Genomic DNA, 115,343 nt, shown 5'->3' with positions numbered 1-115,343 from the left:
TAAAGAGATGGTAGAGCAGCTTATAAAGAATGACCAAATAGCAACTAGATACGTAGACTTAAATGGTAATTCAAGTTATGATACAGCTGTTAACCCTAATGGTTCTGTGTTATGTATAGAGGGTATAACAAGTGCTGATGGAAGAATATTTGGAAAGATGGGTCATTCAGAAAGATTCTCAACTAATACTTATAAAAATATAGTTGGAAATCAAGATCAGAAGATATTTGAAAGTGGAGTAGGATACTTTAAATAAAGTGAACTAACAGTGCTTTGGAACATTAAAAAAGTTCTATAAATCTAATGTTAAAAAATCATAAAATCCTAAGAGTTTTGAATAACTCACTAGCGTTCAGACAAATTCAAAATTCTAAGGATTTTATGATTTTTTAACAAGATTTATTAGAATTTTTTTAAATTGTTCCAAAAGCACTGTTAGTTCACTTTTGAAGTAAAACAAGGGAAAAATTCCTCCGTATCTACGGAATTTTAGGTGTATAGTAGATGTGTTTTGTTTATAAACTATATATTATTAATCCTTAGAATAGTAGTATATTTTATTATGAGACTTAATTTAGTTTATTATCTAAAATAAGAAACACCCACATCTTTAAAGAGCATCCGTAATAGCTTTCATCTTTAGAATTCTTGAGTTTAGTTATCATTTCTTTGCTGAAGTTAGAATCTTTATTAATAAGGCTTGCTGCTGAAAAAGAAGATAAATATACGGAGTTTATGTAGTTTGCTAATGGTTTACCATCTGTGCTGTATCCGGAGACTAGCTTATTAGAACCAATTTTTGAAAGAAAGTCATTTTCTCTCTCTAATATATCCTTTGCTGTAGAATTATGCGTTTCATTATAAAATTCAATAAGCCTTAAAGGAACTCTTACTGCATCATATCCAAATTTATTATTTTCAGCTTTTATAGTGCCATCTTTATTAATCCAATCAGGTAAAAGTCCTGTTTCTTTGTCTATATTTTGATTTAGAAGGTTAACATTTACATTCAGCACTTTTTCCCAATAATTTTTTTCAGAGCTTGAAAGTGCGGCAAATTTATAATAGTAGTATGGAGAAACGTAGGAGGGATTAAAAGGGGGATTGTTTCCCCAACTGTCACCAGGTAAAAGTATATAATCTTTTGAAATTTCTGTGCTTTTTATTGCGTTAATCATTTTTACCGCTTCCTTATTGTAGCTAGCATTAGGCCATTTTTCTGCTGCAAGTAAAAGAGCATATGCTATATCTTCATCTGCATCTGAAGCTGATCCATAACCTGAAATATTTCCATTAGAGTTTATTTTCCAGTTCATTAAACCATTATTATCGAGGTAGTGCTTAGTATAATTCCAAAGCTTATCAAATTGGTTTTTATCATCATAAGCAGCACTAAATAGGAGACCATAGCCCATTCCTTCACTGACAGTAATTTTATTATTTTCAGGATTAACTACTTTACTCATGCTGGAATTTACGCTTACAACATATTTCTTTTTCCAGTAATTATAATAATCACTTCCGTAGGTTCTTTTGTTCTGGATTTTTTTATGTGTATTCACGCAGCTCGTTAGAGAAATAATAGTTAATATAACTAAAGGGAAAATTTTGAACCTACCAAGTTTCATTATTAAAACCTCCATAAATGTAATTCATTATTTCTTAAAATTTAAAGAAATCCATTGTTAAATCTTGAGGGTAAAATGATACAAACACAAAGTCAGTCTTTACACTATTTATATAAGCTGGAATGCTGCCAGTATAATATCTAGGATCAACAAGGTAAACATCAGAGCAAACAGTAGATAAAAATGCTGCAAGTGGTACAGTAACTGAGTCTTTTACAAATAAAACCTTTGGACCATTGGGATTATTTTTGTTTGTCACATGGACAATTCCTCTATTGCCAAAAAGGTATGAAGAATATTTATCAGCTTCTAAATCATAAGTACCTTTGTTAGTTCTAAAAGGTGATATTGTAAGTAGAGTATCTTCAAATCTACCATTAAAATTAAATATCTGACTTCCTGTTTTACAGTAGAAGTTATAATTTGTATCAAACTTAGGGTAAATTAAAGTAAAATCATCTACCCCAGAATATGTAATTCCAGTTTTTCGTCCCATTGATCCAACATAGGAATTTTTGTAAGTTATAAAATTATAATTATTTTTATTCGTATAAAAGCCATCTTTATCGATATTCAAATCGTATCTTTCATTTAAAGTTTTCACAAGCTCTCCAAATTCATAAAAAGCTGTTTGAATTGTCCAGTGATGATCGGTCTTAAAAAATAGCTGATCGTTTGGAATATCGCTTTTGCTCAAATTTTTACGCAGATCTATTGTATTAATATTATTCTTTTTCAGTAAATTTAGAAATGCATCTGCCGTTTCATTTGAATAACTGTATGGAATTCCATATGGGAATTTTGAATAACCTCTTATGTATTTATCTGGCGGCATCATGTAAATTAGTTTAGTGTTTTTGTCTTTTAGGTTGCTTTTCAAAGCTTGCATTCTTTTTACAAGTGGATAAACAGCATTAGGCTGACTTGCAAAATAGGTGTAATGCAAAAATCCGTTTTCATCCTTTACAACTTCGAAATTTGATTCTTCATTTTTGCACATTAATTTTTGAATATATCCATATAATTCTATAAAGGTATATTTACCATAGGTGCTATCATTTAATGTATTTTCTAAGGAGCTTGTAGCGCTATTTATAGATATACTGTTAAATTTTGTATTTTTAAATGCATTTAATAAAGATGTATAATTTTTCGCAAAATTATTAAAGGAAAGTACAAAAAGTAAAATGACAAATAGTATGGATGTTATAAATTTTTTGAAAAATAGTCTGTCCATTCATATTTCCTCTTTTCCTTAAAATTTAAAATAAATAAATGGATTATAAGAACCTTTTACTATATAGGATAAGGATATTAAAAAAAGTCCTAATATAGAAATTGGATACAAAACTTCTAAAAGAGCAGCATGCTTTGCTTTATATACTATATATGTGTTAGTTTTTCTTGCTATTGGAGTTGATAATATGATTCCAGCTATAAAGAAAACAATATTTTCTTTTATAAACATAAATGTGTATGGGCTCCAGAAACCATTGTTTTTAAGGCCAAACATGCATGCAATATATTTACCAGCTGCTTCTAAATCCTTTGCTCTAAAAATAACCCAACCTAAATTTATAATGAAAAGTGCATAAAGATGTTTATATATAGGTTTTATATCCAATTTGTCAAAAGATAATAACTTTTCTAAAGCAATGAAGACAAAATTCAAAAATCCCCAGATTACAAATGTCCATTCTGCACCGTGCCACACTCCAGTGAGTACCCATACAATAAGCAGGTTACGTATTAATTTATCTTTATTTTTAACTCTAGAACCTCCAAGGGGGAAATAAACATAGTCTTTAAACCATGTACTTAAAGTAATGTGCCATCTGCGCCAGAATTCTGATATGGATTTTGATATATATGGATAATTAAAGTTTTCCTCAAATTTGAATCCTAGCATTAATCCTAGTCCTATTGCCATATCAGAGTATCCAGAAAAATCAAAATATATTTGAAGAGTATACGCAATGGATCCAAGCCATGCAAGTGTTGCCGGTATGTTTAAATTACCATTGAGAGAAATAATTCTATCGACTATAACAGCCATACTATTTGATATAAGAACTTTTTTACTAAGACCTGTAATAAATCTACATGAACCTACGGAAAATTTTTGCCATGTGATTTTTCTACTTTTTATTTGATCTACTATATTGTTGTATTTAGAAATAGGTCCAGCTAAGAGCTCAGGGAAAAATGATATGTAGAGCCCAACATAAATAGGATTCTTAGCTGCTTTTGATTTTTCTTTATAAACATCTACAAGGTACGATACAGCTTTAAATGTAAAAAAAGAAATACCAACAGGCAGAGATAGGGTAGGGACTGGTATTTTAAAGGATTGTAAACTGTTTATATTTCTTATGAAAAATCCTAAATATTTAAATACAAAGAGTATTCCAAGGTTACACAAGCATCCAAATATTAAAAAGAATTTTGCTTTGTATTTTTCAATTAATAAGCCTAATATGTAATTAAATAAAATAGAAAATACCATAATTAGTACATATGAAGATTGTCCCCAGGCATAAAAAATTAAACTGAGTACTAAAAGTATAATATTTTGAAGCTTTTTAGAAAATGATGTTAAATAGTATAATACCAAGGTTATTGGCAAGAAATACAGTATGAAAACTATACTTGAAAATAGCATTATTAATTCACCCTTTATATATTAAATAATTTATCAATATTTTTTTCTATTTCGTCTAATAATATATTCTTTTCTATTAAACTTTTTTTCTTTGTAATTAATTTTTTTCCAATATAAATATAATTTTATAAATAGCAGTAATGATATAACAGCAGAAATTCTTATAATATTCATTACATAATCGGACATCAAAAATTTATATGTACTGCCTAATATTTTTTTTACTTCGTAGGTTTGAGGGATACTTTTGCTTGTACCGTCCAATTCTTTTGCATCTAATGTCCATGATTTATATAGTTGAATTTCTTTGGATTCAAATGCTAAATTATTGTCTATCACTGCATCTATTCTTATTGGTTGTGGTGATACATTTTGTTTGATTTTAAGCATTCCATTGCTGTCAATTGAAATTCCTTTCTTTGGTGTGTCTATTTTATATGTTATCTTTTGGTTTACTATATTTCCATTTGAATCATGAATATTGGCACTATATTTAGCAATAGATTCACCTACAACTGGTATTTGAACTCTTGTGTCACCATTAAAGTTTACATTCAAATTTTCGATTTCCTGTATTTTATTGTCGGCGTTTATTAGATTAAAATTGCTTAAAGTAAAATCTTTTTTTTCATTCTCCTTTGAAGTTATAAGTATTCCCCACCAAGAAGGTAAGCTTGCAATCATAGATGTAGTATTCTGATTAGTATTTTGAATTTGATTTTGTTTTAAAGCGTTTAGTGGAATAAGAACAGTTCCATTAAACCCTTTTGAAATTACGATACTTCCATTGGATGGAGATAATTTTTTTATTAAAGCACTGCTACTTTCTTTAAGAAGTACATAACTGTCATTTGCTATAGATAAACTTGTACCATCTTGCTTATTGATCATAAAATTGATATTTAATTGGCTATTAGAGTTATTATGTATGTCAAAAGAGACTATTCCATAATTAAACATATTATTGTTTAAAGCATTATAAAAGATAGTTGAATAATATCCTTTTTTTAATCCTTTAGAAGTAATTTTAGCAGTTAAATTATAATTTCCGTTTATTGAATTTGTATTATATTGGACAGTTGATCCGTTTGACATTTGACGCATATTATCAGATATAAGTATACCTGAGGTAGCATCTGCTTTAGCTATAAAATGATAAGGCAAAATTAAGATTATTATAAAAAAAAGCAGTAGTATTTTTTTAATAAATGTCATGTTAATCCTCCTAAATCATAAATAATCCATTTCATTAAGATAGTCGTCATTTCTATTTTTATTAAGTGCTTGATATTGAACTTCTTTGTTATTAATAATCCATTGATTTAATATTTGCCTGAATTCTTCATCTTTCTGTAAAGCTTTATAATCTTCAATTCTGTAAAGATAAGAATGGAATTTTTCTTTTCGTTTATAATTAATATTCTTTTCAAAAATACAGTTAATGCGTTTATTGTAGCTAATATGCAGCGTTAATCTTGAACTTAACCTTTTGGAACAAATTTCTTTTAAAACAATATATTCATAATTAAAAGACGTCATGGTTACTTCTCCGGATTCATCTGATAATAATTCTGTATTTAATTCAATGCGCGGAAGTTTCCTGTTAAATTGAAACGGCTTTTTATTCCTATCAAGTACATTAACTCTAATATCATCAAATATGCTATTACTTTTATCCAAACTTTTAGGTAGGGAGTGTACCCTATCATAAATAATTTGAAGCAGCTTTTTATGATTTCTTTCGTCTAGAGTTGTTATTTTAAATGCATATTTCCAACTCCTACCTGTATTTTGAACATGTACAACTACAGCTTTAAATTCACAATTGTATATTTCAGTATGTATAGAGAGTTTTACATCAATATCATAAGGTATAAATTCAGGAAAATTTAAAATAACAGCTAGTCCTCCTTCAGATATATCTATAGTTGTAGAACTAATTTGATTTTCATAATAAGAAATTATACATTTCTCTTTTGCTAAAAATCTTTCGGATGTACGGAAGGATTTTCTTCCAAGCATAAAAAATATAGACATTAATAAATTATAAAAATTAACTACAAGCCAAAATAAAACAACTATGTATGTAGGTGACCCTGAATCAAAAATCATTTTAGTACAGTTTATTATGCCTATTAAGGAAAGTACGGCAAAAAATATATGAGGGACTGATCTTTTTAATCGATAATTTTTATCATCATGAACTCCATCTTTTCGTGTTACAGCAAATTTAACCTGTGATATACCTAAGGTTTCGAGTAAAACAGGAATAATAAGTGATGGAAATAAAATAGTTTCATATATATTCGTCCATTTTGTAGTTCTTATATTGTTGGATAATTTTTTTAATGCCGCGTTGCTTAGTAAATACATTGGGAGCCAAAAAATAAGCACTTGAGTAAGAGTACACTTTACAACAATTACTCCAAAAACTGAGAAAAGAATAGGGGACATAATATAAATCAATCTTTTTATACCTGAATACCAGTAAGAAATTGCAGAAATATAGCTTAGTTTTTGACCTATAGTTAGACCTTTTCTAAATAATATATTTAATTTTCTACCAGTCTGAATGCAGCCTCTTGACCATCTCTCACGCTGCTTAATTAAACTTGGTAAGTCCTCAGGGGCAAGACCTGAAGCATGGATTTCGTTAATGGCATAGCACTTATAACCCTTGCTTTGTATTATTAAACCAGTTGCAAAATCTTCAGTTATAGCTTTGGTGTAAAATCCGCCTGCGTCCTCTAAAGCTTTACGTGAAATAACAGTATTTGTGCCGCCATATATAACTGAATTGCTTTTGTTTCTAGAAATTTGAACGTCTCTGTAAAAATAATCCTGCTCATTTGGAATTCTTCCCTCTGAATAAAGATAATATTGAAATAAATCAGGATTATAAAAGCTTTGTGGAGTTTGAACAAAACCAACTTTTTCAGATGTAAGAAAATAGGGTACAGAAGCAGTTAAAAAATCATGCATTGGAATCATATCTGCATCAAAAGTTACAATTAAAGGTGAAGTTGAGTGTGCAAGAGCATTATTTAAATTTCCTGCTTTTGAACCTTTTCTATCACTACGGGTTAAGTAATTTATTTTCATAGAGTGTGCTAAATTCTTAAATTCGGGTCGATTACCATCGTCACATAAATAAATGTGAACTTTAGTTTTATCGGGATAGTCCATATTTATACAGCCGTTTATAGTTTTATAAAGTAACTTTTTTGGCTCATTATATGTAGCAATAAAAATGTCTATATCAGGAAATAGATTTTCGTTGACTTTAGGTTTTGATGGATACGATATTTCTGACATTTGGTAATAGTGTACTGCCGCTTCGAACATTCCTAAAATTTCTACAATTAATAATGCTAACGCAGAAAAAATAGATACTATATTATCTCCAATGGGAATAGTAAAAAATATTCTCCAAATTAAATAAATAATAGTCATCAGTGTACTACTAATTATTAAAAAATGATTTCTTATTTTCTTTAATTTCATTGAATATCGCCACCTAAGTAAGTTTTATTTTCTAATATTATAAAAAAAGGCCAACTATAGATAAATATTTTAAAAAATATCAATAGTTGGTCGGTTGCACTATTAACTCAGAATTTTCCAAGTGCCCAATTTCAGAAAATCCATCATAGTTTCTTCATACTATATAGGTTCAATTAGTAAATTGCTATTTAAGGGAGCATGCTTTTAGTATACCTATAAAATTTATTAAATATAAATAGCTAAGTTACCTTAATACATATTATTCTGCACGTTTCGAGTATTTTAAACATATCATGTTTTCGCTAGAATTACAATATTTTTAAATAAATTTAATATAATTTTATTTAAAAGGGTAATGAGGTATAGAAATATTGGCTTTAACTTTAACGACAATTATTATTAAAATAAAAATTTTTTTAAAAAAACTATAAAAATTTTCTTTAAACCTCCGATATAGTAAGTATAATATGAAGTTTAACTATATTAAAAATGAAATTTAAAAAAATGCTATTAATTATGGAGGTGATAAAACGATGGCTCAGGAAGATGTAAGATTGTTTTTGGAGGAATGTAGTAATAATAACAGATCAGCAGATTATGTGTTACCTGCATTAGCTCAGAAGGCAATGTTCTATTATGTTCCAAGTAGTGAAAAAAGTTTTGATGAGATACAAAAGATAATTGAATTAGAGGACGGAAGCAGATATGCTTTAATTTTTACAGATACTAAATCTGTTAAGAATTTTTACAGTGGCAAGGCAACCTGTGATAAAATATACCAAGTATCTTCTGTAAATATCTTGAAAAAGGCATTAGCGCTAAAAAACATAGATGGTATAATTATAAATATTAATGAAAAATCACAGCTTATATTAAATAAAAAGCTTATGCAGCTTCTTTTTAGGGAATATTTACTTATTGATTTTCAGGATAAAGGTGGGGCATGGTGCCCTTGTACAGATGATAATTCATTGACATATGAAATTATGGACGGAATTAAGACAGTACCAATATTTAGGGAAAAGGAAGAAGCATTTAGATTTAAAGAAGAAACTAATGTTAAATTTTTAGACTTAAAAGATATTATAGGACTTATAGTTAAATACGGTATTAAATATTTGGTTTATTTACCAAATTGCCCTGAGATGATGGTTATAAAGGAATCTTATTTTTCGTGGTTTAATAATTCAAAAATTTGCAGCAATAATTAAAAATATAAAACAGTAAAGATGATTTTTTGCAGCTCTGCTATGGAAAATCATCTTTATTTGCATCCAATGAAAATATTCTAATCATAATATAAAAACACTTCTTATTAGCAATGTACCTTGGAAATAAATACTTATAGAAATTATTATAATCCTCATAGTATAATAAATTGAATGTAATTAAGAGAAATACACGGAGGATTTTGCTATGAATTTTAAACTGTTAATTATTAATCCAGGTTCAACTTCAACTAAAATTGCAGTATATGAAAATGAGAAGGAAGTTATGACAGAAACATTAAGGCATTCTTCAAATGAACTTCAAAAGCATAAAAATATATATGAACAATTCGAGTTTAGAAAAAATGTTATAGTGAAAATTTTGGAAGAAAAAAATATTGATATCAATGAAATTGATGTTGTAGTTGGTAGAGGTGGACTTTTAAAGCCTATAGAAGGAGGAACATATAAGGTTAATAAGAAAATGCTTGAAGACCTAAAAATAGGGGTACAAGGTGAGCATGCTTCTAATCTTGGAGGAATAATTGCAAATAAAATTGCAGAAAAACTAAATATTGAAGCTTATATAGTAGACCCTGTTGTTGTAGATGAAATGGACGACATTGCAAGATATTCTGGAATGCCAGAGCTTCCTAGAAAAAGCATATTTCATGCTCTAAACCAAAAGGCAGTTGCAAAAAGATATTCAAAAGAAAATAAAGCTAAATATGAAGAATTAAATCTTATAGTTGCTCACATGGGTGGAGGTATATCCGTAGGAGGACATAAATATGGTAAAATAATTGACGTTAACAATGCACTTGACGGCGAAGGTGCTTTTTCTCCAGAGAGGAGTGGACATGTACCATCAGGTGATTTAGTTAAAATGTGTTTTAGCGGAAAATATACTGAAAGTGAAATATTGAATAAAATAACAGGACAAGGTGGCTTTGTAGCTTATCATGGAACTAATAACGCTATGGAAGTAGAAAATGCAGCATTAAAAGGTGATGAGGAAGCTAAAAAGCTTTACGATGCAATGGCATATCAAGTATCAAAGGATATAGGAGCAATGGCAGCAGTTCTTGATGGCAAAGTAGATGCTATAATACTAACAGGAGGTATAGCCTATAGTAAGACTATGACTGATTATTTATATAAGAAAGTTTCTTTCATAGCACCTATAGTTGTATATCCAGGCGAAGATGAAATGCTTGCACTTGCTCAGGGAGTTTTAAGAGTTTTAGAAGGTACGGAAGATTTAAAAGAATATAAGTAAAATTTATAAGCTGCAAAGGGAAATCCTATGCAGCTTATTGCTTTATGCAAAAGTGATTATGATGGAAGAACATTAGAGGGTGATGCTGTATAGGGTATGTATAAATTCCTAAGAAAAATGGAAGAACTACTATATGGGAGGAGATAAGAGTGGATAAAAAACGGGTAAAAGAAATACTTTCATCTAAGGGTGTTATTAATGTGAATTATAAAAATGATCCTGTATGGCTTGAACCAATAAGTACAGATAAGGATGGAGAAATACAGGTTAAATCCATAAGGACAAATGAGCATTTTATTGTGAATATTAAGGATTTAAAGGAATAATCGTTTATTTGGGAACTTGAAAATAGAGAAGTCCAGAGTTTACTACAAAAGAGTAGCAATTCTGGACTTACTATATATTAATTTTATAGAAATATTTGAGGTCATAATTAATTTATATGAGTTTGTGTAAAAATTTTAAAATAGAGCTAAAGTTTATTCTTTTAATTTTATATTTACAGGATTAACATGCCAAATATCTTCGGCGTAATTTTTTATAGTATTGTCACTTGAGAAGTCTCCTGAATGTGCAATATTTATAGTAGACATCTCAAGCCATTTATTCTGATCTCTATACAAGGCATCTACTTTATCTTCAGCTTTTACATAGTCATCAAAATCTTTTAGTACGAAAAATTCATCGTTGTTAGCTAAAAGATATTTATAAATATCAGCAAATTCAGAGCGTGAAACTCCTAAAGAACCATCTACTAAACTATCTATTATTCTTTTTAACCTTGGATCATTATTGTAAAAATCGATAGCTCTATAATTTTTATTCTTTTCATAATTCATTACTTCATCTTTTTTCATTCCGAATATTATTATGTTGTCGTCTCCAACCTTATCATGAATTTCAACATTTGCACCATCGAGGGTAGCTACAGTTATTGCACCGTTCATCATAAGCTTCATATTTCCGGTTCCAGAAGCTTCTTTTGTAGTAGTAGAGATTTGCTCACTTACATCAGCACATGGTATTATTTTTTCTGCAAGTGAGACTGAATAATTTTCTAGAAATAGTACTTTCATTTTTTTGTTGACGGAGGCATCACTATTTACCGTGTCAGCTACTGTATTTATTAACTTTATTGTACATTTTGCAAGATAATAACCAGGAGCAGCTTTAGCTCCAAAAAAGAAGGTTCTCGGAACTATATCTAAATTTGGATTATCCTTTAATCTATAATATAAATTCAGTATATTAAATACATTTAAAACCTGTCTTTTATAGGCATGGAGCCTTTTAACCTGTACATCAAATATAGAATTTGGATCTACATCTATATCGTATTTTTCCTTTACAGCTTGAGCAAATTTTATTTTATTATGCTGCTTTATTTTGTGAAGCTTATACTTGAAATTCTCATCTTTAGCATAAGGAAGAAGATCTATAAGTCTTTTTGGATTTCTTATCCACTTAGTACCTATAGTATCATTGATTAAAGCAGTAAGTTCAGGATTAGATTTTATTAGCCATCTTCTATGAGTTATTCCATTTGTTTTATTATTAAACTTTTCAGGGAAAAATTCATAGAAATTAGCAAGCTCTCTATGTTTTAATATTTCCGTATGAAGTTTTGCAACACCATTTACTGAATGACTTCCAACTATAGCGAGATAAGCCATATTTATATATCCATCTGACACTATAGCCATTTTGTGAACTTTTTCAAGATCCTGATATTTTGCATATACCTTTCTACAGAATCTTTCGTTTATTTCGCTTATGATCATGAAAATTCTTGGAAGAAGTTTCTTAAACAAATCTATAGGCCATTTTTCAAGGGCTTCAGCTAAAATAGTGTGATTTGTATATGCCATTACGTTTGTTGTTATTCTAGCTGCATCATCCCAGGATAAAAATTCTTCATCCATAAGTATTCTCATGAATTCTGCTATAGCAACAGAAGGATGTGTGTCATTTATATGAACTTGAACATACTTGTCTATTGATGACATAGGTCGTCCGGTTTTCTTGTAACTTCTAATTATACTTTTAAGACCTGCACATACAAAAAAGTACTGCTGCTTTAATCTTAAAATTTTGCCCTCTACACGTGTATCATCAGGATATAGGACCTGTGAAATAGATTCTACAGAATATCTATGTTCTACAGCTTTTGAATATTCACCTTTACTGAAAGAATCAAGGTCGAAGTCCTTATCTATAGTTTCTGCACTCCATAACCTCATGGTATTTACAGTGTTGTTTTTATATCCTATGATAGGTGTATCGTAAGGTACAGCTAAAACAGGTTCATAGTCTTTATGCTCAAAACAAAGTCTGCCGTTTTTCATAACAGGCTCTACTTTACCGCCAAATTTTACTATGATAGCTTTATCTTCTCTACGTACTTCCCAAACGTTTCCATATCTTAGCCAGTTATCTGGTACTTCAACTTGATAGCCATTGATTATTTTTTGTTCAAATAAACCATAATCATATCTTATACCGCAGCCGTGGCCGGGAATACCAAGAGATGCCATGGAATCAAGGAAACATGCAGCAAGTCTTCCAAGTCCTCCGTTTCCAAGACCAGCATCATTTTCGAGACCTTCCAGATCTTCAAGGTTTATATTTAATTCTTGAAGACCTTCCCTGCAAACGTCATATATACCTAAATTTATAATGTTGCTTATAAGTAATCTACCTATTAGAAATTCCATTGAAAAGTAATAAACTTGTTTTCGTGCTTCACGTGAATATTGATTATTTGTATTCATCCATCTTTGAGATGCATATTCTTTGATGAGTCCACCTAATGCAAAGTATTGATGATGTTTTGACGATGTGTTTACATCTTCGGCATACATTGTCATAAGCTTCTTTTTAAAGTCATTTTTAAAAGTTTTCTTATCAACAAACATAAAAGTGCCTCCTTAAATTTATGTCTACTTAAATGTTTAAGTAGACAACTTATACGATTAAGTAAATAAATTCTTGGTTATATATTACAACTTAAAGTAAATATAGTCAATAGGACAAAGACCTGTCAATCTAATAAAAGAAAATTAAGAATTAAGAAAGAAGAATTAAGAATGCAGGATGATTTTCCCCCCCGCTTTGCTTTGGAAAATCTACATTTTAGAAAAAACACAAGGGTTGGACGAAGCACATTGTCCTTCTCTATTTTAAACAGGCACTTTTTAAATTATATGAGGGTTTTATACAAACCACAGTTAATTTAAAAAGTGCCTATATTTGGTTAATAAGGATAAAGGACCCTTGACCCAAACCCCGTATATGGTTATTATTCTTCTTTACTAGATATAATATATATTTATAATAATATATTATATATTGCCGGTAACAAAATGAGATCCTAACCCTAGTTATGATAATTTCTATAAAATTCCTTAGGCACGGAGGAATTTTTTCCATGCTTTACCCTCTAAGTGAAGTAACAGTTATGAAGGAACAATTTAAAAAAATTCTAATAAATCTTATCATACACGAAGTTTGGGCTTTGCCCATTATCCTTATTTACTTAATATGAGCAACTTTTATATTAGAAAAGATTTAGATGAGCCTTTAAATCGAGACTGTTAGTCGTAAATTTCAAGATAGCTTATATTTGGTTAATAAGGATAATGGGTCTTTGACCCAAACCTCAGTTATGATAAGATTCATAGAATTCTTTTAATGTTCCTTCATAACTGTTCCTTCACATTTTTTGAACATTTGAAGCTTCGGGACCTTTTGGACCTTTTACTATATCGTATTTTACCTGTTGACCTTGATCTAAAGATTTTCTGGGTCCCTCTTCTTTTATTGCAGAATAGTGTACAAATACATCATCACTGCCTTCTGAAGAAATAAAACCATATCCTTTTTCTGGATCAAACCATTTTACTGTTCCTATATTCATTTTTTTGCCTCCATTAAAATAAATTATATTTTAGTGTTCCCATATTTTTATATTTAATGTAAAATAATTTTAAAAGGATGTGGTTTGACGTGAGAATAGCATTAGCGCAAATTGATGTGGCATGGGAAAATAAAGAAATGACAAAGAAAATCTGTACTAAATTTATAAAAAAAGCAAGTAAAAATGGAGTTGACCTTATTGCATTTCCAGAAATGACTCTTACAGGATTTTCTATGAATGTAAGCAAAATAGGTGAAGATAAATTGGAAACAGTTGAATGGTTTAAAAAGAAGTCTTTAGAATTTAATGTTCATTGTGCTTTCGGTTTTATAGAAAAATTGAAAAATGGTAAAGGAATAAATAATTTATCAATATGTTCACCGGTTAACGGCGAAATATTAAGATATAGTAAAATACATCCATTTTCTTATGGAGAAGAAGACAAATATTATGTTTCCGGAAATGCGCTTAAATACTGCAACATTGATAATTTTAACTGTGCTACTTTTATATGCTATGATTTAAGATTTCCAGAAATTTTTCAGTTAGCAGGTAAAAAAGCAGATATTATAATTATAATTGCTAACTGGCCTGAAAGTAGGAGAGGGCATTGGATTACACTTTTAAAAGCTAGGGCTATAGAAACTCAATGTTATATTGCAGCAGTAAATAGAGTGGGTATAGGAAATGGATTATACTATTCAGGAGATTCAATGGTAGTAGACCCATATGGTAAAGTAGTTGTTACTGAAAAAGATAACGAAAAATTACTCATATGTGATTTGGATATAAACATTGTTAAAATGTGTAGAAATGAGTTTAAATTTAAGCAGGATAGAAAAGAAGATCTTTATTACAATTTTGTTAAGAATAATTTTTAATATTGACTCATAAATGAAGTATATGGTAAAATTTTTCTAAGTCATACGTCCGAATTGTGGAAAATAAGTAAAGGAGGAGAGTATGAATATGTGGACTTATTCAGAATATATTTTATTTTTTGGGCTTTATTCTTTTTTAGGCTGGATGCTTGAGACAGCTTTTGCAAGCATAACCAGCAAACAAATAGTAAACAGGGGATTTTTAACAGGATTTTTTTGCCCAATTTATGGATTTGGAGCTGTTTTAACTGTGCAGTGTTCAACTCTTGTAAGATCATATTTCACAAATTCTATTGCAGCGTTAATAGTATGTGTTATGACCTCAGTTATTTTAGTTACAACACTAGAGTATATAACAGGATTTATTTTGGAAAAGATATTTAATAGTAAGTGGTGGGACTACAGTGACTTTTCAGGGAATATTCATGGATATATATGTATTAAATATTCGCTTTTATGGGGAGTACTTGCTTTTGTATTGGTTCAAAGTATTCATCCCATGATTGCTAGAATTATTTTTAATATGTCTGCAACTAGCAAAGAGCGAGGAGCAGAGATTTTACTTATTTATCTCATGATTGATACTATAAAGTCTATAATAGATGCACTAGAATTAAGAGATATTATTGTAAATTATTCTAATCTTTCAGCTAGTAAGTGCAGAGAAAAATTATTAAATTATAAGAGGATTTTTTTTGCATTCCCATATTTATGGGTTTCAAATGCAAGTGCTGTAAACCGTGATATAAGGAGAATTATAAATAATGGGTTTGATAAAATTAAATTTGAAATCAAAAATAAGTTCCAGGAGCCTTTATAGAGAATATAAAGAGTGCACCTATGATTTATTAAATAAAAAAATAGTGCTTTCAATGGAGAATTTTATACAACACAGCAATGTTAGTTGCCTTGATCACTGTATTTATGTTTCATATATGAGCTATTTAATATGCAAGCATTTGGGGTTCGATTATCGTTCTGCAGCAAGAGGAGCCCTCCTGCATGACTTCTTTTTGTACGATTGGCATACTACGAAATCTAAAGATGGTCTTCACGGATTTACCCATCCTTATACAGCTCTTAGAAATGCTAATAAATTTTTTAATTTAAATTGTAAGGAAAAGGATATTATAGTGAAGCATATGTGGCCATTAACTTTAAAAATGCCTAAATACAAGGAGAGCTATGTGGTTATGCTTATGGATAAATATTGTGCTATTTTAGAGATTATGAAACTTGGTAATGAAAATAAAATGTGTGATTTTATAAGAAAGATTTCAGTGCCCTGAATATTAAGTGAGGTGTGTAATAATGATTGACAGCGGCAAAAATGTTACAAGTCAATCTAGAAGAATAATTAGTGCTGCTTTTAAGTGTATATCATCAAAAGGATATGCTAATGTATCTTTAAGAGATATTGCAGGAGAAGCAGGTGTGGTATTAAGTCAATTAAATTACTATTATAAGAATAAGGAAGGCTTATTTAAGGAAGTTATTAAAGAACTAACAGAAAAGTATGTTGGTGAGGTTGATGAACTGCTAAAAAAGGGCAAAGGCGAAAAAGAAAAAGTGGAGTATCTTATAAAATATTTTAAGGAGATGCTCAAATATAATCCTCAATTATTTAAACTTCTTTATGATTTAACAAGTATGTCTATGTGGTCAAAACCACTGAAAAAGCTGGAAAATAATTTCTATAATAGTATGTCAAATGTCATAGAAAAACATATAATAAATGGTCTTATGGCAAAAGGAAAATTTCAAAATTATTCACCAAAGACACTTTCAAGGATACTACTAGGTACTTTGTATGGAACATCTATGCAGGTATTGATGGATGATGAAGATGAAAAGGAAGATTCTACAAAAGTTTTTGATGAATTAAAATTGATGTTTCAGTAGAAATTGTAAGAGCCATAAAATTTGGCATAATTCAACAGAAGAAGAAGGAGGTGCTATATTAGCAATTTAAAAATTGCTAATATAGCACCTCCTGTTTAGTAGAATGAACATAAAGAAATTTTAAAAAGCAATTACTGGATTTTATGGATATAGACAAGCGATCCCATTTGTAGTAAAATAGCCACGAGCAATTTAACACCATTAGTGTGAATTTGTTACATAGAATAGGAGGCTTTATTATGGAGAATATTAATAGTGTGATGTCAGATAAGGGAGAAAGTAAAGAAGCAGATAAGAATAAACCTGATATATATCTAGAAAAAATGCTTGAATCCAGAACTATTATTATATCAGGAGAAATTAATCAAGAATTAGCAGCCAAAGTAAGTACACAGCTATTGATTTTACAAGGAATTAGTGATGAACCTATCAAAATTTTCTTAAATAGTCAAGGTGGGCATGTTGAATCTGGTGATACAATTCATGATATGATAAAATTTGTAAAGCCTAAGGTTATTATGATTGGCACAGGATGGGTAGCTAGCGCTGGTATTACTATTTATCTTGCAGCAGAAAAAGAAAATAGGTACTCTTTACCGAATACGAGGTATATGATTCATCAACCTTCAGGTGGAGTTCAAGGACAAACTACTGATGTTGCCATTGAAGCTAGAGAAATATTAAGAATTAAAGATAGGATAGCGAGAATAATTAGCGATGCTACAGGAAAACCGCTGGAAGAAGTACAAAACAATATAGATAGAAATTATTGGATGAATGCAAATGAAGCAGTAGAGTATGGAATTGTAAACAAAATTATTTCTAAGTATGAAGATTTAGAATAATATTAAGTGTATGAAAAAATAAACGACCATTCGTTAGGATAGTCGCTTATTTTTATATCTATATTATTTGATTTTCAGATAAATTAATATACTATTTTTCGCAGGGAAGTGGAGAAAAATTTACCTTGTTTTTATTCTAAGCGAAGTAATAGTATTTTGGAAACGATTTAAATAAAATTTAATAAGACTTGCTTCAGATTATAAAAAGACTTAGAAATTTTAATTTGTCTGAGCAGTATCATATGAGAGGTTTGGGCGAAGCCCATTATCCTTCTTGACTTCAAACGGGCAATCTCCATATTATAAACAGTCTAGACGAGTCTTTAAATTAATAACTTAAATTCGCTAATCGTAAATATTAAGATAGCCTGTATTTTATAAAGAAGGATAATGGGTTTACGACCCAAACCTCAGTTATGATAAATCTTATGAACTTTATTTAATGTTTCAAAATACTAGTACTTTGCAATATTCTTAGCATTTGATTTAGGTTTATATTCTTTTACCCATATTCGTATACTTTCTGTAAGTATGACAACAATCATAACTATAAGTATGAAGGATAATACAGACAGAAGTATTTTATGCTGTGGTATATAGCTTATTATGTTTGCAATTGCGGCCCAAATGGTATTTGCACCAACAAATATCATTGGTAATATGGTAATAGGTATATATTTTTGTTTGCCCATCTTAAGAAGAACCGATGTTCCCACTGCAAAGGCTATAGTTGCAAGCATTTGGTTTGCTGTACCAAATAAAGGCCAAATAGTTGATATATTACCTGTGTACAATAAATATCCCCAGGTGAAGGACATTAGTCCACTGAAGAAGATTATGTTAAACCAAGAGTTTTTATTAGCAAGAGGTTTGCATACTTTCCCAAATAAATCTTGAAGCAAATATCGTCCTATTCTAGTACCAGAATCTATAGTTGTAAGTATAAATAAAGCTTCAAACATTATACAGAAATGATACCAGTAAGACATAAGAGCTTTTAAATGTGGAATCTTATAAAATACATAAGACATTCCAACAGCAAGAGATACGGAACCACCTGTTCTTCCTGCTAACTTTTCACCTACTAATTGTGAAAGCATAGGAAGTTCTTTTGGAATCATGTGAAGTTTTGCAAATACTGCAGGAGCCGAATTTATAGCAAAATAGTCTGAAGTAGGAAGAACTGTTGCCGCTATAAGAGCCATAAGAGCTATAAAAGATTCAATAAGCATTGAACCATAACCTATAGGTAGTATATCTTTTTCATTATTAATAAGTTTAGGAGTAGTACCTGTACTTATTAATGCATGGAAACCTGAGAGTGCTCCACAGGCTATTGTTATAAACAAAAATGGAAATACTTTTCCGTTAATAACAGGACCGCCGCCAGCTACGAATTTTGTTACAGCGGGCATTTGTAGAGTTGGTCTTACAAATATTATTCCAATAACAAGTGCTCCGATAACTCCTAACTTCATGTATGTACTTAGGTAGTCTCTAGGTAAAAGTAATAACCATACTGGAAGAGCGGCTGCAAGGAATCCGTATATTGCAAGTATTAATGATAGCTGCTTTGCATTAAAGGTAAGTAAATTTCCTAAAAAAGTGTGCTGAATTGATGGCCCTAGATAAACCCCAAGTAAAATTAGAACCATTCCAATTACAGTACCTTCAGCAATTTTGCCTGGTCGTATGAATTTTAGATATATTCCTACTAAAAAGGCAACTGGTATTGTAAACCCAACAGTAAAGGTACCCCATGGGCTGTTAAAAAGTGAATTTACAATAGGTAATCCTAAACCTGCCATAGTTATTATTAAAATAAATATTACAGAAATTGAAGTTATAAAACCCATTTTTTCACCAAGAGTATCCCTGGCAATTTCAGCTATAGATTGACCATCGTGTCTTACAGAAGCGAATAAAAGTATCATGTCGTGGACCCCTCCGGCAAGTACACCTCCTAATAAAATCCAAAGTGTTCCTGGAAGATATCCAAATTGTGCGGCTAGTACAGGACCTATGAGTGGACCCGCACCGGCAATAGCTGCAAAATGATGACCTAAAAGTACCCATTTATTTGTAGGTACGTAATCATGACCATCATTATGAACTACAGATGGAACTGTTCTTGTTTCATCAAGTACTAAAACCTTAGCAGCAATAAAGGCTCCATAAAGCCTATAACCTATAATAAGTACCATAGCTGCTACAATTACAAGTACTATAGAATTCATAAAAAATCCCCCCTATAAATATTAATATATACTGTTATAGTACAATCTGACTTATTGAAATAAAAGTTGAAATTTCTGAATGTACAAAAATACCTTCTAAAAAGCACAAAATAAACCTTGATTGACATACATAATTGAAATAATATAAAAAGTAAGGGAAAATATGGGGAGATGTTATTGAATGATATATGCTCACTTAATAGAAAATATGGCAGTTATAGCACTTGCAGCTTATATTTACAGTCAGTGCAGTATTTTTGGAAATTTTATAAATAAAAATCAATCTATAAAAGATAAGCTTACTATGGTAATATTTTTTAGTATGCTTGCAATTTTAGGGACTTATATGGGTGTAAAGGTTGAATATAATGCTATAGCAAATACAAGATCTATAGGGGCTATAACCGCTGGGTACGTAGGAGGGCCTCTTGTTGGAGTTATAGTTGGAATTATAGCAGGTGTTCACAGATATACTATTGGTGGATTTACGGCTTTAGCATGCTGTATAGCTACTGTTATAAGTGGATTTCTCGGAGGTATAGTTAAGAAAATATTTAAAAATGAAGAATTTAATATTAGAGATGCTTTTGTTTCAAGCATTCTGGCAGAAGTTATACAAGTAATAATTATTTTATGTATTGCTAAACCTAGGATAGCTGCATTGGAGCTTGAAAAAGTGATTGCTCTTCCAATGATAATGATAAATTCAATAGGAACGGCTATATTTATTTATATACTTAAAAATTCTAAATATGATTATAATAGATTAAGTGCTGTACAAGCCCAGAGAGCTTTAAATATAGCTAAAAGTACTATAAAATATATTACTAAAAGAGGGCTTACTAATGACACAGCACTTAAAATATGTAAGGCAATTTGTAAAACTGATAATGTTAAAGGCGTTGCTCTATCATATAAAAATGATGTGTTTTCCTATTTTGGAGAAAGCTTTGATTGGGGATATTTAAGGAAAATGATAGATGATTTTTATGATAATCCAAAGGTAGCTCAATATGATTTAGAAGATATAGGAAAAACATACTTATTTATAATTTGTCCTATATCTGTGGAAGACAGTATAGATGGTGCTATAGGCATGATTTTTAGTCCATCATATAAACTTAATAAGTACTTCCTTGAATTCTGTAATGAATTAAGCGGATTATTATCAGTTCAGATTGAACTTTTTAAACTCAATCAAAAGGCACATTTAGCTGATTTGTCAGAACTTAAAGTATTAAGGGCACAAGTTCAACCTCATTTTTTGTTTAATACTTTAAATACTATATCTTCATTTTGCAGAACAAATCCTGTGAAAGCGAGGCAGCTTATCATTTCTCTATCAAATTATTTCAGACAGACTTTAAGTAAAGATGAATTTGTAGAATTAGAAGAGGAGATTGATATGTTAAAATCTTATTTATATATAGAAAAAGCTAGATTTGGTGAGAGAATTAATGTGATTTTTGATGTATCAAATGATGTTTTACATGATAAAGTGCCATCATTTATTGTGCAGCCAATAGTAGAAAATTCTATAAAACATGGTATACTGAAAAAGGCAGCAGGTGGGAATATCTACATTAATATATATAAAAAAGATAATGAATTAGAATTTTTAATTAGGGATAATGGAATAGGAATGGACAAAAGGAGATATGAGGAAGTAATTAAAAATTTGACGGGAACAGGGCTTAATAATGTTAATGAAAGATTAAAACTGATATACAACAGGGATACGGGATTAAATATAAAAAGTTCTAAAAATAAAGGAACATTGGTTTCTTTTAAAATACCGATTTGGAGAGTAAAGACTTATGAATAGTATAAAATGCATTCTAATTGAAGATGAGCTTCCTGCTATGGATGAACTCAAGTTCATATTAGAAAAGTATAATGAAATTGAAATAGTTGGTACTGCTGAAAATAGTAATGATGGAATTGATATTATAAAATGTTTAAAACCTGAAGCAGTTTTTCTTGATATAAATATTCCAACTTGCAATGGAATAAACTTAGCTAAAAAAATAAAAGATGTGAACAGTAAAATTGCGGTTATATTTGTTACTGCATATGATAAGTATGCTGTAGATGCTTTTGAAATTATGGCACTTGATTACATATTAAAACCATTTGATGATAAGAGGATAGATAAGACTGTACAAAGACTTAAAAAATATATTGATATAAGTAGAGAGAATAACATATCAGTAGAAAGTCGAATATCTGAGTTAATAAAAGAATTAAAGAATGCAAAAGTGGTTAATATTATAAACAAAATTCCATGTGAAAATAATGGTAAAATTATACTTGTAGATGCGGAAGACATATATTTTTGCTATATTGAATCTGAAAAAACATATATTAAATTGTATGATAAAATATATGTTACTAGCAATAATTTAAGTGAGATAGAAGAAAAAACTGGATTCTTTAGAGCACATAGAAGTTACGTTGTAAATATAAATAAGATTTTAGAAATTTATTCATGGTTCAATGGTACGTATAAACTGGTTATGAAGGACCCCGAAAAATCAGAAATACCAGTAAGCCGTGGAAACGTTAAGAAACTAAAAGAAATTATAAATATATGAGGAGGAGAATTGTGAAACCACTAGCAGATAGAATTAGGCCGAAAAATTTTGGAGAGGTTTTTGGACAAAAGCATATAATTGGTGATGGAAAAATATTAAGCAGAATTTTAAAAAGTGGATTAATACCAAACATGATTTTTTATGGTCCGCCGGGTACGGGTAAAACTACAGTGGCAAACATAATAGCTAAAAAAACAAATAAAACCTTTTATAAACTTAATGCCACTACAGCATCTGTAAAAGATATAAGGATGGTTACAGATACTACGGGTACACTTATGGCGTCAAAAGGTGTTCTTCTTTATTTAGATGAGATTCAAAACTTTAATAAAAAGCAGCAGCAATCTCTTTTAGAATTTATGGAAGATGGAAGTATAACTTTAATTGCAAGTACCACGGAAAATCCATACTTTTATATTTATAATGCAATACTTAGCCGTTCCACTATATTTGAATTTAAACCTTTAGAAAATACGGAATTAATGAAAGCAGTTGATAGGGCTATTGCAATGGTAGAGGAGGAGCTCTCAGGAACGAAAATAAAATTTTCCCGTGAGGCGAAAGAATATGTAGTGAATGTCAGCGGAGGAGATGTTAGAAAAACCTTAAATTCAGTTGAGATAGCTATTTATTCTACTAATAAAGATGAGGACGGAAATGTTGTTATTGATTTAGATACTATAAAAGAGTGCACTCAAAAAAATGTATTAAATTTTGATAAGGATGGAGATAACCATTATGATATCTTAAGTGCTTTTCAAAAGTCAATAAGAGGGAGTGATGCCGATGCTTCCATATTTTATCTGGCAATGCTCATAAAAGGTGGAGATATCAAATCAATATGCAGGAGGCTCATTGTTATAGCATCAGAGGATATAGGCCTTGCATATCCACAGGCAATTTCAATAGTTAAGGCATGTACAGATTCAGCTTTGGAATTGGGACTTCCAGAAGCTAGGATTCCACTTGCAGAAGCTGTTATACTCTTGGCAACAGCGCCAAAATCAAATTCTGCAATTACGGCAATTGACAAAGCTTTAGGTGATCTTGATAGTATGAATGTAGGGGCTATTCCTGATTATTTAAAAGATGGTCATTATGAAGGAGCTAAAAAATTAGGAAGAATGCAGAATTATAAATATCCTCATGACTATAAGAATAATTATGTTAAGCAAGAATATCTCCCTTTAAATATTAGAGACAGAAAATATTATGAATATAGTAAAAATAAGTTTGAAGATAAATGCAGAGAATACTGGGAGAGGATAAAGAACTAATGGAAGATAAGGTTAAAATATCTGTACGTAATCTGGTTGAATTTATCTTAAGATGTGGTGATTTAGATAATAGATTTTCAGGAACAAGCAGGGCGGCAGAAGGTACCAGGGCTCATTTGAAAATTCAAAAGAAGAATAAAAAGTTATTTCATGGCAAGGAGAAGAATACTTATAACTCAGAAGTTTTTTTGAAGTATGAAATTGAGTACAAAAATATTAATTTTATAATAGATGGAAGAGCAGATGAGATTTTTATAGATAATTCAAAGGTTACTATAAATGAAATAAAAACAACATCAAGAAATCTTGAAGATATAAATGAAGATTATAATATAGTACACTGGGCTCAGGTTACATGTTATGGATATATTTATGCAAAGCAAAATGGACTTGAAGAATTAGCCATAAGTCTTACATATTTTAATATTGAAAATGAAGAAATTAAAGTTTTAACTAAGGTGGTTTCCATAGAAGAACTTGAAAAAGAGTTCCTGGGGTACCTTGAAAAATATGCATATTGGGCAGAGCTAGATGTAAAGTGGAAAAGTATGAGAAACACTTCAATAAAAAATTCAGGATTTCCCTTTGAAAAATATAGAAAAGGTCAAAGAAAGCTTGCAGTTTACGTATATAAAACCATACAGCAAAAGAAAAAATTATTTGTAAAAGCACCTACTGGCATAGGAAAAACAATTTCAACACTTTTTCCTGCTGTAAAAGCTTTAGGCGAGGAGCTTTGCGAAAAAATATTTTATCTTACTGCTAAGGGGACTACAGCTATAGCAGCAAATTCAGCTGTTAATATTATGAGAAAAAAAGGATTTAGGTTAAAAACTATAATTTTAACTTCAAAAGAAAAGATATGCTTTAATGATGAAGTAAACTGTAATCCTGAGGAATGTACTTATGCTAAAGGACATTATGATAGGGTAAATGATGCTATTAATGAATTGCTTGATAATGAAGAGAGCTATACTAAAGAAATCATAGAAACGTATGCCCAAAAGTACAAAGTTTGTCCTTTCGAATTGTCTCTTGATTTGACTTTATGGTGTGACTGCATAATATGTGATTATAATTATTTATTTGATCCTTCTGTATATTTAAAAGGATTTTTTTCTGAGGGAAAAGGCGATTATGTATTTTTAGTTGATGAGGCACATAATCTTCCTGATAGAGCAAGGGATATGTATTCGGCTGAACTTTACAAAAGTAAGATTATGTATCTCAAAAAAAATATAAGCAAGAAAAGTATACTATATAGCAGTCTCAACAGTATAAATTCTTTTTTTATAAAAATGAAAAAGTTAAGTGAAGATAATGGCTATGTAATTGATAAAGAAGAAGCGCATGATGAAATAGGAAAGATTATATTTAAGTTTTTAACTAAATGTGAAAAATGGATTCTTGAAAATAGAGAACACGAAGTTTACAAAGAAATGCTGGAGTTTTATTTAGATGCCTTTAAGTTTATGAAAATTTATGAAATGTACTCAGAAAACTTTGTATTCTATGGTGAAAAGGATGGTAAAGATTTTAAAATAAAATTATTTTGTCTTGATCCTTCTAAATTTATTAAAGAATCAGTTAAAAAGGGAATAAGTACTATATTTTTTTCTGCTACTTTAAGCCCCATGAGTTATTTTAAGGAAATACTGGGTGCTGAAGATGATGATTATAATGCTAGCTTTGATTCTCCATTTCCAGAAAAAAATAAATGTTTAATTGTAGTAAATAATGTTTCTACTAAATATGTTGATAGGGAGAAAAACTATGATGCTGTAGTACAGTACATAAAGTCTTTTGTTGAAATCAAAAAGGGAAATTACATGGTGTTTTTTCCATCATATAAATATATGAATGAAGTTTATGATAGATTTAATGAAGTTTGTAATTATGAAACTATTGTACAAAAAACTAGTATGAATGAAATTGAAAAGGATGAGTTTTTATCCAAATTTAAAGATAATAATGAAAATGGAATGGCAGCTTTTTGTGTACTTGGAGGTATATTTTCAGAGGGAATTGACTTAAAAGGAGAAAAGTTAATAGGTGCTGCAATAATAGGCGTTGGACTTCCTAAAATTTGTATAGAAAGAGATATGATAAGAGAATATTTTGATAATAAGAATAATTTGGGATATGAATATTCATATATGTATCCAGGAATGAATAAAGTACTTCAAGCTTCTGGAAGAGTTATACGTTCAGAGGAGGATAAAGGAACAATAATGCTTTTAGATAAAAGATTTGCAAACTATAATTACAGAAAGCTTTTCCCTAGAGAGTGGGAAAATCCTATATATGATAACAAAAATTCCGAAATTGAAAAAAAACTGCGTGAATTTTGGGCAGATTGTTAAAAGTGCAAGTGCCCTATTGAAAAATTTCATTTTACCATTATAATAATTAATAATAGTATTTTTTTAAAAATTATATAATTTATATTGTAATTTGTTGAGTATTTATGGGATTTTGCAATATAAGGTTATTAATAATGATGGAATTGGGGGCTTAAGTATGACAAGAAACGTTGGATATCCTGGAAAGCAGGGATTGTATGATCCAGCTTTTGAAAAGGACAATTGTGGAATAGGCTTTATTGCCAGTATAAAGGGCGAAAAAAGTCATGACATAGTTAAAAAAGGTATAGAAATTTTAGTTAATTTAACCCACAGAGGTGCTGTTGGCGCTGATACTAAAACTGGAGACGGAGCTGGAATAATGCTTCAAATACCAGATGAATTTTTTAGAATCAACTGTGAAAATTTAGGGATAGAACTTCCAAAGAGCGGTAAGTATGCAGTTGGAATGGTTTTTTTACCAAAGGAAACAGCATTATCTTATCAATGTGAAGGTATTCTAGAGAGAGCCGTAGAAGAACAGGGGCAGAAGGTTCTCGGCTGGAGGGTTGTTCCTAGAGATAATAGATCTATTGGAGAAACGGCTAAGGGCAGTGAGCCTGTTATTAAACAAATATTTGTAGGAAGTAACTGCGACAATCAAATTGATTTTGAAAGAAAGCTTTATGTAATTAGAAAAAGAGCTGAAAGTGAAGTTAAAAGACTTCTTGAAAGAGGCTCAGAATACTTCTATATATGCAGTCTTTCAAGTAGAACAATAGTATATAAAGGATTATTGCTTGCAGATCAAATAAAGAGTTTTTATATGGATTTAAATGATATAAACTTTAAAAGTGCAATTGCATTAGTACATCAAAGATATAGTACAAATACTTTTCCTACATGGGATTTAGCTCAACCATTTAGATTTTTAGCACATAATGGTGAAATAAATACCATAAGAGGTAATAGAAACTGGATGAATGCCCGTGAAGGGGTATTAAAATCTGATGTATTTGGCAGGAAAATTTCTGATCTATTTCCTGTTATAAATCCTAAGGGGAGTGATTCTACTTCTCTTGATAATGTGTTTGAACTTTTAGTTGCTGATGGTAGACAGCCGGCACAGGCACTTATGATGCTTATCCCAGAAGCATGGGAAAATAATGATAAAATGGAAAAGTGGAAGAGAGCATTTTATGAATATCAGGGAACTTTAATAGAGCCTTGGGATGGCCCTGCTGCAGTTGCTTTCACTAATGGTATACAGGTAGGAGCTGTACTGGATAGAAACGGACTTAGACCGGCAAGATATTTAATAACTAAGAATAATATAGCTGTTTTAGCTTCTGAAGCTGGAGTGCTTAAATTTGAGCCTGAAGAAATAGCTTATAAAGGGAAACTTCAGCCAGGAAAAATGTTCCTCATAGATACAAAAGAGGGAAGAATAATAGATGATGAAGAAGTAAAAAAGAGTATTTGTTGCAGTAAAGATTATGAGGAAATAGTTAACAGAAATAAATTTACTTTAGATGATTTTGAAGCTTCTGTAGGAGAAAAGGTAGTAAATGATGATATTTTAAAGGAAAAGCAACAGGCTTTTGGATATACCCTTGAAGATTTGAGAATCATACTTGGACCTATGGCTACAAATGGAAAGGAACCTTTGGGTTCCATGGGAAATGATACTCCTCTTGCTGTTTTATCAAATAAATCTCAGCTTTTATTTGAATATTTTAAACAGTTATTTGCACAGGTAACTAATCCTCCTATAGATCCTATACGAGAAGAAATGGTTACATCACTTATTAATTATATAGGTTCTCAGGGAAATATATTAAATAAGGATGCAGAGGATGTTCCTTTTATAGAAATAGATTCGCCAATTTTAACAGATCTCAATATGCAAAAAATAAAGAATCTTAGAAATAAGGATTTTAAAACTACAACTATTCCTATTACATTTAAATATGATACAGGAATTGATGGATTTAAAGAGGCACTAGAAAAAATTTGTGAGAGAGCTTCAAAGAGGATAAAAGAAGGATTTAATATAATTGTATTAAGTGATAAACATATAGATTCTTATGAAGCTGCAATACCAAGTTTACTTGCATTATCTGCTGTTCATCACCATTTGATAAAAGAGAAAACACGTACAAAAGTATCTATTATTGTGGAAACAGGAGAAGCAAGAGAAACTATGCATTTTGCACTTTTACTTGGATATGGTGCTACTGCAGTAAATCCTTATATTGCATTTGAATCTATAAGACAATTGGTAAGAGAAAAGGATATAGTAATAGAGGACGCAACTAAGGCAATAAGTAATTATATTAATGCTATAAATCATGGTATATTAAAGATATTGTCTAAGATGGGTATATCTACTCTTAGAAGTTACCATGGTGCTGAGATATTTGAAGCAATAGGTCTTAGCAGTGAGTTAGTAAATAAATATTTTGAAGGTACTCCATCTAGAATAGAAGGTATAGGAATAGATGTAGTTGCTAGAGAAGTTCTAAATAGGTACGAAAATGCGTTTAATAAAATAAGAAAGCCAGTATCTGTATTAAGCGTAGGAGGTCAATATGCTTGGAGAAAGAATGGAGAGTTCCATTTATTCAACCCAGATTCAATATATAGACTTCAAGTTGCTGCTAGAACTGGCAATTACAAAATGTTTAAGGATTATACTAAATTAATAGATAATCAGGATAAAAATCTTTGCACAATAAGAGGATTGTTTAAATTTAAAAACTTAAATCCAATATCAATAGATGAAGTAGAACCTGTAAGTGAAATACTAAAAAGATTCTGTTCAGGAGCTATGTCATTTGGTTCAATCAGTAAAGAAGCTCATGAAACTATTGCAATAGCAATGAATAGAATTGGCGGTAAGAGTAACTGCGGAGAAGGCGGAGAAGACAATGAGAGATATAAGACAGATGCTAATGGCGATTTAAGAAGAAGTGCTATAAAGCAGATAGCCTCTGCTAGATTTGGAGTAACCACAGAATATCTTGTAAATGCTGATGAACTTCAAATTAAAATGGCACAGGGTGCAAAACCAGGAGAAGGTGGACAGCTTCCAGGAAGAAAAGTTGATGTAAACATAGCCAGAGTAAGACATTCAACACCAGGAATAGACCTTATTTCACCACCACCTCACCATGATATATATTCTATTGAGGATTTAGCACAGCTTATATTTGATCTTAAATGTGTAAACCCATCAGCAAGAATAAGCGTAAAGCTTGTTTCTGAAGTTGGAGTAGGAACTGTAGCAGCAGGTGTTGCTAAAGCTCATGCAGATTCGATACTAATAAGTGGTCACGATGGAGGTACAGGTGCGGCACCATTATCTTCAGTAAAGCATGCTGGAATTCCATGGGAGCTTGGATTATCAGAAACTCAGCAGGTACTTCTTTTAAACAATTTAAGAAGCAGAGTTGTTCTTCAAACAGATGGACAGTTAAAAACAGGTAAGGATGTTGTAGTAGCTGCACTTTTAGGAGCAGAAGAGTTCGTATTTGCTTCTACTATACTTGTATCATTAGGCTGTTGCATGCTTAGAAACTGTCATCTTAATACATGTGAAATGGGAATAGCAACTCAAGATGAAGATCTTAGAAAGAAATTTAAAGGGAAACCTGAATATGTTATAAACTTCCTTACTTTTATTGCTCAGGAAGTTAGAGAATATATGGCACAGCTTGGCTTTAGAACAATAAATGAAATGGTTGGAAGAGTTGATAAAATAGAAGCAAAAGATGCTGTAACCCACTGGAAAGCAAAGGGAATTAATCTTTCAAAGATATTATATAAGCCTGATATGCCAAAGAGAATAAAACCATACTGTACAATAGCTCAAAATCATGGCTTAGATAAAATTATGGATTATAAACTGATTCAAATAGCAAAGGATGCTATAAATTCTGGAAAACCTGTAGTTGGAAATTTTGAAATTAAAAATGTAGATAGATCAGTTGGAGCTATGCTCAGCGGAAAAGTTGCAAAAGCATATGGAGAAAATGGACTTCCAGATGATACTATAAGATTTAATTTTATTGGTTCGGCTGGTCAGAGCTTTGGTGCATTTGGAATGAAGGGTATGACTCTTATTCTTGAAGGTGAAGCTAATGATTATGTAGGAAAGAGCTTGTCAGGTGCTAAAATAGCAATTAAAACACCTAAAAGGGCAACCTTTAAACAAGATGAAAATGTTATTGCTGGAAATACTATTCTATATGGGGCAACAAGCGGTAAATTGTTTGTTAATGGAATGGTTGGAGAGCGTTTTGCAGTAAGAAACAGTGGTGCATATGCAGTAGCAGAAGGTACAGGAGATCACTGCTGTGAATATATGACTGGTGGAATTGCTGTTGTACTTGGAAAGACTGGAAGAAACTTTGGCGCTGGAATGAGTGGTGGTATGGCATTTGTACTTGATGAGAATAATGATTTTGAAGATAAATGCAATACTGAAATGGTGGAAATTACAACCGATTATGATGATGCTGATGAAAAAGTTCTATATGATCTTATAAAGGAACATTATGAATATACAGACAGTGTTAAAGCAAAGAAAATACTAGAAAATTGGGACGAATATAAAGCTAAATTTAAAAAGGTTATTCCAACAGCATATAAATTAATACTTGAACAATCAAAGAAAAAAGCTGCTGCTGTTAATATGTAAGGGGGCTCAAAAATGGGAAAGGTAACTGGATTCAAGGAATTTAAGAGACAAAATTCATCACATCGTGCAATAAAGGAAAGAGTGAAAGATTATAAAGAAGTTTATATAAGAATGTCAAAGGAAGAACTTAGGAATCAAGGAGCAAGATGTATGGAATGCGGAACACCATTTTGCTCCTGGGGATGTCCTCTTGGAAATTTAATGCCTGATTTTAACGATATGGTTTATAAGGGTGAGTGGAAAAAAGCTTATGAAAGAATATCTTTAACAAGCAATTTCCCTGAATTCACAGGACGTATTTGCCCTGCTTTATGTGAAGGTTCATGTACTTTAGGAGATAATTTTGATGCGGTTTCAATAAATGAAATTGAATATGCAATTATTGAAGAAGCATATAAAAATGGATGGGTAAAACCACAAGTACCTAAAGTTAGAACAGGCAAAAGAATTGCTGTAATAGGCTCTGGACCGTCTGGACTTGCTGCAGCTGCAGAACTTAATTCAGTAGGGCACAGTGTTGTTGTGTTTGAGAGAGCAGATAAAGTAGGTGGACTTTTAAGATATGGTATTCCAGACTTTAAACTTGAAAAACATGTAGTTGACAGAAGAGTTGATATCATGGAAAAATCAGGAATAAAATTTATGACGTCTACTAATGCTGGATTTGACGTACCTACAGATGAAATATTAAAAGATTTTGATGTAGTGCTTCTTACAGGAGGTTCCACTATACCTAGGGATCTAAATGTTGAAGGAAGAGAAGGATTAAGTGGTGTGCATTTTGCTGTAGATTATTTAAAACAGCAAAATATGAGAAATGCAGGTGTTAAAATAGGGGGAGAAGAAATAACTGCAAAGGACAAAGTTGTCGTAGTTGTAGGCGGTGGAGATACTGGTTCTGACTGTATTGGTACTGCAATAAGGCAGGGAGCTAAGAAAGTATATCAGTATGAGATAATGCCTAAGCTTCCGACTAAGAGAGATGACTCTATGCCTTGGCCTTTATTCCCTAGACTATATAAGACTACTACTTCGCATGAAGAAGGCTGCGAAAGACTATTCTGTGTGTCTACTAAGAAATTAGAAGGCAAAAATGGAAAACTCGAAAATCTTAAAGGTGTAAAAGTTAAATGGGAAAAAGGTAAAGATGGTAGAATGTCAATGAACGAAGTTAAAGGCTCAGAGTTTGATCAAAAAGTAGATTTAATTCTTATAGCTATGGGATTTTTGCACCCTGAGCACAGTGGTATTATTGATGACTTAAAGTTAGAATTAGATGCTAGAGGGAATGTTAAAACTGATGATAATTTCATGACAAGTCATAAAAATGTGTTTGCAGCAGGAGATATGAAAAGTGGTCAATCTCTTGTAGTAAGAGCTATACACAGCGGCAGACAGGCTGCAAAATCAATAGATGAATACCTTATGGGTGAGACTTCACTTAGAGGCTAACATAAAAAATAAATGTTAATAAAAAGCGGTGGCTGATATTGAGAAGTCATCGCTTTTTATTAATTCATTTATATATTTAAGACTTGCAGTTTATAAACATTCTTAATTCTTCTTTCTTAATTTTTAATTTTCCTTAGATTGCTTTGCTCAATTGACAAGTCTCAAGGCATTTGATATTATAGTAATACAAAGTAGAGTATTATTGTCGGAATTAAGGAAGTGAGTTAATGAAATTATCTACTAAAGGTCGATATGGGGTTAAAGCAATGGTAGATTTGGCAATTCATTATGGTGAAGAGCCAGTTTCAATAAAGAGTATATCTGAGCGACAAAGAATATCAGAAGCATATTTAGAACAATTATTTGTTCCACTTAGAAAAGCTAGTTTGATTAAGAGCATAAGAGGATCACAAGGAGGATATGTTTTGTCTAAAGCTCCTAAAGATATATATATATCTAATATTTTTGATGTCCTTGAGGGACCTATAGAAATTTCAGATTGTATAGAAAATGATACTTGTGATAATAGCGATTATTGTGCTACGAGGCTTCTTTGGGTAAAAATAAAAGAGAGTATAGACCATGTAACTAAAACTATAACTCTTCAAGATATGGTAGATGATTATAATTCTATTAAACGTGATAAGAAAATAATTAAAGCATAATATTTTTGCGATTTATAGCTGCTTTTATTGACGACATTAGCTTTAATGTATGTGATAAATATAATAAGAATGCCCGTACATTTATTAAATTGTACGGGCATTTTTATTATATTTTGAGTATATTATAAAAAAAATATATCATACTAAAATTATGGTGATATATATGGTGAGAAGTAAAGAATTTATATTAAAAGATGTTTATTCTACTGAAGGAAATAAAGTAGGAGTAGTTGATGATATTATTTTGAATTTCAGTTCTGGATTTGTTATAGGATTTAAAATAAATAAGGGCAAATTTATAAATAAAAATTGTTATATTGGAACAGAAAATATCATTAGTTTCCACTCTAAAATGATTGTAAATTATAAGCCGTATGAGGGGAATTTCATAGAATTTAAAAATATAAAAAATATGGATGTAATAAACTATGATGGTACAATACTTGGAATGGTTGAAGAAATACTTTTTGATGAAAAAAGTTTTAAAATTAAAGGAATTATTGTATCAAGAGGGCTATTTGCAAATTTGATTTCTGGCAAAAAAGTCATACTTGAAGGTGATTATATGCTTGGCAGAGAAAACTTATTCTGCTTTTCAAACAGTAAAAATCTTAATTTTGTGAGAATGTTTCACTTCATAAATTCGAAAGATGATGAAAATGAAGAAAGTACATAAATATATTGCTTCATTTTTAATATTTGTTTTTATATGTATACTGCTATATTTTTTATTTAAAAAAGTAGCAATATTAAGTGAAATTTTGTACATAATTTTAATAGCATTTTTACTAGCATATACTCTCAAACCATTTCATATGTACCTTATGAGCATAGGTATAGGTAGCAGAAAATCAGCAGCTGTACTTTTAGCAGGAATAACGTTTTTATGTATTGCTTTTTTGTTCTTTTTAGTGCCATCAATATTTAAGGAAACCCTTAACATTGATATGACAAAAAATGAGATACAATACTGCATGGATTTTTTAAATAAGAAATTAAAACCAGCTTTAAGAGGAGCAGCAGGGGATACTTTAATAATTACTATATATTCTAAATTTAATAATGAACTTCATCTGATAATTTCTAAAACACTTAATTTTATTGTTAATATAGGCAAAAATATAGTTGATATAGCAATAATACCAATAATATCATACTATTTTTTAGCTGATGGGGATAATATAAAAAATAAAATATTAATTGTATTTCCTTTAAATTACAGAAGACTTATAAAAAAAATAATGAGTGATGTAGATAATGTATTAAGCAGGTATAATGTTACTCAAATAATTTTGTGTACATTGATTGGAGTACTTACATTCATTATACTTATAATATTTAAAGTGGATTATCCAATAATATTATCAATAGTAAATGGGTTATTTAATATAATACCATATTTTGGACCTATTTTTGGTGCAGTACCTGCTGTAATTATTGCTTTCTTAAAATCAACAAAAACTGGAATATATACTACAGTATTTCTTTATGTTATTCAAATAATTGAAGGAAATATAATATCGCCTAAGATGACAGGCGATTCTGTTAATATACATCCTCTAATAGTTATTTTGCTTCTAATAGCAGGAGAAAAGATAGCTGGCTTTTGGGGAATGATACTTGCAATTCCAGTTGGAGTTATCATAAAAGTAATTTATGAGGACTTAAACTATTACCTTTTTTAGTAAAGATATATTGACATGGATATAAATATTATTTATAATATAAATATTGGTTTATATTAAAGTGATGATAAGAATGAGTAAAATTAATTTGCATATTTAGAGAAGAAGTGTTTGGTGAAAACTTCTTATGTATTGATTTGAAGCTATCTTTGAACTTTTTGATGAGAGACACTTTTGTAGTGTAATTAGGGTGGTACCGCGGAAATTACAGCTTTCGTCCCTTATGTGTGTATAGGGGATGAAAGCTTTTTTGTATATTTACATAGCAAATTAGTTTGGAGGAGAATAATTATGGAATACATGGGATTAAACGATATTAGAGAAGCATATTTAAAGTTTTTTGAAGGAAAAGGACATTTAAGGCTTCCAAGCTTTTCATTAGTTCCGAAAAATGATAAGAGCCTTTTACTTATAAATGCTGGGATGGCACCATTAAAGCCTTACTTTACAGGACTTCAAACTCCACCAAGGACAAGAGTAACAACATGTCAGAAATGCATAAGAACAGGGGATATAGAGAACGTAGGGAAAACAGCTAGACATGGTACTTTTTTTGAGATGCTTGGTAATTTTTCTTTTGGAGATTATTTTAAAAAGGAAGTAATACCATGGGCATGGGAGTTTGTTACTGAGGTTTTGAAATTCCCTAAGGATAGAGTGTACATAACGATTTACCTTGATGATGATGAAGCTTTTAAAATTTGGACTGAAAAAGCAGGGGTTGCGCCAGAGAGAATATTTAGATTTGGTAAGGAAGACAACTTCTGGGAGCATGGTTCTGGACCATGTGGACCATGTTCTGAAATGCATTTTGATAGAAGAGAAAATCCTGAACTCTTTACAAGTAAAGAAAAATTCATAGAAGCACAGGATAATGATGATGTAATTGAATTTTGGAATTTAGTGTTTACACAATTTGATAGAGATGAAGAAGGTAATTATAACAAGCTTAAAAATCCTAATATTGATACAGGAATGGGACTCGAGAGAATAGCAACTATAATGCAGGATACAGATAGTATATTTGAAATTGATACTATAAGAGAAGTTCTTGATGAAGTATGTAAAATTTGCAGCGTAAAATATGGTGAAGACCATAAGAAAGATGTTTCAATTAGAGTAATAACCGATCATGTAAGAAGTGTAACTTTTATGATAAGTGATGGAATATTACCTTCAAACGAAGGAAGAGGATATGTTCTCAGAAGGCTTCTTAGAAGAGCAGCAAGACATGGCAAGACTTTAGGCATAAATAAAACTTTTTTATGCGATCTATGCGATGTTGTTATAAAAAATTCAAAGAATGCGTATAAAGAATTAGAGGAAAAGCAAGATTATATAAAGAATGTAATAGAAATAGAAGAAAAAAGATTTGATGAGACACTTGACAGCGGCATGGAAATATTGAAGAATTATATAGATGAGTTATCTGGCGAAAATAAGAAGATTTTATCTGGCGAAAATGCTTTTAGATTATATGATACTTATGGTTTCCCAGTGGAAATTACCCAAGAGATTTTGGAAGAAAAAGGTATTGAGATAGATATGAATGGTTTCCATGAGGAAATGGAAAAACAAAAGAATAGAGCAAGAGATGCAAGAGAAGAATCAAACTATATGGGAAAAGAAATAAAATCTGTAGATAAGCTGCCAGATTATGTTACAACTGAATTTGTAGGATATAATTTAACAAATGCAAATTCAAAAGTTGAAGTTTTAGTAAAAGATGATAAAATTGTTTCAACTCTCAATAAAGGCGATAGTGGAATTGTTATTACAGAAGAGACACCTTTTTATGCAGAAATGGGAGGACAAATTGGAGATAAAGGCTTTATAATTGGCAAAAATGGTGAAGCTGAAGTTATAGATTGTCAAAAGAATATCGCAGGAAAAACTTTGCATATAGTTAAAGTGACAAAAGGTTCTTTAAATAAGGATGAAAATGTTACCCTTGAAGTAAATTCTCAATATAGAAAAGATATATGTAAAAACCATACAGCTACGCATATGCTTCAAGCAGCACTAAAAGAGGTTGTTGGCAGCCATATAAATCAGTCAGGATCATATGTAGATACTGAAAGATTGCGATTTGATTTTACTCACTTTACTGCTCTTACTGATGATGAAATTCTAAAAGTAGAAAAATTGGTAAATAAAGAGATAATGAATGCTATTGATGTAAAGACAGATGTTATGTCTATAGAAGATGCTAAGAAGACTGGTGCCATGGCACTTTTTGATGAAAAATATGGTGATAAGGTAAGAGTTGTATGTGTTGGAGACTTCAGCAAAGAATTATGCGGTGGTACTCATGTTTCTAATTCTGGTGAAATAGGATTATTTAAAATAGTTTCTGAAACAGGTGTAGCAGCAGGCATAAGGAGAATAGAAGCTTTAACCGGAACAGCAGCTTTAAAATATACTGAAGAAAATGATTCTCTGATAAAAAATTTAGAGAGTGAACTTAAATGTTCTAAAAAAGATATATTAAATAAAATAAATCAGTATTATAATGAATTAAAAGAAAAGGATAAGGAAATAAATAATCTTAAAGAAAAATTAGCTTCAGGATTCGAGGATAACATAATAAATTCAGTAAAAGAAGTTAATGGAGTTAAGTATGTTTCATGTGAAGTAAAAGGTATAGGTGGAAATACACTCAGAGAATTATGTGATAAAATAAGAAGTAAAATTGGTGAAGGGCTAGTTTTACTGGCAAGTAAGGATGACAAAAAAGTACAATTTGTAGCAATGGCTTCTAAAGATGCAGTATCAAAAGGAGTTCATTGTGGTAAAATAATAAAAGAAGTAGCTTCAATTTGTGGCGGAAACGGCGGAGGAAGACCAGATATGGCTCAAGCCGGTGGAAAAGATGGAGAAAAGTTACAAGTAGCATTAAATGAAGTACAAAAAATTATGGAAAAATTAGTAAAGTAGTATACAATTACTATAATATGCTTTATAATATATAATATACTTGTATAAGTCTTTTGATAAACCAAAAAGGGGTGAGTGTAAATTGGGGAGTGAAAATAACGATAATACAATTGAGTTTGATGTATTAAAAAATAAGAAAGATCTAACAAAGGAAATATTAAGCGAGGTTTATAATGCCTTAAAAGAGAAGGGATATAATCCTATCAATCAATTAGTTGGGTATTTGATATCAGGAGATCCAACTTACATAACCAATTATAACGGTGCACGTGCTTTAGTAAGAAAGCTAGAGAGAGATGAGATACTTGAAGAGGTATTAAAATCATATCTTAGAATAAAATAAAGGTGCTCTTAGGGGCATTTTTATTTTATATAAATCCATTATAATGTGTTTAATTATTTGAAGAGGCGTTTCCTATATAGGCTTGATTGATTATTAATTATGTTTGAAAAATTTTTAGTATATTTTATTGAAGGAGATTTTTATGCGAATACTTGGTATCGATGTAGGTAATAAGACAATAGGAATTGCACTTAGTGATCCACTTGGATATACAGCTCAAGGTATAACTACTATAAGAAGAAAAAATGAAGAAGAAGATATAAAACAGTTGAAAGAATTGTGTGAAAAGTATGAAGTCGATACTATTGTATGTGGACTTCCCAAAAATATGAATGGTACAATTGGATTTCAAAGCGAAAAAGTACTTAAATTTTGTGATGTTATAAAGGAAAATATAAATGTGCCAATTAAAATGTGGGATGAAAGATTAACTACTGTAGCAGCCAATAAAGCGATGCTTGAGGCTGATCTTTCAAGGAAAAAGAGAAAAAAAATAGTAGATAAAATGGCAGCCACATACATACTTCAAGGCTATCTTGACAGCCTTGCTTAAGTAAAATGCATTTTAAAATATACTAGAATATACTGGAGGTTTAATTTCATGGATAATTATGTTGACAAAATAACACTTAAGGATGAAGAAGGTATAGAAAGAGAGTTTCAGGTAGTAACTAAGATGGATGTAGAGGACAAAGAATATGTAATTGTTGTTCCTGAAGATTCTAAGGATTCAGAAGCGATAATTCTTAAAATAGATAAAGACTCAAATGGTAATGATGTATTAATGACAGTTGAGGATGATAATGAATTTAATATAGTAAGTGAAGCTTACGAAACTTTGTTTTCACAAGATGATTTAAATTAAAATATATACGATAAAATAGTGGATGGGAGGTATGTAAGATGGCAAAATTATCTCCTTTAGAAATAGAAAAGTTGAAAAACAATCTTAAAGATAAGGGATATAAGCTTACTCCACAGAGGAGAGCTGTTTTGGATAGCATTATAAGCAATGAAGGAAAACATCTTACTGTTGAAGAGCTATATGATTGTGTCAAAATTGAATGCCCAGAAATAGGGTTAGCTACGGTTTATAGGACAGTCCAAATTTTAGATGAACTTGGAGTAATAAGTAAATTAGATTTAAATGATGGTCTTAGTAGATATGAATTGGTACACGAAAATGAGCATCATCAGCACCACCATTTGATTTGCACTGTTTGTGGAAAGGTAACAGAAGTACAGGGAGATTTACTTGATGATTTGGAGCAAAGTATACAGGATAAGTATGATTTCCTTATAAAAAATCACAGCGTTAAATTTTATGGAATATGCAGTGAATGTAGAAAAAAACTATAAATAATATTTATAGTTTAAATATAAACTAAATAAAAAAGGAGGGTAGATAATGCGTAGAGAAAAGGATAAAATTAAGATAATACCTTTAGGTGGAGTGAATGAGATAGGAAAAAATCTTACAGTTATTGAATATAGAGATGAAATAGCTGTTATAGATTGCGGTCTTAGTTTCCCCGATGAAGAAATGTTCGGTATAGATATAGTAATACCTGATATAACCTACTTATTAAAAAATAGGGAGAAGGTTAAAGGAATATTTTTGACTCATGGACATGAAGATCATATTGGTGCCTTGCCTTATGTTTTAAAAGAGTTAAATGTTCCTGTTTATGGTACTAAACTTACCATTGGTATAGTTGAAACAAAGCTTAAAGAGCATAACCTTTTGAGCAAGGTCGATTTAAAAGTAGTAAAACCTAGAGACATTATTAAACTAAATAGTATGTCTATTGAGTTTATCAGACAAAGTCACAGTATTGCCGATTCTGTAGCAATAGCAATACATACACCTATGGGCGTTATCTTTCACACAGGAGATTTTAAGGTGGATTATACACCAATAGATGGGTGCGTTGCAGATTTTGCAAGGTTCGCAGAATTAGGTAAAAGGGGCGTTCTTGCTATGATGTGCGATAGTACTAATGTAGAAAGAAAAGGCTACACGATGTCGGAAAGCACAGTAGGAGAAACTTTTAATAATTTATTTTCAAAGGCTAAAGGAAGGATTATAGTTGCAACTTTTGCATCTAATATTCACAGAATACAGCAGATAATTGAGTCAGCAGAATACTATAACAGAAAAGTTGCTGTTTCTGGCAGAAGTATGGAAAATATAGTTGCAGTTGCTATAGAACTTGGATATATTAAAGCTAATGAAGGTGTTTTAATAGGCATAGATGCCATAAATAGGTACCCAGACGATAAAATAGTTATAATTACAACAGGAAGTCAGGGCGAACCGATGTCTGCACTTACAAGAATGGCAGCTCAAGAACACAAAAAAGTAAAAATACAGGAAGGGGATATGGTAGTAATATCAGCTAATCCAATTCCTGGAAATGAAAAATTGGTTTCAAGAGTTATTAATCAATTATTTAAGAAAGGCGCAGATGTTATTTATGCAGCTCTAGCAGATGTTCATGTTTCAGGGCATGCATGTCAGGAAGAACTTAAATTAATGCATACACTTATAAAACCTAGATTCTTTATCCCAGTTCATGGTGAATACAGGCATTTAAAACAACATGCAGAGCTTGCAACTAGTCTTGGAATGTCTAAGTCTAATGTCTTGATCCCAGAGATTGGAGATGTTATAGAGGTAACAAGAAGCAGTATAAGAAAGACTGATACTGTAGTTGCTGGTAAAGTATTTGTAGATGGACTTGGAGTAGGTGATGTTGGTAATATAGTTTTGAGAGACAGAAAGCACCTATCACAAGATGGAATAGTGACTGTAGTTGTTACTATAGAAAAAGTAAGTGGTACTGTAATTGCTGGACCTGATATTATTTCAAGAGGTTTTGTATATGTAAGAGAATCAGAAGATTTAATGGAAGAGTCAAAAGAAATTGTAAAGACAGCTTTGAATGAATGTGAGGAAAAACATATTACAGAATGGTCAACAATAAAATCTAATATAAAGGATGTATTAAGAATATTCCTTTATGAAAGAACAAAAAGAAAGCCTATGATACTTCCTATAATTATGGAAGTATAATGTATAAAGTTATGTGAGACTTTTACAAAATTCAAATTCATAGTAATCAGTATTAGCTTATTATGAATTTGAATTTGTAATGTTACTTAATCACTTTTATAAGGAATGTAACTAAATTGCATAAGACTCAGCGCACGATGCAATTTGATAAATGTAAAAATATTTTTCTATGAAATTGTTTACTTGTATTTAAGTAAGTTGACTTTTTAAATACTTAATATTAAAATATTAATTGTTACTAGAAAATTGGGTGCTTTAGGTATCCAATTTTTATTTATGATTTTATATAATCATACGATAGAAATGTACGGAGGAAAAGAAATGGAAAAAATTACTAGAAATGACATAAGAAACGTTGCTATAATAGCCCATGTCGATCATGGTAAGACTACTCTTGTAGATGCCTTACTTAGACAAAGTCACGTTTTTAGAGCAAATGAGAAAGTTCAAGAAAGAGTTATGGATTCCAATGATTTAGAGAAAGAAAGAGGAATAACTATTCTTTCAAAAAATACTTCTGTTATGCATGAAGGAGTTAAAATAAATATTGTAGATACTCCGGGACATGCGGATTTTGGTGGAGAAGTTGAACGTGTACTTAAAATGGTAGACAGCGTACTTCTTTTAGTAGATGCTTTTGAGGGACCTATGCCTCAAACTAAATTCGTACTAAAAAAAGCTTTGGAACTTAAACTTAAACCAATAGTTGTAATAAATAAGATAGATAAGCCTAATGCAAGACCTATGGAAGTAGTAGATGAAGTTTTAGACTTGTTTATAGAATTAGGAGCAGATGAAGATCAGCTTGATTTTCCTATAGTTTATGCTTCTGCTAAAGCAGGTATTGCAAAACTTGATATTGATGATGAAAGTGATTCTATGGAACCATTATTTAAAACAATTATTAAATATGTAAAACCACCTGTAGGTTATATTGATGAGCCATTTCAAATGCTTGTTTCAACAATAGATTCCAATGAATATGTTGGAAGAATAGCAATAGGAAGAGTTGAAAGAGGTACTATAAAGAAGAATCAGCAGGCAGTTTTAATAAGGCGTGATGGAGCTAAAGAAAATGTAAAAATCTCAAGCCTATTTACTTATGAAGGTCTTAAAAGAGTTGATGCTGATAAAGTTGAATTTGGAGATATAGCTGTTGTTTCAGGAATACCAGACGTAAACATAGGAGAGACAATTGCAGATTCATCTAGACCAGAAGCACTCCCATTTGTTGATATTGATGAGCCTACATTAAGTATGTACTTTATGGTAAATGATTCTCCTTTTGCAGGAAGAGAAGGAGATTATGTAACATCAAGACATTTAAAGGATAGACTCCAAAAAGAATTAGAGACAAATGTAAGTTTAAGAGTAGAAGAAACTGATTCTCCAGATAGATTTAAGGTAAGCGGAAGAGGAGAACTTCATTTATCAATTTTAATTGAAACAATGAGAAGAGAAGGCTATGAATTCCAGGTATCAAAGCCAAGTGTAATATTTAAAGAAGAAGACGGCAAAAAAATGGAACCAATTGAAGAACTTACAATTGATGTACCTGAAGAATTTATGGGTGTAGTAATGGAAAAGCTTGGACCTAGAAAGGCTGAACTTGTAAACATGACTTCAGCAATAAATGGTTATACAAGATTGATATTTAAAATACCTTCAAGGGGTCTTATAGGCTTTAGAAGTGAGCTTATGACAGACACAAAGGGAAATGGAATAATGAACTCAGTTCTTACAGATTATGAGCCATATAAAGGTGATATTCCTGAAAGATCTAGAGGATCAATAGTTGTATTTGAACCAGGAGTTTCAGTTGTTTATGGATTATATAGTGCTCAAGAAAGAGGAAGACTATTTGTTGGTGCTGGAGTAGATGTTTATGAAGGAATGATAGTTGGAGAGTGCTCAAGAGCCGAGGACATAGAAGTCAATGTTTGTAAGAAAAAGCATCTTACAAATACGCGATCTTCAGGTGCGGATGATGCTTTAAAGTTAGTACCAATACCTGAAATGTCACTTGAAAAGTGTCTTGAATTTATTGCTTCAGATGAACTTGTTGAAGTTACTCCAAAGAGCATAAGAATGAGAAAGAGCATATTAGACACTAATTTACGTAAGAAAAAAAGATCTAGATAATTAGCTTAAGAGGAATGAGTAATATGAATTTAAAAACTGTTTTAAAGAAGAAATTTTATATACTTTTGTTTTTAGTTCTAATATTAATTTTTTCAGCAGGCGTTTATTTTAATTACTCTATGAATCACCCTTTTAAAGTTAAAGATAATGTTAGTTTTCAAATAAATAATGGAGATAATCTTTATTCTGTAGTAAGTAAGTTAAAAAGTCAGAATTTGATTAAAAGTAAGTTTGTTTTAAAATTATACATTAAATATAAAAAAGTTCCCGGTGATATAAAGCCGGGACTTTATTCAATAAAAAAAGGGGAATCTTCAAGAGAGTTTCTTAATGATATACGATATGGAAATTTTGATAGTTCTTATGTAAAAGTTACCATACCTGAAGGATATGATATAGAACAAATAGCTAATTTGCTTGATAAAAAAGGTTTAATAAGTAAGAAGAATTTTATAAAAGCGTGTGAGGATTATAAAGCGCCAGGTTACATAAAAAGCGACAAAGATAGAAAATATAATTTAGAGGGATATCTTTTTCCTGATACATATGCATTTAAAAAAGGTTCGAGCGGAAAAGAATTAATAGATGTGATGATTAAAAAATTTAATGAAGTTTTTAAGAAAGCAGAAAAAGAAACTGGTAAAAGCACACAAAATGTTGACGAAACTATAACTATGGCTTCTATTATTGAAAGGGAAGCAAAAGTAAATAGCGAAAGACCTATAATTGCTTCAGTATTTTTTAATAGACTTAAAATAAATATGAAACTTCAGTCATGTGCTACAGTGGAGTATTCACTTGGTTATCATAAGGATAAATTATCTAATGAAGACTTAAAAGTTAATTCAAAGTATAATACTTATTTGATTAATGGTATGCCAGTTGGACCTATATGCTCACCAGGTAAGGCATCTATTGAAGCTGCTTTGAATCCATCAAAAACAAATTATATTTATTTTGTTTCCAATAATAATGGAACACATACATTTACAAGCAATTATAATGAGTTTTTAAAAGCTAAGAAAAAAACTCAGGGATTTTAATTTGGAGGAAGATTTATGGGCAAAATAATGCATGACTATATAAAAGATTATATTAGAGACTTAATTCCAGATCATGAAGGTATGTTAAGGGAATTAGAAAACTATGCAGAAGATAATAATGTTCCCATAGTTCATAAGGAAACGGCAAAATTTCTCGAATTTATGGTAAATGTAAAAAAGCCTTTAAAAATATTGGAGCTTGGAACAGCTATAGGTTATTCAGCTATTTTAATGGCATTAAATTCAAAGGCAAAAATTATTACGGTAGATAGAAATGAAGATATGATAGAAATAGCATCTAAAAACATAAAGAAATTTGGACTAGATGATAGAATTAAAATATTAAGTGGTGAATGTATAGATGTACTTAAAGGTCTAAATGAGGAATATGATATTATTTTTATAGATGCAGGAAAAGGTCATTATGGACAATTTTTTAATGAATGCATGAGACTTTTAAAAGAAGATGGTATAATAATTGCAGATAATGTATTATTTAGAGGTATGGTTGCCAATAATGATCTTTTGCAAAGAAGGAAGATTACTATAGTTAAACGAATGAGAAGTTACCTTGCTATGGTTTCAAAAGATTCTAATTTGACTACATCAGTGATTCCAATGGGAGATGGAATTGCGGTTACAACAAGGAGGAGAAGTTATGAATAAACCTGAACTTTTAGCACCAGCTGGTAATCTTGAAAAATTAAAAACAGCTATTGAATTTGGTGCTGATGCTGTATATCTTGGAGGAAGTAAACTTAATTTAAGGGCTTTTGCTGATAATTTTTCACTTGAGCAGTTAAAGGAAGGTTTAGACTTTGCACATAAAAGAGGGAAAAAAGTATATGTTACACTAAATGTTTTTCCACATAATGAAGATTTAAAAGGTCTTGAAGAATACCTTAAAGAACTTTATGAAGTTGGAGCAGATGCGGTACTTGTATCTGACCCTGGTATAATTATGACTGCAAGAGAAGTTGTTCCAAATTTAGAACTTCATCTTAGTACGCAAGCAAATAACGTGAATTACAAGTCTGCTATATTTTGGCACAAGCAGGGAGTTAAAAGAGTAGTTCTTGCTAGGGAATTATCACTTAAAGAAATAAAATTTATCAGAGAGAAATTACCGGAAGACTGTGAGCTCGAAGCATTTGTGCATGGTTCAATGTGTATATCATACTCAGGAAGATGCCTTCTTTCTAATTACATGACTGGCAGAGATTCAAATAGAGGAGCTTGTGCACAGCCTTGCAGATATAAGTATGCTTTGGTAGAGGAAAAAAGGCCTAATGAATATTTTCCAATAAATGAGGATGAAAAGGGAACTTATATAATGAATTCTAAGGATTTATGTATGATAGAACATATACCTGATCTCATGAATTCAGGAATAAACTCTTTTAAAATAGAGGGTAGAATGAAAAGCACATATTATGTAGCTTCTGTAGTAAAGGCATATAGAGAAGCAATTGATTCATATTGTGAAAATCCTTCAGAGTATAAATTTAATACTAAGTGGATGGATTATCTTGTAAAACCTAGTCATAGAAGATATACTACTGGCTTTTATTATGGTGATAGTGATAGGCAGTATTATGAATCTTCTTCTTATGTAAGAAATTTTGATATTGTAGGTACAGTAAGAAGTTATGACAAAGTAACTAAGACAGCAGTGGTAGAACAAAAAAATAAAGCATTCGCAGGAGATAAAGTTGAGGTTTTAAGACCTCATGGAGAAAATTTTGAGATAGAACTTGCAGATTTGAGAGATAAAAATGGAAAGAAGATTGAAAGCACACCTGTAGCTCAAATGATTTATACCATAAAGAGTGATAGTGTACTTGAAAGTGGTAATATGCTAATAAAAGGTAAAAAATAGATGCTGTTTTGAATAAAACACCTAATTTTAGTCTAAAATTGATTAAAGTGAGGTGTTTTTTTATGGTAAAAAATAAAAACAGATGTATCGTAGTATGTTTTATTATATTTGCTATGTTTTCTTTTGTAATTTTAAGACTTTATTTAATTATGAATGTTTATAGTAAAGATTTGGAAACTAATTATAGTGCACAAAATACTTCTTATGAGAAGGTTAAAAATATAAATTATAATGTAGTAGATTGTAATGGTAAAAATATGCTTTCTTATAATAGAAAATATTATGTAGTCATAAATCCTTATATTTTTACTAGAAATAATAGTGAAACAAATAAGAGGGAATTGTATGCTCTTTCATACATTTTGAAAAATTATAATGATAAATACGATTTAACTGACATAAATATAAAGAATAAATCAAGTAAAATTTATTGGAGCATTAATGAATCAACATATAATAATCTTTCAAAATTTAAAAAGGTAAACGGCATATATGTTTATTTTGTTGATGAGGTTAATAGAGATAAAGCCCCTGATATATGTAATATTATTACAAACCCTATGGATAAAAACAATAAAAACTTTAAGAGTAATGGTTCTATAGAAAAAACTGTATATAATAATTTTAAAAATTCAGAATTTCCTATGAAGAGCTTTGTTAATGATGCAAATGGTAATCTTATTTCTTCAAAGAATGGGATGAATAGTAATAAATCAGAACTTAAGCTTACTATAAATAAGGATATGAATGATAAAGTACAAAATATTTTAAATGGTAGTAAACTGAAACAAATATCAGCAATTGTTATGGAGAGTGATAATGGTGCTATAAGAGCAATGGCTCAAAAAGATCAGTATGCTTCAAATATAAATCTTGGTGTTAGTGGTATATATTATCCAGGTTCTATATTTAAAGCCATAGTAGAAGAAGCTGCTATTGAAACGGGAAAATTAGATTTAAATAAACCTATAGAAAATACAGGTAAATTCAGTGAGGATAGGATTTATGATTATTGTACACCAGAACAAGCTTTTATAATATCATCTAATGATGTTTTTATAAATATAGGGCATTTAGCTGGTTTTAATAACATATATGAACTTAGTAAAAATCAAGGTATGTTTAATAAGGTTTTAGATTTTGACTTAGAATCTTCTGGAAGGATGGATAGTTATGATCCAAATAACGAGGGAAATTTGAGTTTGCTTTCATATGGACAGAGCATACGAGTAACACCTATTGAAGTGATTTCAATACCCAATACGATAATTAATGGAGGTGTATATGTAAAGCCGCATATAATAGATTCCTATGTAATAAATAGTAAGTTAGAGGAAAATGAAATCTACAGTAAAAGAGTTATAAAAGAAAGTACTGCCAATATAATGAAAGAACAATTTAAAAAAGTGCTGACAGACAAAAATGGAACAGGTAAACTTGCTTATGTTAGTAATAAATGTATAGGGGGAAAGACAGGAACTGCTCAAAGAATGAGTTCTAATAATATCAAACATGTAGATGGATGGTTTATAGGATTTTTTGATTTAAAAGGAGTAAATTATTCTGCTGTTGTATTTACACCAGAGATAGATGAAAATTCAAGTGGTGGTGTTGAAGCGGCTCCTATATTTAAAGATATAGTTAGTGAATTAAATAAATAAAAAAGTAACAAAGTTCACTCTTTATGAATAATATAAATAGATAGGTTTTTAACCCAAATTATATGATAAAAAATAAGATTTGAGTAAAAGGCTTATAAAAAACCGAAAATCCAAATTTGGCTTTGGTTTAATGTTTGTAAGCATTATTAGGAGGATTACCTGTGTGTGTAATGTATTGTTTATTTAATATAGTGGGTAGTATTACATTTTTTGTAGCTTATATCGGTAACGGTGCATCATTTCCTAAGCCGCTTGCAGAGAGTGAAGAAAAATATTATTTAAAAAAATTAAAGGAAGGTGATCCTCTAGCAAAGAATGTATTGATAGAAAGAAATTTAAGATTAGTAGCTCACATTGTTAAAAAGTATACTTATTCTGGTAAAGAAGTTGATGATTTAATATCTATAGGTACTATAGGTCTAATTAAGGCTATTGATTCATACAATATTTCAAAGGGAACAAGACTTGCAACTTATGCTGCAAGATGTATAGAAAATGAAATATTGATGCTTATAAGGAATAATAAAAAAAATAAGAATGAGGTTTACCTTCAAGACCCAATAGGTGTAGATAAAGAGGGCAATGAAATAGCTCTTATAGACATACTTAGTAGTGATGATGATTCTGTTATTGAAATAGTTGAAAACCGTATTCAAATAGGAAAACTATATGTTGAAATAAACAGAGTGCTAAAAGGTCGTGAAAAGGCAATAATTAAGATGAGATACGGTCTTGGTGATGGAAAGCCTAAAAATCAAAGAGAAATAGCACAGATTTTGGGCATATCAAGATCTTATGTTTCTAGAATAGAAAAGAGAGCACTTAAGAAGTTATATAGACAGCTAAATGGTAATTGTAAAATATAAAAGCTTGCATAATATAACAATGTAATTGTAATTATATAAAAATTAATCTATAATTAAAATGTTATCCATAATAAAGAAATAATATAGATATTAAATATTTGAGAAATTGATTTAGTTATTTTTTTATAAAGTTGAATGTTTTTTTATTGTAGTGTATTATGAAAAGGTTAGTCATAGTATACATGTTCCTTAATATATTATGGAACATGTATATTAAAATATTATGGAAGTTTTATATTTGATAATTCATGAGGAGGAAGATTATAATGGGAAACTTAAAAAATCTGCTAAAATTAGTTGTTGATAAAAAAGCATCAGACATGCATATTTCTTTCAATATGCCACCTGTACTTAGAATAAATGGAGAACTTGAAATTTTAAGAGATAAAGATAAAGTAACTGAGGAAGAACTAGTAGATTATTCAAAAGAATTACTGGGAGACAATTATAATAAGTATTTAGAGCTCGGAGAATTTGATATTTCTTATTCTCTTAGTGGAGTTGGTGTATTTAGAGTTAACATATATAAAAATAGGGGAAAGGATGCCATAGCAATTAGAAATATTCCGCTTAAAATACCTACATTTAAAGAGCTTGGTTTCCCGGAGGTTTTGAGTGATTTAATAAATGTTAATAAAGGACTTATTCTTGTTACTGGTCCTACAGGTAATGGAAAAAGCACAACTTTAGCTTCAATTATAAACGAATTTAACTTGAAAAAATCTTTACATATAATCACTCTTGAAGATCCTATAGAATATATACATAAAAGCAATAAAAGTATAATAAATCAGCGTGAAATAGGTAAGGATAGTAGATCATATGTATCAGCTTTAAATTCAGCATTAAGAGAAGATCCTGATGTAATATTGGTTGGAGAAATGCGTGATTTTGAAACTATATCTACAGCTATTACTGCTGCAGAGACGGGGCATCTTGTTTTGTCAACACTCCATACTATAGGTGCGGCTAAAACCATAGATAGAATAATTGACGTGTTCCCTGAGAATAATCAACAGCAGATAAGGACACAACTTGCTTCTGTCCTTAAAGGAGTTATTTCACAGCAGCTTTTAAAGAAGAAGGACGGTTCTGGAAGAGTAGCGGCTTTTGAAATAATGACTTTTACCCCAGCAATACAAAATTTGATAAGAGAAGGTAAAACACATCAAATACAGTCTTTAATTCAAACTGGTGGTAAATATGGAATGATAACTATGGATAAATCTATAATAGACTTATATAAAAAGGGAATAATATCTTATGACATGGCTGTACAATCAAGTGTTGATAAGGAATTTATAACTAAAATGATGATATTATAGGAAAAGAAAAAGGATTACCTAATTTAAGGAATATATATAAAAAATTAAATGTAGAAGTTAATAAATTTTCAATTTAATAAAATACTTATAGTATTTAATAAATTTTTGTGATAAAATAATTTTGTTTAGGGGGGATACATAGTGAATGAAGTAAAGTCTATAGTACATGTTATTTCACGTGTCTTCGCAAATACGGTTTTTATCATATCGATGTATTATCTATGTATATCATTCTTTGGAATTATAAGAAAAAAGGATGATAAGAAATTTGAACCTAAAAAGACCTTTGCACTTGTGGTAGCTGCGCATAATGAGGAAGCTGTAATAAGTGATATGGTTGTGAGTTTAAATAAATTGGATTATCCCGATGATATGTATGACATATTTGTAATTGCAGATAATTGTAACGATGATACTGCTAAAAAGGCACTTGAAAAAGGAGCAAAAGTCTATGAAAGAGTAAATAAAGACAAAAAAGGTAAAGGTTATGCTCTAGAATGGATGTTCAGCAAATTATTTAAAATGGATAAGAAATATGATGCGGTTGTAATATTTGATGCTGATAATTTAGCCTCTAAAAATTTTCTAGTTGAGATGAATAAAAAATTATGTGAAGGTTATAAAGTTGTTCAGGGATATTTGGATAGTAAAAATCCTAAAGATTCTTGGATAACAGGAAGTTATTCCATAGCATTTTGGGCTACAGATAGAATGTTCCAGCTGTCTAGAAGTAATATTGGACTTTCTAATCAGCTAGGTGGTACTGGATGCTGTTTTGAAATGGAGATATTAAAGAAATTAGGATGGGGAGCAACTTGCCTTACAGAAGATTTAGAATTTACATGTAAACTTGTTTTAAATGGTTATAAAGTAGGTTGGGCGCATGATGCTGTAATTTATGATGAAAAGCCGCTTACTCTTGTTCAATCATGGCATCAGAGAATAAGGTGGATGCAGGGATTTTCAGATGTGTCAAGCAGATATTTCTTCAAACTCTTAAAAAAATCAATTTCAACTAGGAGTTTTACTGCTTTTGATTGTGCAATATATAGTATAAACCCTGTAGTAACTATCTTATTTGGTTTGGCAACAATTTTTAGCCTTTTGGACACGACTTTTATGACAGCACAGAATATATCATCATTTATTAATAATACTACTGTTTTTAGTATAACTCCATTTAAAGTAGTAGTATCATTACTTGCAGTGATTCAATACATATATACACCATTTCTATTGGCACTTGATAAGAAATTAGACATTAAAGTGATATGGTATTATGTTATACTTTACCCTATATATCTTATAACATGGCTTCCAATAGCGGTTATAGGTATTCTTAAGAAAAACAATAAGGATTGGAATCATACAAAGCATACAAGAAGTGTTGATATATCAGATTTAGAAAAAGCTAATTAACTTGGTTTTAAGTGGAAGAAGGGTATCGTATTAGGTATCCTTTTTTTATTTATGTATAATTTTTAATATATTTTTTACAATAATAAAAGGAAATCTTATTTTTTTGTTGAATATAATAACTGTGCTTCTCTGTTAGGGGGGATTTTAATTTTATGAATAATTATATTATAGGAATAGACGTTGGTTCATCCAAAATATGTATAGCATTAGGTAAGATAACAAAACGAGGAGAGGTTCAAATTATAGGCGTAACTTCTTCAAAATGTGATGGAGTAAAAAAATCTATTGTTGTTAATATAGATAGTACAGCCAGGTCTATACGGAATTGCATGGCAAAGTTAAAAAAAATGGTAGACATTAATTTAGATGATGTGTACGTTGCACTCCATGGAAGCATAAGTGAGCTTATACATAATAAAGGCGTAGTAGCAGTATCTTCAGATGACAGAGTAATAACTAGTAGTGATGTGAAGAGAGTCATTGAATCTACTAGATTTGTATCAGTAGCATCTGGTAGAGAAATTATTGGAGTTGAACCCCAACAGTTTATTGTGGATGGTTACGATAATATAAAGGACCCTGTAGGAATGAGCGGGACAAAGTTAGAAGCTGATGTTCAAGTTATTACGGTAAACTCTAATATTGTCGATAATCTTATTAAGAGTGTGAACAAAGCTGGATATAATGTAAAAGGTTTATGCTTTGAACCAAAAGTTGTTTCAAATGTTGTTTTGACTAAGCATGAAAGAGAAATTGGATGTGCACTTGTAGATGTAGGAACTGAAAATACTAATATAGCTATAGTTAAAAATGATAACATAGTTTATATTGATAATGTACCATTAGGTGGAGATAGCATAACTAAGGATATGGCTCTAGGTTTAAAAATACCGTTTGAAGAGGCTGAAAAAATAAAAATAAAGTATGCTAATATTGAACCTAATAGTGACGATGGTAATGAGAAAATTAATATTAAAGTGCCATACAATGGAAATGTAAATGTGGATTATAGCTTTTTAAAGTTAATTGTACAATCTAGGATTGAAGAGCTATATGAATTAGTAAGAAAGAAATTAATAAGTAAAAATTATTATAATGAAGTAACAAATGTTGTAATTGTAGGTGGGGGTGTTGCACTGATAAAAGGTGCTGTAGGCGTTGGAAGAAGAATCATGGACAAAAATGTAAGAATAGGTTCATCAAATTTTGTAGGTGCTTCTAGCCCAATGCATGTTTCAGCAGTTGGAATTGTGAGTGATATAGGTTATAATATGAAAAGTAGTAATTTATTTAGTAATGATAAAGAAGATTGTAAAAATGAAGACAAGAATTTATGGAATAAGAATGTTAAGAGAGATGAAGAGAAAATAAGTGTCTTTTCAAAAGTAAAGGATTTTCTTACAGATCTTTTTTAATGAGGGAGGTAATATATTGTGCTTGATTTTGATGTTGATGTTCAACAGTTTGCTCAGATAAAGGTAATTGGCTGCGGTGGCGGAGGTAATAATGCGGTTAATAGAATGATTGTAGAAGGATTAAAAAATGTAGAATTTATTGCCATAAATACAGATAAGCAGGCATTAACTCTTTCACAAGCATCACAGAAAATTCAAATAGGTGATAAGCTCACTAAAGGTTTGGGAGCAGGTGCAAATCCTGAAATAGGTCAAAAGGCTGCAGAAGAGAGTAAAGATGAAATATCTCAAGCTATAAAAGGAGCCGATATGGTATTTATAACTGCTGGTATGGGCGGAGGAACTGGAACCGGTGCTGCTCCAGTAGTTGCGGAGATAGCAAAGTCCATGGGCATACTTACAGTTGGTGTTGTTACAAAGCCATTTCCTTTTGAAGGTAGAAAAAGAATGTTGCATGCTGAAGAGGGAATTAAAAATTTAAAAGACAGAGTCGATACTTTAGTTACAATTCCAAATGAGAGATTACTTGCTATTGTAGATAAGAAAACGACCCTTGTGGAAGCTTTTAAATTAGCTGATGATGTTTTAAGACAGGGTGTTCAGGGAATATCAGATTTAATAACTATTCCTGGTCTTGTAAATCTTGATTTTGCGGATGTTAGAACTGTTATGATAAATAAAGGTCTTGCCCATATGGGTGTAGGAAGAGGAGCAGGCGATACAAGAGCTAGTGATGCAGCAAAACAGGCTATATCAAGTCCTCTTTTGGAAACATCTATTGTCGGAGCAACAGGAGTGCTTCTAAATGTTACAGGTGGTGAAGATTTAGGTCTACTTGAAATAAATGAGGCTGCACAAGTAGTTCAAGAGGCAGCAGATCCAGATGCTAATATAATATTTGGAGCTGTTATTGATGAAAATTTAAAAGATGAGATAAGAATAACTGTTATTGCTACTGGATTTGAAGATGAAGGTGTAGATGCAGTGAAGAAAGATATTAAGAAAGATATTAAGGAACCTAAACCTCAACAGGAAGCTGCTAGTGCACTTGATAACACAGGAAGCTTTGATAATTCAGCTAAAGATGATTTAGATATACCTGCATTTCTTAGAAGACAAAATAGAAGCAAATATTAAAATTAAGTAAGAAGATAGGCTCTATAATTTATTGAAGTCAAAATAAATTATAGGGTCTATTTTTGTTTTTTTGAATTACAGATCCCATATTTTTTATGTAAAAATTTATTGTGGGAAATTGATACTAACTGATATATAGGTACATTTATTATCAAAAATTCAAAGTTAAAAATTTAATTTCTATGGTATAAAATGACAAAATTTTAAGCGGACAAGTAATATAATAATCTAGGGAGGTGGAAAAAAGTGGTTGTGTATTTGGATGTCCTAATATTAGAAAATTCAATAGTAAATACTTTTCTGCTTTATGTGACATCAGAAACTTTAAGATTAAAAGCTAGTATGAAATATTTAATTCTAGGAGGAATCTTAGGAGGACTTTATGTAATAGTTTTGGTAATGCCTGAACTTAAGATATTTTCAAGATTGATCTTTAAAATAATTATTGCTTTCTTAATGATAATAATTGCATATAGAAAAAAGAATTTAATATTTAATATAAAAGCTATATCAATACTTATTATGTATTCAATGCTTACGGCTGGGATATGTTTTTTTATCCAATTAAATGATTTACAAAATAATTTTTTTAATGTGTATATGGGAAATATATCTTACAAATTAATTATTATATCACTTATGATTATATATATGTTTGCAAATAGAATTATATGGTTTATACATGACAGAAAACTTACACAAAAGTTAACATACAAAATAGAAATATGCGTTAAAAATAGTAAAAAGATAGTAGAAGCTTTTCTAGATACGGGGAATGAACTTAGGGAGCCAATTACGAATCTTCCCGTAATTATTGTTGAGAAAAGTTTAATGAATAACATAGATTGGGATGATTCTATTAAATATTATGTGCCTTTTAGATTAGTAAATGGAAATATGGGAAAGCTTGAAGCGTTTAAACCTACTTATGTGAAAATATACATAGGGAATAAGATAGAAGTTAGGAATGCTATTATAGCTCTAATTGATAATAAATTAAGTGATTTAAATGATTATAATGCACTTCTGTCAAGAGGGAGTATTTAATATAATGGGGGGGATATTATGAAGTATCTATTACTGATTCTAAGCAAAATATTATGTAAAATAAAAATATTTTCTAACAAGCTGTACTATATCGGAGGAAACGATGCGCTTCCACCTCCACTTACAAAAGATGAGGAAGATGATTTAGTAAATAGGCTTGTAAAGGGAGATGAAAGTGTAAGATCAATACTTATAGAAAGAAATTTAAGACTTGTAGTATATATTGCAAGAAAATTTGAAAATACAGGAGTTAGTGTTGAGGATTTAATTTCCGTTGGTACTATAGGACTCATTAAAGCTGTAAACACATTTGATCCTCAAAAGAAAATCAAATTAGCCACATATGGTTCAAGGTGTATTGAGAATGAGATATTAATGTATCTTAGAAGGAATAGCAAAGTAAAAGCGGAAATTTCATTTTATGAACCGCTTAATATAGATTGGGATGGAAATAAACTTCTTTTATCAGATATATTAGGAACCGAAAATGATTGTGTTTATAATCTAATAGAGGGTGAGGTTGACAAGCAGCTTTTAGTAATTGCATTAAGAAAATTAAATGAAAGGGAAAAGAAAATAGTTGAACTTAGGTATGGTCTCACGGGAGTTGGTGAGAAGACTCAAAAAGAAGTTGCAGATATGCTTGGTATATCACAATCTTATATTTCAAGACTTGAAAAAAGAATAATTAAAAGATTAAAAAAAGAAATAAACAAAATGTTATAAGTTTGTCTTTAGTATAAAACAGCTCATCTGAGGGAATAATTTTAAATGCTATTATTTCGAAGGGGCTGATAAAGTGGTTATAAATAAAGTTGAAATTTGCGGCGTTAATACATCGAAACTTCCCGTTTTGAAAGAAAAAGAAATGAGAGAATTATTAATTAGCATGCGGAATGGCAACAAAACTTCCAGGGAAAAATTTATCAGAGGAAATTTAAGATTGGTACTTAGTGTTATTCAAAGGTTTAATAATAGAGGTGAGAATGCAGATGATTTATTTCAAGTTGGATGTATAGGTCTTATAAAGTCTATAGATAATTTTGATTTAAGTCAAAATGTAAAGTTTTCTACTTATGCGGTTCCAATGATTATAGGTGAGATAAGAAGATATTTAAGAGATAATAATTCTATAAGAGTAAGTAGATCTCTTAGGGATATAGCATATAGAGCACTTCAAGTAAGGGATAAACTTATAAGCAAAAACAATAAAGAACCAACGGTATCTCAAATTGCAAAAGAACTTGAACTACCACGTGAAGAAGTTATTTTTGCTCTAGATGCTATTCAAGATCCAATTTCTCTATTTGAACCAATATATCATGATGATGGTGATGCCATATATGTAATGGATCAAATAAGTGATAATAAAGATTTAGACGAAAGTTGGCTTCAAAATATATCAATTAAGGAAGCCATGAAAAAGTTGAGTGATAGAGAAAAAATGATACTAAACATGAGATTTTTTGATGGCAGAACTCAAATGGAAGTTGCAGATGAAATTGGAATTTCTCAAGCTCAAGTATCACGGTTAGAAAAAACTGCTCTTAAGCATATGAGAAAATACGTTTAATAAGTTAAATTATAATTTGTTTTAATAGGTGTTTATATGCAAATATAATTTAAATATGTTTTAGAGTAACACTTTTAAAAAATGGCATTAAGTTGATTTTAGTTAACGACTGAGCTAGTTACTATACATAGGGTTTTCAAATTAATTATTAATTTATATATGATATGGATTAGTAATTATATGAAAACCCTATTTATATATGGCAAAAATATATTGTTAATTTTTGTATTTTTTATTTTGCTTAATCATATCCTATATAGAGCTTAGAATATCTTTAAACATATTAATTATGTTAATATAAGGGGTGATGAGTATGAATGTTTCATTACATTCTTTAAATGCTATGAAATCAATGGAAGTTATAGATATCAATACAGGATCAAAGTTAGGTGTTATTAAAGATTTAAGGATTGATATCGATAACTATAAAATAATATCTATAATACTTCCAGGTTCAAAAGTTGGAGGCTGGTTTTCTAAGGATAATGATATAGAAATTCAGTGGTCAGATATACAAAAAATAGGTGTAGATGTTATACTTGTAAATGGTGACAATTTATTTGAAGATAAAGATTGAACAATTATCCTTAAAAAGTGTATAATTAAATAAATGTATTCTTTAACAAAGGATGTGAGAGCTTTGAAGTGCCCATTTTGTGGATATGCTGAAAGTAAGGTAGTAGATTCTAGATCTACCGAAGACAATATGGCAATAAGAAGAAGACGTGAATGTCTTAAATGTAGCAAAAGATATACAACTTATGAAAAAGTAGAGGATATACCTATACTGGTTATAAAGAAAGATTCTAGTAGAGAATTTTTTGATAAGTCTAAAGTAATAAATGGGCTCATAAAGTCCTGTGAAAAAAGGCCGGTTTCAAGGCAGCAGATAGAAAATATAGCGTCTGAAGTTGAGAAGGCTATAAGTAATCAAATGCTAACGGAAGTAAAGTCTGATACTATTGGTGAAATGGTAATGGAAAAGCTTAAAGAGATAGATGAAATTGCTTATGTGAGATTTGCTTCTGTTTATAGACAATTTAAGGACATAAATACCTTTATGGAGGAAATATTAAATCTTGTGAATAAAAAATAAGTAACTAAATTTGCATTAGTATTATTATACTTTACAATTTTAGTAGAATTTTATGGATTTGATACACTAAATATTGAGAAGCAATAGTATTCAAACTGTTCCCAAATACTATTGCTCTGTTTAGTTTAAAATCAAAGTAAAACTTTCCTAATTTACATAAGTTTACTGAAGGTGTAGATATATAATATACATTTCTACTTTTCAATTCTTCTACAGCACTAAGTCAATATTTACCGTATTAATTTTTTTCATTAAGAGAAACTTTTAAGTAGTGTGTTTACATAAGATTATTAGAATGTTATTAATTTTTTGTAATAATCACAATAGTAATTTGGAAATTGTTAGACATTTAGTAGTATTATACATTATAATTATAAGTGTGAATAATACAAAATAATCAGCTAAAGAATAGTAGGATTTAAAAATTACTAATTCAGCTGTAAATGATAACGGTTAGATTTTAAAAGCATATGATGAAAAAATAATGAGATATTGATAAATTAGAAGAGATGAATATGGAGGATGCATTATATGATTTGGACATTAAAAAAAGCGTATTATAGAACATTTCAAGCAGTAGTTAAGACTGGTACTAAGTTAGCAAAATTCAAAGAACCTAAATTAATATCTGGTACAGGCAGTGTGAATAAAATTCCTGATCTGATGAAAGACCAGAATATTAATAACGCATTAATTGTAGTAAGTGGAACTATAATGAGATCAGGATTAATCAATAATTTTTTTGAAAAGTTAAAGCAAAACAATATAATCTATGGAGTTTATGATACTGTAAAATCCAATCCTACTATAGAGAATATTGAAGAATGTTTAAAAATTTATAAAAATAATAACTGCAGGGCAATAGTAGCCATTGGTGGTGGGTCACCCATTGATTGTGCCAAGGTAGTGGGGGCAAGAGCTAACAACAGTAATTTACAAATTAAAGATTTAAGGGGATTTTTAAAAGTAAAAAAACCTATACCACCATTCTTTGCAGTACCTACTACAGCGGGAAGTGGCTCAGAAGCTACAGTTGCAGCAGTAGTAACTGATTCTAGTACTCATGAAAAGTATGCAATTGCAGATTTTAAGCTTATGCCGGATTTTGCAATACTAGATCCAGAATTAACTGTTGGAGTTCCAAAGCATCTTACTGCTTCAACAGGAATGGATGCATTAACTCATGCTATTGAAGCTTATATAGGTAAAAATGGTACCGATTTTACAAATGATAAAGCATTAAAGGCATCAAAAATGATAATAGACAACTTAGAAAATGTATATAATGATGGAAATAATATTGACGGACGTAGTGCACTGCTTTTAGCATCTAATTATGCTGGACAAGCTTTTACTAGAGCAAATGTTGGTTATGTTCATGCAATAGCTCACAGTATTGGTGGATTATATGGGGTAGCTCATGGTTTAGCAAATGCTATAATACTTCCTAAAGTGCTGGAGTATTATGGAGAGGCAGCGTATGAAAAGTTAGCTGAAATAGCTACTTATGCAAATTTAGGAGACAGGAATGAATCTAAAAAAGATTTAGCTTTAAAATTAATAGCAAAAATAAAAGATATGAACAAAAATATGAATATTCCACTAGGTATTAAAGAGTTAAAAGAAAATGATATAGCTCTAATTGCCAAAAGGGCTGTTAAGGAAGGCAATCCTGATTATCCTGTGCCTAAAATAATAAGTGTTAATGAGTGTGAAAAGCTTGTTAGAAGTTTGAAATTATATAAAAAATAATAGAGATAAAGATGCTGCAGATATTTCTGCGGCATCTTTTTTGTCAACGCTCAAATGCAAATAATTTTTGTTATATTGAGCATACTAGATTTGTAATTATAGTCTAGGAGGTTTCATCATGTCAATTTTGAAATATTTCCATAATGCAATGAAGGATAAAGCTATAAAACAAAATCAAAAATTAGAAAAAAAAACATTGAATCATATAAAACTCTCCTCAGATTTAAAATCAAATATTGAAACAATAAAGAAGATAATGGGTTTTGCGGGTGACATAGTAGTCAGAGAATTTACCATTAATCCAGGAAAGAAAATAAAGGCAGCAGTAATTTTGATTAAAGGTCTGGCTGAAAGAGAACTCATTAATGAACAGGTTATTGGAGCTTTGATGTTAAATGACAGATTTAATAATGTTAAAGATAGCGATGAATTTTTTAAGATGATAAAAGAATATGGTATACCTAATATTTGTTTAAGTGAAGAAACTGATGTTAATAATATAATAAATGAACTTATTAGTGGAAATACAATTCTGTTTTTGGACAAAATAAATAGAGCACTTATAGTTGGAAGCACAGGATGGAAAGATAGGGCTATCGGGGAGCCGACTACTGAAAATTCCATAAGAGGAGCAAAGGATAGTTTTACAGAAAATATAGAAAATAATACTGCTCTCATAAGGCGAAGAATTAAAAGCCCTGATTTAAGGATGATATCATTTAAGATAGGGACAAAAACTAAAACGACAATATTAATGGTCTATCTTGAAGGTATAGCCAAGGAAGGTATAATAAATGAAGTTCAAAATCGTTTGGGAAGAATTAAAATTGATGGCATACTTGAAAGTGGTTATATTGAAGAACTAATAGAAGATACTCCTATGTCTCCATTTCCTCAAATAGAACATAGTGAACGTCCTGACAAGGCTTCTGCGGCAATATTAGAAGGACGTATAGCTATTCTTGTAGACACAACTCCTTATGTCTTAATAGTTCCTACAATTTTTTTTCAGTTTATGCAAGCAGCAGATGATTATTATGAGCGTTTTCTTGTAGGCTCTCTGACAAGATTTATTAGGGTTACGGCTTATTTTATTTCAGTTGTCCTCCCCGCAATGTACATTGCTTTAACGAGTTTTCATCAGGAAATGATTCCTACTACACTGGCACTATCAATTGCAGCTTCACGTGAAGGCGTACCTTTTCCAAGTATAGGAGAGGCATTTATGATGGAAGCTACATTCGAAATTTTAAGAGAAGCAGGTTTAAGACTGCCAAGGCAGGCAGGTCAGGCCGTGAGTATAGTAGGTGGTCTTGTTATAGGTCAGGCGGCAGTTCAGGCTGGTATTGTTTCACAGGCAATGGTAATTGTCGTAGCATTAACAGGAATCAGTTCTTTTGCCATTCCAGCTTTTGATGCAGCAGCTTCGGGACGTTTAATTAGATTTCCTTTGATGCTTATGGCTTCGATACTTGGTTTACCTGGGATTTTAGCAGGATTAAGTATAATAATTATTCATTTAAATAGTCTGCGCTCTTTTGGTGTAAATTACATGGAGCCCTTTGTATCGGCAAACAAAGATAAGTCTAGAGATATTATGATAAGAAAGCCTTGGTGGAAAATGATTGGCCTGCCTAATTATATTTCACGTAAATATAATAGAAAGACTGGACTTAATATGAAACCAGAACCCAAAGCACATTCTAGTAGAAAAAATAAAGATAAATGATTCTATTTTTAAGTGAGGGAGAAATGTAGATGAGAAAAATAGCTCTTGGATTAATTATTGTATTTTCGCTTTTACAAACTGGCTGCTGGAATGCTAGAGAAATCAATGAGCTTGCTTTTGTATTAAGTGTTGGGATAGATAAGACTGATGATGGATTTAAAGTAACGGCACAAATTGCAAGCCCAGAGACCTATAGCAAAACGTCATCCGGCTCTGGAACCGGTAAGGCTAAACCTTTCTGGATTGTTTCAAGCAAGGGAAAAACAGTATTTGAGGCAATACGTAATATGGCTGCAAAATCTTCACGTCGTATATTCTGGTCTCATATAAAAATAATACTTATAGGTGAGCAACTTGCAAGAAGTAATACTCTTGAAATATTTGACTTCTTTACTAGAAATCCTGAGCTTCGTTTAAGAACTTTAGTTGCAGTTACTCCAGGTGAAGCAGAAAAAGTTCTTGAGATTGAGCCAGTAATGGAAAAAGATCCGGCTATATCTTTAGAAAAAATAATTGAAACTAACAATTTAACTGGTAAATCCTATAGCATAATGCTTAAAGATTTTCTTGAGGACTGTATTGACCCATATGTAAGTCCGGTAACTTCAAGAATTATTGTAGATAAATCAAATTCACAGACTGCTGTGAAAACAAGTGGTGCATATGTTTTTAAAGGCACTAAATTGTATAATCCATTAAATGAGGAGGAAACAAGGGGACTTTTATGGATTAAAAATAAAATGAATGGTTCTATAATGGTTGTTAGTTGTCCATATGATCATCAACCTGTCACTCTGGAAATTAAAAGTGCTAAATCATCCATTAAAAGCTATGTGAAAAATGGTGTACCGCACTTTACAATTAAGGTTAAAGTTAGTGCTATTATAACAGAACAGGGATGCTCTACTAATTTTAATGATCAGAAAAAATTGCGTGAATTAGAAAGAGCATTGGAGATGAGCATAAGTAGTGATATGCAATATACAGTAGCTGCATCAAAAGATATGCAAATAGACTTTTTAGGTTTAAGCCGCATACTGCATACACAGCACAAGAATGAATGGCATCAAATATCCTCAAAATGGGATAAACTTTTTGAAAAGTCTGATACTAATCTAGTGGTAAAAGTGGATATAAATCATGTATCATTAGCAAAGCCTTTGCAGCGATTAAAGATGAAATAAAATGTGTAATAAAGGAGCAAGAAGTAATATGACCAAGGGAAAGGAAGTCATTAATAGTAAACAATTTAGAGATATTTTGATTTGTATTATGTGGCCTACAACAATCAATTATGGAAGCGGTATTTTAGCCAGAGAGGTGGGTCATGATATGTGGATAAGTGGTATTATAAGTTTATTTACCGTACTGCCATTTATTCTTATTGCAATTTACATAGGACAAAAGTTTCCCAATCAAACAATAGTGGAGTATAGTCAAGAGCTTTTAGGAGGAGTATTTGGGAAAATTATGGGAGTAATACTTACAGTGCATTTTTTTCTTAGTGCCTCTAGTTCAATATCAATGTATATTCATCATCTTAGTGATTTTTTACTTCCACAAACACCATTTTTGGTAGTTACCATAATGCATGTTTTTATAATATGTTATTTAGTATGGAAGGGACCAGAAGTTATTGCAAGAACAGCTGTTATTGCTTTTAAGATGGCTATAATTTTTTATTTGATTGTTTTTATGGCTTCCTTAAGTGAAATAGATATTTACAGAATTACACCTTTTTTTGATTCAGGGGTTGTGCCTGTATTAAAATCAAGTTTAAAAGGCGATACATTTGTAGGTATATCTCAAATACTTATACCAATGATTTTACCACTGGTACATGAGAGAAAAAAAGTTTGGAGTGCAGCAGTTTCTGGTTTGTTCATTGGCGGATCTTTATTTGTTTTTTATTTTGTTGTGGAATTGATGGTTATGGGACCTCATGTTGTGTCATTAATGCGTATTGCTAGTATGGATTTTGTAAGGTCTATTCAGATTACTCAATATCTACATCGTTTTGAATCATTTATGGTTTCTCTGTGGTATTGGAGTATAATGATTCAAGCAGGAATTTTATCTTTATGTTCTGTAGAGGCTTTTAAGCAAACAACTGGAATAAAAAAGAAAAAACCATTTATTATTGTTACTTTTGGCTTAATGATGATAATTTTTACATATTATATAGGTCATGATAAAGTACTATTTTTAAAATTAAGAGAGAGTGTGTGGCAGTATATTTCTCTTCCGATTGATTTTGGAGTACCTTTAATACTATTTTTGACTTTAATTATTAAGAAAATATTTTCTAAAGCTAAATAAAAAATTAAGGATTTCGCAAATATTTACGAAATCCTTAATTTTTTATTTTAAGTTATTTGAGTTTTCATTGTTAAAATCATGTTAAAATAAGTATTATAATAATACAAGGTTTAAGAAAAATAATATAATAATATAGAGGTAATTGTTATGAATATAAAAAGAGTAGATGAGTATAGTTTTCTAGAAATTAAAGACGAAAATATAGCGGTGTATTTTTCAACTGCTGAAAATAATTTAAATTTCAATATAAATACAAAAGAGGGAATTTGCAATGTAAATAACCTAAAAAAGTGGTTTCATGTTAAGGATGTTGGATATTTAAAGCAGATTCATAGCAGCATTATTTTAAATTATGATTCAAATAAAGGGATTAAGGAAGGGGATGCCCTTGTTACAGATAAAGAAAATATTGCAGTGGGAGTATTTACTGCTGATTGTGTACCAGTCATTATATATGATAAGGTTAAAGGTGTAATAGCAACAGTACACAGTGGTTGGAAGGGAACTAGAGATTTAATTGTAAAAAAGACAATTTTAAAAATGAAAGAAGAATTCTCATGTGTGCCTTCAAACATTGTAGTATATATAGGACCACATAATAAATCTTGCTGCTATGAATTTGGAGAGGAAGCACTAGAGGGATTTAAAAAAGAACCCATTTATGAGAATGAGGCAATATACAAAAATGGTAAACTTGATTTAGAAAAATGTATAATAAAACAATGTGAAAGCGTAAATGTTAAAAATATAAATTCTTTGGGTATATGTACTAAGTGTTCAGAAGAATATAAGATGTTTTCATATAGAAGAGATGGTATAAAGGCAGGAAGAATGTTCTCTTTTATAATAAAAAAATAATTACAATTCAGGAGGAGTATTATGGCTGGTGAGAAAATACTTGTTGTAGATGATGAGGAGCATATAGTTAAACTCATAAAATTCAATCTTGAAAATAATGGGTATAAGGTTATTACAGCAAGTGATGGTGTAAAAGCATTAAGTCTAGCAAGAGAAGAATCACCGGGGTTAGTTCTCTTAGATCTTATGCTGCCATTAATGGATGGTTATGATGTGTGCAGAGAAATAAGAAGAGATCAGGTGATTTCAAATATGCCGGTAATTATGATAACGGCAAAAGGTGAGGAACTGGATAAAATTTTGGGATTGGAACTTGGAGCTGATGATTATATAACAAAACCTTTTTCAGTAAGGGAATTAGTGGCGAGGGTAAAAGCTGTTTTAAGGAGAACTAGAATCGATTATATAGATAAAATTTTTAAGTTTGGAAATATTCAAATAGATTTTCAGAGGCATAGTGTAGTAAAAGATGGCGAAAAAATAGAACTTACTCTCAAAGAATTTGAACTTTTAGAAGTACTTATCAAAAATAAGGGCAGGGTTATGACTAGAGATTTTTTGCTTGATAAAGTATGGGGGTATGAGTATATTGGAGAGACCCGTACTGTTGATGTGCATGTAAGGCATTTAAGGCAAAAAATAGAGGAGGATGATAAAAAGCCTAAATTTATTGAAACCATAAGAGGAATAGGATATAGATTTAATAACTATAGTGGGGATTGAAAATGAAGAAAAAACTTATTTTATATAATTTGAGTATTTTAATTGTAACTATTTTGATGATAACCGTTTTATTTATAAAAATTGAGGATTATGAATATAAACAAAATACAAAACAGAATCTTAAGAGAACTAATACTGTAGTTTGCAATTATATTAATATTAATAATAGTGTAGATCTTAGCAAGATATTTAAGAGTTCCGATATGAGGGTTACTTATATAAATAAAAACGGTGTGGTTTTATATGATAATTTTGTAAACAAATCAAAATTAGATAATCATAATAAGCGAATAGAGGTAGTAGAGGCTAGAAAAGATGGTGATGGCTATAGTATGCGTTACAGTGATTCTTTAAAGAGTAATGTGCTGTATTATGCAAAGGCAAGAAAAGACGGTACAATAGTCAGAACAGCTATTAAAATTTCCTCCATAGAGCGATTTGAAGAAAAATACTTTGAATTATATATGTATGTTGTAGCTTTAAGTATCATTGTGGCAGTATTTTTATCTTTTAAGCTCTCTCATGTTATTTTAAATCCTATTGAAGAACTTAAGGATACAACTTATAGGATAGCCAGGGGAGAACTTGAAACAAGAGCTAAGATTACATCAAAAGATGAGATAGGTCAGCTGAGTAAAACTTTTAATGATATGGCAGAGAAACTTCAAATGAACATAAAAGAATCCGATGAAAAGCAGCAAAAGTTAGAAGCTATATTAGTAAGTATGGATAGTGGGGTTGTAGCGGTAGACAAAAAACATAGAATAATAATGATAAATCCATATGCAGAAAAAATATTTGGAATAGGGAAAAATGTAATAGGTAAAAGACTCATGGATTGTATAAGAAACTATGAGCTTGAGGACATTTTTAATAGAGAAATAAATGACTATATTGAGATAAAAACTACCTGGCCCAAAGAGAGGAATCTTAGAATCAAAACTGCTGATATAATAAATGGGTACGAGCGTATAGGAGTAGTTGCAGTTGTCCAAGATATAACTGATATTAAAAAATTAGAAAATATGAGAACTCAGTTTGTTGCTAATGTGTCTCATGAGCTTAAAACTCCACTAACATCTATAAAAGGTTTTTCTGAAACTTTAAGGTATGTAGATGATGCAAAACAAAGGGGAGAATTCCTTGATATAATAGATGATGAAGTTAATAGACTTACAAGGCTTATAAGTGATATATTGACACTTTCAGATATAGAAGTACGTACTTCCATGAAAAAAGAAAAATTTGATGTTAATGAAATAATAAAAGCTGTATATCATCTTTTAACAAGATCTGCTGATGCTAAAAATATAAGTATAAATATTGTTGGTGATGATGTGCCTAAGCTAATAGGGGATAGTGACAGATTTAAGCAAATGATCATAAACTTAGTTGATAATGCCATAAAGTATACTGAAAATGGTGGAGAAGTACTAATAAGAAAAAAATATGATTCAAACAATTGCATTATATCTATCAAAGATAGTGGAGTTGGAATTCCTGAAAATCATTTAAAAAGAATTTTTGAAAGATTTTATAGGGTTGATAAGGCACGTTCAAGAGCTAATGGTGGAACTGGACTGGGACTTGCCATAGTAAAACATATAGTTATGAATTTTAACGGAAATATAGACATCCAAAGCAAAGTTGGCTCTGGAAGTGAATTCACAATTACTATACCATACGAAAAATAGAATAGGATTTGCTCATATAATTTAAAATGGCTTCTTCTTAAAGATAAAATTCTTTTAAGAAGAAGCTATTTTAGTATATTTAACATAACATTAACTTTATGTAAATTGTCTTTAACCTTTTTAAATTATTATATATATATCAATTTGTTGCAAAGGAGAAGAGGCATGAATTTAAAAAATGTAAAAAAAGAATTTTCAATATCATATAAAATATCGCTTATAGTTGTAATACTTATAATTTTTATTATGGCAGCTGCAGATGGAATTATTTATTATGAAACCTATACAAATATCTATAAACTTAATATGAATAACACAAAAATAGTTTCCTCCGAAATATATAATAATTTTAAAAGTCTAATGGATGTACAGAATAATGAATTGCAAAATATTTCAAAGGATTCTTCAGTAATATCTTTAGGTATTGTAGAAGCCAAAATTGGCAGAAGTGGAGCACTACTTGGCAGTGAAGCTGTAAACTTGAAGAATAAGTTTAAGGGAGATTATACAGACAAAAGTGATACAGAAAATATATTTTTTACAGGTGCAGATGGAATTACTACAGTTTCAAGTAGTGACGATTATTTAGGATATGATTACTCACATTTTGATTACATAAAAGAAGCTTTACAAGGGGAAAATTCTATGAGTTCCGTTTATATTTCTGTTATGACAAGTAAACCTGTTATAACTTTTGTAAGTCCTGTTAAAGATGAAAATGGGAATATATTAGGTGTAGTTGGAAAAACTATATATGTAGATTATTTTTCAAAGCGATTTGATAATTTTAAGTATATGGGAGACGGATATGTTTTTATAGTAGATTCAAATAATAAAATAGTTTATCATCCCCAAAAGTATTATATAAACAAAGAAAGTAGTGTGCCCCAAATAAAAAGAATTGAAGAAGGAAAAAACTTCTTTTCAAGAAAAAACTATGAGACTATAAATTACACATTTAATAACAAAAAGTATTTTGCAGCTTTAACAAGTATTCCTGAAATGAAATTAGTTTTTGTTTTGAGCAGCAGTGAAAAAAGTCTTCAAAGTATACCAAAGGAAATTGGCTTAATTATAATTATAATAGCAATTTTATCAATTATAATTGCTATCCCTCTTTTGATAGTTATAATTAAAATGATTTTTAAGCCAATGGGAAGACTTATTGCCGCTACTAAAGAAATTTCTAAAGGTAATTTGAATGTTAAAAATGAAATAGAAAGCAATGACGAAGTTGGAAAATTGTCTAAAGCCTTTGGTTATATGATATCAAGTATTAGAAAATTATTAATGCAAATAAAGCATGTATCAAATGAACTCATAGAAATAAATTCTGTAGTTAAGAATACACAAAGAAGTACAGTTTATGGTATGGAGAATATAAACAAAAATATGCAGATAGTTTCTAGAGATTCCTTAAAAATTGGTGAAGATCTTCAAAATGGTTTTGATACTTTTGAGGGCATCAGTGTTAAAACTCAAAAGATAAAGGAAGCTTCAGGCCAAATGCTTCTTTTATCGGAAGACATAAAAGATTTTAATAGTATTGGTATTGAAAGTATAAAAAATCTTATAGATGTAAGTGAATTTTTTAGAAAAAGCATAAAAGAAGTAAATGAATCATTTAAAGAACTTCAGGAAAATACAAGTAGCATAAAATATATAATAAATTTGGTCACAGAGGTATCTAAAAAGACAAAAATACTTTCACTAAATGCTTCAATTGAAGCCGCTAGAGCAGGAGAAGCTGGAAAAGGTTTCAGTGTAGTTGCTTCTGAAATAAAAAAATTATCTCAAAATATAGAAATGCAAATTAATAATATAGATAAAATACTTAATAATGTAAATACTAAAATCGTAGATACAAGAGTTAAAATGAGCTCGTTAAATAGTGATTATAAAGATCAAATAACTGCAATTAAAAACACAAGAGTAAATTATAAAAATGTATTTTATTTAGTTGAAGAGATAAATAACAATATAAAGCACATTGACGAAAGTGTAAACTATGTTAACTCAGAAAATCAAAATATTTACCATGAATTTAACGAAATAGGAGAGTTTTATGGTGAATTTAACACTCTAATAGAGGAAATAAGTAAAATTATGAAAGAGCAATATAATTACACAAAGGAAGTTGATAGTGTAATAAAAAATCTGGATGATACTTCGTGTGAACTAGAGAGTCATATAAGTAAATTTAAATTGTAAAATTTGGAATGTTAAATTTACTTAACATTACTATAATACTTGATTAACATTGACAATGTATTATTGTACTTGTAGATGAGAGATAACCCAAAAGGGTTTCTAAAAAATAAATTACTAATCTATATATCTTTGGAGGTAGGTTAAATGAAAAGTAAAAAAATCAAGTTAGCAGTTTTAGCAATTACGGTGACAATAGCAGCAGGTTTGTTTGCAGGATGCAGCAGCTCAAGCTCTAATTCATCAAATACTAAAAAAGAGACAAAGACAATATCCGGTTCAATTACTCTTTCGGGTTCTACTGCACTTCAACCTCTAGCTGAAAAATCTGTAGATGGATTTAAAGCAAAATATCCTAGTGTAAATGTAAATGTTCAAGGTGGCGGAAGTGGTACTGGACTTAATCAAGTTCTTCAAGGAGCAGTTGAAGTCGGAAATTCAGATATTTTTGCAGAAGAAAAATTAAATGCCGATGATGCAAAGAAATTAACAGATCATAAAGTTTGTGCTATAGGTTTTGCCGTAGTTACAAGTAGCGATGTAAATGTAAAGAATTTAACTAAAGCACAAATTCAAGATATATTTACTGGAAAGATAACTAACTGGAGTCAAGTTGGTGGATCAAGTGAAGCAATAAACATAGTTCATAGACCTAAATCTTCAGGAACAAGAGCTACTTTCACTAAAACAGTTATGGATGGAAAAGACGAAAAGGATGATATAGGAACTACACAGGATGCAAGTGGATCAGTTAAAACTTCAATGACAAGTACTAAAGGTTCTATAAGTTACTTAGCATTTTCTTATCTTTTAACAGGCGAAGGTCAAAAAGATTTAAATATGGTATCTATTGATAATGTTGCGCCTACTACGGCAAACATAATAAGTGGAAAGTATGGATTCTGGTCATATGAGCATATGTATACAAAAGGTAAAGGAAATGATGCTTCTAAAGCATTTATAGATTATATGATGAGCAGCGACAATAAATCACTTATACAAAAAATGGGATATATACCATCAGCCGATTTGAAAAAATAATAAATAGTAAAATTTAAAATTGAGAACATAAGAAATGACCTTTCTTATGTCTCAATTTTTAAATTATTTTTAATGCAGGATTACATAAAACTAAACTTTAAGTTGAGGTAATGTTTATGGAAAAAAGAAGTTTTATAAAAAAGCTTAAAACAGAATATATTGGAAGGGGTTTTGCAACTATTTGTGGTGCTTTTATAGTTATTCTAACCCTTTCTATTATTTTTTTTATTGCATCTAAAGGAATATCAACCTTTACAAAACATCATTATTCAATTTTGAATTTTTTGTTTTCTGAAGTGTGGAAACCTGATGATGCAAAGAATCCTAAATTGGGAGCACTTATATTTTTAAAAGGTTCTACTTTAGTATCTATAGGTGCTGTAATATTAAGCACACCTATGGCAATAGCACTTGCAGTATTTATGAATATGATTTCTCCTAAACTAGGTGAAAAAGTACTTAAACCTTCCTTAGAACTTTTTGTTGGAATTCCTTCTGTAGTTTATGGATGGATAGGAGTCACTGTTTTAGTGCCACTTATAAAAAAGCATTTTGGAGGTGTGGGATTCAGCTTGGCAGCTGGAATTTTAGTCCTAAGTATAATGATACTTCCTACTATAGCCAGTTTGGCATCTGATGCTATAAAAAATGTTCATAATGAATATATTGAAGGTTCTTATGGTCTAGGAGCTACAAGATGGCAGACAATATATAAAATAATAATACCTTCAAGTAAAAATGGCATACTTACCGGAGTTGTGCTGGGACTTGCCAGGGCTTTTGGAGAAGCACTAGCAGTTCAAATGGTAATAGGAAATACTTTGAAATCAGCAAAGGGACTTTTATCACCTACAACTACTTTAACCAGTGTGCTTACAATGGATATGGCAAATACAGCTAATGGCACTGTGTGGAATGATGCACTCTGGTCACTCGCACTTTTACTTCTTTTAATTTCATTTGCATTCATAGTAATTATAAGACTTATAGGTAGAAGAGGTGATGTCTAATGAAAAGTAAATTATACGATAAAATAGCTACATTAATTTTATATATTATATCTATATTTGTAGTTGCGCTTTTAGCACTATTTATAATTTATATAATTTATAAAGGCAAGGATTCTTTAAATTTCAATTTCTTATTTGGGCAACCTAAGATAACAGAAGCTGGCGGAGGAATAGGACCTGAGCTTTTTAATTCATTTTATATGCTAATAGTGTCACTTTTAATAACAATACCTATTGGAGTAGGCGCTGGAATTTATATGGCTGAGTATGCTAAAGAAGGAATGATTTTAAGATTTATAAGACTTTGTATAGAAACAATGGCATCCCTTCCTTCAATAGTTGTTGGATTGTTTGGCTTACTTGTATTTGTTACCATGACAAATTGGGGATATACCATTCTTTCAGGTGCTTTAGCTATTACTATTTTAAATTTACCATCTATGACAAGAGTATCAGAAAATGCCATTAAAGCATCTTCTGTTAAGGTAAAAGAGGCAAGTCTTGGACTTGGAGCTACACAGTGGCAAACAATAAAGAATGTAATTCTTCCATCAGCAGTACCTGAGATACTTACAGGTATTATATTGGCATCAGGAAGAATTTTTGGAGAAGCAGCTGCACTTTTATATACTGCCGGTATGAGTGCTCCTGCACTTGATTTTCAGCATATAAGTCTTGTAGGTAAAACTTCGGCTTTTAGCTTGTTCAGACCTGCTGAAACTTTAGCAGTTCATATATGGAAGCTCAATTCTGAGGGCATGGTACCAGATGCAGCTAAAATTGCCAATGGTTCTTCTGCAGTGCTTGTAATTATGGTTTTACTATTTAATTTTTTAGCACGAATCATCGGAAGAAAAATATACAGTTTATACAGCGGTAAATAAGGAGGATTAAAATGGGCATAATACAGACTAAGGACTTAAATTTATATTATGGAAGTGTTCAGGCTCTTAAAAAGATAAATCTTGATTTTCAGCCTAATACAGTAACTGCACTTATAGGACCATCAGGCTGCGGTAAATCAACTTTTTTAAGAACAATAAATAGAATGAATGATCTTATAAGTATAGTTAAAATAGATGGTGATGTATTATTTGAAGGAAAAAATGTATATAAGGATTATGATGCTATAGAACTTAGAAAAAGAGTTGGCATGGTATTTCAAAAACCAAATCCGTTTCCAATGTCAATATATGATAATGTTGCTTATGGACCTAGAATACACGGAATAAAAAGCAGATCTAAATTAGATGAAATTGTAGAAATGAGTTTGAAGGGGTCAGCTCTCTGGGAAGAAGTTAAAGATAGACTTAAAAAGAATGCTCTTGGATTATCAGGTGGACAGCAGCAGAGATTGTGTATTGCAAGAACCCTTGCAGTGGAACCTGAAGTTCTTCTTATGGATGAACCAACTTCAGCACTTGATCCAATATCAACTTTGAAAATAGAAGAGTTAATGGATGAATTAAAACATAAATATACAGTAATTATAGTGACTCACAATATGCAGCAAGCAGGAAGAATTTCAGACAATACAGCTTTCTTTTTAAATGGTGAAGTTGTAGAAGATGGAAAAACCGAAGACATTTTTTATAAACCAAAGGATAAAAGAACAGAAGATTATATAACAGGAAGATTTGGATGATGTTTAATAATTTATTTGTGAGGTGAAATATATGACAAGAAAAGTTTTTGAAGCTAATTTAGAGGATCTTCATGCTGAACTTTTAAGAATGGGAAGCATGGTTGAAAAGCAGATATATGATTGTATGGAGGCACTGGAAAAACAGGATGAAGTAGGGGCAAAAAAGGTAGTAGAAAAAGATGATATTGTAGATAATACGCAGAAGGAAATAGAGAACAAAATTATAAGGCTAATTTTAATGCAGCAGCCTATAGTTGCGGAGGATTTAAGAAATGTATTTACTACTACAAAGATAGTAACAGAGCTTGAAAGAATAGGAGATCATGCAGTAGATATAGCAAAAGTTATAAAGAGACTTAATGGAGAAAAGCACCCTGATATTGTAAGTGACATATGGAGCATGGCAAATAAGGTTAAATCTATGATAAAGGATTCACTTGATGCTTATGTTGAAAAAGATCTTGATGCAGCCTATGAAGTTTGTAAGCGTGATGATGAAGTAGATGCATATTATAAAAGAATTTTTAATGAACTCCTTGAAATTATGATGAAGGATACAAATAAAATAAATAGACACACTCAATTTTTATTTGTGTGCAAATACCTTGAAAGAATAGCAGATAGAACAACTAATATATGCGAATGCACAATTTATCTCATAACAGGAAAACAAGTTGATTTAAATGATTAACTAGGTTAAAGTAAAACTTTAAGAATGTTAATTTTTCCTGCTAAGTAAAGTAACAGTATTTTGAGAACCGTTTAAATAATACTCAATAAGTTTTATTTAACGTTCTAAAATACTGTTACTTTGCGTTATTCTTGACTTAAAAGAGTTAATAATGTAATATAACTACAGGGTTACCATATCGAAGCTTAAGTTATATATGTTCTAAAATATTAACTGTAAAGATATTATGAAGTATACATAACTTAATAACTAAACTGGTTTCTATATAAAGAGTTTAAATCTGTAAACACAATATTGTAGGGAGTAATTATGAAAAATAAAATTATTAAAATTGAGCCTTCAAGCATAGCAGAAGAAATGGGCATTGATGTAGGAGATAGTCTTTTAAGTATAAATGGTAAAGAAGTAACGGATATAATTGATTATAGATTTTTGATGGCAGATGAATATGTTGTTGTAGAAATAGAAAAGCCCAATAAAGAAGTATGGGAGCTTGAGATAGAAAAGGAATATGATGAAAAACTGGGAGTGGAATTCGAAAATGAAATTCTAGATTCTGCCAAAAGTTGCAGAAATAAATGTATATTTTGCTTCATAGATCAGCTGCCAAAGGGAATGAGAAAAACTCTATATTTTAAAGATGATGATTCAAGGCTTTCATTTTTACAGGGCAATTTTGTAACGCTTACAAATATGAGTGATGAAGATATAGAGAGAATAATAAGATACAGAATAAGCCCAATAAATGTATCTGTTCAAGCTACAAATCTTGAACTTAGAAAAAAGATGCTTAATAACAGATTTGCAGGCAATCTAATGGAGCGAATGAAGAAACTTGCAAAGGCAGGTATAAAAATGAACTGCCAGGTTGTGTTATGCCCAGGAATAAATGATGGTAAGGAATTTATACATACTATTAAGGATCTTTATGAATTGTATCCTTCAGTGGAAAATGTAGCGGGAGTACCTGTTGGGATAACAGATTATAGAGAAGGACTTTTTAAAGTGAAGCCTTATAATGAAAAAACAGCTCTAAAGGAAATAGAAAATGTTGAGCCACTTCAAAAAAAATTCATTGAGGAGATAGGAAGTCCTTTTGTAAGACTGTCAGATGAATTTTATGTTCTCAGTAAAAAAGTTATACCTGAAACAAAATTTTATGGTAATTTCGAGCAATTTGAAGATGGTATAGGAATGATACGAACTTTCAGAGACAATATTCACAAAACTGTAGATGATTTAGAAGATAATATAAATAAATCTTTTACCATGGTTACAGGAGCTTTGGCTTATAAAGAGATAAATGATGCTGCAGATATTCTTATGAATAGAAGCAAAAAATTAAAAATTAATGTTGTGAGGGTAATAAATGATTTCTTTGGTAAAAATATAACTGTAGCAGGACTTTTGACGGGCAGAGATATTATAAAATATTTAAAGGAAAATTATGTAGGTGATTATATAATACTTCCTAAAAATATGCTTAAAAGTGATGAAGATATATTTTTAGATGATGTTAAAGTTTCTGAAGTTGAAGCAGCATTAAATAGAAAAGTACTTATTTGCGATTATTCTGGAGAAGATATAGTTAATATAATAAACAAATATGGCAAGGAGGAAGAAAAATGTCAAAACCAATAGTTAGTATAGTTGGCAGACCTAATGTGGGGAAATCAACTCTATTTAATAAACTTGCAGGCAGAAGAGTTTCAATAGTAGAAGATACACCAGGAGTTACAAGAGATAGAATTTACGCTGAATCAGAATGGGTAGGAAGAAAATTTACTATAATAGATACAGGTGGAATAGAGCCGGAAAATGATGATATAATACTAACTCAAATGAGAAGACAGGCACAGATAGCAATTGAAATGTCAGATGTTATTATATTTATGGTAGATGGTAAGCAGGGTCTTACGGATGCTGATAATGAAGTTACTGTAATGCTAAGGAAGAGCAAGAAGCCTATAGTTTTAGTTGTAAATAAAATAGATAAAAATGCTGAAGAAAACAATATATATGAATTTTACAATTTAGGTATAGGTGATCCTGTTGCAATATCATCTTCACAGGGATTAGGTATAGGTGATATGCTTGATGAAGTAGTAAATAAATTTAGGCCAGCTGATGAAGATGAAGAGGATGATGAATATATACGAGTTGCATTTGTAGGTAAACCTAATGTAGGAAAGTCTTCTCTTACAAATAGGATATTAGGTGAAGATAGAGTTATTGTAAGTGATATACCTGGAACAACTAGAGATGCTATAGATAGTTATCTTGAAACAGATTTTGGCAAGTTGATTTTAATAGATACTGCAGGGCTTAGGAGAAAGAGCAAAATAAAAGATCAAATTGAGAGATACAGTGCAGTAAGAACTATGGCGGCTATAGAAAGATGTGATGTATGTGTACTTATGATTGATGCCACTGATCCAATAAGCGAACAGGATGAGAGAATAATAGGGTATGCTCATGAAAACAATAGAGCTATTTTAGTTATAGTTAATAAGTGGGACTTAATAGAAAAAGATGACAGAACCATGGATAATTTTAAAAAGGACCTTGAATTTAAGTTTTCATTTATGGCCTATGCACCATTTCTATTCATATCTGCTAAGACAGGGCAAAGAGTACACAAGGTGCTTTCAGAGATAAAAAAATGTTATGATAATTATAATAAGAGAATTGCTACTGGAGTATTAAATGATGTTATAAGTAATGCGGTTTTAATGAAAGAGCCCCCAACAGTTGCTTTCAAGAGGCTTAAAATTTTTTATGTAACTCAAATAGGTGTGAAACCGCCTACTTTCGTATTCTTTGTAAACAATCCAGAGCTTCTTCATTTTTCTTATAGAAGATACCTGGAAAATAAGTTAAGACAAAGCTTTGATTTTGAGGGAACAGGAATAAAAATGATATTTAACGAAAGGAAGGAATAATATGCAGGGCATAACATTTATAGGTGGTGGAAGTTTTGGTACGGCACTTGGAATAATGCTTGCTAAAAAAGGATATGATATCACTATATGGGATAGAAATAAGCAGAATGTAGATGATATAAATACCTTAAAAACTAATACGAGATATCTTCCTGATAGTGTTATACCTTATAATGTTAAGGCTGTAGATGATATTTATTTAGCGGCTAAACAAAATAAATATGTGGTACTTGCGGTTCCTTCTTTTGCAATAAGAGAAATATGTAAAAAAATAAAATCAGTCATAAGTGAAGAACAGATTATTATAAGTATTGCTAAAGGAATGGAAGAAGAGAGTAAAAAAAGACTATCTGAAGTAATTAAAGAGGAACTTCCAGGGAATCCAGTGGTAGTGCTTTCAGGGCCAAGTCATGCTGAAGAAGTTGCAAATGATATTCCAACTACAGTAGTTGTTAGTTCTACTGATATGAAATATGCTGAAGAAGTTCAAGATGTTTTCATGACTAATGGTTTTAGAGTTTATACAAATAGTGATATAGTAGGAGTGGAGATAGGAGGAGCTGTTAAAAATATAATAGCTATAGCTTCAGGTATATGTGATGGAATGGGTTATGGTGACAATACAAAAGCAGCCCTTATGACAAGAGGCATGAGCGAGATAATGAGAATAGGAGTAAAGCTTGGAGGTAAACCAGAAACATTTTTTGGACTTACAGGTATGGGTGATCTCATTGTAACATGTACTAGTATGCACAGCAGAAATAGAAAAGCTGGTATACTAATAGGTAAGGGAGTATCTTGTGAGGAAGCCTGCAGAAAAATTGGAATGGTTGTAGAAGGTGTAAAGGCTTGTAAAACATTTTACGAACTTAAAGAATCACTTAAAGTCTCTATGCCAATTACTAATGCACTTTATGGGGTTCTGTTTCAAAATAAGGATCCAAGACAGCAGGTTAATGAACTTATGGGCAGAGATAAAAAATACGAATATTATTTTTAATAAATTTCTCTCTAAAGGAATAAACTTAGCAATTGTTGTGTATATATATATTGTTAATATTAAGGTGTGGGAGGAAGCAGCTTGGAAAACTTTAACATATATAAAGACATTGCTGAGAGAACGGATGGGGATATTTACGTTGGAGTTGTAGGACCTGTGAGAACAGGAAAATCTACATTTATTAAAAGATTTATGGATATTATGGTAATACCCAATATAGATAATCCTCACAAAAAAGAAAGAGCTAAGGATGAACTTCCCCAAAGTTCATCAGGTAAAACAATTCATACAACTGAACCAAAATTTGTCCCTAATGAGGCTGTAGATATAAGTTTAGATGATAGCATAAAATTAAAGGTAAGATTAGTGGACTGCGTTGGATATATAGTAAAAAGTGCCCTTGGGTATGTAGAAGGGGATAAACCTAAAATGGTATCAACGCCGTGGTTTGACCATGAAATTCCATTTGAGGAAGCAGCAGAAATAGGAACAAAAAAAGTTATTGATGAACATTCAACTATAGGACTTGTAGTTACTACAGATGGTTCAGTAACAGGTATACCACGAGAAGAATATGTAGAAGCAGAAGAAAGAGTAGTAAAAGAACTTAAAGAAATAAAAAAGCCATTTATTATAATACTTAATTCAGCACATGCATCTGACCCAAAAACACTTGAGCTTAAAGACGAATTAGAGAAAAAATATGATGTTTCTGTACAAGTTTTGGATGTTCAGAATATGACTGAAGAAGATATAGTAAAAGTTTTTAGTAGGGTTTTAAAGGAATTTCCTATTAAAGAAATAAATATAGATATGCCGGAGTGGATTGAAAAATTAAGTGCAAAACATTGGCTCAAAGATAATTTCTTAAGTATTGTAAAAGAAATGTGTATAAAAGTAAATAAGATAAGAGATATTTCTAAGGTTATAGCTTCATATTCAGACATGGATTATTTAGAAAGAGCTGATATGACCGAAATGAATATGGGAAGTGGTGTTGGAAGAATAGTTTTCACACCCAAGAGTGACATGTTTTATAAGGTCTTAAGTGAAGAATGTGAATGTGATATTGATGGTGAAAACAAGCTTTTATCTATAATGAAAGACATGCATGAAGCTAAGGTTCAGTATGATAGAATTTCTGATGCTTTAAGAGATGTAAGAGAAAAGGGTTATGGACTTGTGGCCCCGCAGCTAGCAGAAATGAAATTGGAAGAGCCTAAAATAGTTAAGAATGGAACTAGATATGAAGTTAAATTAAAAGCAAGTGCTCCAAGTTTTCACTTTATAAGAGCTGATATAGAAACGGAAGTTTCACCTATACTTGGAAGTGAAAGGGAAAGCGAAGAACTTGTAAGATCGCTTTTAGAGCAATTTGAAAATGACCCATCTGAAATATGGGAAAGTAATATGTTTGGAAAATCATTAGAGGTATTGGTTAAAGAAGGGCTTCAGAAAAAACTTTATAAGATGCCGGATGATGTTCAAGCTAAAATACAGAAAACACTAGAGAAAATAATAAATGAAGGTAATGGTGGATTAATCTGTATTATACTTTAGGTTTATTTGCGGATATTTAAGGAAAGTTAAAAAATTCTGTGATAGTTAAAGACTGAGGGAATTTCTTTTTGGGAAAGTTGAACGAAAGGTTTTTACTTTTCAAAGGGGAATTCCTTTTTAGTTTTATTTATATATTATTATTTAATAGAAAGGAAGAAAACATATGAAAAAGGTTGCAGTAATATTTAATGGTGGTACTATATCAATGAAGTTTGATAATAAAGTAAAAGCAGCAGTTCCAGCTTTATCAGGTGAAGAAATAATGTCAAAAGTAACAGGCATAGAAAAATTTGCAGATATTGAATCGTTTAATTTTTCAGAATTCCCTGGACCACATATGACACCATCAAAAATGCTTGAATTATCTAATTTCATAAAAAAGATTTTGGAGAGAGAGGATATAGCTGGAGCAGTAGTTACTCATGGAACAGATTCACTTGAAGAAACAGCATATTTCCTTGATTTAACTATAAAAAGTGAGAAACCTGTAGTTGTAACAGGCTCTATGAGAAATAGTTCTGAACTTGGATATGATGGACCTGCTAACCTTTCAGCATCAATATGCACAGCAATTTCTGAAGGTGCTAGGCATAAGGGAGTTTTAGTTTGTTTTAGTGATGAACTTAATAGCGCTTCAGAGGCTACAAAAGTACATTCTATGCATCTTAATGCTTTTGAGAGCCCGGACTTTGGACCTCTTGGTATAATTGATACCAATAAGCCTATATTCTATAGAGATAGAGTTTATAATGATTACATAGAAACAGACAAAGTTGAAGAAAAAGTGGCACTAATAAAGGCAGCAGCTGGAATGAATTCTGATTTCATAGATTTTGCTGTTCAAAGTGGTTATAAAGGAATTGTAATTGAAGGAATGGGAAGGGGAAATTTACCGCCTCTTATGGTAGATGGAGTTAAAAGAGCTATAGAAAAATCCATACCTGTTGTTCTTGTTTCAAGATGCTATAAAGGAAGAGTTTTAGACTCATATGGTTATCATGGAGGAGGAAAAGAGCTCAGAAATTTAGGCGTGATTTTTGGAGATAATCTTCCAGGTCAAAAAGCAAGAATTAAACTTATATTAGCTCTTGGAAAAACAAAAGATGTCAATGAAATACGAAAAATATTTGAGGAAGATTTTTATAGAATATATAAATAAATTTTAAGTGTGTAACAATAAATATCTCCATGAATAAATTATATTATTATAGTGTTATTTATGGGGGTATTGTAATGATTAAGGTAAATAACAGATTGAATAATATACAAGAATATCACTTTAAAAAAATAGGTGATATGAAAAGAAAACTTATTAAGGATGGAAAGAAAATAATAGATCTTGGTATTGGTGATCCTGATATCAAAATTAATCCTAAAATAACTGAAGCATTAATTAATGCCTTAAGTATTAAGAAATTTAATAGGTATCCGCCTTACAGTGGTATAGACGAATTAAAGTTAAAGATAATAAAATATTATAAAGATATTTTTAATGTGAATTTAAAGCTAGATGAAGTTATTATTACAATAGGTTCAAAGGAAGGAATAAGTAGTATTATACCTTCAATTTGTAATATAGGTGATTATGTATTAGTTCCAAATCCATCATATCAAGTTTATACAGCAGCTGCTTATTTATGGGGGGCTCTCCCTTATGAAATTCCGCTAACGGAAAAGAATAATTATTTGCCGGATTTTAGTATTATACCAAATCATATAGTACAAAAAAGTAAATTGTTTTTTATTAATTACCCTAATAATCCGACTGGTGCCACAGCTAATAGTGATTTTTTTAAAGAAATAGTAGGATTTTGTAGAAAAAAAAATATAGTCCTGATTAATGACTCTGCATATATTGAAATTATTAATAGTAGGAAGAAACCTATAAGTGTACTTCAAAACAATGGAAATGAAAACATTATAGAACTTGGGAGCTTTTCTAAAACATATAGTATGACAGGATTTAGGATTGGTTATGCTGTAGGAGATAGAAACGTAATAGCAGCACTTTCAAAAGTTAAAAGCAACATTGATTCAGGACAATTTATGCCAGTACAATATGCAGCTTCAGCAGCACTTGATATAGATAGAGAAGAAATTAAAAGAGTTATAGATATATACTTGGAAAGAAAGCTTAAAGCTCAAAGTATACTTAGAGCAAAGGGAATAAAATATTTTAATGGTGAAGGAACCTTTTATATTTGGTGCAGTGTTCCAAAAGGATACAATACAGATGAATTTTGTGATAAACTTTTAAGCAAATATGGAGTTATTGTAACACCTGGATATTGTTTTGGAGATCTTGGATATGGCTTTTTTAGACTTGCACTTACTACTAATACTTTAAATATTGAAACGGCATTGAGTAATTTTGAAGATTTTAAGTAAAATCGTAACTTTTAAAGGAAAAAGTACTATAAAACAATAAAAAATGTGGTATAATGGAGTTTGTTATAAAAAGGAACTGATTTTACTATAGATTTTGTGTATAATTGTTAATGTAGAGGTTTTGCTTTAGTTATGGAAGGATGAGTGACAATGTTAAAAAGTATGACGGGATTTGGCAGAGCTTTCAGTGATGATGGAAACTTAGGATTTAATGTTGAAATTAAAAGCGTAAATCATAGATATTTGGATTTAAATATAAAATTACCTAGAAATCTTATGTCGCTTGAAGAAAAAGTAAGAAAAGAAGTGGCAAGTAGAATAAAAAGAGGTAAGATAGACATATTTATAAATCAAAATGTTCATGATAGCAATAATGTTAATGTTAATTTAGATAAGAGTCTTGCTGATAGTTATTTTAAATGTTTGAAAACAATAAAGGATGAATTTAAAATAGTAGATGATATATCTGTCTCGTTAATAGCAAAGTTTCCTGATGTGATTACTGTAGAAGAAAAGGATCAAGATCTTGATGAGGTTTGGAATATACTTTCAAGGCCACTTGATGAAGCACTTGATACAATGGTTTCTATGCGAGAAAAGGAGGGTGCTGAGCTTAAACGTGATATACAGAATAAATGCTGCAATATAGAGAAAATGCTAACTTATGTTGAAGAAAGAGCACCGTATACTGTAGAAGATTATAAAGCTAAACTTGAACAAAGAATAAAGGATTTACTTGTAGACAAAGAAGTTGATGAAGCTAGGATTGCCATGGAAGTAGCAATTTTTGCCGATAAATCCTGCATAGATGAAGAAATAGTAAGACTTAAAAGCCATATAGTACAATTTAAAAGCACACTTGGTAAAAATGAGCCAGTTGGAAGAAAATTGGACTTCATAGTTCAAGAAATGAACAGAGAAGCTAATACTATAAATTCAAAATCAAGTGATATGGAAATAGTACACTCTGTTCTTGATATAAAAAATGAAATAGAAAAAATAAGAGAACAAATTCAAAACATAGAATAATCTTAGGAGGATGAAAATTATGGATATAAAATTAATAAACATAGGATTTGGGAATATAGTTTCAGCAAACAGGTTGGTTGCAATAGTCAGTCCAGAGTCTGCTCCAATAAAGAGAATAATACAGGAAGCTAGAGATAGGGGAATGCTAATTGATGCTACTTATGGTAGAAGAACAAGAGCTGTTATAATAACAGATAGTGATCATGTAATATTATCAGCTGTTCAGCCTGAAACTGTAGCTCATAGATTATCAACAAAAGATGGTGGTACAAACATAGTAGACGAGGTAGAAGAGTAATGTCGAAGAAGGGATTATTAATTGTTATTTCAGGGCCTTCCGGTGCCGGTAAGGGAACTATATGTAAGGCTCTTATGAAAAAACAAGAATTCTGGCTATCGGTTTCAGCAACGACTAGAGCTCCTAGGAATGGTGAAGTTGATGGTAAAAGTTATTACTTTTTGACAGTGGAAGAATTTAAGAGTAAAATATCTGAAGGCGGATTCCTAGAATATGCAGAGGTTTATGGTAATTACTATGGAACGCCTAAAAAAAGCGTATGCGATAAATTAGATAAAGGTGAAGATGTGATACTTGAAATAGATATTCAGGGAGCATTAAAAGTAAAGCAAAATTATCCTGAGGGAGTATTCATATTTATACTTCCACCTTCAATGGAGGAACTAAAAAAGCGCATAATAGGCAGGAAAAGTGAAACTGAAGAGTCACTTATGACCAGATTTAAATCTGCGTATAAAGAAATAAATTATGTATCAAAATATAATTATGCAGTTGTAAATGATACTGTAGATAAAGCCACAGAAAAAATTTGTAGTATCATTAAAGCTGAAAAATGTAGAGTTGATAGAATAAAAGATAATATAATTGATTCTAAGGAGGGAAAAATTCATGAACGATTCTATGATTAATCCATCTGTTGTTGATTTAAAGAAAAAAACAGGAGACAGATATTCTCTTGTAGTTGTAACTTCTAAAAGAGCAAGGCAAATAATTGCTGGTGATAAACCACTTATTGATATTGATAGCCACAAATCTCTTACTATAGCTATAAATGAACTAGATCAAGATAAGATAAATTTTAATTTAGTGAATGAAGGAATAAAGTAAGATGAAATCTAAAAATGTAGTTATTGGTGTAACTGGAGGTATAGCTGCATACAAAGCACTTGATGTGGTGAGCCATCTTAAAAAAGCTGGTTTTGAAGTAGATGTAATAATGACAAATTCAGCTTGTAAATTTGTAGCACCTTTAAGTTTTCAAAGCTTAAGTGGCAATAAAGTTATAACTGATATGTTTGAAGAACCAAAGTCATTTGAAATTCAGCATATATCATTAGCTAAGAAAGCTGATATATTTGTTGTAGTTCCTGCTACAGCAAATATAATTGGCAAAGTTGCTAATGGAATAGCGGATGATATGCTTTCTACAACTATAATGGCGGCATATGGAAGATGCCCGATTGCTTTTGCACCTGCAATGAATACTAATATGTACAAGAATCCTATTGTGCAAAATAATATTAAAAAACTACGTGAATATGGTTACCGATTTATAGATCCAGAAAGCGGTAGACTTGCTTGCGGTGATGTTGGAGAAGGAAAGCTTGCAGATGTAGATTTAATTTCTAAAACAATTGAAAGTATGTTGTATGAAAAGAAGGATTTAGCTGGGAAGAAAGTCATGGTAACAGCAGGTCCAACAATAGCACCAATTGATCCTGTAAGATATATAACCAATCATTCTACAGGTAAAATGGGTTACGCTATAGCTGAAGAGGCAAGAGATAGAGGAGCTGAAGTAACGCTTATAAGTGGAAAAACTAACATAGAACCTCCTTTTGGAGTTAAATTTGTAAAAGTAGCTACTAATGCTGAAATGCTTAAAGAAGTAATGGATAACTTCCCTAAAAGTGATATAGTTATAAAAGCAGCAGCAGTATCAGATTATAAGGTCAAAAATTACAGTGAAATTAAAATAAAAAAGAATGATGATTCTTTAAATATAGAATTTGTTAAGGATAATGATATATTAAGAAAGCTTGGACAAATTAAAAAAAATCAAATTTTAGTTGGCTTTGCAGCAGAAAGCAATGATTTGATTGAAAATGCACGAAAAAAGCTTTCTAAAAAGAATTTGGATTACATAGTAGCTAATAATATTTTAGCAAAGGATACTGGATTTGCCAGCAGTGAGAACAAAGTTGTGATACTGGACAGAGATGGCGGGAAACTTGAACTTGAGAAAATGTCTAAAAGGAAAGTTGCAGAGAATTTATTCGATTTATTAAGTAAAAAGCGCAGTTAGCGCTTTTTCTTGTTAAGGGTGATATAATGTATAATTTTGCAGGTATAATAATAAACAGTGAAGTAGCCTCTCTCGATAAAGTATTTACTTATGAAATTCCAGAGGAAATGAAGGAAAGTATAAAAGTTGGTCAGCTTGTAAAAGTACCTTTTGGTAAATCAAATAAAAAATCATATGGTTTTGTGTTTAAATTGTATACTGAGATTAAGTATGGTATTAAGACAAAGAAGATAGCGTCCATAGAGAATGAAAATGTTCTGATAACTGAAAAAAATATGAGACTTATAAATGAAATGAAAAGAAAGTATTTATGCACGTATATTGAATGTATAAGACTCTTAATACCAACTGGAATTATGAAAGGTATGAAACATAAAACAACTGATGTTGTATATATAAATGGAAATTTGATTCCAAAGTTAAAAAAAGATCCTTATGAAACTATATATGAAGTAGTTTTAAAAAATAATGGAGTATATAATAGAAGCCAACTTAGTAAAAACTTTGAATTATCAATTTCATCTATTAATACAATGATAAAGCATGGAATATTAAAGGTATCTCAAAAAGTTCTTTTAAGGTGTGATGATAAAACTTATAATTCATATGATGAAAGAGAGCTAAATAAGTACCAAAAAGAAGCAGTTCATGAAATACTTTATTCTGGCAAAAGAAAGTTTTTGCTTCACGGAGTTACGGGAAGCGGTAAAACAGAAGTATACATGTATCTTGTAAAAAAAATGCTTGAAAATGATAAACAATCAATTATTTTAGTACCGGAAATATCACTTACACCTCAGATGATTGAAAGATTTAAAGGAAGGTTTGGTTTAAATGTTGCTGTTTTTCACAGCAGATTATCAGAGGGAGAAAGATATGATGAATGGATTAGAGTTAAAAATGGTGAGGTTAAGGTAGCAGTGGGAGCAAGATCTGCGCTTTTTTTACCATTTAAAAATTTAGGACTTATAGTAATAGATGAAGAACATGAGGGAAGCTATAAATCTGAAAGTGATCCTAAATATAATGCCGTAGAAGTTGGAGAAATGAAAAGCATTATTGAGGATTGTATTCTGGTTTTAGGTTCGGCTACTCCTTCAATTGATACATATTATAAAACCTTGAAAAAAGATTATGAGCTTCTTACTATGAAAGAAAGAGCAGATGGAGCATTGATGCCTGAAGTTGAGATTGTAGATATGAGGGAAGAACTCAGAGAAAACAATAAATCAATATTTAGCAGAAAATTGTATTCATCTATTGCAGAAACTCTTGAAAAAGGGGATCAGATAATACTTTTTTTAAATAGGCGTGGATATTCAACCTTTGTATCATGTAGAAAATGCGGCTATGTTTTTAAATGTAAGAATTGTGATGTTTCAATGACATATCATAATGATAAAGGATATTTAATATGTCACTATTGTGGAAATACCGAGAAAATTCCAAGAGTGTGTCCTAAATGCGGCAGCAAATATGTAAAATATTTTGGTGCAGGTACAGAAAAAATAGAAAGAGAAATAAAAAGATTTTTTCCAAAAGCTAGAACTATCAGAATGGATAGAGACACCACAACAAAAAAGGATTCCTATGAAAGAATATATAATGGCTTCAAGAATAAAGAATTTGATGTTTTAATAGGAACTCAAATGATAGCAAAAGGTTTAGATTTTAAGGACGTTACTTTGGTTGGAGTAGTAGCTGCTGATTTAACTTTGAATCTTCCTGATTACAGGGCAGCAGAAAGAACTTTTCAGCTTATATGCCAGGTTAGTGGAAGAGCTGGACGTGGAAATAAAAAGGGCAAAGTTATAGTCCAAACATACTCTCCCGATAATTATGCCATTAAGTGTGCGTGCAAGAATGATTATGAAAACTTTTTTAAAGAAGAGATTAAACTTAGACATGATATGGACTATCCGCCATTTAATAAATTGTTTCTGTTAAACTTTAGTTCTAAAAATGAAAAATTGTTAATAAAAAATATACAAATAGTTGGCAAGTTTTTAAACAATGAAGTTAAAGAATATAGTAATATTTATGTATTAGGTCCATGTCCATCACCTATTTCTAAAATAAATGAATCTTATAGGTGGCAGATTGTTTTAAAAGGTAACATAACCTATGAATTGGCATGTTTTATAAAAAAATCTATTTATGAATTGTTAAAAAAAGTTTATAATGATATAAGGATATCAATGGATATTAACCCACTGAGTTTACTATAAATATTTTGGAGGTAATAATTTAATGGCTATACGTAATATAAGAAAATATGGTGATGACTTACTTAGAAAGAAAAGTAGAAAAGTAGATAAGATAGATAAAAAATTATTAACACTTATAGATGATATGTTTGAAACAATGTATAAAGCTGATGGTGTTGGACTTGCAGCTCCTCAAGTTGGAATCCTTAAAAGACTTGTTGTAATTGATGTTGGAGAAGGACCTGTAGTACTTATAAATCCTGAAATATTAGAAACAAAAGGAAAAGCCGTTGATGTTGAAGGCTGTTTAAGTATTCCTGATGAGCAGGGAAAAGTTGAAAGACCTACATATGTTAAGGTTAAAACTTTAAATAAAAATGGCGAAGAAGTTATAATAGAAGCAGAAGATTTATTTGCAAGAGCAATATGTCATGAAACTGATCATCTTGAAGGAATTTTGTTTGTTGATAAATTAGTTGAAAGCGAGGAATGATAATTTGAAAATTGTTTTTATGGGAACACCAGAATTTGCAGTACCATCACTTGAAGGATTAATAAAAAATTATGATGTAAAAGCTGTTTTAACACAGCCAGATAAGCCTAAGGGACGAGGTAAGAAGCTTGCAATGTCTGAAGTCAAAGAAGTGGCACTTAAAAACAATATTCCAGTGTTCCAGCCAGTTAAACTTAAAAATGATAGAGAAGTTATAGAAAAAATAAAAGAAATCAAACCAGATTTCATAGTAGTAGTGGCTTTTGGACAGCTTTTGTCAAAGGAAGTTTTGGATATACCTAAGTATGCATGCATAAATCTTCACGCATCACTTTTGCCAAAATATAGAGGAGCAGCACCTATAAATTGGGCAATAATGAAGGGTGAAACTAAAAGTGGCAATACTACAATGATTATGGCTGAAGGCTTAGACACAGGTGATATGCTTCTTAGTGATGAAGTTGATATAAAAGATGATATGACAGCAGGCGAGCTTCACGATATTTTAAAGGATAGAGGAGCAGAGCTTTTATTAAAAACTATAGATGGTTTTTCAAAGGGGGTAATAAAACCTAGAAAACAGGGAGATACTGATACTTGTTATGCTTCTATGCTTTCTAAAAAACTAGGAAAAATAAATTGGAATGATGGAACTAAGAAAATATATAATCTTATAAGAGGATTAAATCCTTGGCCTCTTACTTACTGTGAGTATGAGGATAAAGTAATGAAAATTCATGAGGCTAAGATTATTAGTAGCAAGAGAGAAGGTCAACCTGGACTTATTGTTAATGTAGATGAAAGAGGAATAGAAGTTAATACCTCTGACGGTAAAATTTTAATTACAAAAATTCAGTTTCCAGGTAAAAAATCTATGAATGTTGGGGAATATATAAAGGGGAACTCTATAGAAAAAGGAGTTATCTTAAAATAGGAACTTAAGGAGGTTTTTTTATGATGCCGTTGTATTTTGATCCTACTTTTATAATACTCATACCGGCACTTATAATTTCTTTTGCAGCGCAGGCTAAAATAAGTTCTACATTTAATAGATATTCTGAGGTTAGAAGTGTTAACGGATATACAGGTGCTGATGTTGCTAGAATGCTTTTAAATTCAAACGGTCTTGCAGATGTTCCTGTAGAATTAATTAGCGGTAAACTTACGGATCATTATGATCCTAGAAGCAGAGTTATGAGACTATCTGAAGAAGTTTATTATGGAACTTCTGTTGCATCAATAGGTGTTGCAGCTCATGAAACAGGTCATGCCTTTCAACATCAAGAGCATTATGCACCTCTTGAAATTAGAAATGCTGTAGTTCCTGCTGTAAATATAAGCTCAAATGCTTCGTGGGTTTTATTTTTCATTGGAATTGTATTCAGCATACCTGTTTTAGCTAAAGTAGGAGTAGCACTTTTTACAGCAGTTGTTTTATTTAGTCTTATAACATTACCAGTTGAATTTAATGCTTCCTCAAGGGCTCTTAAAGTACTTGAAAATAGAGCTATACTTTATCATGATGAGGTTAAAGGAGCCAGGGCTGTTTTAAGCGCAGCAGCAATGACATATGTAGCTGCTGCACTTATGGCAGTGTCACAATTAATAAGGCTCATAATAATAAGTAGAGATAGAAATTAGATAGGGGAATGATAAATGAAAAATACGAGAAAAGTTGCCCTTGATGTTTTAAATAAAGTGTTGTTCCATGATGGATATTCAAATATAGTACTTGGTAAAAATTTAAAGGATAAAAATATAGATGTTAAGGATAAGGCACTTATAACAGAAATAGTTTATGGAACTATAAAATATAAATACAGCATTGATATTATAATCAAAAAGTTTATAAAAACAAATATAAAAAAGATAAATATAAGTGTGCTAAATATTTTGAGAATGTCAATATATCAAATCAGATATCTTGATAAGATTCCAGATTTCGCTGCCGTAAACGAAGGAGTAAATCTTGCAAAAAAATATGCTTCATTAAAATCATCTAAGTTTGTAAATGCCGTACTTAGAAATTATCTAAGAAATTCTAATTTGGATTTTTACAATAAAAATAATAATGTAGAAAAGCTGTGTTTTGAATATTCTTTTGAACCATGGATGGTAAGATTTTTCTTAAGACAGTATAAAGATAGAACTGAAGAAATTTTAAAAGGTCTTAATGAAAATCCAGCTGTTACGGTTAGAGTAAATACGCTTAAAACATCTTATGAAGAATTGTGGAATGGATTAGAAAAACTTGATTATAATATTGAAGAAGGATATATATGCAAGAAGGCAATTAGGATAATAAAAGGTCACAGTATAGAAAATAATCCTCTTTTTACTGGAGGATATTTTACTGTTCAAGATGAAAGTGCAATGCTAGTATCAGAATGCCTTGAAATAGAAGATTCTCTTACAGTTTTTGATTTATGTAGTGCTCCAGGAGGAAAGACTACTCACATAGGTGAATTGCTTAAAAATACTGGAAAAATATATGCTTTTGATTTACATGAAAGCAAGATAAGTCTTATAAATCAAAATGCTGAAAGGCTTGGAATTAAAAATATAAAAGCGGCGGTTTCAGATGCTAGCATAAAAAATGATAAGCTTGTGAATAAGGCTGATAGAATACTACTGGATGTACCATGTTCAGGATTAGGTATTATAAGAAAAAAGCCGGAAATAAAATGGAATAAAAACATGGAAGATTTAAAAAAGCTTTCTGGAATTCAAAAAGATATATTATTAAATGCTTCAAAGTATTTAAAAGAGAATGGAATACTAGTTTATTCTACTTGTACTTTAAATAAGGATGAAAATGAGAAAAATATACGTGAATTTTTAAAAGAAAACTCAAATTTTAAAGTTGAGCCTATAAACTTAGGAGAGTTTTCAAATTTGATGTATTCTCCTTATGGAGTAACAATACTCCCCAATGAATATATGGATGGATTTTTCATGTGTAAAATTAAAAAATTAGGCAGGTGATGCTTTAGTGAAAAATATTTTAGATTATGATGAGGCTGAACTTAAAGAGTGGATGAAAGATAATGGTGAAAAACCTTTTAGAGCAAAACAATTTAATGACTGGCTTTACAATAATACTTTCAATTTTGAAGAAATGAAGAATCTGCCCCAAAATACAAAAAATAAACTTAAAGAAAATTTCTATATAGGCATACCTCATGTTGTAAAAAGATTAGATTCTCATAAAGGAGATACTACTAAGTTCTTGTTTAGATATGAGGATGGTAATATAATAGAGTGTGTTGTTATGAAATATGATTATGGTAATTCCATATGTGTTTCCACACAGGTAGGATGCAGAATGGGATGCGGTTTTTGTGCTTCAACGCTTGGTGGAAAAGTTAGAGATTTAACTTCTGGAGAGATTTTGGGTGAAGTACTAAAAGCACAAAAGGAACTTGGAGAAAGAATATCTAATATAGTTCTTATGGGAAGTGGTGAGCCTTTAGATAACTATGATAATGTGATAAAGTTTATAAGAATGGTTAATTCTGAAAGGGGTCTTAATATAGGGCAGCGGCATATAACTTTATCTACATGCGGAATAGTCCCTAAAATATATGATTTAATAGATGAAAAATTTCAAATAACACTTGCTATATCTCTTCATGCATCGGATGATGAAACAAGAAAAAAAATAATGCCTGTAGCAAATAAATATACTATTTCTGAGATTCTTGATGCTTGCAGAGAGTATTCTAGAATTACAGGTAGAAGAGTTACTTTCGAGTATTCACTTGTTAAAGGAGTAAATGACGATAAAGAAAATGCTGAAAAATTAGGTGAACTTCTTAAAGGAATGTTATGTCATGTCAATTTAATTCCTGTTAATACGGTTAAAGAAACTTCTTACGAAAAACCAGATGACTTTAAAGTAAAGAAATTTTGTGACACACTTTTAAAATATAAAATAGAAAGTACAATAAGAAAAGAAATGGGAGCAGATATAAATGCGGCTTGTGGACAGCTTAGAAGAAATTATATTGAGGAAAGTGAAGGGAAAAAATATGAAAATGGTAGGAATGCTATCTGATGTCGGCACAGTTAGAAAACTTAATGAAGATTATGTTGGATGTTATGAAAAGGACATAAGATTTTATGTTGTTGCAGATGGTATGGGTGGACATAACGCTGGTGAAGTTGCGAGTAAAATTGCTGTCGATTCTGTTATAAAATACATAAAAGAGGCGAAGGATATAAAATCTGAAAATCTTGGCGGAATACTTTCAAAAGCTGTAGAATATGCTAATGAAAATATATATAAGGAATCAATGAAATCACAAAAATTAACTGGTATGGGAACCACGATTACTGCTTGCCTAATTAAGGGCAGTAATGCAGTTGTGGCTAATGTTGGAGATAGCTGTTGCTATTTTATAAAAAACAATGATATTATTAAAATAACAAAAGATCATTCTCTGGTACAGCAGCTTATTGATAGTGGAACAATTACTGAAGAGGAAGCACTTTCTCATCCAAATAAAAATATAATTACGAGGGCACTCGGCACATCAGAAAGTGTCAAGGTAGATATTTTTGAATTACAATTTGATGATGTTTCTAAGGGAATACTTGCTACAGATGGACTTACTAATGTGGTTAGTGCTGATGAGATTTATAATGTAGTACTAAATAATGAAAAAGAAATAGCTTGCCATAAGTTAATTGAGCTTAGTAAACAAAAAGGCAGCCGTGATAATATATCGGTTATTGTGTTTGAAGGAGAGTGGAGAGATGATAGGAACTGTACTGAGTAACAGATACAAAATAGAAGAGGAAGTAGGTGTAGGAGGAACTGCTGTTGTATATAAAGCTATGGATACTCTTTTAAATCGTTATGTAGCTGTTAAAGTTCTTAAACATGAGTTTTCAGAAGATGAGGATTTTGTATATAAATTTAAAAGAGAGGCATCAGCAGCTGCAAGGATTGCTAATGCCAACATTGTAAATATATATGATGTAGGAACTGATGGCAATACTAATTATATTGTAATGGAGTATGTAGCTGGAAAAACTCTTAAAAAAGTAATAAAGGAAAGCGGAAAAATAGAGTTTGATAAGCTTATTGATTTTTCGACTCAAATAGCTAGAGCGTTAAGTTTTGCACATAGAAATGGAATTGTTCATAGAGATATTAAGCCTCATAATATAATGGTTACAGATGATGGAACAGTTAAGGTTACTGATTTTGGCATAGCAAAAGCAGCAAATGAAGCTACAATAACTACAACTAATAAGGTAGTTGGCTCTGCACATTATTTATCACCAGAACAGGCACAGGGAATTCCTGTAGATTGCAGAAGTGATATATATTCTTTTGGAATAGTACTATATGAAATGGCAACTGGGAAGGTTCCTTATGATGCAGATACTCCAGTTTCAATAGCTTTAAAGCATATACAGGATACAGCTGTACCACCTAAGGAATTGAATAAGGATATTCCTGAAGTACTAAACAAATTAATTTTAAGATGTATTGAAAAGAAACCTGAAGATAGATATCAAAATGCAGAAGAAATATTAGGTGAACTTGGCAACATAAAAAATAACTATGTTGAAGATGATGAAGACTTTACAAGAGTAATGGATCCTTCAATGATTCAAAATCAGGGACTTACTGCAGATAATGATGACAATGACAAAACTTTCTATAGTGGAGAACCTTATAAAGATGAATCATATGGTGAAGATGAACAGGAAGAAGAAAAGGAAAAGGATAAGGATAAAGATAAGGGTAAGTTTAAAAATATACTAAGTGGCAAGAAGAAAAAGATTTTACTTGCATCTATAATTTTAGTTATATTAATAGCAGGATCAGCTATGGCTTTTGCCTTTGGTTCAGGCTTTTTTGGTAACAGTCCAATTACAGCATCAAATGTTAAAGTACCTAAAATAATTGGCTTAGCTCAAAGTGATGCAAAGAAAAAGGTTGAAGATGCCAACTTGAAATTCCAAGTAGTTGATAGAGTAAAAAGCAGTAAACCTAAGGGAACAGTTATAGCATGTTATCCTAATGAAGATACAGAAGTAAGTGCTAACTCTGTTGTAAGAGTTGATATAAGTGCAGGAGAAACAGAACAGACAGTTCCTTCATTTAAAGGGCTTACTGAAAGTGTAGCAAAAGATCAGATAAAACAATATGGATGTAATGTTGGTAGCGTTACATGGGAGTACAGCAGTGATGTAGCTTCAGGACTTGTAGTATCTCAGAATCCTGATGAAGGCTCAAAGTTTACTAAAGGAATGACTATAAATCTTGTTATAAGTAAAGGACCTGAAAACAAAACCGCACCTAATGTTATAGGTCAGAGTGAAGATGGTGCAAAATCAACTTTACAAAATGCAGGCTTTTCTGTAGAAGTTAGGTCTCAAAGCGTTGGAAATCAAAACCAAAATGGTGTTGTTATCAATCAGTATTCAAAAGGTGGTTCTTCTGTAGTTATAGTTGTTGGGACATATACTCAAGTATCAAATACACCACAGCAACAGCAACAGCCACAGCAGCAACAGCAACAAACTACATCAAGTCAAGGTAAAAGTGGAAATCAAGGTGAAAACCAAGGTGGAAGCGGAACAAGTGGAAATCAAGGTGGTAGTGGAGCAGGAACTGGTAGTGGAGCAGGAACTGGTAGTGGAACAGGAACTGGTAGTGGAGCAGGAGCTGGTAGTGGAACGGGAACTGGTAATGGAACAGCTGGAAATACAACAAATGGAAATACAACAAATGGAACACATTAAAAGTGATATAATGAGATGATATTAGGAGGAACTATATGCAGGGCATTATAGTTAAAGGAATAGCAGGTTTCTATTATGTGAAAGTTCAAGATACAATATATGAATGTAAGGCAAGGGGAAAGTTCAGACATCATGAACTTTCCCCAATTGTAGGAGATAAAGTTGATATAACAGTTAAAAATGAAAAAGGTGTTATAGAAAAAATATATACAAGATTAAATAAACTTGTAAGGCCACCTGTTGCAAATGTAACTCAGGCATTTGTAGTTTTTTCCATAATAAATCCGGAGTTTACCAGCAATTTATTAAACAAATTCTTAGTTCTGTGTGAGGCTAACAATATCAAAGTAAAAGTTTGCATAAATAAAATAGATCTAGTAGATAAAGAAGCATTAAAACCAATACAAGATTTGCTTAAAAATACTGGATATGAACTTAAATTATTAAATGCAAAAAAAGGAATAGGTATTAATGATTTAAAAAAGGACCTAGAAAACAATATAACTGTAGTATGCGGGCCTTCTGGAGTTGGAAAGTCAACTATAATGAATTATATAGCTGGAAGTAATGTCATGAAGACAGGAGATATAAGTAGTAAGCTTAAGAGAGGTAAAAACACTACAAGACACTGTGAGCTTGTAACAGTAGGAGAAGGTTTTGTAGTTGACACTCCTGGCTTTTCGTCTCTTGACTTAAATTTTATAGAAAAAGATGAATTAAAGGATCTTTTTCCTGAATTTTTACCTTACAGTGGTTTATGTAAGTATTCTACTTGTATGCACAATAAAGAGCCACAATGTAAAATAAAAGAAGCTGTAGAAAAAGGTGAAATAAGTAAGGAAAGATATGATTTTTATATTGATACTTTAAACAAATTAAGCGTTAGGAGGAATTACAAATGATGAAATTAGCACCATCAATTTTATCAGCAGATTTTTCGTGTCTTGGAGAAGAAATAAAAAAATTGGATGAGGCAGGAGCAGATTTTATACATATAGATGTTATGGATGGAAAATTTGTTCCTAACATAAGCTTTGGAATTCCAGTTGTGAGGGATATACGAAGGCATACTAAGCTTCCCTTTGATGTCCATTTAATGATAGATGAACCTTCAAAATATGTTGAGCAATTTGTTAAAAGTGGAGCTGATATAGTAACAGTACATTATGAAGCCGATAAACATATAGATAGAACTTTAAATTACATAAAATCATTAGGAGCAAAGGCAGCCGTTGCACTTAATCCAGGAACACCAACCTGTATGATAAAAGATTTAATAGGCACTGTAGATATGGTACTTATTATGTCAGTAAACCCTGGTTTTGGTGGACAAAAGTATATAGACTATTCATATGAAAAAGTAAAAGAAGTGAAAAAATATTCTGAAGAAATAGGAAAAGACATTTTAATTGAAGTTGATGGTGGTATTGGTTTAAATAATATAAAGAAGGTAGTAAATGCAGGGGCAAACGTAATAGTAGCAGGTTCAGCTGTATTCCAAAATGGCGAAATAAAAAATAATATAGATTTATTAAAAGGAAGCATATAAAATGAAAGCTGTTATAATTTCAGGTGGAAAAATGCCATCTGAAGGATTACTAAAAGAAGAGCTTAAAAACTGTGATTATATAGTTTCTGCTGATAGTGGAGCTAATTGTCTTTATAAGTATAAAATAATACCGGATGTTCTAATAGGTGATTTTGATTCTATAAATGAAGAAGTATTTGATTACTTTAAAAAATTCCATATAAATACAATAAAATATCCAAGAGAAAAAGATTTTACTGATACCGAACTAGCTTTAAAGGAAGCTTTAAAATTTAAAGTGGATGAAGTTACATTTTTAGGCTGCACTGGGAGTAGATTAGATCATATATTTGGTAACTTAGGTCTTCTTTATAGATGCCTAAAAAAAGGTGTAAGAGCATATATAAAGGATGACAATAATATTTTATTTATGATTGACAAGACTACTGTAATAGAAGGTGATCTTGGGGAAATATTTTCAATTCAAGGATTTAGAAGTGAAATTAATAAATTGTCTATTGAAGATGCAAAGTATCCACTTAAGGATTATGATTTGAATTTTGGAGATTCGAGAACAGTTTCTAATGAATTTTTAGACAAACCTGTTAAAATAATATTTCAAAATGGAACAGTAATTGTAATGAAATGTAAGGATTAAAGGAAATAATTAAAAATAGCCTGCATATAATAATAGAGAATTATTAATGGAGGTTATGCTTATGTCTAGAAAAAAGTGTAAGCCCAAAATAAATAAGTTTACAGTAGGGTTAATAGTAGCCTCTGTTGGAATTGGTATAGTAATAGCCGTAATTCTACCAGTTTGGGGATGGGTTATTGCAGCAGGGGGCGGGCTTATATTTTTCGGTTGGTGTCTTATTGAAAACTGTTGTAAAAGAAAATAATTTTATATGGGGGATTTATTAATGAAGATTGTAGCGGTGAAACTTCCGAAGTTTTTATCTAATATAATTAAGTTCTTTTTCAGGAAAAAATCTTAACACATATAAATATAAAAAATAAAAAATGCAATTGGTTTAGCAATTGCATTTTTTATTTCTATAAAGCACGTTGTACTTTTCCAGAACGCAAACATCTAGTACATACATGTATTGTTTTTGGAGTACCATCTACAACAGCTTTAATTTTTCTTATATTAGGAAGCCATGTTCTTTTTGATTGACGGTGTGAATGACTGTATTGAACACCTGCAACAAGACCTTTTCCGCATATATCACATTTTCTTGACATAGTCTACACCTCCCTTAACTACTTGCAAAATAAACTTTTTCGCAAACAAGTTATATTTTATCATATATTGTATAAAATATGCAAGTAAAAATTATTACAAAGTAACAGTATTTTGGAACATTAAATAAAAATCATAAGACTAAGCTTCACATTATAAAAATACTAAGAAATTTTAATAACTCGCTGAAAAAAAGCTCAGACAAATTAAAATTTCTAAGTCTTTTTATAATGTGAAGCAAGTCTTATTGAATTTTATTTAAATCGTTCACAAAATACTGTTACTTCGATTAAAATAAAAGCAAGGTGAATTTTTCTCCGATTCCCTGCGAAAAATAATATAGATATTAAACTAAATCAGCTATTTAAGTTTTGCAAGCTTCGTAGAATTATTAAAAGTTTACTTGCCTAAATAGTGATTTACTAATTTAATCTATGTAATTTATGCCTAAAATTCCGTAGGTACGGAGGAATTTTTTCCTTGTTTTACTCTAAAAGCGAATTAACATTGATGAAGTAATGATTTAAAAAAATCCTAATAAATCTTGGTAAAAAAATCGTAAAATACTTAGAGTTCTAATTTGTTTGAGCTTTGCGAGTTATTAAAACTCTTAGTATTTTATGATTTTTTCACCTTAGATTTATAGAATTTTTTTAATGTTACTTCATCAATGTTAGTTCGCAATATTTATATATTATGTATTGAAGTGATATATAAATATTGAATAATTGTCTGTTTTAATATAAAATGATAATGTGTTATGCTTTTATGTGAGGAGGAATATAATATGATGCAGATTTCCAATGAAAATGGTTCTATAAATTTTTCTGTGGAAACACTGGCTAATATAGTTGGCATATCTACCATGGAGTGTTATGGAGTAGTAGGAATGGCTTCAAAAAATGCTTCTGATGGATTTTGGGAACTTATAAAAAAAGGTGGAAATTTAAGCAGAGGTGTTAAAATAAATTCTAAGGATAATAAATTAAATATAGAACTGTACATTATAGTTGAATATGGAACAAAAATATCAGTAATAGCAAATAATATAATTCAAAAAGTAAGATATAACGTTGAAAATTATACAGGACTTAACGTATCAAGTTTGGTAGTAAATGTTCAAGGTGTAAGAGTCTAAGGAGGTACAAAAATTGGAACACTTAACTATAGATGGACATAATTTTTACAATATGGTTGTAAATGCATGCAATAGATTAGAAGAAAAAAAAGATTTTGTTAATTCTTTGAATGTCTTTCCAGTACCTGATGGTGATACTGGAACGAATATGTCCATGACATTTAGAAATGCCGTTATTGAAATAGCTGACATGCAGAATGAAGGCATAGGTGATATAGCAAAGAAATTATCTAAAGGTGCACTTATGGGTGCTAGAGGAAATTCAGGAGTTATACTATCACAAATATTAAGAGGTATTGCTAATGGACTTAGTGGTGCTGATGAAGTTACTAGTGTAAAATTTGCTGAAAGTATAATGGATGGCTCTAAATTCGCATATAAGGCCGTAATGAGGCCAACAGAAGGAACAATACTTACTATTATAAGAAGTGCCGGGGAAAGCGCTGTAAATAGTAAAGAAAAAGATATAACAAAGCTTATGAAGGAAGTATGTGCTTTTAGTGAGAAAATGTTAAATAAAACTCCTGAAATGCTTCCAGTTTTAAAAAAGGCTAATGTTGTAGATTCAGGTGGAACAGGACTTTTAATAATACTTAAGGGAATGCAGGAAGCATTAGAAAATGATATTAAAGCAGAACTTCAAGATGCTAAGGCTTCAACTGCTTCTGCACCAAAGGGAAATGATATAGAAGCTCAAGAAATAAAATTTGGATACTGTACTGAATTTATAATACATTCAGGTGATTCAGATGTATCAAATTTTAGAGATGATATATCAAAGTTTGGGGATTCAATGATAGTTGTAAATGTTGATGATATAACAAAAGTTCACATACACACAAATGATCCTGGACTTATATTATCTAAAGCAGTTAAACTTGGAGAACTTTCTAAAATAAAGATAGATAATATGAGGGAAGAACATAGGGAAGTTCTTGGACTTAAATCAGAAGCCCAAAATGATAAGGTAGATGAAAATGAAGTTCAAGAGGAAACAAAGAAATTTGGATTTATATCTGTTGCTTCAGGTGATGGTATTACTAAAATATTTAAAGATCTTGGAGTTGACCATGTAATCGAAGGCGGTCAAACAATGAATCCAAGTACTCAGGATATACTTTCAAGTATTGATTCCATAAATGCTGAAAATATCTTCGTGCTACCTAATAACAAGAATATTATAATGGCAGCTAATCAAGCAAGTGAATTAAGTGAGAAGAATGTTTTTGTAATACCTACAAAGACAATACCACAGGGAATAACTTGCATGACTGAATTTGAATATGATGGAGACGTAGAAAATAACGTACAGAAATTAAAATCAGCAATAGAAAATGTGAAGACAGGTTCTATTACTTATGCAGTAAGAGACACTGAAATTGATGGAAAAACGGTAAAGGCTAATGATATACTTGGACTTGTTGAAGGAAAAATCAAAGAAACCGGAAATGACATATATAAGATTTGTGAAAAAATTATAGAAGATATGGTAGACACAGATAGCGAACTTATTTCAATATATTACGGCAAAGATTGTGATGAAAGCAAAATAGAAAAGTTATCTAAAAAGCTTGAAGATAAGTATCCGGATTTTGATGTACAATGTAGTGCGGGAAAACAACCTTTATATTATTTTATAGTTTCTGTTGAATAGATAAGTACTTTTACATAGTGTTTTGTATAGAAGTACTGTAGTGGTATTTTAAATGACAGGTTATGTGCAAAAAATGACAGATTATAATACTTAAGATTTGTTATTCAGCACTTAAAACTTGTCATTTTTACATTTATCATTGGAGTGAATTTATAATGAATGTTAATGAAGAAATAGGAAAACTTAAAGGTGTAGGACCTAAAACAGAAGTTAAATTAAATAAATGCGGTATATTTACTATACTGGATTTGCTTTTATATTTTCCTAGAGATTATGAAAATCTTTCTTTAACTGCTAATATTTTAGAAGCTAATGATGGAGAAAAAGTAGTTGTAAGGATTAAAGTCTTAAAACTTGAAAGAGAATTTAGATCTAAAAGTGGTAGGATTGTAACGAAAATGATATTTTCTGATGGCGAAAATACATTTAGCGGTATATGGTTTAATCAGCCATATATAAAAAATAAATTTAAGTTCAATGAAGTTTACACTGTAATGGGCAAAGTTAAAAAGACCAGAAATGAAATAACTATAACTAATCCAATACAACTTGTAAATAATGATATTGAGAATAATAAAATTATTCCAAAGTATGTTTTACCTGGTACTCTAAAAAATACTTTTTTTATAAAGCTTATATTTAATCTTCTTCAAAGTATAAAAATTGAAGAAAATATGCCAGAATGGATTATAAATAAGTATTCTTTTCATAGCTTAGATACATCACTTAGGGAAATACATAGTCCTAAAAGTTTATTTGAACTAAGGGAAGCCAAACGAAGACTTAAATTTCAGGAATTGTTTACATATTCGCTTAAGGTTTTAATTTTAAAGGAATATTTGAAAAAGAATAATAGAGGTTTTGCCTTTAAAATAGCTCCTGAACTTGTTAAATTAAAGGAAAGTCTTCCATTTAGTTTAACAGAGGCTCAAAATTCGGTTATAAGAGAAATTTTAATTGATGAAAAAAGGCCTCAGGCTATGAATAGATTAGTTCAAGGTGATGTTGGTTCTGGAAAAACTGTTGTAGCTCTAATTGCAATTTTTAATGTAATAAAAAATGGGTTTCAGGCAGTGCTTATGGCACCTACAGAAATACTTGCAAAACAGCATTTTGATTCAGCACTTTCTTTATTTGAAAAATTTAACGTAAGAATAGAGCTTTTAACTGGGAGTGTTACTAACAAAAATAAAAATATAATTAAAGAAAAACTCAAAAATGGAGAAGTGGATTTAATAATAGGTACCCATGCTCTTATAGAAGATAATGTAGAATTTAAAAATCTTGGCATGGTAGTAACAGATGAACTTCATAGGTTTGGGGTTATGCAGAGAAATAAGCTCTTTAATAAGGGCAATAATATAGATGTACTTGTAATGACTGCAACTCCTATACCGAGGACTTTGGCATTATATCTTTATGGTGATTTGGATGTATCTATAATTGATAAACTGCCTCCTGGAAGAAAAAAGGTAGAAACGAGCTATGTAAAAAAAAGTGCTAGGGTTAAAGCTTATGAGTTTGCGTTAAAGGAGATAAAGAAAGGACGACAGATATATATAGTTTGTCCTCTTGTTGAAGAAAATGAAAAACTTGATTTGACTTCTGTAGAAAAATTATTTGAAGAGTTAAAGAACAAGTATTTTAAGGGAATAAAAATAGAAATGCTTCATGGAAAAATGTCGCCTAAAGATAAAAATGCTATTATGGAAAGATTTAAGAATAAAGAAATCACTGTCCTTGTGTCTACTACAGTTATAGAGGTAGGGGTTAATGTTCCAAATGCAAGCGTGATGATAATAGAGGATGCACAAAGATTCGGTCTAGCTCAGCTTCACCAATTAAGAGGTAGAGTAGGAAGAGGAGAATATCAATCCTATTGTATTTTAGTTGCAGATTTAAAAAATAAAATTGTAGAAAAAAGAATGCAGATAATGTGCTCAAGCAGCGATGGATTTTATATATCCGAAGAAGACTTGAAGTTAAGAGGAAGCGGCGAAGTTTTTGGAGCAAAGCAAAGCGGTGATGATGGACTAATTTTATCCGATATAATACACGATTTAGGCATACTTAGAGAGGCCAATGAAGCGGCAAAACAACTGATTAGAAGTGCAGTACCAAATGATATTGCCACTAAAAATTCGATAATAAAAAATTTAAAAAATACATCTAAATATATTTGCTTTAATTAAGGGGAAACCATGCGAAACTTAATTTATACATGTACCAAAATTTCAATCTTCAAGAAATTATGGTGCATGTGTAAATTGATAGTTGAACTGGTTTCCCCAGGGAAATGCTAGGTGGAAACTTAATTTATACATGTACCAAAATTTCAATCTTCAAGAAATTATGGTACATGTGTAAATTAGTAGTTGAGCTGGTTTCCCCAGGGAAACGCTAGGTGGAAACTTAATTTATACATGTACCAAAATTTCAATCTTCAAGAAATTATGGTGCATGTGTAAATTAGTAGTTGAGCTGGTTTCCCCAGGGAAACGCTAGGTGGAAACTTAATTTATACATGTACCAAAATTTCAATCTTCAAGAAATTATGGTGCATGCGTAAATTAGTAGTTAACCTAGTTTCCATAAAGGAAAATTTTTTTGTATAATGTGTTTATATATGATAGAATATAAACTAATGTATTTAATTTGGGAGGAAAATATGAGAATAATTGCTGGCAGAGCCAGAGGTAGAAAACTTTTATCTCCTAAAGGCATGGTAACAAGACCAACTTTAGATAGGGTAAAAGAAGCAATGTTTAATATAATACAAAATTATGTTCGTGAAGCTGTTGCACTTGATGTGTTTGCAGGGACAGGAAGCTTAGGACTTGAAGCTGTAAGTAGAGGGGCGAAAAAGTGCTATTTAGTTGATAAGAGTCCTATTACATATCCAATACTGGAGCAAAATGTTAAAGACTTAAAATTTGAAAAAGAATGTGAAACTTTAAACATGGATTCTTATGAAGCTTTAAAATATCTCGCATCTAAGAAAAAAGAATTCACATTAATATTTATAGATCCTCCATATGCAAAAGAAATGATACCACCAGCTGTTGATATTATAGGTGAAAATAAATTACTTGTACCTAATGGACTCATAGTTACCAAAATAGATTCAAGGGAAGAAATATATGAGGGGAATGACATGATTTCCATAATTGATCACAGGAAGTATGGAAAGACAATTGTATGTTTCTATAAATATAAGGAGGATAAAGAATGAAAGTAGCAGTATACCCTGGAAGTTTTGATCCAATAACTAATGGACATTTAGATATAATAAGTAGAGCTTCTAAGGTATTTGATAAGGTTATTGTAGGGGTGCTTATAAATCCAGACAAAAAGGGCATGTTTCCAATTAATGAAAGAGTAGAACTCATTAAGAGAGTTATAGAGCCATTTAATAATGTAAGTGTTCAAAGTTTTAGTGGATTGCTTGTTAATTTTATGAAGAAGAACGATTCAAATGTAATGATAAGAGGACTTAGAAGTGTTGGAGATTTTGAATATGAACTTCAAACATCTCTTATGAATAAAAAACTTGATCCTGACGTTGAAACCGTATTTATGATGACTAGCTTGGAGTTCTCATTTTTAAGCTCTACAGCTATTAAACAAGTTGCTGTATTTGGGGGTTGCATAAAAGGATTAGTACCTGATGAAATTATAAATGATGTTATAAAAAAGGCAAAGAATTTTAATTAGATTTAGAAGAGATAAAATTGAACTTATAAATGTAAACTACGCAATAATGCATGTATAAGGTAATTAGTAAACTATTTTTTTATATTTACAGGGAGAGATTTATCATGAATGTTATAAAGTTATTAGAATATTTAGCGGATATAATTGATACTTCTAGTAAGGTTCCACTTTCAGGTAAAGTAATGATAAATAAAAAGGAAGTATTAAATATTCTTACTCAAATAATGAGTGAACTTCCAGAAGAACTTAAAAAATCTCAATGGATATTAACTGAAAAGGATAGAATATTAAATGACTCTATTAAAGAAGCTGAAGCTATAAAACAAAAAAACCTTAAAGTTATGCAAATGCAAGTAGATAAGCACAGCATAACTTTAGAAGCAGATAAAAAGGCAAGAAAAATGGTTGAAGATGCAGAAAAAGAAGCTAGGGAAATTAAATTGTCCGCCCTGCATTATGCAGCTGATTTGTTATCTCAGCTTGATAGTGAAATCGAGATTAGAGAAAACAAATTCAATGAACAAATGCAGATAGAAGCGCAGAAGTTTTCTGTAGATATAAAAAATAACTTTAATGGAATGCGAGAACTTATAAAAAAGAATATAGATGAAATTAGATAAATTAAATAATCTTTTTTAATTTGTTTACTATAATTGGAAGTAAAAATATGAGTAATGCAAATATATAGTAGTAATTTGTGAAATTTTTATTTATATTAAAGACGGCAGCGGTATTTGTATCTATATATGAAAATTTCATTATTATAAAACATATTATACTGCTCATTATACCTTGAAGTATTTTTCTAAGCATGAATTTAAAATAGGATATTTTATATTTTCCTATGAATGAATAAATTTGTGAAATTACACACAATCCTCCGAAGGATATAAGAAAGCTTATTGTTATCATTTTTATTTCAATTTCAAAATTACTTGATGATATAATAGAAGTTCCATTAGTCATCTCTATTAATCCAAGTATGACAGTTTTAAATAAATTTGTTTCGCTGGATTTGAAAATTGCACTTTGCTTTAGAATACCTATTAATACAGAAAAGATTATTATAAAACTCATTATTTGTAAGGTTACTTTTATTGCATTTTCAGCACTTTGTTTTAATGTTATTCCAAAAGAATGTTTTTTAAAAACATTCTTTTTTATTTTTTGTGTTACATAATTAGTACTTTTTTTATATGGTAATATTATTCCCATGACTATACAAGATAAATAGCAGGATATAAGTAATATATATCCAAGATGTTTATTTTTCAGCATGGATGTACCAATGGCACCCACAATGAATAGGGGACCTGCATTTGAAGCTATATTTATAAGTCGTTCAAAAGTAGAAAAGTCAATTACCTTATTTTCGTATAAATCTGCGGAATATTTCGCTCCAAGAGGATAACCACATAAAGCACTTATTATTAAAACTATAGCAGATTCTTTAGGAAGTTTTTGTGGTTTGCAGAGTATAGGCCCCAAAAGTTTAGAATAAATTTCAATACCATCATAGGATATTATTAAATTAGTAATAATTAAAAATGGAAATACATATGGAAAAACGCTGTAAAAAAATAGTTTTGCACCAGAGATTGCAGATGTTATGCAAACCTCTGGCTTTAAAATTATAAACAATATGACCAAGGAAAGAGAGAACGTTATTATGTAATTAGAAACATTATTTAAATGAAGATTTTTTATGAATAAAAATAATAGTATTATAATTGAACATATAATAAGTAAAAAAAGAATTAACAAATAAAAAACTCCTTATTTAATGATTATATAATTAATATATTTGTTAAGTAGTAATATATTACTTAAGCTATAATGATTTTTTTATAATAATCATCTAGTGGGTGGACTTTTTTGTTAATTAAACTGTATGCTTTTGTGGCTTTTAGATCTAAAGATAGAGCATCAAAATCATAGTTTTTCACCTTAGTTATTAAAGGAATGGAACTTGAAGCTTTTAAAAGTTTAAGAACTTTTTTGCCATTTTCAGTGAATCCTAAAATTCGAGCATAGGGACATGGTAGTTTTCTAAGTTCAGCTGTATTATAACAGTCAAATCCAATAAAATACTGGGTTAATATCCTGGAAATGCGGGAATAAGTGTATCTTTTATTTTTTATAGAATTTATTAGAGAATCCATATCATAACTTTCTATAATAGAATTATATATTTTATTTTCAATACCTTCAGAAACATCAGGTAATTTTTTTAATGAATTTTTATCCAGTAGAATTTTATATTTTATAAAATTAAAAATGCTGTCCATGTAAGTGAGATTATCAATATTTTCATTTAGTATTTTAAAAATCGCGCGGGGTACATTAGTTTCAAACATAGAAATATTATTTTTGCTTTTTAGAGCTTTTCTTATGGCAGAGGCGCTCAAAGTTCCCTTGAGCCTTAAATCATTATAATCATTTCCTTGCCGTTTTATTGTTTGTGGAGCTATACTGCTGTTAAGTTTAATTAAACTTTTGCAATATTCAACTGCAAGTATATTGTTTGGAGAAGAGATTATATCGGAGCATAATTTACTTTTTAGATTAGTATTTGAGTTCTGTAAATAAGAGTTTAAGGCTCTTGTTCTAGAAGATGGGAAAGATAAACCACTCTTTAAATTACTTTTTAAAAGAGTTTTATACTCATCTGGCTCGTATGTTAATATTTTAGCAATCGAATATATATCTTTAATGTCTCCTGTTTCACTTCCAAAACATAGACTTGAAACATTTCCTATGGAATTTAAAAGACTTACAGCACCATAGGCAAAAAATTCTGCTGAAGATAAGGAATACACTACAGGAAGTTCTATTACAATATCTACACCTGATGAAAGAGCTGCGCTAGCTCGTGACCATTTATCAATTAATGCTGGCTCTCCCCTTTGCACAAAATTACCACTCATTACACATATAACCGCATCGCTTTTGCAGATTTTTTTTGTTTCAGCTAAATGATATATGTGACCCATATGCATTGGATTGTACTCAGTAATTATTCCTGATATATTCAAATTCATCACCTCAGAAATTATTATACATTATTTGCAAATTTAAATAAATGTAAATCTAAATGTAAATCTAAAGAATAAAGAGTATATAGAATTTTAAAGTACATAATTCTAAAATTATCCTTCTTTAAAAATTAATATAAGCTAAAAAGGTGTTGCACAAATATTGAAAGTTGTGATATAAATTATGTATAGTAAAAATGTATTCGATTTAAATTTTGAATTTCATAATATTGGTATTTACGAAGGGAGAAAAAAATAAATGAATTTAATGGAAAGCATATGGGAATGTGCTAAAAGTAACAAAAAAAGAATTATTTTAGCTGAAGGTGAAGAGAAAAGAAATTTAACTGCAGCTGATAAAATAATAAAAGAGGGTTTAGCTGACCTTGTTATTGTTGGTAATGAAAGTAGAATAAAGGCTAATGCTAAAGAATTAAATGTTGACATTTCAAAGGCTGAAATCATGGACCCTGAAACATCAAATAAAACAGAAATATATGCTGAAAATTTTTATAATCTCAGAAAGCATAAGGGAATGACTATAGAAAAAGCAAGAAAAATGGTAAGAGATCCTCTTTATTTTGCTACTATGGCATTAAAAAATGATTATGTAGATGGGATGGTTTCTGGAGCTATTCATACTACAGGTGATTTATTAAGACCTGGTCTTCAAGTTATAAAAACTGCTCCAGGAGTAAAATTAGTATCTGGATTCTTTGTAATGATGGTACCTGATTGTGATTATGGTGAAAGTGGACTTCTTTTATTTGCTGATTGTGCAGTAAATCCTAATCCTGCTGCTGATGAACTTGCAGATATTGCAATAACTACAGCAGAAACAGCTAAAAAACTATGTAACTTAGATCCTAAAGTTGCAATGTTATCATTCTCAACTATGGGAAGTGCTAAAGGAGAAATGGTAGACAAGGTTAAAAATGCAGTAGAAATTACAAAGAAATTTAGACCTGATCTTGCTATTGATGGAGAACTTCAACTTGATGCAGCAATAGATAGTGAAGTTGCCGCTTTAAAAGCACCTAATAGTGAAGTTGCAGGAACTGCTAATGTTCTTGTATTCCCTGACCTTCAAACTGGAAATATTGGCTATAAATTAGTTCAAAGATTTGCAAAAGCAAAAGCTATAGGACCTATATGTCAAGGATTTGCAAAACCAATTAATGATTTATCAAGAGGTTGTAGTGCAGATGATATAGTAAATGTTGTTGCTGTAACTGCTCTTCAGGCTCAAAAAGGTATATAAGGAGGAAGTTTATGAAAAACTTAGTTATTAATTGCGGAAGTTCATCAGTTAAGTATCAATTTATTGATATGAATGACGAATCCGTACTTGCTAAAGGATTAGTTGAAAGAATAGGAATAAAAGGTTCCGTAATAACTCATAAAGTGAATGGAAAAAAATATGTTACAGAAACACCAATGAAAGATCATAAAAAGGCTATAAAGCTTGTATTAGAGGCTCTTTTAAATGATGAATATGGTGTTATAAAAGATATTAATGAGATATCAGCAGTTGGACATAGGATTGTGCATGGTGGAGAAAAATACGCTAAATCTGTTTTAATAGATGATGAAGTTATGAAGTCTATAGAAGACTGTGTAAGTCTTGCACCACTTCATAATCCAGCTCACATAATAGGAATTAATGCTTGTAAGGAATTAATGCCAAATACTCCTATGGTTGCAGTATTTGATACAGCTTTTCATCAAACTATACCTGACTATGCATATATGTATGCAATTCCATATGAGTATTATAAAAAATATAAGGTGAGAAAATATGGTTTTCACGGAACATCTCATAAATATGTATCAAGAGCAGCAGCACAATTTATAGGCAAAAACGTAGAAGATTTAAAGATGGTAGTATGTCACATGGGAAATGGTGCTAGTGTAACAGCTGTAAAAAATGGAAAATCTGTTGATACTAGTATGGGATTCACTCCTCTTGGCGGTCTTGCTATGGGAACTAGAAGTGGTGATATGGATCCTGCAGTAGTAACATTTTTAATGGAAAATTTAAAAGTGAGTGCTTCAGAAATTAGTACTATACTAAATAAAAAATCTGGAGTTGAAGGCTTAAGCGGAATAAGCAGCGATATGCGTGATATTAAAAAGGGCAATTATGTAGATAAAGACCCTATGGCAATACTTGCTTATAATGTATTTAACTATAAAATTAAACAATTTATAGGCTCATACACTGCTGTTATGAATGGCTTAGATTGTCTTGTATTTACTGGTGGAATAGGTGAAAATTCATTTGAAAATAGAAGAGAGATATGCAAAAACATGGATTACCTTGGCATAAAAATTAACGATGCGAAAAATGATGCAACTATAGGTGATCCAGCAGATATAAGTGCAGATGATTCAAAGGTTAAGGTGCTTGTTATTCCTACAAACGAGGAATTAATGATTGCAAGAGATACAAGAGATATAGTAAGTAAACTAAAATAGAACTTGACATTTATTTTACATGCTTATATAATAAATTGTAGCTGTGTTAATGATTGATATTAAACCAGTTTATTTTTGTGAGTTAAAATATAATTATTATTTTAGGAGCTATAAAAAAATGTTAGATCTTTCTGATTTAATGACAAAAAAAGTTGATAAAAAACCTATTGATGTTACACTTGATGTGAAAAGTTTCACTTATGATTCAGAAAAATATACTGTATTAGACCCATTAACTTTAAAAGGCGAATTAGTAATGGATAGCAGTATTATAAGTTTAAATGCTGAACTTAAGGGAACTATTGAGCTTGTTTGTTCTAGGTGTCTTCAAAAATTTCCTTACCGTATTGATTTGCAAATAAACGAAAGATTTACTGACAATCCGGAAAATGAGGATGATGAAGTCATCTTTATAAATAACTATGAAGTAGATATAAATGAAATTGTTGAAAACAATATTATACTTTCTCTGCCAATAAAAAAGTTATGTAGAGAAGATTGCAAAGGGTTGTGCCCAATGTGTGGTACAAATTTGAATATATCTACATGCAATTGTCATGAAGAAAATATTGACCCAAGATTTGCAAAGCTTAAGGATTTGTTTTCAAATCATTAAGGAGGTGTATACAAATGGGAAATCCAGCTAGAAAATTTTCAAAAGCTAGAAGAGATTCAAGAAGAGCTCAGACTTTCAAATTAAGTTTACCTGGAATGGTTGAATGTCCAAATTGTCATGAAATGAAACTCGCACATAGAGTTTGCAAGAATTGTGGTTACTATGATGGCAAGGAAGTAGTTGCTGTAGAAAAATAGTTAAAAAGGAAAGAAAGTCTAGTGACTTTCTTTTTATTTTTAATTAAGAAGAATTATTAAGCACTAAAAGTTATATATAAATTTGTATTTTAGTATGGCCGTGCCAAAGTGAGGTGTAATTTATGATAATAGCTATTGATGGAATGGGCGGAGACAATGCTCCGGAAGCTGTAATTAAAGGGTGTATAGACGCTATTAATGAGTATAATGATTTACACATTATGATTACGGGCCCGTATGATAAAATTAATGAAAAACTTAATGAATATGATTTTAATAGGGACAAAATAGAAATAATCGATGCTAAAGATATAATAACGAATAATGAACATCCTGTTATGGCTATAAGGAGGAAAAAAGAATCATCGCTTTATAAAGCACTGCATCTTGTAAAAGATGGAAAAGCTGATGCTGTTATCTCAGCCGGAAGTACAGGTGCATTGATGGCTGGAGCTACTCTTATGCTTGGAAGAATAAAGGGTATTGATAGAGTTGCATTATCACCTATTATGCCAGGGAAAAATTCTCCTTTTATGGTAAGTGATGCTGGAGCAAATGTGGATTGTAAGCCTCAATATTTACTTCAATTTGCACTTATGGGTAAAGTATATTTTGAAAATATATTAAATGTTAAAAATCCTACAATAGGTCTTGTTAATATAGGTTCAGAAGCAGAAAAAGGAAATGACTTAACAAAGAATACATACAAACTTTTAAAAGAATCAGGTTTGAATTTTGTAGGAAATGTAGAGCCAAGAGAAGCTTCTAATGGTGATGTTAATGTATTAGTATGTGATGGATTTGTAGGTAATACTCTCCTTAAAATGTATGAAGGTGTTGCTATTAATATATTTAAAATGTTAAAAAGTGAAATGCTGTCATCTACAAGATCAAAAATAGGAGCGTTACTTTTAAAACCTGCTTTAAAGAAATTTGCAAAAAAATTTGATTATAGTGAATATGGTGGATCTCCTTTTTTGGGCTCAAAAGGTATAGTTATAAAGGCACACGGTAGTTCAAATGCTAAAGCTTTTAAAAATGCAATAAAGCAGGCTGAGAACTGCAAAAAAAATGAAATAATAACTAGGATTTCTAGTCAATTGGAACAGCTAAACTAAACATTATGAATAATTTTTTGTGCATAATATAATATAATTTAGTATATAAATATTGACGACAGCAAATATATGTAATATTATCATAATAGAGTTTAGGAGGTGAAAGTATGATATTTGAAAAAGTTAAGAGCATAATAGCTGATCAACTAGGTTTAGATGCGTCTGAAGTTAAAATGGAATCCTCTTTTATTGATGATTTAGGTGCTGATTCTCTTGATATAGTTGAATTAGTAATGGCTTTAGAAGAAGAATTTGATATAGAAATGCCTGATGAAGAAGCAGAAAAGATCAAAAGTGTAGGCGATGTAGTTAATTACATAAAGGCTCATACTGAAGAGTAAAAAGAAGTCCCGTTTTATACGGGACTTTGTATTTAAAATAAGAGTTTATTCTTGAAATTATTTAGTAATCTAAGTCCTTAAAAAGGTCTTATTTGCTGTAATTTGAAGAATGCACTTATAGGGAGTGAATTTTAAGTGGAAGAAGAAAAATTGCTGGAAGAACTTGAAGGAAAATTAGGCGTAAAATTTGATAATAAAGATTTTATCATTACGGCACTTACTCACAGTTCATATGCAAATGAAAATAAAAACATCAAATACAATGAAAGACTTGAATTTTTAGGCGATGCTGTACTTCAGCTTTCTATATCTGAATATCTTTTTAAAAAATATCCTTCAATATTAGAAGGTGAGCTTACTAAGAAACGTTCATTAGTAGTTTGCGGCATATCACTTCATGAAATAGGTGAAAAATGGGAACTTGGGAAGTATATACGTATGAGCCACGGTGAGGAAATGACAGGTGGTCGTACAAGAGTTTCTATTATTGCTGATTGCGTTGAAGCAGTAATTGCAGCTATATATCTTGATAAAGGCTTTGATTTTGCTAAGAGCTTCATATTAAAGGTATTTAAAAATACAATACAGAAGGCCGTAGAAAATAAAATAATACTTGATTATAAAACAAAACTTCAAGAAATACTTCAATCAAATGGTAAAACGGATATAAATTATACACTTGTTAAATATGAGGGGCCACCTCATAGAAGAAAGTTTTTTGTCAATCTAAGTTTTGATAATACTATTAAAAGTACTGGTGAAGGTTATACTAAAAAAGATGCAGAACAGGATGCTGCATGTAATGCTTTGAAAGGATTGAATAATTAAAATGGGTAAAGCACATTATATAATACCTATTTTTGTTCCACATGAGGGGTGTCCTCATAACTGTGTTTTTTGTAATCAAAATAGAATAACGGGTGCAGATGATAAAGTAAATGCAGAATATGTTAAAGAAACAATAGAAGAATATTTAAGCACTATACCTAATAAAGATGCAGTTATTGAAGTCTCTTTCTTTGGGGGAACTTTTACAGCAATAGATATTAATAAACAAAAAGAACTTCTTGAGGTTGCTAGAAATTATAAGAAAAAAAATAAAGTTAAATATATAAGGCTATCTACAAGACCTGATTATATAGATGATAATATACTTACTAACTTAAAAAATTATTCTGTAGACATAATTGAATTAGGGGTCCAATCTCTTGACGATGAAGTGCTTTTAAAATCGGGAAGAGGCCACAGCGAAAAAGATGTAATAGATGCTTCTAAGCTAATAAAAAATTACGGATTTGTTTTGGGACATCAAATAATGCTTGGACTTCCTGGCGATAATTTCAAAAAAGATATAGAAACTACTAAAAAAGTAATAAGTATGAAACCAGATATATGTAGAATTTATCCTGCGCTTGTAATAAAGGATACTCCTATGGAATTGATGTTTAATAAAGGAACATATAAACCTTATGATCTTAAGGAATGTGTAGATATAAGCAAGGTTATTTTTGGAATGCTTTCTTCAAATGGTATAGAGGTTATACGAATTGGACTTCAACCAACAGAAGAGATAAATGTAAATGGTTCCTTAATCGCAGGGCCATTTCATCCTGCTTTTAGGGAACTTGTTGAGGGAAGTATAATGAATGATATGATTTTAGACATTCTAGAAGATAAAAAATTCAAAAAAGTGACAATTTATATAAACCCTAAAGATGTTTCTAAATTATATTCTAATAGAAAATTTTTCTTTAGTAATATGAGAAGCAAGTTAAATTGTCTTGAATTTAAAGTTATACAAGATATTAATGTAAAAAAGGATAATATTAAGGTCTTTACTGACGGGATATGGAATAAATTATCTAAAAATACATTTTTAAAAGTAAAGTACAAAGAAGGAAAATAAAGTATTTCGTAGAATATATAACTCTATAAACAAATTTTATTGGGGGTATATTTTATGGAAGTATTAAAAGTATCAGCTAAATCTCAACCTAAATCTGTAGCAGGCGCATTGGCAGCAGTACTTAGAAATAGTAATTCTGCTGAAGTACAGGCAGTAGGAGCTGGGGCTATAAATCAAGCAGTAAAAGCTATAGCAATAACCAGAGGATTTGTAGCTCCTAATGGAATTGATCTCGTTGCTGTTCCGGCCTTCGCTGAGATATCTATTGAAGGAGAGATTAGAACAGCTATTAAGTTTATTGTTGAATCAAGATAAAGAGGAGACAATGGGAACTGCTTGATTAAAAGTTAATAATTTGTAGCTTATAAATATTGTAAAACAACAATTTTTAATTATTTATTCTGTTTTTGCTTAGCTTTATTTATATTTAGTGCTACAGTTCCTATTCACATTTATTAAATCAATTTTATTAGAAACATATTCAAATTGTAGTGGGATTTATTCTCTCTACAATTTTATTTTAAGGATTTTGTGAAATTATAAAGCCTTAATGTCGTATGCAAGTTTTTATTTACTAATAATTGAATTTTTTTATAAATTAATATAAACTTATATTGGTTATATTTTTATTTTACGAAGGGAAGATGGGGTTAAAATGAGAAAAGAAACACGACAGAAAGCAACAAAGGCTATTGTTTATGTAGTAGTAATAATGATGGTAGTAGGATTATTTGCAGGAATAATTACTAGAAGTTAGGATAAGGAGTGCTCTTATGTTTCTTAAATCTATTGAAATACGTGGCTTTAAATCTTTTGCTGATAAAACAGAATTGATTTTCAAAAATGGAATAACTGCTGTTGTTGGTCCAAATGGAAGTGGAAAAAGTAATATTTCTGATGCTGTGCTTTGGGTTTTAGGAGAACAAAGCGTAAAAAATCTCAGAGGCGGCAAGATGGAAGATGTTATATTTGCTGGGACTCAATATAGGAAATCTGTGGGACTAGCTCAAGTGTCTTTAGTTCTTGATAATTCAGACAAAAAACTTAATCTTGATTATGGAGAAGTCACTGTAAGCAGAAGGTTATACCGTTCAGGAGAAAGTGAATATTACATAAATAATACAAGATGCCGCCTTAAGGATATACAGGAATTATTTATGGATACTGGTATTGGCAAAGAAGGTTATTCAATAATAGGTCAAGGAAAAATAGAGGCTGTTTTAAGTGGAAAACCTGAAGAGAGAAGAGCTCTTTTAGAGGAAGCAGCAGGTATAGTTAAATTTAAAACTAGAAAAATAGATGCTGAAAAAAAATTAGAGAGCACAAATCAGAATTTACTGAGAATAACCGATATTCTAAGAACTTATGAAGAAAGGCTAGAGCCTCTCAGGGAAGAAAGTGAAAAAGCCCAAAAATTTGTAGAACTATCTGATGAATTAAAGACGAGGGAAATAAATACTATAGTATATTCTATTGATGATATAGATTGTAAAATTATGAATTTAAAAGACAAAATGGATAATTTAAAAATATCTATTAGCGATAAGATAAAATCTAAAGAGGAAATTTCAAATGAACTTAAAGCTGCTAGCTTTAGATTAGATGAGTTTGATATGCAGTATTCCAGTAATAAAACCAAATATTATGAAAACAAATCCCAACGTCAAAAAATATCATCAGAAATAGAGTTATTTAGAGAGAAAATAACTAGTTCTGAGTCAGCTAAAAATAAACTTTATAATGAAATTGAAGCTTTAGATAAGAGTTTTAAAAGTCTAAAAGAACAATACAATACATATAACAAGAAATTAGTAGAGAATAAGAATCATCAAGAAGATTTGAGATGTAAAATAGAGGAATATGAAAACAATAAACAAAAAATCAGCAGTGCTATTGAAAATTGCGAAAAGCTGGTAAAACAGTATAAAAACGATGCAGTAGAAATACTGAGTAATATATCTCAAAATAATAACGATATTATTATCCTAAAAAAAGAAATGGAAAATAATGAAGCGAAACTTAATAACATAAAAAGTTCTAGTGAGAGTTATTCTAATTCTATTAAAATAAATGAAAGTACAAAAAATACTCTTAATGGAGAAATGGTAAAGATTGATGCAAGAATAAAAGATTCTAAGAATAGTATAGCTCAAAATAAAAATAAAATATCTAAGTTAAATAGAATGATTTTTGATGAAGAAAAAGTAAACAGAAATTTAAATTCAAGGTATAATAAGTTAGAAGCTAACAGAAATATGT

General features: G+C 30.4%; 102 protein-coding genes, 1 riboswitch and 1 other annotated feature (2 of these 104 cut by a window edge). Of the genes, 91 read left to right on the top strand and 11 right to left on the bottom strand.

Features of this window, described 5'->3' with window-relative positions; genetic code table 11:
* A protein-coding gene (locus BEE63_RS01095) for a phosphoribosylformylglycinamidine synthase (RefSeq protein ID WP_066019627.1) crosses the window boundary here: on the top strand, window positions 1-256 show its end. The gene continues 3,512 nt to the left of window position 1, outside the view; only the last 256 of its 3,768 coding nucleotides appear in the window; the start codon falls outside the window, past its left edge; it ends in the stop codon at window positions 254-256.
* Window positions 257-569: 313 nt separating this feature from the next.
* Here the strand turns inward: BEE63_RS01095 and BEE63_RS01090 are convergent, their stop codons facing one another.
* From BEE63_RS01090 to BEE63_RS01070, 5 genes are read right to left on the bottom strand one after another with little or no spacing between them, the layout of a single operon-like run.
* Complete coding sequence (locus BEE63_RS01090) at window positions 570-1,628, bottom strand: glycosyl hydrolase family 8 (RefSeq protein WP_066019626.1); 1,059 nt, start codon at window positions 1,626-1,628, stop codon at window positions 570-572.
* Window positions 1,629-1,662: 34 nt separating this feature from the next.
* The gene (locus BEE63_RS01085; protein WP_066019625.1) at window positions 1,663-2,865 is read right to left on the bottom strand and encodes a DHHW family protein; all 1,203 of its coding nucleotides are present in this window, start codon (window positions 2,863-2,865) and stop codon (window positions 1,663-1,665) included.
* Between the two features lie 18 nt (window positions 2,866-2,883).
* Window positions 2,884-4,290 carry an MBOAT family O-acyltransferase gene (locus tag BEE63_RS01080; RefSeq protein ID WP_066019624.1) on the bottom strand — a complete coding sequence of 469 codons (1,407 nt, stop codon included), beginning with the start codon at window positions 4,288-4,290 and terminating at the stop codon, window positions 2,884-2,886.
* A gap of 33 nt (window positions 4,291-4,323) precedes the next feature.
* Window positions 4,324-5,505 (bottom strand): hypothetical protein, encoded by a 1,182-nt coding sequence (locus BEE63_RS01075; protein ID WP_066019623.1) that lies wholly within the window; start codon window positions 5,503-5,505, stop codon window positions 4,324-4,326.
* A gap of 15 nt (window positions 5,506-5,520) precedes the next feature.
* A complete protein-coding gene (locus BEE63_RS01070; RefSeq protein ID WP_066019622.1) occupies window positions 5,521-7,794 on the bottom strand; it encodes a glycosyltransferase in 2,274 nt (757 codons plus the stop codon).
* Window positions 7,795-7,876: 82 nt separating this feature from the next.
* A riboswitch (cyclic di-GMP riboswitch) is annotated at window positions 7,877-7,957 on the bottom strand.
* A gap of 370 nt (window positions 7,958-8,327) precedes the next feature.
* On the opposite strand from BEE63_RS01070, the gene BEE63_RS01065 reads away from it, so the two are divergent.
* The 3 genes from BEE63_RS01065 (at window position 8,328) to BEE63_RS01055 (ending at window position 10,607) form a co-directional block, all read left to right on the top strand.
* Window positions 8,328-9,005: a hypothetical protein gene (locus BEE63_RS01065; RefSeq protein WP_066019621.1), complete on the top strand. Its 678-nt coding sequence runs from the start codon at window positions 8,328-8,330 to the stop codon at window positions 9,003-9,005.
* Window positions 9,006-9,210: 205 nt separating this feature from the next.
* A complete protein-coding gene (gene buk / locus BEE63_RS01060) occupies window positions 9,211-10,281 on the top strand; it encodes a butyrate kinase (RefSeq protein ID WP_066019620.1) in 1,071 nt (356 codons plus the stop codon).
* A gap of 149 nt (window positions 10,282-10,430) precedes the next feature.
* The gene (locus BEE63_RS01055; protein WP_066019619.1) at window positions 10,431-10,607 is read left to right on the top strand and encodes an H-type small acid-soluble spore protein; all 177 of its coding nucleotides are present in this window, start codon (window positions 10,431-10,433) and stop codon (window positions 10,605-10,607) included.
* A gap of 153 nt (window positions 10,608-10,760) precedes the next feature.
* Here the strand turns inward: BEE63_RS01055 and BEE63_RS01050 are convergent, their stop codons facing one another.
* Window positions 10,761-13,196: a glycogen/starch/alpha-glucan phosphorylase gene (locus tag BEE63_RS01050; RefSeq protein WP_066019618.1), complete on the bottom strand. Its 2,436-nt coding sequence runs from the start codon at window positions 13,194-13,196 to the stop codon at window positions 10,761-10,763.
* A gap of 797 nt (window positions 13,197-13,993) precedes the next feature.
* Window positions 13,994-14,197, bottom strand: coding sequence for a cold-shock protein (locus tag BEE63_RS01045; RefSeq protein WP_066019617.1), 204 nt, complete (start codon window positions 14,195-14,197; stop codon window positions 13,994-13,996).
* Between the two features lie 89 nt (window positions 14,198-14,286).
* On the opposite strand from BEE63_RS01045, the gene BEE63_RS01040 reads away from it, so the two are divergent.
* The 5 genes from BEE63_RS01040 to BEE63_RS01020 all read left to right on the top strand — a co-directional run bounded on the left by BEE63_RS01040 (window position 14,287) and on the right by BEE63_RS01020 (window position 17,825).
* Window positions 14,287-15,078, top strand: coding sequence for a nitrilase-related carbon-nitrogen hydrolase (locus BEE63_RS01040; RefSeq protein WP_066019616.1), 792 nt, complete (start codon window positions 14,287-14,289; stop codon window positions 15,076-15,078).
* 88 nt (window positions 15,079-15,166) lie between these two features.
* Window positions 15,167-15,898, top strand: coding sequence for a putative ABC transporter permease (locus BEE63_RS01035; protein WP_066023111.1), 732 nt, complete (start codon window positions 15,167-15,169; stop codon window positions 15,896-15,898).
* Entirely contained in the window at window positions 15,840-16,367 is a 528-nt protein-coding gene (locus BEE63_RS01030) for an HD family phosphohydrolase (protein WP_066019615.1), read from the top strand. The genes BEE63_RS01035 and BEE63_RS01030 overlap by 59 nt, the downstream gene beginning before the upstream one ends.
* Window positions 16,368-16,389: 22 nt before the next feature.
* On the top strand, window positions 16,390-16,980 hold the full coding sequence (locus BEE63_RS01025; RefSeq protein WP_066019614.1) for a TetR/AcrR family transcriptional regulator: 591 nt from the start codon (window positions 16,390-16,392) through the stop codon (window positions 16,978-16,980).
* A 239-nt stretch (window positions 16,981-17,219) separates the two neighbouring features.
* Window positions 17,220-17,825 carry an ATP-dependent Clp protease proteolytic subunit gene (locus BEE63_RS01020; protein ID WP_242874634.1) on the top strand — a complete coding sequence of 202 codons (606 nt, stop codon included), beginning with the start codon at window positions 17,220-17,222 and terminating at the stop codon, window positions 17,823-17,825.
* 455 nt (window positions 17,826-18,280) lie between these two features.
* Here BEE63_RS01020 and BEE63_RS01015 read toward each other — a convergent pair whose 3' ends face one another.
* Window positions 18,281-20,062 carry a carbon starvation CstA family protein gene (locus BEE63_RS01015; protein WP_066019613.1) on the bottom strand — a complete coding sequence of 594 codons (1,782 nt, stop codon included), beginning with the start codon at window positions 20,060-20,062 and terminating at the stop codon, window positions 18,281-18,283.
* A 181-nt stretch (window positions 20,063-20,243) separates the two neighbouring features.
* On the opposite strand from BEE63_RS01015, the gene BEE63_RS01010 reads away from it, so the two are divergent.
* From BEE63_RS01010 to BEE63_RS00685, 66 genes are all read left to right on the top strand, one after another.
* Window positions 20,244-21,887, top strand: coding sequence for a LytS/YhcK type 5TM receptor domain-containing protein (locus BEE63_RS01010; protein WP_066019612.1), 1,644 nt, complete (start codon window positions 20,244-20,246; stop codon window positions 21,885-21,887).
* Entirely contained in the window at window positions 21,880-22,656 is a 777-nt protein-coding gene (locus BEE63_RS01005; protein WP_066019611.1) for a LytR/AlgR family response regulator transcription factor, read from the top strand. Before BEE63_RS01010 ends, BEE63_RS01005 begins: the two co-directional genes overlap by 8 nt.
* Before the next feature lie 11 nt (window positions 22,657-22,667).
* The gene (locus tag BEE63_RS01000) at window positions 22,668-23,933 is read left to right on the top strand and encodes a replication-associated recombination protein A (RefSeq protein WP_081312423.1); all 1,266 of its coding nucleotides are present in this window, start codon (window positions 22,668-22,670) and stop codon (window positions 23,931-23,933) included.
* On the top strand, window positions 23,933-26,296 hold the full coding sequence (locus BEE63_RS00995; RefSeq protein WP_081312422.1) for a helicase C-terminal domain-containing protein: 2,364 nt from the start codon (window positions 23,933-23,935) through the stop codon (window positions 26,294-26,296). Before BEE63_RS01000 ends, BEE63_RS00995 begins: the two co-directional genes overlap by 1 nt.
* A gap of 157 nt (window positions 26,297-26,453) precedes the next feature.
* The gene (gltB, locus tag BEE63_RS00990; RefSeq protein WP_066019608.1) at window positions 26,454-30,977 is read left to right on the top strand and encodes a glutamate synthase large subunit; all 4,524 of its coding nucleotides are present in this window, start codon (window positions 26,454-26,456) and stop codon (window positions 30,975-30,977) included.
* A 12-nt stretch (window positions 30,978-30,989) separates the two neighbouring features.
* Window positions 30,990-32,429, top strand: coding sequence for a glutamate synthase subunit beta (locus tag BEE63_RS00985; protein ID WP_066019607.1), 1,440 nt, complete (start codon window positions 30,990-30,992; stop codon window positions 32,427-32,429).
* 227 nt (window positions 32,430-32,656) lie between these two features.
* Window positions 32,657-33,094, top strand: coding sequence for an RrF2 family transcriptional regulator (locus BEE63_RS00980; protein ID WP_066019606.1), 438 nt, complete (start codon window positions 32,657-32,659; stop codon window positions 33,092-33,094).
* Window positions 33,095-33,257: 163 nt separating this feature from the next.
* Window positions 33,258-33,770 carry a PRC-barrel domain-containing protein gene (locus BEE63_RS00975; RefSeq protein WP_066019605.1) on the top strand — a complete coding sequence of 171 codons (513 nt, stop codon included), beginning with the start codon at window positions 33,258-33,260 and terminating at the stop codon, window positions 33,768-33,770.
* Window positions 33,745-34,779: an AI-2E family transporter gene (locus tag BEE63_RS00970; RefSeq protein ID WP_242874631.1), complete on the top strand. Its 1,035-nt coding sequence runs from the start codon at window positions 33,745-33,747 to the stop codon at window positions 34,777-34,779. The genes BEE63_RS00975 and BEE63_RS00970 overlap by 26 nt, the downstream gene beginning before the upstream one ends.
* Before the next feature lie 55 nt (window positions 34,780-34,834).
* Window positions 34,835-35,004 (top strand) — a binding site (T-box leader).
* Window positions 35,005-35,070: 66 nt separating this feature from the next.
* On the top strand, window positions 35,071-37,716 hold the full coding sequence (gene alaS / locus BEE63_RS00965; RefSeq protein ID WP_066019603.1) for an alanine--tRNA ligase: 2,646 nt from the start codon (window positions 35,071-35,073) through the stop codon (window positions 37,714-37,716).
* Between the two features lie 82 nt (window positions 37,717-37,798).
* Window positions 37,799-38,059, top strand: coding sequence for an IreB family regulatory phosphoprotein (locus tag BEE63_RS00960; protein ID WP_066019602.1), 261 nt, complete (start codon window positions 37,799-37,801; stop codon window positions 38,057-38,059).
* A 142-nt stretch (window positions 38,060-38,201) separates the two neighbouring features.
* Entirely contained in the window at window positions 38,202-38,612 is a 411-nt protein-coding gene (gene ruvX / locus BEE63_RS00955) for a Holliday junction resolvase RuvX (RefSeq protein ID WP_066019601.1), read from the top strand.
* Window positions 38,613-38,660: 48 nt separating this feature from the next.
* Window positions 38,661-38,924, top strand: coding sequence for a DUF1292 domain-containing protein (locus tag BEE63_RS00950; protein ID WP_066019600.1), 264 nt, complete (start codon window positions 38,661-38,663; stop codon window positions 38,922-38,924).
* Between the two features lie 38 nt (window positions 38,925-38,962).
* Window positions 38,963-39,418 (top strand): Fur family transcriptional regulator, encoded by a 456-nt coding sequence (locus BEE63_RS00945; protein ID WP_066019599.1) that lies wholly within the window; start codon window positions 38,963-38,965, stop codon window positions 39,416-39,418.
* A gap of 49 nt (window positions 39,419-39,467) precedes the next feature.
* Window positions 39,468-41,135: a ribonuclease J gene (locus BEE63_RS00940; RefSeq protein WP_066019598.1), complete on the top strand. Its 1,668-nt coding sequence runs from the start codon at window positions 39,468-39,470 to the stop codon at window positions 41,133-41,135.
* A 321-nt stretch (window positions 41,136-41,456) separates the two neighbouring features.
* Window positions 41,457-43,277: a translational GTPase TypA gene (gene typA, locus BEE63_RS00935; RefSeq protein ID WP_066019597.1), complete on the top strand. Its 1,821-nt coding sequence runs from the start codon at window positions 41,457-41,459 to the stop codon at window positions 43,275-43,277.
* A 23-nt stretch (window positions 43,278-43,300) separates the two neighbouring features.
* On the top strand, window positions 43,301-44,320 hold the full coding sequence (gene mltG, locus BEE63_RS00930; RefSeq protein ID WP_066019596.1) for an endolytic transglycosylase MltG: 1,020 nt from the start codon (window positions 43,301-43,303) through the stop codon (window positions 44,318-44,320).
* A 15-nt stretch (window positions 44,321-44,335) separates the two neighbouring features.
* Entirely contained in the window at window positions 44,336-44,986 is a 651-nt protein-coding gene (locus tag BEE63_RS00925) for an O-methyltransferase (RefSeq protein WP_066019595.1), read from the top strand.
* The gene (locus tag BEE63_RS00920; protein WP_066019594.1) at window positions 44,979-46,199 is read left to right on the top strand and encodes a peptidase U32 family protein; all 1,221 of its coding nucleotides are present in this window, start codon (window positions 44,979-44,981) and stop codon (window positions 46,197-46,199) included. Before BEE63_RS00925 ends, BEE63_RS00920 begins: the two co-directional genes overlap by 8 nt.
* Window positions 46,200-46,261: 62 nt before the next feature.
* Window positions 46,262-47,860 carry a penicillin-binding transpeptidase domain-containing protein gene (locus tag BEE63_RS00915; protein ID WP_066019593.1) on the top strand — a complete coding sequence of 533 codons (1,599 nt, stop codon included), beginning with the start codon at window positions 46,262-46,264 and terminating at the stop codon, window positions 47,858-47,860.
* A 170-nt stretch (window positions 47,861-48,030) separates the two neighbouring features.
* Window positions 48,031-48,726 (top strand): RNA polymerase sporulation sigma factor SigK, encoded by a 696-nt coding sequence (sigK, locus tag BEE63_RS00910; protein WP_431732482.1) that lies wholly within the window; start codon window positions 48,031-48,033, stop codon window positions 48,724-48,726.
* 266 nt (window positions 48,727-48,992) lie between these two features.
* Window positions 48,993-50,051, top strand: coding sequence for a type IV pilus twitching motility protein PilT (locus tag BEE63_RS00905; protein ID WP_066019591.1), 1,059 nt, complete (start codon window positions 48,993-48,995; stop codon window positions 50,049-50,051).
* A gap of 141 nt (window positions 50,052-50,192) precedes the next feature.
* The gene (locus tag BEE63_RS00900; protein WP_066019590.1) at window positions 50,193-51,470 is read left to right on the top strand and encodes a glycosyltransferase family 2 protein; all 1,278 of its coding nucleotides are present in this window, start codon (window positions 50,193-50,195) and stop codon (window positions 51,468-51,470) included.
* Window positions 51,471-51,622: 152 nt separating this feature from the next.
* On the top strand, window positions 51,623-52,885 hold the full coding sequence (gene ftsA / locus BEE63_RS00895; RefSeq protein ID WP_066019589.1) for a cell division protein FtsA: 1,263 nt from the start codon (window positions 51,623-51,625) through the stop codon (window positions 52,883-52,885).
* Between the two features lie 18 nt (window positions 52,886-52,903).
* On the top strand, window positions 52,904-54,022 hold the full coding sequence (ftsZ, locus tag BEE63_RS00890) for a cell division protein FtsZ (protein ID WP_066019588.1): 1,119 nt from the start codon (window positions 52,904-52,906) through the stop codon (window positions 54,020-54,022).
* A gap of 246 nt (window positions 54,023-54,268) precedes the next feature.
* Window positions 54,269-55,069: a sigma-E processing peptidase SpoIIGA gene (spoIIGA, locus tag BEE63_RS00885; protein ID WP_066019587.1), complete on the top strand. Its 801-nt coding sequence runs from the start codon at window positions 54,269-54,271 to the stop codon at window positions 55,067-55,069.
* 18 nt (window positions 55,070-55,087) lie between these two features.
* Complete coding sequence (sigE, locus tag BEE63_RS00880; protein WP_066019586.1) at window positions 55,088-55,795, top strand: RNA polymerase sporulation sigma factor SigE; 708 nt, start codon at window positions 55,088-55,090, stop codon at window positions 55,793-55,795.
* Window positions 55,796-55,868: 73 nt separating this feature from the next.
* Window positions 55,869-56,642, top strand: a complete 774-nt coding sequence (sigG, locus tag BEE63_RS00875; RefSeq protein ID WP_066019585.1) for an RNA polymerase sporulation sigma factor SigG — start codon at window positions 55,869-55,871, stop codon at window positions 56,640-56,642.
* Between the two features lie 313 nt (window positions 56,643-56,955).
* Complete coding sequence (locus BEE63_RS00870; RefSeq protein ID WP_066019584.1) at window positions 56,956-57,219, top strand: YlmC/YmxH family sporulation protein; 264 nt, start codon at window positions 56,956-56,958, stop codon at window positions 57,217-57,219.
* A gap of 63 nt (window positions 57,220-57,282) precedes the next feature.
* Entirely contained in the window at window positions 57,283-57,738 is a 456-nt protein-coding gene (gene nrdR, locus BEE63_RS00865) for a transcriptional regulator NrdR (RefSeq protein WP_066019583.1), read from the top strand.
* 531 nt (window positions 57,739-58,269) lie between these two features.
* On the top strand, window positions 58,270-59,490 hold the full coding sequence (locus BEE63_RS00860) for an iron-containing alcohol dehydrogenase (protein WP_066019582.1): 1,221 nt from the start codon (window positions 58,270-58,272) through the stop codon (window positions 59,488-59,490).
* Window positions 59,491-59,608: 118 nt separating this feature from the next.
* Window positions 59,609-61,219 carry a spore germination protein gene (locus BEE63_RS00855; protein ID WP_066019581.1) on the top strand — a complete coding sequence of 537 codons (1,611 nt, stop codon included), beginning with the start codon at window positions 59,609-59,611 and terminating at the stop codon, window positions 61,217-61,219.
* Between the two features lie 29 nt (window positions 61,220-61,248).
* The gene (locus BEE63_RS00850) at window positions 61,249-62,403 is read left to right on the top strand and encodes a Ger(x)C family spore germination protein (RefSeq protein ID WP_066019580.1); all 1,155 of its coding nucleotides are present in this window, start codon (window positions 61,249-61,251) and stop codon (window positions 62,401-62,403) included.
* Between the two features lies 1 nt (window position 62,404).
* Window positions 62,405-63,538 (top strand): GerAB/ArcD/ProY family transporter, encoded by a 1,134-nt coding sequence (locus BEE63_RS00845; RefSeq protein ID WP_242874630.1) that lies wholly within the window; start codon window positions 62,405-62,407, stop codon window positions 63,536-63,538.
* A 147-nt stretch (window positions 63,539-63,685) separates the two neighbouring features.
* Entirely contained in the window at window positions 63,686-64,396 is a 711-nt protein-coding gene (gene pgeF / locus BEE63_RS00840) for a peptidoglycan editing factor PgeF (RefSeq protein WP_066019579.1), read from the top strand.
* 21 nt (window positions 64,397-64,417) lie between these two features.
* Entirely contained in the window at window positions 64,418-65,119 is a 702-nt protein-coding gene (locus tag BEE63_RS00835; protein ID WP_066019578.1) for a response regulator, read from the top strand.
* 2 nt (window positions 65,120-65,121) lie between these two features.
* The gene (gene pnpS / locus BEE63_RS00830; protein ID WP_066019577.1) at window positions 65,122-66,813 is read left to right on the top strand and encodes a two-component system histidine kinase PnpS; all 1,692 of its coding nucleotides are present in this window, start codon (window positions 65,122-65,124) and stop codon (window positions 66,811-66,813) included.
* A 165-nt stretch (window positions 66,814-66,978) separates the two neighbouring features.
* Entirely contained in the window at window positions 66,979-69,024 is a 2,046-nt protein-coding gene (locus BEE63_RS00825) for a methyl-accepting chemotaxis protein (RefSeq protein ID WP_081312421.1), read from the top strand.
* A gap of 144 nt (window positions 69,025-69,168) precedes the next feature.
* The gene (locus BEE63_RS00820) at window positions 69,169-70,062 is read left to right on the top strand and encodes a phosphate ABC transporter substrate-binding protein (protein WP_066019575.1); all 894 of its coding nucleotides are present in this window, start codon (window positions 69,169-69,171) and stop codon (window positions 70,060-70,062) included.
* A 116-nt stretch (window positions 70,063-70,178) separates the two neighbouring features.
* Window positions 70,179-71,072 (top strand): phosphate ABC transporter permease subunit PstC, encoded by an 894-nt coding sequence (gene pstC / locus BEE63_RS00815; protein ID WP_066019574.1) that lies wholly within the window; start codon window positions 70,179-70,181, stop codon window positions 71,070-71,072.
* Window positions 71,072-71,956: a phosphate ABC transporter permease PstA gene (gene pstA, locus BEE63_RS00810; RefSeq protein ID WP_066019573.1), complete on the top strand. Its 885-nt coding sequence runs from the start codon at window positions 71,072-71,074 to the stop codon at window positions 71,954-71,956. Before pstC ends, pstA begins: the two co-directional genes overlap by 1 nt.
* Before the next feature lie 11 nt (window positions 71,957-71,967).
* Window positions 71,968-72,717 carry a phosphate ABC transporter ATP-binding protein PstB gene (gene pstB, locus BEE63_RS00805; RefSeq protein WP_066019572.1) on the top strand — a complete coding sequence of 250 codons (750 nt, stop codon included), beginning with the start codon at window positions 71,968-71,970 and terminating at the stop codon, window positions 72,715-72,717.
* A gap of 31 nt (window positions 72,718-72,748) precedes the next feature.
* Complete coding sequence (gene phoU, locus BEE63_RS00800) at window positions 72,749-73,408, top strand: phosphate signaling complex protein PhoU (RefSeq protein ID WP_066019571.1); 660 nt, start codon at window positions 72,749-72,751, stop codon at window positions 73,406-73,408.
* Window positions 73,409-73,717: 309 nt separating this feature from the next.
* Window positions 73,718-75,049, top strand: coding sequence for a DUF512 domain-containing protein (locus BEE63_RS00795; RefSeq protein ID WP_066019570.1), 1,332 nt, complete (start codon window positions 73,718-73,720; stop codon window positions 75,047-75,049).
* Entirely contained in the window at window positions 75,034-76,350 is a 1,317-nt protein-coding gene (gene der / locus BEE63_RS00790; protein ID WP_066019569.1) for a ribosome biogenesis GTPase Der, read from the top strand. Before BEE63_RS00795 ends, der begins: the two co-directional genes overlap by 16 nt.
* Before the next feature lies 1 nt (window position 76,351).
* The gene (locus BEE63_RS00785; protein ID WP_066019568.1) at window positions 76,352-77,350 is read left to right on the top strand and encodes an NAD(P)H-dependent glycerol-3-phosphate dehydrogenase; all 999 of its coding nucleotides are present in this window, start codon (window positions 76,352-76,354) and stop codon (window positions 77,348-77,350) included.
* Window positions 77,351-77,431: 81 nt separating this feature from the next.
* A complete protein-coding gene (spoIVA, locus tag BEE63_RS00780) occupies window positions 77,432-78,910 on the top strand; it encodes a stage IV sporulation protein A (protein ID WP_066019567.1) in 1,479 nt (492 codons plus the stop codon).
* 163 nt (window positions 78,911-79,073) lie between these two features.
* Window positions 79,074-80,069, top strand: coding sequence for an asparaginase (locus BEE63_RS00775; RefSeq protein ID WP_066019566.1), 996 nt, complete (start codon window positions 79,074-79,076; stop codon window positions 80,067-80,069).
* A 74-nt stretch (window positions 80,070-80,143) separates the two neighbouring features.
* Window positions 80,144-81,298 carry an aminotransferase class I/II-fold pyridoxal phosphate-dependent enzyme gene (locus tag BEE63_RS00770; protein ID WP_066019565.1) on the top strand — a complete coding sequence of 385 codons (1,155 nt, stop codon included), beginning with the start codon at window positions 80,144-80,146 and terminating at the stop codon, window positions 81,296-81,298.
* Window positions 81,299-81,448: 150 nt separating this feature from the next.
* The gene (locus BEE63_RS00765) at window positions 81,449-82,327 is read left to right on the top strand and encodes a YicC/YloC family endoribonuclease (protein WP_066019564.1); all 879 of its coding nucleotides are present in this window, start codon (window positions 81,449-81,451) and stop codon (window positions 82,325-82,327) included.
* A 19-nt stretch (window positions 82,328-82,346) separates the two neighbouring features.
* Complete coding sequence (gene remA, locus BEE63_RS00760) at window positions 82,347-82,625, top strand: extracellular matrix/biofilm regulator RemA (RefSeq protein ID WP_066019563.1); 279 nt, start codon at window positions 82,347-82,349, stop codon at window positions 82,623-82,625.
* On the top strand, window positions 82,625-83,254 hold the full coding sequence (gmk, locus tag BEE63_RS00755; RefSeq protein WP_066019562.1) for a guanylate kinase: 630 nt from the start codon (window positions 82,625-82,627) through the stop codon (window positions 83,252-83,254). Before remA ends, gmk begins: the two co-directional genes overlap by 1 nt.
* Window positions 83,235-83,453 carry a DNA-directed RNA polymerase subunit omega gene (gene rpoZ, locus BEE63_RS00750; RefSeq protein ID WP_066019561.1) on the top strand — a complete coding sequence of 73 codons (219 nt, stop codon included), beginning with the start codon at window positions 83,235-83,237 and terminating at the stop codon, window positions 83,451-83,453. The genes gmk and rpoZ overlap by 20 nt, the downstream gene beginning before the upstream one ends.
* A 1-nt stretch (window position 83,454) precedes the next feature.
* Entirely contained in the window at window positions 83,455-84,651 is a 1,197-nt protein-coding gene (coaBC, locus tag BEE63_RS00745) for a bifunctional phosphopantothenoylcysteine decarboxylase/phosphopantothenate--cysteine ligase CoaBC (protein WP_066019560.1), read from the top strand.
* A gap of 26 nt (window positions 84,652-84,677) precedes the next feature.
* A complete protein-coding gene (gene priA / locus BEE63_RS00740; protein ID WP_066019559.1) occupies window positions 84,678-86,879 on the top strand; it encodes a primosomal protein N' in 2,202 nt (733 codons plus the stop codon).
* Between the two features lie 22 nt (window positions 86,880-86,901).
* A complete protein-coding gene (gene def / locus BEE63_RS00735) occupies window positions 86,902-87,351 on the top strand; it encodes a peptide deformylase (RefSeq protein WP_066019558.1) in 450 nt (149 codons plus the stop codon).
* Between the two features lie 4 nt (window positions 87,352-87,355).
* Window positions 87,356-88,285, top strand: a complete 930-nt coding sequence (gene fmt / locus BEE63_RS00730) for a methionyl-tRNA formyltransferase (RefSeq protein WP_278286397.1) — start codon at window positions 87,356-87,358, stop codon at window positions 88,283-88,285.
* Window positions 88,286-88,308: 23 nt separating this feature from the next.
* Window positions 88,309-88,992 (top strand): zinc metallopeptidase, encoded by a 684-nt coding sequence (locus tag BEE63_RS00725; RefSeq protein WP_066023107.1) that lies wholly within the window; start codon window positions 88,309-88,311, stop codon window positions 88,990-88,992.
* A gap of 15 nt (window positions 88,993-89,007) precedes the next feature.
* Window positions 89,008-90,336 carry a 16S rRNA (cytosine(967)-C(5))-methyltransferase RsmB gene (gene rsmB, locus BEE63_RS00720; protein WP_066019557.1) on the top strand — a complete coding sequence of 443 codons (1,329 nt, stop codon included), beginning with the start codon at window positions 89,008-89,010 and terminating at the stop codon, window positions 90,334-90,336.
* A gap of 7 nt (window positions 90,337-90,343) precedes the next feature.
* Window positions 90,344-91,408 (top strand): 23S rRNA (adenine(2503)-C(2))-methyltransferase RlmN, encoded by a 1,065-nt coding sequence (gene rlmN / locus BEE63_RS00715; RefSeq protein WP_066019556.1) that lies wholly within the window; start codon window positions 90,344-90,346, stop codon window positions 91,406-91,408.
* On the top strand, window positions 91,389-92,132 hold the full coding sequence (locus BEE63_RS00710; RefSeq protein ID WP_066023106.1) for a Stp1/IreP family PP2C-type Ser/Thr phosphatase: 744 nt from the start codon (window positions 91,389-91,391) through the stop codon (window positions 92,130-92,132). The genes rlmN and BEE63_RS00710 overlap by 20 nt, the downstream gene beginning before the upstream one ends.
* Window positions 92,110-94,113, top strand: coding sequence for a Stk1 family PASTA domain-containing Ser/Thr kinase (gene pknB, locus BEE63_RS00705; RefSeq protein ID WP_066019555.1), 2,004 nt, complete (start codon window positions 92,110-92,112; stop codon window positions 94,111-94,113). Before BEE63_RS00710 ends, pknB begins: the two co-directional genes overlap by 23 nt.
* A gap of 35 nt (window positions 94,114-94,148) precedes the next feature.
* Window positions 94,149-95,015, top strand: a complete 867-nt coding sequence (rsgA, locus tag BEE63_RS00700) for a ribosome small subunit-dependent GTPase A (protein WP_066019554.1) — start codon at window positions 94,149-94,151, stop codon at window positions 95,013-95,015.
* The gene (rpe, locus tag BEE63_RS00695; RefSeq protein WP_066019553.1) at window positions 95,012-95,662 is read left to right on the top strand and encodes a ribulose-phosphate 3-epimerase; all 651 of its coding nucleotides are present in this window, start codon (window positions 95,012-95,014) and stop codon (window positions 95,660-95,662) included. Before rsgA ends, rpe begins: the two co-directional genes overlap by 4 nt.
* A gap of 1 nt (window position 95,663) precedes the next feature.
* Window positions 95,664-96,299, top strand: a complete 636-nt coding sequence (locus BEE63_RS00690) for a thiamine diphosphokinase (protein ID WP_066019552.1) — start codon at window positions 95,664-95,666, stop codon at window positions 96,297-96,299.
* Between the two features lie 61 nt (window positions 96,300-96,360).
* Window positions 96,361-96,543 (top strand): hypothetical protein, encoded by a 183-nt coding sequence (locus BEE63_RS00685; RefSeq protein ID WP_066019551.1) that lies wholly within the window; start codon window positions 96,361-96,363, stop codon window positions 96,541-96,543.
* A 154-nt stretch (window positions 96,544-96,697) separates the two neighbouring features.
* Here the strand turns inward: BEE63_RS00685 and rpmB are convergent, their stop codons facing one another.
* Window positions 96,698-96,889: a 50S ribosomal protein L28 gene (rpmB, locus tag BEE63_RS00680; protein ID WP_066019550.1), complete on the bottom strand. Its 192-nt coding sequence runs from the start codon at window positions 96,887-96,889 to the stop codon at window positions 96,698-96,700.
* Window positions 96,890-97,674: 785 nt separating this feature from the next.
* Between rpmB and BEE63_RS00675 the strand changes: the two genes are divergently transcribed.
* The 6 genes from BEE63_RS00675 to BEE63_RS00650 all read left to right on the top strand — a co-directional run bounded on the left by BEE63_RS00675 (window position 97,675) and on the right by BEE63_RS00650 (window position 104,013).
* Window positions 97,675-98,025, top strand: coding sequence for an Asp23/Gls24 family envelope stress response protein (locus BEE63_RS00675; protein ID WP_100369855.1), 351 nt, complete (start codon window positions 97,675-97,677; stop codon window positions 98,023-98,025).
* Between the two features lie 13 nt (window positions 98,026-98,038).
* Window positions 98,039-99,679, top strand: a complete 1,641-nt coding sequence (locus BEE63_RS00670; RefSeq protein ID WP_066019549.1) for a DAK2 domain-containing protein — start codon at window positions 98,039-98,041, stop codon at window positions 99,677-99,679.
* Between the two features lie 155 nt (window positions 99,680-99,834).
* Window positions 99,835-101,871 carry an ATP-dependent DNA helicase RecG gene (recG, locus tag BEE63_RS00665; RefSeq protein WP_066019548.1) on the top strand — a complete coding sequence of 679 codons (2,037 nt, stop codon included), beginning with the start codon at window positions 99,835-99,837 and terminating at the stop codon, window positions 101,869-101,871.
* A gap of 476 nt (window positions 101,872-102,347) precedes the next feature.
* Complete coding sequence (rsmD, locus tag BEE63_RS00660; RefSeq protein ID WP_066019547.1) at window positions 102,348-102,911, top strand: 16S rRNA (guanine(966)-N(2))-methyltransferase RsmD; 564 nt, start codon at window positions 102,348-102,350, stop codon at window positions 102,909-102,911.
* Window positions 102,908-103,393 carry a pantetheine-phosphate adenylyltransferase gene (gene coaD, locus BEE63_RS00655; RefSeq protein WP_066019546.1) on the top strand — a complete coding sequence of 162 codons (486 nt, stop codon included), beginning with the start codon at window positions 102,908-102,910 and terminating at the stop codon, window positions 103,391-103,393. Before rsmD ends, coaD begins: the two co-directional genes overlap by 4 nt.
* Window positions 103,394-103,497: 104 nt before the next feature.
* Entirely contained in the window at window positions 103,498-104,013 is a 516-nt protein-coding gene (locus tag BEE63_RS00650) for a hypothetical protein (RefSeq protein ID WP_066019545.1), read from the top strand.
* A gap of 1 nt (window position 104,014) precedes the next feature.
* Here the strand turns inward: BEE63_RS00650 and ylbJ are convergent, their stop codons facing one another.
* Together ylbJ and BEE63_RS00640 are read right to left on the bottom strand one after the other, a co-directional pair.
* Window positions 104,015-105,157, bottom strand: a complete 1,143-nt coding sequence (ylbJ, locus tag BEE63_RS00645; protein ID WP_066019544.1) for a sporulation integral membrane protein YlbJ — start codon at window positions 105,155-105,157, stop codon at window positions 104,015-104,017.
* Between the two features lie 62 nt (window positions 105,158-105,219).
* Window positions 105,220-106,428, bottom strand: coding sequence for a nucleotidyltransferase (locus BEE63_RS00640; RefSeq protein ID WP_066019543.1), 1,209 nt, complete (start codon window positions 106,426-106,428; stop codon window positions 105,220-105,222).
* A 259-nt stretch (window positions 106,429-106,687) separates the two neighbouring features.
* Between BEE63_RS00640 and pta the strand changes: the two genes are divergently transcribed.
* The 10 genes from pta to smc all read left to right on the top strand — a co-directional run.
* A complete protein-coding gene (pta, locus tag BEE63_RS00635) occupies window positions 106,688-107,689 on the top strand; it encodes a phosphate acetyltransferase (RefSeq protein WP_066019542.1) in 1,002 nt (333 codons plus the stop codon).
* A gap of 11 nt (window positions 107,690-107,700) precedes the next feature.
* Window positions 107,701-108,906, top strand: a complete 1,206-nt coding sequence (locus BEE63_RS00630; RefSeq protein WP_066019541.1) for an acetate/propionate family kinase — start codon at window positions 107,701-107,703, stop codon at window positions 108,904-108,906.
* A gap of 118 nt (window positions 108,907-109,024) precedes the next feature.
* Window positions 109,025-109,522 (top strand): YceD family protein, encoded by a 498-nt coding sequence (locus BEE63_RS00625; RefSeq protein ID WP_066019540.1) that lies wholly within the window; start codon window positions 109,025-109,027, stop codon window positions 109,520-109,522.
* A 14-nt stretch (window positions 109,523-109,536) separates the two neighbouring features.
* Window positions 109,537-109,719, top strand: coding sequence for a 50S ribosomal protein L32 (gene rpmF / locus BEE63_RS00620; protein ID WP_066019539.1), 183 nt, complete (start codon window positions 109,537-109,539; stop codon window positions 109,717-109,719).
* A gap of 122 nt (window positions 109,720-109,841) precedes the next feature.
* Window positions 109,842-110,837, top strand: coding sequence for a phosphate acyltransferase PlsX (gene plsX / locus BEE63_RS00615; RefSeq protein WP_066019538.1), 996 nt, complete (start codon window positions 109,842-109,844; stop codon window positions 110,835-110,837).
* Window positions 110,838-110,944: 107 nt separating this feature from the next.
* Window positions 110,945-111,178, top strand: coding sequence for an acyl carrier protein (gene acpP, locus BEE63_RS00610; protein WP_066019537.1), 234 nt, complete (start codon window positions 110,945-110,947; stop codon window positions 111,176-111,178).
* Window positions 111,179-111,313: 135 nt separating this feature from the next.
* The gene (gene rnc / locus BEE63_RS00605) at window positions 111,314-112,006 is read left to right on the top strand and encodes a ribonuclease III (protein WP_066019536.1); all 693 of its coding nucleotides are present in this window, start codon (window positions 111,314-111,316) and stop codon (window positions 112,004-112,006) included.
* 1 nt (window position 112,007) lies between these two features.
* Window positions 112,008-113,084: an elongator complex protein 3 gene (locus tag BEE63_RS00600; protein WP_066019535.1), complete on the top strand. Its 1,077-nt coding sequence runs from the start codon at window positions 112,008-112,010 to the stop codon at window positions 113,082-113,084.
* A gap of 54 nt (window positions 113,085-113,138) precedes the next feature.
* Window positions 113,139-113,399 carry a stage V sporulation protein S gene (locus tag BEE63_RS00595; protein WP_066019534.1) on the top strand — a complete coding sequence of 87 codons (261 nt, stop codon included), beginning with the start codon at window positions 113,139-113,141 and terminating at the stop codon, window positions 113,397-113,399.
* A 458-nt stretch (window positions 113,400-113,857) separates the two neighbouring features.
* Window positions 113,858-115,343 carry the 5' portion of a chromosome segregation protein SMC gene (gene smc / locus BEE63_RS00590; protein WP_066019533.1) on the top strand. The gene runs 2,090 nt beyond the window's last position, so the window shows 1,486 of its 3,576 coding nt (coding positions 1-1,486); its start codon is at window positions 113,858-113,860; its stop codon lies off the right edge, out of view.

It is taken from the genome of Clostridium pasteurianum, from assembly GCF_001705235.1.
Taxonomy (GTDB): Bacteria; Bacillota; Clostridia; order Clostridiales; family Clostridiaceae; genus Clostridium_S; species Clostridium_S pasteurianum_A.
This window is presented reverse-complemented; position numbering and strand designations above follow the sequence as displayed.

What these genes read in the sequence shown, in the direction of transcription:
- BEE63_RS00870 (WP_066019584.1), top strand. Translation starts at nt 56,956, where the DNA reads ATGAATGTTTCATTACATTCTTTAAATGCTATGAAATCAATGGAAGTT.
- rsmB (WP_066019557.1), top strand. Translation starts at nt 89,008, where the DNA reads ATGAAAAATACGAGAAAAGTTGCCCTTGATGTTTTAAATAAAGTGTTG.
- pstA (WP_066019573.1), top strand. Translation starts at nt 71,072, where the DNA reads ATGAAAAGTAAATTATACGATAAAATAGCTACATTAATTTTATATATT.
- BEE63_RS01020 (WP_242874634.1), top strand. Translation starts at nt 17,220, where the DNA reads ATGGAGAATATTAATAGTGTGATGTCAGATAAGGGAGAAAGTAAAGAA.
- gmk (WP_066019562.1), top strand. Translation starts at nt 82,625, where the DNA reads ATGTCGAAGAAGGGATTATTAATTGTTATTTCAGGGCCTTCCGGTGCC.
- ftsA (WP_066019589.1), top strand. Translation starts at nt 51,623, where the DNA reads ATGAATAATTATATTATAGGAATAGACGTTGGTTCATCCAAAATATGT.
- pstC (WP_066019574.1), top strand. Translation starts at nt 70,179, where the DNA reads ATGGAAAAAAGAAGTTTTATAAAAAAGCTTAAAACAGAATATATTGGA.
- BEE63_RS01085 (WP_066019625.1), bottom strand. Translation starts at nt 2,865, where the DNA reads ATGGACAGACTATTTTTCAAAAAATTTATAACATCCATACTATTTGTC.
- BEE63_RS00770 (WP_066019565.1), top strand. Translation starts at nt 80,144, where the DNA reads ATGATTAAGGTAAATAACAGATTGAATAATATACAAGAATATCACTTT.
- BEE63_RS01075 (WP_066019623.1), bottom strand. Translation starts at nt 5,505, where the DNA reads ATGACATTTATTAAAAAAATACTACTGCTTTTTTTTATAATAATCTTA.
- rsgA (WP_066019554.1), top strand. Translation starts at nt 94,149, where the DNA reads ATGCAGGGCATTATAGTTAAAGGAATAGCAGGTTTCTATTATGTGAAA.
- BEE63_RS00625 (WP_066019540.1), top strand. Translation starts at nt 109,025, where the DNA reads ATGTTAGATCTTTCTGATTTAATGACAAAAAAAGTTGATAAAAAACCT.
- BEE63_RS00775 (WP_066019566.1), top strand. Translation starts at nt 79,074, where the DNA reads ATGAAAAAGGTTGCAGTAATATTTAATGGTGGTACTATATCAATGAAG.
- BEE63_RS00855 (WP_066019581.1), top strand. Translation starts at nt 59,609, where the DNA reads ATGTCAATTTTGAAATATTTCCATAATGCAATGAAGGATAAAGCTATA.
- rpe (WP_066019553.1), top strand. Translation starts at nt 95,012, where the DNA reads ATGATGAAATTAGCACCATCAATTTTATCAGCAGATTTTTCGTGTCTT.
- rpmB (WP_066019550.1), bottom strand. Translation starts at nt 96,889, where the DNA reads ATGTCAAGAAAATGTGATATATGCGGAAAAGGTCTTGTTGCAGGTGTT.
- BEE63_RS00970 (WP_242874631.1), top strand. Translation starts at nt 33,745, where the DNA reads ATGATGAAAATGAAGAAAGTACATAAATATATTGCTTCATTTTTAATA.
- BEE63_RS00785 (WP_066019568.1), top strand. Translation starts at nt 76,352, where the DNA reads ATGCAGGGCATAACATTTATAGGTGGTGGAAGTTTTGGTACGGCACTT.
- BEE63_RS00945 (WP_066019599.1), top strand. Translation starts at nt 38,963, where the DNA reads ATGGCAAAATTATCTCCTTTAGAAATAGAAAAGTTGAAAAACAATCTT.
- pnpS (WP_066019577.1), top strand. Translation starts at nt 65,122, where the DNA reads ATGAAGAAAAAACTTATTTTATATAATTTGAGTATTTTAATTGTAACT.
- typA (WP_066019597.1), top strand. Translation starts at nt 41,457, where the DNA reads ATGGAAAAAATTACTAGAAATGACATAAGAAACGTTGCTATAATAGCC.
- BEE63_RS00905 (WP_066019591.1), top strand. Translation starts at nt 48,993, where the DNA reads ATGGGAAACTTAAAAAATCTGCTAAAATTAGTTGTTGATAAAAAAGCA.
- BEE63_RS00685 (WP_066019551.1), top strand. Translation starts at nt 96,361, where the DNA reads ATGTCTAGAAAAAAGTGTAAGCCCAAAATAAATAAGTTTACAGTAGGG.
- BEE63_RS00630 (WP_066019541.1), top strand. Translation starts at nt 107,701, where the DNA reads ATGAAAAACTTAGTTATTAATTGCGGAAGTTCATCAGTTAAGTATCAA.
- BEE63_RS01045 (WP_066019617.1), bottom strand. Translation starts at nt 14,197, where the DNA reads ATGAATATAGGAACAGTAAAATGGTTTGATCCAGAAAAAGGATATGGT.
- BEE63_RS00860 (WP_066019582.1), top strand. Translation starts at nt 58,270, where the DNA reads ATGATTTGGACATTAAAAAAAGCGTATTATAGAACATTTCAAGCAGTA.
- BEE63_RS00920 (WP_066019594.1), top strand. Translation starts at nt 44,979, where the DNA reads ATGAATAAACCTGAACTTTTAGCACCAGCTGGTAATCTTGAAAAATTA.
- BEE63_RS00710 (WP_066023106.1), top strand. Translation starts at nt 91,389, where the DNA reads ATGGTAGGAATGCTATCTGATGTCGGCACAGTTAGAAAACTTAATGAA.
- pknB (WP_066019555.1), top strand. Translation starts at nt 92,110, where the DNA reads ATGATAGGAACTGTACTGAGTAACAGATACAAAATAGAAGAGGAAGTA.
- BEE63_RS00835 (WP_066019578.1), top strand. Translation starts at nt 64,418, where the DNA reads ATGGCTGGTGAGAAAATACTTGTTGTAGATGATGAGGAGCATATAGTT.
- rpoZ (WP_066019561.1), top strand. Translation starts at nt 83,235, where the DNA reads ATGAACGATTCTATGATTAATCCATCTGTTGTTGATTTAAAGAAAAAA.
- BEE63_RS00595 (WP_066019534.1), top strand. Translation starts at nt 113,139, where the DNA reads ATGGAAGTATTAAAAGTATCAGCTAAATCTCAACCTAAATCTGTAGCA.
- BEE63_RS00950 (WP_066019600.1), top strand. Translation starts at nt 38,661, where the DNA reads ATGGATAATTATGTTGACAAAATAACACTTAAGGATGAAGAAGGTATA.
- coaD (WP_066019546.1), top strand. Translation starts at nt 102,908, where the DNA reads ATGAAAGTAGCAGTATACCCTGGAAGTTTTGATCCAATAACTAATGGA.
- def (WP_066019558.1), top strand. Translation starts at nt 86,902, where the DNA reads ATGGCTATACGTAATATAAGAAAATATGGTGATGACTTACTTAGAAAG.
- der (WP_066019569.1), top strand. Translation starts at nt 75,034, where the DNA reads ATGTCAAAACCAATAGTTAGTATAGTTGGCAGACCTAATGTGGGGAAA.
- BEE63_RS00975 (WP_066019605.1), top strand. Translation starts at nt 33,258, where the DNA reads ATGGTGAGAAGTAAAGAATTTATATTAAAAGATGTTTATTCTACTGAA.
- BEE63_RS00795 (WP_066019570.1), top strand. Translation starts at nt 73,718, where the DNA reads ATGAAAAATAAAATTATTAAAATTGAGCCTTCAAGCATAGCAGAAGAA.
- BEE63_RS00820 (WP_066019575.1), top strand. Translation starts at nt 69,169, where the DNA reads ATGAAAAGTAAAAAAATCAAGTTAGCAGTTTTAGCAATTACGGTGACA.
- BEE63_RS00690 (WP_066019552.1), top strand. Translation starts at nt 95,664, where the DNA reads ATGAAAGCTGTTATAATTTCAGGTGGAAAAATGCCATCTGAAGGATTA.
- BEE63_RS01025 (WP_066019614.1), top strand. Translation starts at nt 16,390, where the DNA reads ATGATTGACAGCGGCAAAAATGTTACAAGTCAATCTAGAAGAATAATT.
- BEE63_RS00675 (WP_100369855.1), top strand. Translation starts at nt 97,675, where the DNA reads ATGATGCAGATTTCCAATGAAAATGGTTCTATAAATTTTTCTGTGGAA.
- BEE63_RS00600 (WP_066019535.1), top strand. Translation starts at nt 112,008, where the DNA reads ATGGGTAAAGCACATTATATAATACCTATTTTTGTTCCACATGAGGGG.
- BEE63_RS00980 (WP_066019606.1), top strand. Translation starts at nt 32,657, where the DNA reads ATGAAATTATCTACTAAAGGTCGATATGGGGTTAAAGCAATGGTAGAT.
- coaBC (WP_066019560.1), top strand. Translation starts at nt 83,455, where the DNA reads ATGAAATCTAAAAATGTAGTTATTGGTGTAACTGGAGGTATAGCTGCA.
- BEE63_RS01015 (WP_066019613.1), bottom strand. Translation starts at nt 20,062, where the DNA reads ATGAATTCTATAGTACTTGTAATTGTAGCAGCTATGGTACTTATTATA.
- pgeF (WP_066019579.1), top strand. Translation starts at nt 63,686, where the DNA reads ATGAATATAAAAAGAGTAGATGAGTATAGTTTTCTAGAAATTAAAGAC.
- recG (WP_066019548.1), top strand. Translation starts at nt 99,835, where the DNA reads ATGAATGTTAATGAAGAAATAGGAAAACTTAAAGGTGTAGGACCTAAA.
- alaS (WP_066019603.1), top strand. Translation starts at nt 35,071, where the DNA reads ATGGAATACATGGGATTAAACGATATTAGAGAAGCATATTTAAAGTTT.
- sigK (WP_431732482.1), top strand. Translation starts at nt 48,031, where the DNA reads ATGTATTGTTTATTTAATATAGTGGGTAGTATTACATTTTTTGTAGCT.
- plsX (WP_066019538.1), top strand. Translation starts at nt 109,842, where the DNA reads ATGATAATAGCTATTGATGGAATGGGCGGAGACAATGCTCCGGAAGCT.
- mltG (WP_066019596.1), top strand. Translation starts at nt 43,301, where the DNA reads ATGAATTTAAAAACTGTTTTAAAGAAGAAATTTTATATACTTTTGTTT.
- BEE63_RS00765 (WP_066019564.1), top strand. Translation starts at nt 81,449, where the DNA reads ATGTTAAAAAGTATGACGGGATTTGGCAGAGCTTTCAGTGATGATGGA.
- BEE63_RS00825 (WP_081312421.1), top strand. Translation starts at nt 66,979, where the DNA reads ATGAATTTAAAAAATGTAAAAAAAGAATTTTCAATATCATATAAAATA.
- BEE63_RS00915 (WP_066019593.1), top strand. Translation starts at nt 46,262, where the DNA reads ATGGTAAAAAATAAAAACAGATGTATCGTAGTATGTTTTATTATATTT.
- BEE63_RS00850 (WP_066019580.1), top strand. Translation starts at nt 61,249, where the DNA reads ATGAGAAAAATAGCTCTTGGATTAATTATTGTATTTTCGCTTTTACAA.
- BEE63_RS00995 (WP_081312422.1), top strand. Translation starts at nt 23,933, where the DNA reads ATGGAAGATAAGGTTAAAATATCTGTACGTAATCTGGTTGAATTTATC.
- acpP (WP_066019537.1), top strand. Translation starts at nt 110,945, where the DNA reads ATGATATTTGAAAAAGTTAAGAGCATAATAGCTGATCAACTAGGTTTA.
- sigE (WP_066019586.1), top strand. Translation starts at nt 55,088, where the DNA reads ATGAAGTATCTATTACTGATTCTAAGCAAAATATTATGTAAAATAAAA.
- priA (WP_066019559.1), top strand. Translation starts at nt 84,678, where the DNA reads ATGTATAATTTTGCAGGTATAATAATAAACAGTGAAGTAGCCTCTCTC.
- phoU (WP_066019571.1), top strand. Translation starts at nt 72,749, where the DNA reads ATGACAAGAAAAGTTTTTGAAGCTAATTTAGAGGATCTTCATGCTGAA.
- BEE63_RS00940 (WP_066019598.1), top strand. Translation starts at nt 39,468, where the DNA reads ATGCGTAGAGAAAAGGATAAAATTAAGATAATACCTTTAGGTGGAGTG.
- remA (WP_066019563.1), top strand. Translation starts at nt 82,347, where the DNA reads ATGGATATAAAATTAATAAACATAGGATTTGGGAATATAGTTTCAGCA.
- BEE63_RS00925 (WP_066019595.1), top strand. Translation starts at nt 44,336, where the DNA reads ATGGGCAAAATAATGCATGACTATATAAAAGATTATATTAGAGACTTA.
- BEE63_RS01090 (WP_066019626.1), bottom strand. Translation starts at nt 1,628, where the DNA reads ATGAAACTTGGTAGGTTCAAAATTTTCCCTTTAGTTATATTAACTATT.
- buk (WP_066019620.1), top strand. Translation starts at nt 9,211, where the DNA reads ATGAATTTTAAACTGTTAATTATTAATCCAGGTTCAACTTCAACTAAA.
- BEE63_RS01005 (WP_066019611.1), top strand. Translation starts at nt 21,880, where the DNA reads ATGAATAGTATAAAATGCATTCTAATTGAAGATGAGCTTCCTGCTATG.
- pstB (WP_066019572.1), top strand. Translation starts at nt 71,968, where the DNA reads ATGGGCATAATACAGACTAAGGACTTAAATTTATATTATGGAAGTGTT.
- rpmF (WP_066019539.1), top strand. Translation starts at nt 109,537, where the DNA reads ATGGGAAATCCAGCTAGAAAATTTTCAAAAGCTAGAAGAGATTCAAGA.
- BEE63_RS01080 (WP_066019624.1), bottom strand. Translation starts at nt 4,290, where the DNA reads ATGCTATTTTCAAGTATAGTTTTCATACTGTATTTCTTGCCAATAACC.
- BEE63_RS00650 (WP_066019545.1), top strand. Translation starts at nt 103,498, where the DNA reads ATGAATGTTATAAAGTTATTAGAATATTTAGCGGATATAATTGATACT.
- BEE63_RS00845 (WP_242874630.1), top strand. Translation starts at nt 62,405, where the DNA reads ATGTGTAATAAAGGAGCAAGAAGTAATATGACCAAGGGAAAGGAAGTC.
- BEE63_RS00985 (WP_066019607.1), top strand. Translation starts at nt 30,990, where the DNA reads ATGGGAAAGGTAACTGGATTCAAGGAATTTAAGAGACAAAATTCATCA.
- BEE63_RS01070 (WP_066019622.1), bottom strand. Translation starts at nt 7,794, where the DNA reads ATGAAATTAAAGAAAATAAGAAATCATTTTTTAATAATTAGTAGTACA.
- ruvX (WP_066019601.1), top strand. Translation starts at nt 38,202, where the DNA reads ATGCGAATACTTGGTATCGATGTAGGTAATAAGACAATAGGAATTGCA.
- BEE63_RS01065 (WP_066019621.1), top strand. Translation starts at nt 8,328, where the DNA reads ATGGCTCAGGAAGATGTAAGATTGTTTTTGGAGGAATGTAGTAATAAT.
- rsmD (WP_066019547.1), top strand. Translation starts at nt 102,348, where the DNA reads ATGAGAATAATTGCTGGCAGAGCCAGAGGTAGAAAACTTTTATCTCCT.
- BEE63_RS01010 (WP_066019612.1), top strand. Translation starts at nt 20,244, where the DNA reads ATGATATATGCTCACTTAATAGAAAATATGGCAGTTATAGCACTTGCA.
- pta (WP_066019542.1), top strand. Translation starts at nt 106,688, where the DNA reads ATGAATTTAATGGAAAGCATATGGGAATGTGCTAAAAGTAACAAAAAA.
- gltB (WP_066019608.1), top strand. Translation starts at nt 26,454, where the DNA reads ATGACAAGAAACGTTGGATATCCTGGAAAGCAGGGATTGTATGATCCA.
- BEE63_RS01050 (WP_066019618.1), bottom strand. Translation starts at nt 13,196, where the DNA reads ATGTTTGTTGATAAGAAAACTTTTAAAAATGACTTTAAAAAGAAGCTT.
- BEE63_RS00725 (WP_066023107.1), top strand. Translation starts at nt 88,309, where the DNA reads ATGCCGTTGTATTTTGATCCTACTTTTATAATACTCATACCGGCACTT.
- BEE63_RS01035 (WP_066023111.1), top strand. Translation starts at nt 15,167, where the DNA reads ATGTGGACTTATTCAGAATATATTTTATTTTTTGGGCTTTATTCTTTT.